This is a genomic window from Streptomyces sp. NRRL S-1813 (assembly GCF_000719605.1).
Taxonomy (GTDB): Bacteria; Actinomycetota; Actinomycetes; order Streptomycetales; family Streptomycetaceae; genus Streptomyces; species Streptomyces decoyicus.
Genome location: NZ_JOHB01000014.1, coordinates 1 through 111,657, shown reverse-complemented (window position 1 = coordinate 111,657; position 111,657 = coordinate 1). Strand labels below are relative to the sequence as shown.

Annotated in this window: 108 protein-coding genes and 1 riboswitch (1 of these 109 only partly in view); of the genes, 59 read left to right on the top strand and 49 right to left on the bottom strand. The window is 71.3% G+C overall.

What is annotated here, in order from left to right; all coding sequences use genetic code 11:
• From metG to IF67_RS40820, 3 genes are all read right to left on the bottom strand, one after another.
• Window positions 1–390 carry the start of a methionine--tRNA ligase gene (gene metG, locus IF67_RS0121360; protein WP_030987972.1) on the bottom strand. It extends 1,326 nt beyond the left edge of the window, so 390 of the gene's 1,716 nt are visible here — the first part of the coding sequence; its start codon is at window positions 388–390; the stop codon falls past the left edge of the window.
• A gap of 217 nt (window positions 391–607) precedes the next feature.
• Window positions 608–2,083: an MFS transporter gene (locus tag IF67_RS0121355; RefSeq protein WP_030987970.1), complete on the bottom strand. Its 1,476-nt coding sequence runs from the start codon at window positions 2,081–2,083 to the stop codon at window positions 608–610.
• A 380-nt stretch (window positions 2,084–2,463) separates the two neighbouring features.
• Window positions 2,464–4,158: a vWA domain-containing protein gene (locus tag IF67_RS40820; RefSeq protein WP_030987968.1), complete on the bottom strand. Its 1,695-nt coding sequence runs from the start codon at window positions 4,156–4,158 to the stop codon at window positions 2,464–2,466.
• 633 nt (window positions 4,159–4,791) lie between these two features.
• Here IF67_RS40820 and IF67_RS0121345 point away from each other — a divergent pair.
• From IF67_RS0121345 to IF67_RS0121335, 3 genes are all read left to right on the top strand, one after another.
• On the top strand, window positions 4,792–6,864 hold the full coding sequence (locus IF67_RS0121345; protein WP_030987966.1) for a PhoX family protein: 2,073 nt from the start codon (window positions 4,792–4,794) through the stop codon (window positions 6,862–6,864).
• Window positions 6,865–7,126: 262 nt separating this feature from the next.
• The gene (locus IF67_RS0121340; protein ID WP_030987965.1) at window positions 7,127–8,434 is read left to right on the top strand and encodes an alpha/beta hydrolase; all 1,308 of its coding nucleotides are present in this window, start codon (window positions 7,127–7,129) and stop codon (window positions 8,432–8,434) included.
• A 246-nt stretch (window positions 8,435–8,680) separates the two neighbouring features.
• The gene (locus IF67_RS0121335) at window positions 8,681–9,250 is read left to right on the top strand and encodes a VanZ family protein (protein ID WP_234341228.1); all 570 of its coding nucleotides are present in this window, start codon (window positions 8,681–8,683) and stop codon (window positions 9,248–9,250) included.
• Window positions 9,251–9,338: 88 nt separating this feature from the next.
• Here the strand turns inward: IF67_RS0121335 and IF67_RS0121330 are convergent, their stop codons facing one another.
• On the bottom strand, window positions 9,339–10,232 hold the full coding sequence (locus IF67_RS0121330; protein WP_030987961.1) for a polysaccharide deacetylase family protein: 894 nt from the start codon (window positions 10,230–10,232) through the stop codon (window positions 9,339–9,341).
• 311 nt (window positions 10,233–10,543) lie between these two features.
• Here IF67_RS0121330 and IF67_RS0121325 point away from each other — a divergent pair, with 311 nt between their 5' ends.
• The 3 genes from IF67_RS0121325 to IF67_RS0121315 are packed head-to-tail and all read left to right on the top strand — an operon-like array spanning window position 10,544 to window position 12,914.
• Entirely contained in the window at window positions 10,544–11,293 is a 750-nt protein-coding gene (locus tag IF67_RS0121325) for an ABC transporter permease (protein WP_030987959.1), read from the top strand.
• Window positions 11,290–11,964 carry an ABC transporter permease gene (locus IF67_RS0121320; protein ID WP_030987957.1) on the top strand — a complete coding sequence of 225 codons (675 nt, stop codon included), beginning with the start codon at window positions 11,290–11,292 and terminating at the stop codon, window positions 11,962–11,964. The genes IF67_RS0121325 and IF67_RS0121320 overlap by 4 nt, the downstream gene beginning before the upstream one ends.
• 8 nt (window positions 11,965–11,972) lie before the next feature.
• A complete protein-coding gene (locus IF67_RS0121315; protein WP_324608890.1) occupies window positions 11,973–12,914 on the top strand; it encodes an ABC transporter substrate-binding protein in 942 nt (313 codons plus the stop codon).
• A gap of 94 nt (window positions 12,915–13,008) precedes the next feature.
• Here IF67_RS0121315 and IF67_RS0121310 read toward each other — a convergent pair whose 3' ends face one another.
• Both IF67_RS0121310 and IF67_RS0121305 read right to left on the bottom strand, forming a co-directional pair.
• The gene (locus tag IF67_RS0121310) at window positions 13,009–14,166 is read right to left on the bottom strand and encodes an ABC transporter ATP-binding protein (RefSeq protein WP_030987952.1); all 1,158 of its coding nucleotides are present in this window, start codon (window positions 14,164–14,166) and stop codon (window positions 13,009–13,011) included.
• Window positions 14,163–14,903: a response regulator transcription factor gene (locus tag IF67_RS0121305; protein WP_030987949.1), complete on the bottom strand. Its 741-nt coding sequence runs from the start codon at window positions 14,901–14,903 to the stop codon at window positions 14,163–14,165. Before IF67_RS0121305 ends, IF67_RS0121310 begins: the two co-directional genes overlap by 4 nt.
• A gap of 325 nt (window positions 14,904–15,228) precedes the next feature.
• On the opposite strand from IF67_RS0121305, the gene IF67_RS0121300 reads away from it, so the two are divergent.
• A complete protein-coding gene (locus tag IF67_RS0121300) occupies window positions 15,229–16,170 on the top strand; it encodes an NADP-dependent oxidoreductase (protein ID WP_030987948.1) in 942 nt (313 codons plus the stop codon).
• A gap of 58 nt (window positions 16,171–16,228) precedes the next feature.
• Here the strand turns inward: IF67_RS0121300 and IF67_RS0121295 are convergent, their stop codons facing one another.
• From IF67_RS0121295 to IF67_RS0121285, 3 genes are all read right to left on the bottom strand, one after another.
• Window positions 16,229–17,215 carry a hypothetical protein gene (locus IF67_RS0121295; RefSeq protein WP_030987946.1) on the bottom strand — a complete coding sequence of 329 codons (987 nt, stop codon included), beginning with the start codon at window positions 17,213–17,215 and terminating at the stop codon, window positions 16,229–16,231.
• A gap of 305 nt (window positions 17,216–17,520) precedes the next feature.
• Complete coding sequence (locus tag IF67_RS0121290) at window positions 17,521–18,126, bottom strand: hypothetical protein (RefSeq protein WP_030987945.1); 606 nt, start codon at window positions 18,124–18,126, stop codon at window positions 17,521–17,523.
• Between the two features lie 93 nt (window positions 18,127–18,219).
• Window positions 18,220–19,239 (bottom strand): cation diffusion facilitator family transporter, encoded by a 1,020-nt coding sequence (locus tag IF67_RS0121285; protein ID WP_030987943.1) that lies wholly within the window; start codon window positions 19,237–19,239, stop codon window positions 18,220–18,222.
• Between the two features lie 226 nt (window positions 19,240–19,465).
• On the opposite strand from IF67_RS0121285, the gene IF67_RS0121280 reads away from it, so the two are divergent.
• From IF67_RS0121280 to cobM, 3 genes are all read left to right on the top strand, one after another.
• On the top strand, window positions 19,466–19,735 hold the full coding sequence (locus IF67_RS0121280) for a hypothetical protein (RefSeq protein ID WP_234341226.1): 270 nt from the start codon (window positions 19,466–19,468) through the stop codon (window positions 19,733–19,735).
• 169 nt (window positions 19,736–19,904) lie between these two features.
• Window positions 19,905–21,218, top strand: a complete 1,314-nt coding sequence (locus IF67_RS0121275; RefSeq protein WP_030987941.1) for a bifunctional cobalt-precorrin-7 (C(5))-methyltransferase/cobalt-precorrin-6B (C(15))-methyltransferase — start codon at window positions 19,905–19,907, stop codon at window positions 21,216–21,218.
• A complete protein-coding gene (gene cobM, locus IF67_RS0121270; protein ID WP_051818391.1) occupies window positions 21,215–22,003 on the top strand; it encodes a precorrin-4 C(11)-methyltransferase in 789 nt (262 codons plus the stop codon). The genes IF67_RS0121275 and cobM overlap by 4 nt, the downstream gene beginning before the upstream one ends.
• Before the next feature lie 107 nt (window positions 22,004–22,110).
• Here cobM and IF67_RS0121265 read toward each other — a convergent pair whose 3' ends face one another.
• Complete coding sequence (locus tag IF67_RS0121265; RefSeq protein WP_030987938.1) at window positions 22,111–22,353, bottom strand: hypothetical protein; 243 nt, start codon at window positions 22,351–22,353, stop codon at window positions 22,111–22,113.
• Between the two features lie 653 nt (window positions 22,354–23,006).
• On the opposite strand from IF67_RS0121265, the gene IF67_RS0121260 reads away from it, so the two are divergent.
• A complete protein-coding gene (locus tag IF67_RS0121260) occupies window positions 23,007–23,363 on the top strand; it encodes a hypothetical protein (RefSeq protein WP_030987936.1) in 357 nt (118 codons plus the stop codon).
• A gap of 25 nt (window positions 23,364–23,388) precedes the next feature.
• Here IF67_RS0121260 and IF67_RS0121255 read toward each other — a convergent pair whose 3' ends face one another.
• A complete protein-coding gene (locus IF67_RS0121255) occupies window positions 23,389–24,582 on the bottom strand; it encodes a cobalt-precorrin-5B (C(1))-methyltransferase (RefSeq protein WP_030987934.1) in 1,194 nt (397 codons plus the stop codon).
• 17 nt (window positions 24,583–24,599) lie between these two features.
• On the opposite strand from IF67_RS0121255, the gene IF67_RS0121250 reads away from it, so the two are divergent.
• Window positions 24,600–25,379 (top strand): cobalt-precorrin-6A reductase, encoded by a 780-nt coding sequence (locus IF67_RS0121250; RefSeq protein ID WP_030987932.1) that lies wholly within the window; start codon window positions 24,600–24,602, stop codon window positions 25,377–25,379.
• Window positions 25,380–25,517: 138 nt separating this feature from the next.
• Here the strand turns inward: IF67_RS0121250 and IF67_RS0121245 are convergent, their stop codons facing one another.
• Window positions 25,518–25,745 (bottom strand): hypothetical protein, encoded by a 228-nt coding sequence (locus tag IF67_RS0121245; RefSeq protein ID WP_051818389.1) that lies wholly within the window; start codon window positions 25,743–25,745, stop codon window positions 25,518–25,520.
• A 142-nt stretch (window positions 25,746–25,887) separates the two neighbouring features.
• Between IF67_RS0121245 and IF67_RS0121240 the strand changes: the two genes are divergently transcribed.
• The 7 genes from IF67_RS0121240 (at window position 25,888) to IF67_RS43810 (ending at window position 30,569) form a co-directional block, all read left to right on the top strand.
• Window positions 25,888–26,709: a helix-turn-helix domain-containing protein gene (locus tag IF67_RS0121240; RefSeq protein ID WP_030987929.1), complete on the top strand. Its 822-nt coding sequence runs from the start codon at window positions 25,888–25,890 to the stop codon at window positions 26,707–26,709.
• A complete protein-coding gene (locus IF67_RS0121235) occupies window positions 26,706–26,915 on the top strand; it encodes a DUF397 domain-containing protein (protein ID WP_030987927.1) in 210 nt (69 codons plus the stop codon). The genes IF67_RS0121240 and IF67_RS0121235 overlap by 4 nt, the downstream gene beginning before the upstream one ends.
• Before the next feature lie 22 nt (window positions 26,916–26,937).
• Window positions 26,938–27,168 carry a DUF397 domain-containing protein gene (locus IF67_RS0121230; RefSeq protein WP_030987926.1) on the top strand — a complete coding sequence of 77 codons (231 nt, stop codon included), beginning with the start codon at window positions 26,938–26,940 and terminating at the stop codon, window positions 27,166–27,168.
• Complete coding sequence (locus tag IF67_RS0121225) at window positions 27,138–27,689, top strand: hypothetical protein (protein WP_030987924.1); 552 nt, start codon at window positions 27,138–27,140, stop codon at window positions 27,687–27,689. The genes IF67_RS0121230 and IF67_RS0121225 overlap by 31 nt, the downstream gene beginning before the upstream one ends.
• A gap of 212 nt (window positions 27,690–27,901) precedes the next feature.
• Entirely contained in the window at window positions 27,902–28,114 is a 213-nt protein-coding gene (locus IF67_RS43815) for a hypothetical protein (protein ID WP_158713139.1), read from the top strand.
• 194 nt (window positions 28,115–28,308) lie between these two features.
• On the top strand, window positions 28,309–29,982 hold the full coding sequence (locus tag IF67_RS41810) for an alpha/beta hydrolase (RefSeq protein ID WP_158713138.1): 1,674 nt from the start codon (window positions 28,309–28,311) through the stop codon (window positions 29,980–29,982).
• 110 nt (window positions 29,983–30,092) lie between these two features.
• The gene (locus tag IF67_RS43810; protein WP_234341224.1) at window positions 30,093–30,569 is read left to right on the top strand and encodes a hypothetical protein; all 477 of its coding nucleotides are present in this window, start codon (window positions 30,093–30,095) and stop codon (window positions 30,567–30,569) included.
• A gap of 90 nt (window positions 30,570–30,659) precedes the next feature.
• On the opposite strand, the gene IF67_RS0121215 is transcribed toward IF67_RS43810, so the two are convergent.
• From IF67_RS0121215 to cobG, 3 genes are all read right to left on the bottom strand, one after another.
• Window positions 30,660–32,240, bottom strand: a complete 1,581-nt coding sequence (locus tag IF67_RS0121215; RefSeq protein WP_030987919.1) for a precorrin-2 C(20)-methyltransferase — start codon at window positions 32,238–32,240, stop codon at window positions 30,660–30,662.
• 2 nt (window positions 32,241–32,242) lie between these two features.
• Complete coding sequence (locus IF67_RS0121210; RefSeq protein WP_030987917.1) at window positions 32,243–32,875, bottom strand: precorrin-8X methylmutase; 633 nt, start codon at window positions 32,873–32,875, stop codon at window positions 32,243–32,245.
• A 159-nt stretch (window positions 32,876–33,034) separates the two neighbouring features.
• Entirely contained in the window at window positions 33,035–34,405 is a 1,371-nt protein-coding gene (gene cobG, locus IF67_RS0121205; RefSeq protein WP_234341222.1) for a precorrin-3B synthase, read from the bottom strand.
• 167 nt (window positions 34,406–34,572) lie between these two features.
• Window positions 34,573–34,700: riboswitch (cobalamin riboswitch) on the top strand.
• 37 nt (window positions 34,701–34,737) lie between these two features.
• Between cobG and cobN the strand changes: the two genes are divergently transcribed.
• Window positions 34,738–38,340 carry a cobaltochelatase subunit CobN gene (gene cobN, locus IF67_RS0121200; protein ID WP_030987912.1) on the top strand — a complete coding sequence of 1,201 codons (3,603 nt, stop codon included), beginning with the start codon at window positions 34,738–34,740 and terminating at the stop codon, window positions 38,338–38,340.
• A gap of 93 nt (window positions 38,341–38,433) precedes the next feature.
• Here cobN and IF67_RS0121195 read toward each other — a convergent pair whose 3' ends face one another.
• A complete protein-coding gene (locus IF67_RS0121195; RefSeq protein ID WP_030987911.1) occupies window positions 38,434–39,165 on the bottom strand; it encodes a DUF4097 family beta strand repeat-containing protein in 732 nt (243 codons plus the stop codon).
• Between the two features lie 217 nt (window positions 39,166–39,382).
• On the opposite strand from IF67_RS0121195, the gene IF67_RS0121190 reads away from it, so the two are divergent.
• Both IF67_RS0121190 and IF67_RS41805 read left to right on the top strand, forming a co-directional pair.
• Complete coding sequence (locus IF67_RS0121190) at window positions 39,383–39,655, top strand: DUF1876 domain-containing protein (RefSeq protein ID WP_030987909.1); 273 nt, start codon at window positions 39,383–39,385, stop codon at window positions 39,653–39,655.
• Window positions 39,656–40,028: 373 nt separating this feature from the next.
• Complete coding sequence (locus IF67_RS41805; protein ID WP_078889550.1) at window positions 40,029–40,556, top strand: CGNR zinc finger domain-containing protein; 528 nt, start codon at window positions 40,029–40,031, stop codon at window positions 40,554–40,556.
• A 9-nt stretch (window positions 40,557–40,565) separates the two neighbouring features.
• Here IF67_RS41805 and IF67_RS0121185 read toward each other — a convergent pair whose 3' ends face one another.
• The 4 genes from IF67_RS0121185 to IF67_RS0121170 all read right to left on the bottom strand — a co-directional run bounded on the left by IF67_RS0121185 (window position 40,566) and on the right by IF67_RS0121170 (window position 44,106).
• Window positions 40,566–41,894 (bottom strand): LCP family protein, encoded by a 1,329-nt coding sequence (locus IF67_RS0121185; protein ID WP_030987906.1) that lies wholly within the window; start codon window positions 41,892–41,894, stop codon window positions 40,566–40,568.
• 309 nt (window positions 41,895–42,203) lie between these two features.
• Complete coding sequence (locus IF67_RS0121180; protein WP_234341221.1) at window positions 42,204–42,452, bottom strand: hypothetical protein; 249 nt, start codon at window positions 42,450–42,452, stop codon at window positions 42,204–42,206.
• A gap of 142 nt (window positions 42,453–42,594) precedes the next feature.
• Entirely contained in the window at window positions 42,595–43,560 is a 966-nt protein-coding gene (locus IF67_RS0121175) for a M56 family metallopeptidase (protein ID WP_030987903.1), read from the bottom strand.
• 3 nt (window positions 43,561–43,563) lie between these two features.
• Window positions 43,564–44,106 carry a BlaI/MecI/CopY family transcriptional regulator gene (locus tag IF67_RS0121170; RefSeq protein WP_051818388.1) on the bottom strand — a complete coding sequence of 181 codons (543 nt, stop codon included), beginning with the start codon at window positions 44,104–44,106 and terminating at the stop codon, window positions 43,564–43,566.
• A 186-nt stretch (window positions 44,107–44,292) separates the two neighbouring features.
• Here IF67_RS0121170 and IF67_RS0121165 point away from each other — a divergent pair, with 186 nt between their 5' ends.
• From IF67_RS0121165 to IF67_RS0121150, 4 genes are all read left to right on the top strand, one after another.
• Entirely contained in the window at window positions 44,293–44,868 is a 576-nt protein-coding gene (locus IF67_RS0121165; RefSeq protein ID WP_030987899.1) for a TerD family protein, read from the top strand.
• A 202-nt stretch (window positions 44,869–45,070) separates the two neighbouring features.
• Window positions 45,071–45,304, top strand: coding sequence for a hypothetical protein (locus IF67_RS0121160; RefSeq protein ID WP_234341219.1), 234 nt, complete (start codon window positions 45,071–45,073; stop codon window positions 45,302–45,304).
• A complete protein-coding gene (locus tag IF67_RS0121155; RefSeq protein ID WP_030987896.1) occupies window positions 45,301–46,287 on the top strand; it encodes an acyl-CoA desaturase in 987 nt (328 codons plus the stop codon). The genes IF67_RS0121160 and IF67_RS0121155 overlap by 4 nt, the downstream gene beginning before the upstream one ends.
• Window positions 46,284–46,715 carry a DUF5994 family protein gene (locus tag IF67_RS0121150; protein WP_030987893.1) on the top strand — a complete coding sequence of 144 codons (432 nt, stop codon included), beginning with the start codon at window positions 46,284–46,286 and terminating at the stop codon, window positions 46,713–46,715. The genes IF67_RS0121155 and IF67_RS0121150 overlap by 4 nt, the downstream gene beginning before the upstream one ends.
• A gap of 103 nt (window positions 46,716–46,818) precedes the next feature.
• On the opposite strand, the gene IF67_RS0121145 is transcribed toward IF67_RS0121150, so the two are convergent.
• Genes IF67_RS0121145 through IF67_RS0121130 form a run of 4 tightly spaced genes read right to left on the bottom strand, consistent with a single transcriptional unit; the run spans window position 46,819 to window position 50,593 of the window.
• On the bottom strand, window positions 46,819–47,472 hold the full coding sequence (locus tag IF67_RS0121145; RefSeq protein ID WP_030987890.1) for a response regulator: 654 nt from the start codon (window positions 47,470–47,472) through the stop codon (window positions 46,819–46,821).
• Window positions 47,465–48,793, bottom strand: a complete 1,329-nt coding sequence (locus IF67_RS0121140) for a sensor histidine kinase (RefSeq protein ID WP_051818387.1) — start codon at window positions 48,791–48,793, stop codon at window positions 47,465–47,467. The genes IF67_RS0121145 and IF67_RS0121140 overlap by 8 nt, the downstream gene beginning before the upstream one ends.
• Before the next feature lie 53 nt (window positions 48,794–48,846).
• Window positions 48,847–49,644: an ABC transporter permease gene (locus IF67_RS0121135; protein WP_030987886.1), complete on the bottom strand. Its 798-nt coding sequence runs from the start codon at window positions 49,642–49,644 to the stop codon at window positions 48,847–48,849.
• A 10-nt stretch (window positions 49,645–49,654) separates the two neighbouring features.
• Entirely contained in the window at window positions 49,655–50,593 is a 939-nt protein-coding gene (locus tag IF67_RS0121130; RefSeq protein WP_030987884.1) for an ABC transporter ATP-binding protein, read from the bottom strand.
• A 339-nt stretch (window positions 50,594–50,932) separates the two neighbouring features.
• On the opposite strand from IF67_RS0121130, the gene IF67_RS0121125 reads away from it, so the two are divergent.
• The gene (locus IF67_RS0121125; protein WP_030987882.1) at window positions 50,933–51,442 is read left to right on the top strand and encodes a DUF6344 domain-containing protein; all 510 of its coding nucleotides are present in this window, start codon (window positions 50,933–50,935) and stop codon (window positions 51,440–51,442) included.
• Between the two features lie 350 nt (window positions 51,443–51,792).
• Here IF67_RS0121125 and IF67_RS0121120 read toward each other — a convergent pair whose 3' ends face one another.
• Genes IF67_RS0121120 through fabI form a run of 3 tightly spaced genes read right to left on the bottom strand, consistent with a single transcriptional unit; the run spans window position 51,793 to window position 54,557 of the window.
• Window positions 51,793–53,295 carry a class I adenylate-forming enzyme family protein gene (locus IF67_RS0121120; RefSeq protein WP_051818386.1) on the bottom strand — a complete coding sequence of 501 codons (1,503 nt, stop codon included), beginning with the start codon at window positions 53,293–53,295 and terminating at the stop codon, window positions 51,793–51,795.
• Complete coding sequence (locus IF67_RS0121115) at window positions 53,292–53,780, bottom strand: MaoC family dehydratase (RefSeq protein WP_063754372.1); 489 nt, start codon at window positions 53,778–53,780, stop codon at window positions 53,292–53,294. Before IF67_RS0121115 ends, IF67_RS0121120 begins: the two co-directional genes overlap by 4 nt.
• 6 nt (window positions 53,781–53,786) lie before the next feature.
• Window positions 53,787–54,557, bottom strand: coding sequence for an enoyl-ACP reductase FabI (gene fabI, locus IF67_RS0121110; RefSeq protein ID WP_030987877.1), 771 nt, complete (start codon window positions 54,555–54,557; stop codon window positions 53,787–53,789).
• A 361-nt stretch (window positions 54,558–54,918) separates the two neighbouring features.
• Here fabI and IF67_RS0121105 point away from each other — a divergent pair, with 361 nt between their 5' ends.
• Window positions 54,919–55,173: an acyl carrier protein gene (locus IF67_RS0121105; protein ID WP_030987876.1), complete on the top strand. Its 255-nt coding sequence runs from the start codon at window positions 54,919–54,921 to the stop codon at window positions 55,171–55,173.
• Between the two features lie 559 nt (window positions 55,174–55,732).
• Complete coding sequence (locus tag IF67_RS0121100) at window positions 55,733–56,311, top strand: 4'-phosphopantetheinyl transferase superfamily protein (protein WP_030987875.1); 579 nt, start codon at window positions 55,733–55,735, stop codon at window positions 56,309–56,311.
• Here the strand turns inward: IF67_RS0121100 and IF67_RS0121095 are convergent.
• On the bottom strand, window positions 56,301–57,542 hold the full coding sequence (locus IF67_RS0121095; protein WP_234341216.1) for a helix-turn-helix domain-containing protein: 1,242 nt from the start codon (window positions 57,540–57,542) through the stop codon (window positions 56,301–56,303). The genes IF67_RS0121100 and IF67_RS0121095 overlap by 11 nt on opposite strands.
• 415 nt (window positions 57,543–57,957) lie before the next feature.
• Here IF67_RS0121095 and IF67_RS0121090 point away from each other — a divergent pair, with 415 nt between their 5' ends.
• Together IF67_RS0121090 and IF67_RS0121085 are read left to right on the top strand one after the other, a co-directional pair.
• Window positions 57,958–59,199 (top strand): aldehyde dehydrogenase family protein, encoded by a 1,242-nt coding sequence (locus IF67_RS0121090; RefSeq protein ID WP_051818385.1) that lies wholly within the window; start codon window positions 57,958–57,960, stop codon window positions 59,197–59,199.
• Complete coding sequence (locus IF67_RS0121085; RefSeq protein WP_030987868.1) at window positions 59,196–60,929, top strand: thiamine pyrophosphate-binding protein; 1,734 nt, start codon at window positions 59,196–59,198, stop codon at window positions 60,927–60,929. Before IF67_RS0121090 ends, IF67_RS0121085 begins: the two co-directional genes overlap by 4 nt.
• A 290-nt stretch (window positions 60,930–61,219) precedes the next feature.
• Here the strand turns inward: IF67_RS0121085 and IF67_RS0121080 are convergent, their stop codons facing one another.
• Together IF67_RS0121080 and IF67_RS0121075 are read right to left on the bottom strand one after the other, a co-directional pair.
• Window positions 61,220–62,056, bottom strand: a complete 837-nt coding sequence (locus IF67_RS0121080; protein WP_030987866.1) for an ABC transporter permease — start codon at window positions 62,054–62,056, stop codon at window positions 61,220–61,222.
• Between the two features lie 14 nt (window positions 62,057–62,070).
• A complete protein-coding gene (locus IF67_RS0121075) occupies window positions 62,071–62,727 on the bottom strand; it encodes a DUF1707 SHOCT-like domain-containing protein (RefSeq protein WP_051818383.1) in 657 nt (218 codons plus the stop codon).
• Between the two features lie 372 nt (window positions 62,728–63,099).
• Here IF67_RS0121075 and IF67_RS0121070 point away from each other — a divergent pair, with 372 nt between their 5' ends.
• Window positions 63,100–64,347, top strand: coding sequence for a helix-turn-helix domain-containing protein (locus IF67_RS0121070; protein ID WP_078889547.1), 1,248 nt, complete (start codon window positions 63,100–63,102; stop codon window positions 64,345–64,347).
• 60 nt (window positions 64,348–64,407) lie between these two features.
• Here the strand turns inward: IF67_RS0121070 and IF67_RS0121065 are convergent, their stop codons facing one another.
• Complete coding sequence (locus IF67_RS0121065) at window positions 64,408–64,587, bottom strand: DUF5708 family protein (protein ID WP_030075520.1); 180 nt, start codon at window positions 64,585–64,587, stop codon at window positions 64,408–64,410.
• A 563-nt stretch (window positions 64,588–65,150) separates the two neighbouring features.
• Here IF67_RS0121065 and IF67_RS0121060 point away from each other — a divergent pair.
• The 6 genes from IF67_RS0121060 (at window position 65,151) to IF67_RS0121030 (ending at window position 72,284) form a co-directional block, all read left to right on the top strand.
• Window positions 65,151–66,410, top strand: coding sequence for a beta-ketoacyl-[acyl-carrier-protein] synthase family protein (locus tag IF67_RS0121060; protein WP_030987860.1), 1,260 nt, complete (start codon window positions 65,151–65,153; stop codon window positions 66,408–66,410).
• 15 nt (window positions 66,411–66,425) lie between these two features.
• On the top strand, window positions 66,426–67,199 hold the full coding sequence (locus IF67_RS40395; protein ID WP_051818380.1) for a GNAT family N-acetyltransferase: 774 nt from the start codon (window positions 66,426–66,428) through the stop codon (window positions 67,197–67,199).
• Window positions 67,196–69,877, top strand: coding sequence for a class III lanthionine synthetase LanKC (lanKC, locus tag IF67_RS0121050; protein ID WP_051818378.1), 2,682 nt, complete (start codon window positions 67,196–67,198; stop codon window positions 69,875–69,877). The genes IF67_RS40395 and lanKC overlap by 4 nt, the downstream gene beginning before the upstream one ends.
• Window positions 69,878–69,964 carry a class III lanthipeptide gene (locus IF67_RS46330; protein ID WP_199812551.1) on the top strand — a complete coding sequence of 29 codons (87 nt, stop codon included), beginning with the start codon at window positions 69,878–69,880 and terminating at the stop codon, window positions 69,962–69,964.
• Window positions 69,965–70,131: 167 nt separating this feature from the next.
• Entirely contained in the window at window positions 70,132–70,329 is a 198-nt protein-coding gene (locus tag IF67_RS43805; protein WP_158713136.1) for a hypothetical protein, read from the top strand.
• Window positions 70,330–70,427: 98 nt separating this feature from the next.
• On the top strand, window positions 70,428–72,284 hold the full coding sequence (locus IF67_RS0121030; RefSeq protein WP_037839645.1) for an FAD/NAD(P)-binding protein: 1,857 nt from the start codon (window positions 70,428–70,430) through the stop codon (window positions 72,282–72,284).
• Between the two features lie 35 nt (window positions 72,285–72,319).
• Here IF67_RS0121030 and IF67_RS0121025 read toward each other — a convergent pair whose 3' ends face one another.
• Window positions 72,320–73,000 (bottom strand): response regulator transcription factor, encoded by a 681-nt coding sequence (locus tag IF67_RS0121025; RefSeq protein ID WP_030987853.1) that lies wholly within the window; start codon window positions 72,998–73,000, stop codon window positions 72,320–72,322.
• 83 nt (window positions 73,001–73,083) lie between these two features.
• Window positions 73,084–74,232 (bottom strand): sensor histidine kinase, encoded by a 1,149-nt coding sequence (locus IF67_RS0121020; RefSeq protein WP_158713135.1) that lies wholly within the window; start codon window positions 74,230–74,232, stop codon window positions 73,084–73,086.
• Window positions 74,233–74,592: 360 nt separating this feature from the next.
• Here IF67_RS0121020 and IF67_RS43800 point away from each other — a divergent pair, with 360 nt between their 5' ends.
• From IF67_RS43800 to IF67_RS0121000, 3 genes are all read left to right on the top strand, one after another.
• Window positions 74,593–75,357 carry a hypothetical protein gene (locus IF67_RS43800; RefSeq protein WP_158713134.1) on the top strand — a complete coding sequence of 255 codons (765 nt, stop codon included), beginning with the start codon at window positions 74,593–74,595 and terminating at the stop codon, window positions 75,355–75,357.
• Window positions 75,358–75,658: 301 nt separating this feature from the next.
• Window positions 75,659–76,312, top strand: a complete 654-nt coding sequence (locus IF67_RS0121005) for a transglycosylase family protein (RefSeq protein ID WP_030987848.1) — start codon at window positions 75,659–75,661, stop codon at window positions 76,310–76,312.
• 217 nt (window positions 76,313–76,529) lie between these two features.
• Window positions 76,530–76,901 carry a hypothetical protein gene (locus IF67_RS0121000; RefSeq protein WP_234341214.1) on the top strand — a complete coding sequence of 124 codons (372 nt, stop codon included), beginning with the start codon at window positions 76,530–76,532 and terminating at the stop codon, window positions 76,899–76,901.
• A gap of 226 nt (window positions 76,902–77,127) precedes the next feature.
• Here the strand turns inward: IF67_RS0121000 and IF67_RS0120995 are convergent, their stop codons facing one another.
• The gene (locus tag IF67_RS0120995) at window positions 77,128–77,490 is read right to left on the bottom strand and encodes a hypothetical protein (protein WP_051818375.1); all 363 of its coding nucleotides are present in this window, start codon (window positions 77,488–77,490) and stop codon (window positions 77,128–77,130) included.
• Between the two features lie 314 nt (window positions 77,491–77,804).
• Entirely contained in the window at window positions 77,805–78,092 is a 288-nt protein-coding gene (locus IF67_RS0120990) for a hypothetical protein (protein ID WP_030987841.1), read from the bottom strand.
• Window positions 78,093–78,279: 187 nt separating this feature from the next.
• On the opposite strand from IF67_RS0120990, the gene IF67_RS0120985 reads away from it, so the two are divergent.
• The 4 genes from IF67_RS0120985 (at window position 78,280) to mptB (ending at window position 83,595) form a co-directional block, all read left to right on the top strand.
• Window positions 78,280–79,410 (top strand): site-2 protease family protein, encoded by a 1,131-nt coding sequence (locus IF67_RS0120985; RefSeq protein ID WP_030987839.1) that lies wholly within the window; start codon window positions 78,280–78,282, stop codon window positions 79,408–79,410.
• A 188-nt stretch (window positions 79,411–79,598) separates the two neighbouring features.
• A complete protein-coding gene (locus IF67_RS0120980) occupies window positions 79,599–80,339 on the top strand; it encodes a PP2C family protein-serine/threonine phosphatase (protein WP_030987836.1) in 741 nt (246 codons plus the stop codon).
• A gap of 163 nt (window positions 80,340–80,502) precedes the next feature.
• A complete protein-coding gene (locus IF67_RS0120975; RefSeq protein ID WP_030987835.1) occupies window positions 80,503–82,008 on the top strand; it encodes an alpha/beta hydrolase in 1,506 nt (501 codons plus the stop codon).
• Between the two features lie 129 nt (window positions 82,009–82,137).
• Window positions 82,138–83,595 carry a polyprenol phosphomannose-dependent alpha 1,6 mannosyltransferase MptB gene (gene mptB, locus IF67_RS0120970; RefSeq protein ID WP_158713133.1) on the top strand — a complete coding sequence of 486 codons (1,458 nt, stop codon included), beginning with the start codon at window positions 82,138–82,140 and terminating at the stop codon, window positions 83,593–83,595.
• Here the strand turns inward: mptB and IF67_RS0120965 are convergent.
• On the bottom strand, window positions 83,528–84,547 hold the full coding sequence (locus IF67_RS0120965) for a lysylphosphatidylglycerol synthase transmembrane domain-containing protein (protein WP_158713132.1): 1,020 nt from the start codon (window positions 84,545–84,547) through the stop codon (window positions 83,528–83,530). The two genes, mptB and IF67_RS0120965, sit on opposite strands and share 68 nt — an antisense overlap.
• 53 nt (window positions 84,548–84,600) lie before the next feature.
• Window positions 84,601–85,425, bottom strand: a complete 825-nt coding sequence (locus IF67_RS0120960) for a PIG-L deacetylase family protein (RefSeq protein WP_037839643.1) — start codon at window positions 85,423–85,425, stop codon at window positions 84,601–84,603.
• A 74-nt stretch (window positions 85,426–85,499) separates the two neighbouring features.
• On the opposite strand from IF67_RS0120960, the gene IF67_RS0120955 reads away from it, so the two are divergent.
• From IF67_RS0120955 to IF67_RS0120945, 3 genes are all read left to right on the top strand, one after another.
• Entirely contained in the window at window positions 85,500–86,618 is a 1,119-nt protein-coding gene (locus tag IF67_RS0120955; protein ID WP_030987826.1) for a glycosyltransferase family 4 protein, read from the top strand.
• Between the two features lie 69 nt (window positions 86,619–86,687).
• Window positions 86,688–87,407, top strand: coding sequence for a class I SAM-dependent methyltransferase (locus IF67_RS40390; RefSeq protein WP_051818368.1), 720 nt, complete (start codon window positions 86,688–86,690; stop codon window positions 87,405–87,407).
• Window positions 87,404–88,732, top strand: coding sequence for a glycosyltransferase 87 family protein (locus IF67_RS0120945; protein ID WP_078889543.1), 1,329 nt, complete (start codon window positions 87,404–87,406; stop codon window positions 88,730–88,732). Before IF67_RS40390 ends, IF67_RS0120945 begins: the two co-directional genes overlap by 4 nt.
• Here the strand turns inward: IF67_RS0120945 and IF67_RS0120940 are convergent.
• Window positions 88,690–88,959: a hypothetical protein gene (locus tag IF67_RS0120940; protein WP_030987822.1), complete on the bottom strand. Its 270-nt coding sequence runs from the start codon at window positions 88,957–88,959 to the stop codon at window positions 88,690–88,692. The two genes, IF67_RS0120945 and IF67_RS0120940, sit on opposite strands and share 43 nt — an antisense overlap.
• Window positions 88,960–89,010: 51 nt before the next feature.
• Window positions 89,011–89,292: a hypothetical protein gene (locus IF67_RS0120935; RefSeq protein ID WP_030987821.1), complete on the bottom strand. Its 282-nt coding sequence runs from the start codon at window positions 89,290–89,292 to the stop codon at window positions 89,011–89,013.
• Between the two features lie 258 nt (window positions 89,293–89,550).
• Here IF67_RS0120935 and IF67_RS0120930 point away from each other — a divergent pair, with 258 nt between their 5' ends.
• Window positions 89,551–90,075 (top strand): DUF5994 family protein, encoded by a 525-nt coding sequence (locus IF67_RS0120930; protein ID WP_030987820.1) that lies wholly within the window; start codon window positions 89,551–89,553, stop codon window positions 90,073–90,075.
• A 33-nt stretch (window positions 90,076–90,108) separates the two neighbouring features.
• Here the strand turns inward: IF67_RS0120930 and IF67_RS0120925 are convergent, their stop codons facing one another.
• On the bottom strand, window positions 90,109–91,662 hold the full coding sequence (locus IF67_RS0120925; RefSeq protein WP_030987819.1) for a serine/threonine-protein kinase: 1,554 nt from the start codon (window positions 91,660–91,662) through the stop codon (window positions 90,109–90,111).
• A 405-nt stretch (window positions 91,663–92,067) separates the two neighbouring features.
• Between IF67_RS0120925 and IF67_RS40385 the strand changes: the two genes are divergently transcribed.
• Window positions 92,068–93,669 carry a protein kinase domain-containing protein gene (locus tag IF67_RS40385; RefSeq protein WP_051818363.1) on the top strand — a complete coding sequence of 534 codons (1,602 nt, stop codon included), beginning with the start codon at window positions 92,068–92,070 and terminating at the stop codon, window positions 93,667–93,669.
• Window positions 93,670–93,680: 11 nt separating this feature from the next.
• The gene (locus tag IF67_RS0120915; protein ID WP_030987817.1) at window positions 93,681–94,142 is read left to right on the top strand and encodes an FtsX-like permease family protein; all 462 of its coding nucleotides are present in this window, start codon (window positions 93,681–93,683) and stop codon (window positions 94,140–94,142) included.
• Between the two features lie 287 nt (window positions 94,143–94,429).
• On the opposite strand, the gene IF67_RS43795 is transcribed toward IF67_RS0120915, so the two are convergent.
• The 5 genes from IF67_RS43795 to IF67_RS0120890 all read right to left on the bottom strand — a co-directional run bounded on the left by IF67_RS43795 (window position 94,430) and on the right by IF67_RS0120890 (window position 99,019).
• Complete coding sequence (locus tag IF67_RS43795) at window positions 94,430–95,383, bottom strand: SCO2400 family protein (protein ID WP_158713131.1); 954 nt, start codon at window positions 95,381–95,383, stop codon at window positions 94,430–94,432.
• A 234-nt stretch (window positions 95,384–95,617) separates the two neighbouring features.
• Entirely contained in the window at window positions 95,618–95,962 is a 345-nt protein-coding gene (locus tag IF67_RS0120905; protein ID WP_030987815.1) for a hypothetical protein, read from the bottom strand.
• Between the two features lie 362 nt (window positions 95,963–96,324).
• Window positions 96,325–97,518 carry a hypothetical protein gene (locus tag IF67_RS0120900; RefSeq protein WP_030987812.1) on the bottom strand — a complete coding sequence of 398 codons (1,194 nt, stop codon included), beginning with the start codon at window positions 97,516–97,518 and terminating at the stop codon, window positions 96,325–96,327.
• A 597-nt stretch (window positions 97,519–98,115) separates the two neighbouring features.
• On the bottom strand, window positions 98,116–98,301 hold the full coding sequence (locus IF67_RS45995) for a hypothetical protein (protein ID WP_030987809.1): 186 nt from the start codon (window positions 98,299–98,301) through the stop codon (window positions 98,116–98,118).
• Window positions 98,302–98,392: 91 nt separating this feature from the next.
• A complete protein-coding gene (locus tag IF67_RS0120890) occupies window positions 98,393–99,019 on the bottom strand; it encodes a hypothetical protein (protein ID WP_324608889.1) in 627 nt (208 codons plus the stop codon).
• A 561-nt stretch (window positions 99,020–99,580) separates the two neighbouring features.
• On the opposite strand from IF67_RS0120890, the gene IF67_RS0120885 reads away from it, so the two are divergent.
• Window positions 99,581–100,144 (top strand): DUF6232 family protein, encoded by a 564-nt coding sequence (locus IF67_RS0120885; protein WP_030987804.1) that lies wholly within the window; start codon window positions 99,581–99,583, stop codon window positions 100,142–100,144.
• Complete coding sequence (locus IF67_RS0120880) at window positions 100,144–100,506, top strand: hypothetical protein (RefSeq protein WP_030987802.1); 363 nt, start codon at window positions 100,144–100,146, stop codon at window positions 100,504–100,506. The genes IF67_RS0120885 and IF67_RS0120880 overlap by 1 nt, the downstream gene beginning before the upstream one ends.
• 49 nt (window positions 100,507–100,555) lie before the next feature.
• On the opposite strand, the gene IF67_RS0120875 is transcribed toward IF67_RS0120880, so the two are convergent.
• On the bottom strand, window positions 100,556–101,626 hold the full coding sequence (locus tag IF67_RS0120875; protein ID WP_030987801.1) for an alkene reductase: 1,071 nt from the start codon (window positions 101,624–101,626) through the stop codon (window positions 100,556–100,558).
• A gap of 249 nt (window positions 101,627–101,875) precedes the next feature.
• Here IF67_RS0120875 and IF67_RS0120870 point away from each other — a divergent pair, with 249 nt between their 5' ends.
• Window positions 101,876–102,409, top strand: a complete 534-nt coding sequence (locus tag IF67_RS0120870; protein ID WP_030987799.1) for a MarR family winged helix-turn-helix transcriptional regulator — start codon at window positions 101,876–101,878, stop codon at window positions 102,407–102,409.
• A gap of 342 nt (window positions 102,410–102,751) precedes the next feature.
• Here the strand turns inward: IF67_RS0120870 and IF67_RS0120865 are convergent, their stop codons facing one another.
• The 3 genes from IF67_RS0120865 to hemA form a co-directional block, all read right to left on the bottom strand.
• Window positions 102,752–103,549 (bottom strand): UbiA family prenyltransferase, encoded by a 798-nt coding sequence (locus tag IF67_RS0120865; protein ID WP_063754374.1) that lies wholly within the window; start codon window positions 103,547–103,549, stop codon window positions 102,752–102,754.
• A 240-nt stretch (window positions 103,550–103,789) separates the two neighbouring features.
• Window positions 103,790–104,842 carry a hydroxyacid dehydrogenase gene (locus IF67_RS0120860; RefSeq protein ID WP_051818354.1) on the bottom strand — a complete coding sequence of 351 codons (1,053 nt, stop codon included), beginning with the start codon at window positions 104,840–104,842 and terminating at the stop codon, window positions 103,790–103,792.
• Between the two features lie 35 nt (window positions 104,843–104,877).
• A complete protein-coding gene (hemA, locus tag IF67_RS0120855; RefSeq protein ID WP_267959226.1) occupies window positions 104,878–106,122 on the bottom strand; it encodes a 5-aminolevulinate synthase in 1,245 nt (414 codons plus the stop codon).
• A 458-nt stretch (window positions 106,123–106,580) separates the two neighbouring features.
• On the opposite strand from hemA, the gene IF67_RS0120850 reads away from it, so the two are divergent.
• The 5 genes from IF67_RS0120850 (at window position 106,581) to IF67_RS0120830 (ending at window position 111,569) form a co-directional block, all read left to right on the top strand.
• Window positions 106,581–107,828 (top strand): MFS transporter, encoded by a 1,248-nt coding sequence (locus IF67_RS0120850; protein ID WP_051818351.1) that lies wholly within the window; start codon window positions 106,581–106,583, stop codon window positions 107,826–107,828.
• 110 nt (window positions 107,829–107,938) lie between these two features.
• The gene (locus IF67_RS0120845; protein ID WP_030987789.1) at window positions 107,939–108,346 is read left to right on the top strand and encodes a RidA family protein; all 408 of its coding nucleotides are present in this window, start codon (window positions 107,939–107,941) and stop codon (window positions 108,344–108,346) included.
• 26 nt (window positions 108,347–108,372) lie between these two features.
• Window positions 108,373–109,533, top strand: coding sequence for an aminotransferase class V-fold PLP-dependent enzyme (locus tag IF67_RS0120840; RefSeq protein ID WP_234341213.1), 1,161 nt, complete (start codon window positions 108,373–108,375; stop codon window positions 109,531–109,533).
• Window positions 109,534–109,615: 82 nt separating this feature from the next.
• A complete protein-coding gene (locus IF67_RS0120835; protein ID WP_078889537.1) occupies window positions 109,616–110,761 on the top strand; it encodes a sensor histidine kinase in 1,146 nt (381 codons plus the stop codon).
• Between the two features lie 61 nt (window positions 110,762–110,822).
• Window positions 110,823–111,569: a response regulator gene (locus IF67_RS0120830; protein ID WP_063754371.1), complete on the top strand. Its 747-nt coding sequence runs from the start codon at window positions 110,823–110,825 to the stop codon at window positions 111,567–111,569.
• The last annotated feature ends 88 nt before the right edge of the window (window positions 111,570–111,657 follow it).

Here is a 111,657-nt window from a genome sequence, read left to right as displayed (position 1 = left end):
GTCGGCGACCGAGAAGACCTGGCGGATCGCCCGCTCCTCGATGAAGCCGTTCTCGTGCAGCTTGCGCGCGAAGTGCTGCGTCAGCTCCACGTTCTCCCGCGACGAGCTCCGCCCGAAGTGGTCGAAGTCGAGGCTGAAGCCCTCGTAGATCGCCTTCTGCTTGTCGTGCTGCTCGGCGCAGAACGCGTCGACCGACTGCCCCGCGTCCTTCGCCGCCAGCTCGGCCGGGGTGCCGTGCTCGTCCGTCGCGCAGATGTAGAGGACATCGTGCCCGCGCTGCCGCATATACCGCGCATACACATCGGCCGGGAGCATGGACCCCACCATGTTGCCCAGGTGCTTGATCCCGTTGATATACGGAAGGGCGCTGGTGATGAGGTGTCGAGCCATTGCCGGCTGCTCCCAAGTCGCTACGGTGAGTGAGGATTTGCTTTACGGAACGTCAATATCGTACTGGACGGGGTGGGGGTGGCTGCGCGTGCTTTTCGGGGGCCACCGCCCCGTACCGCACCCTACGGACCGGGCCGCCGGGGCCCGACCCCCCGGGCCTCGCCCGTACGCGCCCGGCCCGTGTGCCGCGCCCCGGAGGCGTGCTCCTGCCCCGCCCTCACACCGCCGCGTCCGCCGACGCCGCACTGTCCGCCGCCGGGGCCTGGCCGCGCTTCGGGGCCCGGCCGTTGACCAGCAGTCCGGCGACGAGAGCGGCCAGCAGCATGATCGCCGACCCCACCCCGATGGCGACGGTGAACCCGTCCACCACCCCGCTCTTCACGATCGCCTCCCGCGCCGCCGGGGTGAGCCCCGGCCCCCCGCTCTTCCGGGCCGCGTCCGCCAGGTGATCCGCGATATACGCGGCACTCGTCGAGGTCGCGATCGTGTTCAGCAGCGCCGTACCGATCGAACCGCCCACCTGCTGCGCCGTGTTGACGGTCGCCGAGGTGACGCCGGAGTCGTGCGGTGCCACCCCGGAGGTGGCCGTCGCCATCACCGGCATGAAGGTCAGGCCCATGCCGAGGCCGACGAGCAGCATGGCCGGCAGTACATGCGAGACGTAGGCGGGCTCGGCCGTCAGGAATGTCAGCGTGAAGAGCCCCGTGGAGGCGAGCAGGGCACCCGGGACCATCAGGAACCGCGGTGGGATGCGATGCAGCAGCCGCGCCGATATCTGTGTCGCACCGACGACGATCGCCACCACCATCGGCAGGAAGGCCACCCCGGTCCTGACCGGTGAATACCCCAGCACGGTCTGTAGGTAATAGGTCATGAACAGGAACATCCCGAACAGCGCGATGACCGCCAGCGCCATGGTCAGGAAGGCGCCGCCGCGATTCCGGTCCCGCACGATGTGCAACGGCAGCAGGGGATGCCGCGCGCGCGTCTGCCACCACGCAAAGACGCCCAGCAGCACCACACCCCCCACCAGCAACCCGAGGACCAGCCCGTCCCCCCAGCCCCGCGGCTGCGCCTCACTGCACCCGAAGACGATCGCGACCAGACCGCCGCATCCCAGGACCACGCCCGGAGCGTCCAGGTGGACGCGCCCCCGCTCGGGCCTGTCATGCAGAAAGACGGCAGCGCCGATGAGGGCGAGCACGGCGATCGGGATGTTCACATACAGGCACCAGCGCCAGTCCAGGTATTCGGTCAGCAGCCCGCCGGCGATCAGCCCGATGGCCGCGCCCCCGCCGGCAATGGCCCCGTAGACCCCGAAGGCCTTGCTCCGCTCCTTTCCGATGGTGAACGTCGTGGTCAGCAAGGACAGCGCGGACGGCGCCAGCAGCGCCGCAAAGGCGCCCTGTAGCGCCCGCGCCCCGAACAGCAGCCCGGACCCGGTGGCCGCACCGCCCAGCCCGGACGCGATGGCGAAGCCGACCAGCCCGATCATGAAGGTCTTCTTGCGTCCCACCAGGTCGGCGATCCGCCCGCCGAGCAGCAGCAGTCCGCCGAACGCGAGCGTGTACGCGGTGATCACCCACTGCCGGTTCGCGTCCGACATCCCCAGGTCCCGCTGGGCCGACGGCAACGCGATATTCACGATGGTCGCGTCCAGCACCACCATCAACTGCGCAATCGCAATCACCACGAGCCCCCACCAGCGCCGCGGATCCGGCTCCGTCCGCGCGGCCCAACGGGGAGTACGGGAACGGGGAGGGGTAGCGGGGCCTCCCTCCTGGCTCGCGTCACTCATCACGACCCGCCTCGCTCGGCTGGTACGGCCACCCCGGCCACCCAGCCGCCCACACCGGGAGCAACCGGATCAAACGGAGCGCTTCACCCATTCAGCCTAGGGAGCGGGGCGGGGGCTCGCCTCTTGTGGTGAGGAGGGCGGGGGCCTGCCGCACGGAGGGATCTGCGGCTCGCTCCGCGAGTGACCTGTCGTGTGGGCACACGACACCGGCCGCGGTCGGGCCGCGGGGGCCCGGCCGCGGCCGGTGAGGTGTCGTAACGGGGGTGGAGGAGCGGTCAGTTGTCCTTGATGACGCCCGCGGTGCGGGCCTCGGCGAGCCACTCGGGGAACTCGACCATCAGCTGCTGGTAGAGGTCGTCGTGGGAGAGGCCGCGCGGGTCGCGGCCGGCGTGGAAGAAGCCGGCGTTGTCGACGACGCGCTTCTCCGGGACGGCCAGGTCGTCGAGCTTGCGGAGGAAGTCGAAGCCCTTGGCGTCCGGGTCCCCGAAGCCGATGAACTGCCAGAAGAGGGGGAGCCCGGCCGCCTCGCAGAGCGCCTTCTCGGCGGCCGGCTTGGAGGTCGGGGCACCGTCGGTCTGGAAGATGACGAAGGCCGGGGCGGTGGAGCCGGACTTCTTGTAGTGCTCGATGACGGCGTTGATGGCCCAGTGGTAGTTCGTACGGCCCATGTGGCCGAGGCCGGCGTGCAGTTCCGCGATGCGGCCCTCGTAGTTGGTGAGGTCGATCTCGGCGGTGCCGTCGATGTCGGTGGAGAAGAAGACGACGGGGACGGTGGCGTCGTCGTCGAAGTGCGCGGCGAGGCCGAGGGCCTGCTCGGCGAGGTTCTGGACCGTGCCGTCCTTGTAGTAGTTGCGCATCGAGCCGGAGCGGTCGAGGACCAGGTAGACGGCGGCGCGCTGGGTGGCGAGGCCGTGCTTGTCCAGGGTGGCGGCGGCGGACTTGTAGAGGCTGAGGAGCGCGGGGGCCGTGGTGGGGAGGGAGGCCGCGGCCTTGGCTTCGTCCTCTGCCGTGGGCTGGTCCTCTGCCTTGGGCTTCGGCTCGGTCACGGGCTCGGTCACCGGCTCTGCGGTGGGTTCCGCCTTCGCCTCGGCCTTCGTCTCCGGCTTCTCCGCCGGCTCGGAGGTGGCCACCGGTTCCGCAACGGCCTTGGCGTCAGCCTCGGCCACTGCCTTGTCCTCGGGCTCTGCGACGGCCTCCGCCGCGGGCTCGGCCACCGGTTCCGTCACCGGTTCGGCCGCGACCTCAGCCGTCACGTCCGCCTCAGCCGTCACCTTCGCCTCGGCCTCCGGCTCGGCCACCGGCTCCGCCTCGGGCTCCGGCTTCGGCTCCGTGGACGCGGCGGCCGGTTCGACGGCAGCCGCCGACGCCTGGCCCGGGTGGTCGAAGGCCTGGCTCACGAGGTCGGAGACGGTGTCGGAGGTGGCCGGGGCGGCGGCCGTGGGGGCCTCTTCCGCGGGCTCGACTGCCGTGGGCTCGTCCTTGTCGTTGCCGCTGTCCTCAAGGGCCTTGTCCTTGGCGGCGTCCGCGGTGGGCTTCTCGGCCCCTTCGGCCCCTTCGGCCCCTTCGGCCCCTTCGGCCCCTTCGGCCGCTTCGGCCGCCTCGACGGCCGACGGCTCAGCGGCGACCGGCTCGGCGGCGACCGGCTCGGCCGTCGCGGGGGCCTCGGCCGCGGCTTCGTCCGCCCGCGCCGTGGAGGTCTCCGCCGCACGGTCGCCGCGGTCCGCCGGGCCGCCCTGTGCCGGCAGCGTCGCGGTCGTCGGTGCCGGGTCGGTGTCGGGGGTCTCCTTAGGGGCCGTTCGCGCGGCCGGGACCTCGGCTTCCGGGGTGGTGGCGGCCGGGACGGACTCTTCGCGAGCCTCCGGGATGGTCGCGGACTCCGGCTTGTCGGCGCCGCTCGGGGCCGCGCCGGTTTCTTCACGGGTCGCCTTGGAGCGACCGAAAGCGTTGCGCAGCAGACTCCGAATGCCCATCGGCGAACCTCTCTTGCGTGTGGTGGGTGCGGCGTATGTCCGTGAAGCACAGACATGTCCCTGACCAGGACGGATACGTAAGAGTAGCGGCCGACACCGGCCTCATCGTGGGACCCCGCGCCTTGTGTGGTGGGCCATCCGGGGGTGTTGCCGGGGCGGAGGGTTTTGGTCGGCCCCGCCCGGGTGCGTTCGCCCTGCGTACGGCGTTGTGCGGCCGTCCGTACCGCTCCTGCGGCGTCTCAGAACCTCCTCGGCCGTCCGCAAAACCTCCACGGCAGTCCGTGCGGCCTTCCCCGACGGGACGTACCCATTGACCGTCCGGTACGCATCGACCGGCCCTGACCGTACGCATCGTGTGCCCCGGACAATACGCACCGACTCCCTGGTTCTCCTCAGGCCCCCTCCTCAGGCCCCCTCCGCGGGCCCCCTCCCCGGGCCGTCCTGGCCCTCCTCAAGAGCCTGTTGACCGCCCGTACGGTGCCGCGCGGGCCTGTCGTATCCCGGGATTCGCCGGGAGTTCATGTTTGCGTCGTCATACGGCGGGGCGGCCCCCTTAGCGTCACCGCGAATCGCACCTCGCGAATCGCGAACCGGACGCCGTCGTGCGTTCCGCAGCCTTACTGAGGGGGAAGTGTGCGCAAGTTCCTGCCGCTGATCGGCTCGCATCCTGGCGGGCGGTCGGCCATGACGTGCCGGTACCGCTGTGGTGACGCCTGTTTTCATGAGACGCCGAATGTGAGCGGCAACGACTATGTCGGTGATGTCATCGCCGGCGCGCTGTCGCGGCGTTCGATGGTGCGGGCCGCCGCGGTCGTGACGGTCGCGGCGGCGGCCGGCGGCGTGGTGGACGGGGCGGTGGCGCCACCGGCGGTCGCGGCGCAGGAGCGCGGCCGGGAATCCCGCGGTGGGAAGGGACACCGGGCCGCGCGCGGGCTGCGTTTTGCGACCGTGCCGCCGAACACGGCCGACGCGGTGGTCGTCTCCGAGGGCCATGCCCAGAACGTCGTCATCCGGTGGGGTGACCCGATTCTGCGGGGGGCGCCGGCCTTCGATCCGGACCGGCAGTCGGCGAAGGCGCAGGCGGGGCAGTTCGGTTACAACAACGACTACATGGCCGTGCTGGACGTGCCGGACGAGCGGCACCGGCAGCTGATGGTGATCAACCACGAGTACACGGACGAACAGTTGATGTTCGCCGGATACGACGCGGAGGCGCCGACGCGGGAGCAGGCCGAGATCGGCTGGGCGGCGCACGGGCTGTCCGTACTGGTCGTACAGGAGGAGCAGCGCAGCGGCCGGCTGACGGCGGTGACCCGGCACCGGCTCAACCGGCGGATCACCGGCACCACGCCGTTCGAGGTCAGCGGTCCGGCCGCGGGCAGCGACCTGCTGAAGACGTCCGCCGACCCCGAGGGAACCCGGATCCTCGGGACGCTCAACAACTGCGGTGGCGGCATCACGCCGTGGGGAACGGTGCTCTCCGGCGAGGAGAACTTCAACCAGTACTTCGCCAACGGGGACAGCGTCACCGAGCCGACGGCGGCCGCCCGGCTCAAGCGGTACGGGATCACCGGCGGGGCGAGCCAGCGCAAGTGGGAGCGGTTCGACCAGCGCTTCGATGTGGCGCGTGAGCCGAACGAGGTGCACCGGTTCGGATGGGTCGTGGAGATCGATCCGTACGACCCGGACGCGACGCCGCGGAAGCTGACGGCGCTGGGACGGTTCAAGCACGAGGCCGCCGAACCGCGGCTGACGGCCGATGGCCGGCCCGTCCTGTACATGGGCGATGACGAGAAGTTCGATTACTTCTACAAGTTCGTCTCCCACAAGCGGATGAAGCGGGGGAATTCGCGGGCCGCGCGGGAGCACAACCGGACGTTGCTGGACGAGGGCACGCTGTATGCCGCCAAGTTCAGCGGTGACAGCGCGGGCGAGATCGACGGCTCCGGGAAGCTGCCGAAGGACGGCGCGTTCGACGGGGCGGGGGAGTGGATTCCGCTGGCGAGCGGTGACACCTCGTATGTACCGGGGATGACGGCGGAAGAGGTGTACGTCTTCACGCGGATCGCCGCCGACAAGGTGGGCGCCACCAAGATGGACCGGCCGGAGGATGTCGAGCCCAGCCCGCGCACGGGGCGGGTGTACATCGCGCTGACCAACAACAGCGACCGGGGGAAGACCGGCAAGGCTCCGGCCGACGAGGTCAATCCGCGGAACGGGAACAAGCACGGGCAGATCCTGGAGCTGAGCGAGCGGCGGGACGATCCGGCGGCGGACCGTTTCCACTGGCGGCTCTTCCTCGTCTGCGGTGATCCGGAGGACCCGGCCACCTATTTCGGCGGATTCCCCAAGGACCAGGTCAGCCCGATTTCCTGCCCGGACAACCTCACTTTTGATGTGCACGGAAATCTGTGGATATCGACGGACGGGAATGCGCTGGGCAGCCATGACGGGCTGTTCGGGGTGGCGACCGCGGGGGAACGGCGGGGTGAGGTCAAGCAGTTCCTGACGGTGCCCACCGGGGCCGAGACCTGTGGGCCGGTCGTGCAGGAGCGGCGGGTGATGGTCGCGGTGCAGCACCCGGGCGAGGTGGACGGGGCGAGTGTGGAGAAGCCGGCGTCGCAATGGCCGGACGGGGAAGGCGAGTTGGTCCGGCCTTCCGTGGTGAGTGTGTGGCGCGAGGACGGACGGGACATCGGGATCTGAGGGACGTCAGGGGCTCGTGGGGCGGGGACCGGCTCCCCGTCCCGCGGGCTCTCCGGCCCGTCCACGGTCGCGGGCCCCTTCCCCACATCACGCCGGGGAAACGATGTGGCAAGAGCTGGGTAAGAACTGAGTCGCTCAGGTATCCGATGCGCAGGTGTGCCCGTCTTCTCCGGTGACCATTGTCCAGAGCCGTCCGTTGTGCCTTAAGGCGGCCGTTAAGAAGGCAAGAACCCTTATCGAGGGTGACGGGAGATGTGGGCGCATGGGGCTGACCAGTCAGTCGCTCGAGTACACGGTGATCGTGCTGGCGGTGGCCTGCGTCGCCGCCACGGTGTGGCTCTGGCCGCGGCTGTCGCGGCGCGGGGTGCGCCCCGTGCTGGGCAGACTGGGCGCCATCATGGTCACCCAGGTTTCGATCGTGTGCGCGCTCGCCCTCGCCGTGAACACGAACTTCGAGTTCTACGGCAACTGGGACGAGCTGCTGGGCAACAACGACAAGGCCCCGGTGTCCGTGAGTCAGGGCGGCGGGCAGTACGCCTCGGTCGGCAACATCAAGGGCGGACTGGTCCAGCCGGCCGGTCCGCAGGGCCTCGATCGGGTGAGCGGGCTGCCCAAGGGACCCGTCGACAAGGTGGGCAAGGTCGAGTCCGTACGGATCGTCGGCCGCCGATCGCGGGCCATCAACCCGGGCTTCGTCTATCTGCCGCCGCAGTACTTCCAGCAGCAGTTCCGGCGGCAGCGGTTCCCCGTCATGGTCGTGATCAGCGGCTACCCCGGCGGGATCATGAACCTTGCGCAGCACCTCCAGGTGCCGCAGAACGCGGGCAAGCTGATCGCGCAGGGCAGGATGCAGCCGACCGTGATCGTGATGGTCCGGCCGACGATCGCGCCGCCGCGGGACACCGAGTGCGTGGATGTGCCGGGCGGGCCGCAGGCCGAGACGTTCTTCACCAAGGATCTGCCGGACGCCATGAAGTCCGCCTACCGGGTGGGCCATGACCCCAGCGCCTGGGGTGCGTTCGGGTACTCGTCCGGTGGTACGTGCTCGTTGCAGCTGGCGATGCGCAACCCCAAGGCCTACACCTCGGCGGTCTCGCTCTCCGGTGACTACGCGATCAAGGACGATCTGACCACCGGCAGCCTCTTCGGTCCGGGCCCGGAGGGCGCCCAGCGCGAGCGCGAGCACGATCTGCTGTGGCGGATGAAGAACCTTCCCGCGCCGCAGATCTCCGCGCTGGTCGCCAGCAGCCGTAAGGGCGAGGCGGATTACGGCGAGACCATGAAGTTCCTCCACGCCGCGAAGTCGCCGATGACGGTCGACTCGATCATCCTGCCGCAGGGCAGTCACCAGTTCGCGACCTGGCGGCGCGAGGTCGTGCCGGCCCTGGAGTGGCAGAGCCAGCAGCTGACGTTCCCGCAGGACACCCAGGCCGTCGCCCCGCCGCGCAAGCAGGGACCCGGTGCGGGCAAGGGCGGCGCCCCGGGGCAGCAGACCGGGCCGTCCAAGGCGCCGTCGGCGTCCGACGACAAGGGACGCCGACGGGTGGAGGCGGAGCGCCCCCAGGGGTGAGCCGCGAGTGAGTCGAGCAGGGGCGCCGGAGCAGTTGTCCGGCGCCCCTGTTGCGTGCGGTGAGGCTGGGACTGGGGCCGCCGGCCGAGGTGGGCACTGTGCGCCGTAGGGCTGTGGGCCCGTCCGGCTGCCCGATGCGGTGGGCGGGGCGGCCACCCCGCGCCTGCCACATGATTCGTCGAACCCCGGGTAACCGAACCTCCCATCAAGCGCACTTGCGCATCTCGCACACCGGGAAGTGACCTCATGGCGCGTACGCAACAGGGCGACGAGGCGGCGTGGTCCCCCGTGGCCGCGCGGGCCCCGCTGGCCGTCCGGATCCTTCTGCTGGTGCTGGCTTTCGCCGCGATGGTGGCGTTCGCGGTGGCGCTGGCGCGGGTCACGCTGACCCCGTCGGCGGCCTCGGTGCCGCTGACCCATCCCAACCTCCGCCCCGGCGACTCGATCCGGAGCTACCTGGGGCAGCCGCACCTGGCCGACACGGTCAAGCAGCTCGGCGGCAACGTCGTGCTGGGGATGCCGTTCGGGGTGCTGCTGCCGGTGCTGCTGCCCAAGGCGCGGGGGCTGCTCCGGGTCGGGGCGGCGACCGCACTGGTGATGCTGCTGGTGGAGCTGGTGCAGGGAGCGTTGATCACCGGCCGGGCGTTCGACATCGACGATGTGATCCTCAACTGCGCCGGCGCGCTGATCGGCTATCTGCTGCTGGGGTGCCGGCTGGGCCGCGCCGTGCATCCGCGGCGCCGGCACTGGTGGCACCGGCTCAGCGGGAAGGCGCCGGTCGGGCAGGCCGGGGCTTCCAAGGTCCGGGCGGGGTGACGGGGCGCAGATTCCGCCCGCTCCGTAGCACCCGCTCCCGCCCCTGCCCGCTGGCTCTCGCCCGTGGCGCCCGTCCCCCGTTCGGGCGCTACGGGCGGTAGACCATCCCCGGCTCGGCCGTCGCCGGGGACAGCAGCTGGGAGACCGTGACGACCGTGTAGCCGCGCTTCTTCAGCTCCTTGAGGATGCCGGGGACGGCCGGCACGGTCCCCTTGTAGATGTCGTGCAGCAGGATGATGCCGTCGCGCTCGGTCTGTTCGAGCACCCGCTTGGTGATCAGGGCCGAGTCGTTGGTCTGGTAGTCCTTGGCGGTCACGCTCCACAGGACCTGTGCCAGACCGAGGTCCTTGCTGATCTTGGAGACCTCTTCATCGGTCCTGCCCTGCGGCGGGCGCATCAGCCGGGGGGTCTTGCCGGTGATCTTGCGGACGGCGTCCTGGACGCGGGACAGCTCGCGCTTGGCCTCTGCGGGCTCGATGTCGGTCAGGATCTGGTGCGACCAGGTGTGGTTGGCCAGCTCATGGCCCTCGGCGTCGAGCCGCTTCACCTCGGCGGGGCGTTTGTCGACGTGGTTCTCGCCGAGCATGAAGAAGGTCGCGTGCACCTTCTCCTTCTTGAGGATGTCCAGCAGGCGGGGGGTGTTCTCGCTGGGGCCCGCGTCGAAGGTGAGCGCGACGCACTTGGCCTTGCGGCAGTCGACGTCACCGGCGCCGCCGGGGGCCGTGGCCTGCCCGCCGCCCTGAGAGCCCTTCGCGTCCCCGTTCTTGCCGTCCCCGTTCTTGCCGTCCTCGTTCTTCGCCCCCTTGGCCGCGGCGAGTTGGGCGTCCTTCGCCTGGACGGCGGCCGCCGGTGCGTCGGCGCGGGCGTCGGCCGGGGCGGTGACGTCGTAGTTGGCGCAGCCGCTGAGGGCCAGGGCCAGGGACGTGGCCGCCAGCAGCCCGGCTATGGACGTGCGGCGGGCCGCGGAAGTCTGCTTCGGCATGTGGGGTCTCCTTGGACGCGGGCCATGAACGGTGAGCCCATGACCTGCGGTTTTGCGCATGGCAAAGCCGGCGCGCACGAGGCATCGCCGCGTCGCGCCCACCCTCGGTCACAGCGGTCGAATGGACTCGAGGGGACTATACATAGGGAGTACACACCGCATGTATACGTGGGGTGTGTACGCGGCGTGTGTATGTGGGCAGGAGGGGGAAGGGGGCGGTCCGTGTGACTGTCGGCGCAGGCCGTCCGCGGTCACCCCCGATCGGACGCGCCCGCCGCGACACCCCGCCCCCGCCGGGGTGGACTCGTACCGTGACCGCACCGCCGCCGGACGACTGTCTGGCCCGTAACGACTGGATCTGCGGCGACTACCTGAGCACCCGTCGGCAGATCCTGCTCGACGCGACCGGCCAGCACATCCAGCTGACGGTGATCTCGGTGGCGCTCGGGCTGGTGATCGCGGTCCCGTTGGCGCTGCTGGCCCGCCGCAGGCGCTGGACGGTCGGACCGGTGCTCGGCATCACCACGGTCATCTACACCATCCCGTCGCTGGCGATGTTCTCGCTGCTGCTGCCGGTCTACGGGCTGTCGGCCACCCTCGTCGTGGTGGGCCTCGCCCTGTACTCCCTCACCCTGCTCGTACGGAACATCCTGGCGGGGCTGGACGGCGTCCCCGCCGAGGCCAAGGAGGCCGCCCGGGGCATGGGGTACGGGCCGATGCGCCAACTGCTGACCGTCGAGCTGCCGCTGGCCGTACCCGCCGCGATGGCCGGGCTGCGGATCGCCACCGTCTCGGCGGTCGCGCTCACCACCGTCGGTGCGATCGTCGGTTACGGCGGGCTGGGCAACCTCATCTACGCCGGCATGAATTCCTTCTTCAAGGCGCAGGTGCTCACCGCGTCCGTGCTGTGCGTGATCATCGCGATCGTCTTCGATCTGCTGCTGCTCGGCGCGGAACGGCTGCTCACTCCCTGGCGCCGGGCCGGCCGGAAGACGCGGGTGCAAAACCGGGCCACGGCGGGAGTGAAGCGGCTGGTCACAGCCCCAGGGCGGCGGACATGAACACCCTCTCGGCGGTGTGGACCTGGCTGACCACTGCCGCCAACTGGTCCGGTGAGAACGGTGTCTGGCACCGCCTCGAACAGCATCTCGTGCTGACCTTCTCCTGCCTGGTGATCAGCGCCCTGATCGCGTTGCCGGTCGCGCTGACCCTCGGCCACCTCGGCCGCGGTGGCGCGCTGGCCGTCAACCTCGCCAACATCGGGCGTGCGGTGCCGACCTTCGCCGTGCTGGTCCTGCTTCTGCTCACCCCCATCGGACGGTACGCCCAGTGGCCGACGATCATCGCGTTGGTGCTGTTCGCCATCCCGCCGCTGCTGACCAACGCGTATGTCGGGATGCGCGAGGTGGACCAGAACGTGGTGCGGGCCGCGCGGGGCATGGGGATGACCGGGACGCAGCTGGTGTGGCGGGTCGAGGTGCCGCTCGCCTTTCCGCTGGTCCTGACCGGCATCCGGATCGCCGCAGTCCAGCTGGTGGCCACCGCCACGCTCGCCGCGCTGGTGGGCGGCGGTGGCCTCGGCCGGATCATCACCGCGGGATTCAACCTGGCCAGCACCCCCCAGGTGGTCGCCGGTGCGGTGCTGGTCGCGGTGTTCGCGCTGCTGATGGAGGCCGCCTTCGAGCTGGCGCAGCGGTGCGCACCGGACTGGGCGCGGGGGCGGAGCAGGTGAGGGCGGCTGTGGCGGCGGCCCTCACGGTTCTCCTGGCCGTCGCGCTCCCGGCCTGTACCACCGGTCCCTCCCTGGAGACCCGCTCCGCGATCACGGCCTCCCCCGGCGACAGTCACGATCTGGCCATCGGCTCGGCGGGTTTCACGGAGAGCGAGCTGCTCGCCCAGATGTATGCGGCGCTGCTCGACCACGCCGGGTACCGGACCCGTGTCCTGACGGTCGGCAACCGGGAGCTCTACGAACCCGCCCTGGAGGCCGGGCAGATCGATGTCGTCCCCGAGTACGCCGCCACCTTCGCGGACTGGCTCAACGCCAAGAACAAGGGGTCCAAGGCGGCCCCGGTCGCCTCGCCGGAGCTCGACGCCACCATGGCCGCGCTGCGCCGGCTCGCCGGCCGCCGCGGCCTGACCGTCCTCCCGGCGGGCCGGGCCGTCGACCAGAACGCCTTTGCTGTGAGCGCCGCCTACGCCCGCACACACCACCTCAAGACCCTCAGCGACCTGGGCCGCGCCAAGCTGCCGGTGCGTCTCGCGGCGGGCGATGAGTGTGTGCAGCGGCCGTTCTGCGCGCCGGGACTCAAGAAGCGGTACGGGATCAACATCACCGCCATCGACCCGAAGGGCGTCGGCACCACACCCGCCAAGCAGGCGGTGCAGAACGGGCAGGACCAGATGGTGCTGACCACCAGCACCGATGCCACCCTCGACCAGTTCGGGCTGGTGCTGCTCGCCGACGACAAGAAGCTCCAGAACGCCGACTTTGTCGTCCCCGTCGTCAATCACGCCCGCGTGGGCAGCGAAAGGGCGGCCGCCGCGCTCAACCGCCTCAACGAGGTCCTGACCACGGCCGGCCTGGCGCACCTCAATGAGCAGGTGGACAGCTGGCGGCGGCTGCCGGCGGATGTGGCCCGCAACTACCTCCGGTCCGAAGGGCTGTTGCCGAAGAGCTGACCTCTGCCGGTGCGGGCGGGGTGTTTCACGTGAAACGCCGCGAGCCAGGCAGGGCGGGCGTTTCACGTGAAACACCCCGCCCCTCCCCGCGAGCTCACTGCGTAGGAACCGAATCCACCTCGGCCCGCTCCCGCGGTACCCCACGCTCGTCCGAGTCGATGGTGCGGCGCAGGGCCTCATGGAGCGTGGTCGGGGTGAGGACGCCCACGAACCGGTGACCGTCCAGGACCGCGATCCAGCCGGCGTCGTGTTTGAGCATCTCACTGAAGGCCGCCTTGAGAGTGCCGGACACCGGTACCCAGGCCTCCATCCGGCGGGCGTGACCGGCGACCGTGCCCTCCACTCCGGTCAGTACCTCCGTGCCCACCCAGCCGTGCAGTTGGCCCTCCTCGTCGAGCACCACTGCCCAGCGGGCGCCCTCGGCCCGCAGCCGGGCCGCGGCGCCCGCGGCGGGTTCGCCGAGCCGGACGAACGGCGGGCGTTCGAGGTCGCCGCGGTCGATACCGGTGACCGAGAGCTGCTTCAACGCGCGGTCGGTGCCGACGAATTCGGCGACGTACGGGGTGGCGGGGGCGCCGAGAACACTCGCGGGGGTGTCGTACTGCTCGATTCGGCCCTCCCCGTAAACCGCGATCCGGTCGCCGAGCCGGATGGCCTCCTCGATGTCATGAGTGACCAGCAGCACCGTCTTGTGCATGGTGGCCTGAAGCCGCAGGAACTCCTTCTGCAGCCGGTCGCGGACGACCGGGTCGACGGCGCCGAACGGCTCGTCCATCAACAGCACCGGCGGGTCGGCGGCCAGGGCACGGGCCACCCCGACCCGCTGACGCTGACCGCCGGAGAGCTGCTCGGGGTAGCGCGGGCCGTAGACGGCCGGATCCAGGCCGACCAGGTCCAGGAGTTCGGCGGCCCGCTCGCGCGCCCTGGCCTTCTTCCAGCCGGTCAGAAAGGGCACGGTCGCGGTGTTGTCGAGGACGGTGCGATGCGGGAAGAGACCGGTCTGCTGGATGACATAGCCGATGCTGCGGCGCAGTTCGACGGGGTCGACGCCCGCGACGTCCGAGCCGTCGACGTAGATCCGCCCGTGGGTGGGGTCGATCAGCCGGTTGACCATCATCATGGTCGTCGTCTTGCCGCAGCCGGACGGTCCGACCAGGGTCACCAGCTCACCCTCACCGACCTCGAAGGAGAGGTCGTCGACGGCAGTGGTCCCGTCGGGGTACCGCTTGGTGACGGAGTCGAACCGGATCATTGAGCCATTGAATCCCGCGGCCCGGGACCGGACCCGTCACGCGGGCAATCGGGTGGGCGGTCGCCGCCCGTCCCCGCCCCGTCGCCCAGTCGGTACCCGGCGTCCGGCACGGTCTCGATCACCGGGGGATCGCCGAGCTTGGCGCGCAGCTTGCCGAGCGCGACGCGTACGGCGTTGATGCGGTAGCTGGTGTGCTCCTCCCAGACCTCCTCGATCAGCTCGTCGCCGCTGACCACCGCGCCCTGGGCGCGCAGCAGCACCTCCAGCACACCGAATTCCGTGTGGGACAGCGCCAGCGGCCGGCCGTCGCGTACCGCCAGCCGGCGCGCGGTGTCGACGGTGACGCCGGCCCGCTCGATGATCTGCGGAAGGGCGGGACGGGTGCGCCGGCCCAGCGCCAGCACCCGGGCGAGCAGCTCTTCGTGGACGAACGGCTTGGTCAGATGGTCGTCGGCGCCCGGGCCCGGGGCCTCGACGCGTGCGCGGCCGGTGCGGGGGGCGGTGAGCATCAACACCCGGGTCGACAGCCCCTGTTCCGCCATCTGCCGGCAGATCTCGTCGCCGGGCAGGCCGGGCAGATCGCGGTCCAGGACGAGCACGTCGTACGCCCCGAGCCGCAGTGCGGTCGGCGCCGCGCGGCCGTCGTGGACGATGTCCACCGCGATCGCCGCACGGCGCAGTCCCGCGGCGATCATGTCCGCGAGCAACTCCTCGGCCTCCACCACCAGTACGCGCATGGCGTCATATCTACCCGAGGCGGACCTTTCGGTGCCGCAATCCCCCTTCGTCGCTCCCTGCGGACGAGGGAATTCACCACGCTGGAGTCGGCCGGCGCCCGGAGCAGGGCGAAACGGGCACGGGACGCCGACGGCGCGGACCGTCGGGCCGGGCCGGGTGCCTGCACGGCCGCGCCGCGCCGAACGGAGGGCCGGACAGCCCCGGCGTGAGGGGCCGTACGAGTTGCTTCCGCCGCACCGCCTCTCCTCCTGCCGCGTCCGGCCCCACCGGCGTGCTTACGATCCACTTCGGCCACCGGTCGGAAGGGTGGAAGGGAACGCCACGATGAGAGCCGTAGCAGTCAGCGCATTCGGTGAAAAGCCGCAGCTCATGGATCTGCCACAGCCCGAACCAGGGCCCGGTGAGGTCCTGGTGCGGCTGTCCGCCGCCGGACTCAACCCCGTCGACTGGAAGATCGCCGATGGCATGTTCGGGGATGCCATGCCGGTCGGCTTCCCCCTCGTCCTCGGGTCGGACGGGGCGGGCGAGGTACTCGCGATTGGGGAGGGTGTACGGCGGTTCACCGTCGGCGACGCGGTGTTCGGCCAGTTCCAGCGGCCGGAGCAGGGCGGCGGCTCGTACTGCGAACTCGCCGTCACCGACGAGAGCCGCCTCGCGCACGCCGCCCGCAGCGTCACCTACGCCACCTCCGCGGCGCTGCCGACGGCCGGCATGACCGCATACAACCTGGTCGAGGAGACCCGGGTCACCGAGGGCACGCGGGTACTGATCGTCGGCGCGACCGGCGGTGTCGGCACCTTCGTCACCCAGCTGGCGGCCGGCCGCGGCGCCGAGGTGATCGCCACCGCGCGCCCGGCCAAGGCGGAGCTGATGCGGACGCTGGGCGCAGCGGAGACCGTCGACCACACCGCGGGTCCGCTCGCCGACCAGGTGCTCGCGGCCCATCCGGACGGTGTCGATGTGCTGATCGACATGATCGGCGGCCCCGCCGAGTTCGCCGGGCTGACCCGGACCGTACGCGACGGGGGGACGGCCGTCTCGCTCATCGGCTCGGCCGACGCCGACGAGCTGACCGAGCACAACCTGCGCGGCTTCAACTTCGTCAACCGGCCCTCCCCGCAACTGCTGGAGATCCTCGCCGGCCATGTCGACGCGGGCCGCCTGACGGTTCTCGTAGGACGCGAGGTCTCCCTGGAAGAAGCGCCGGAGGCCCTGGAGTCCAGCCGCACCGGCCGGGCACAGGGCAAGACCGTCCTGGCGGTCTGAGCGGCGGTCCGAGCGGCCGTCAGGGCCTGGAACCGGGGCCTGGAACCAGGGCCCCGGGTCAAGGGCCGTCGGCGGCGCGGGCGAACCGTCGTATGAGCAGTGCCCGCGCCGCCGGCGGCCCCGCCGCGGCCAGCGCCGCGGTCAGGGCGCCCGCGCCGGCCACCAGCCAGACCCCGGTGCGCAACGGACCGGTCAGCGCATCGGCGTAGGCGCCCGCGGCGGGCCGGGAGATCACGGCGGGCAGCGCGTCCAGGGCACGGCTGCGGACCAGCGTGAGCGCAACGGCCAGCAGGGCGGCGGCGGCCGCGCACCCCAGCCCCGCACAGATCAACGCCCGCCGCCGGCGCCGTACCAACAGCAGCCCGCCGGCCAGGCACAGCGCCGCGGCGGGCGGCAACAGCAGCGCCCCCGTGTCAACGACCTTGTAGACGGCCCGGATCCGCGGCACGTCCGGGCCCTTCAGCAGCACGATCTCCACCCCGGCCCGCGGCACCCGGCGCAGGATGTCGAGCCCCATACCGTTGCGGGACAGCTGGTGGGTGACCCGCTCCACGACCGGTGTGAGATCGAGGGTGACCGCGGAGCGGCCGGACGCGGTCAGGCTCCCGTCCAGGGTCCGGTGGGCGGTCCGGTGCACCCCGTTCCACATCGAGGGGAAGTGGCGGCCGGTGACGACCTGCCGCACCTGCTTGTCCACGAACTCGCGGATACCGCGGGTGAAGTGTTTCCGCAGCGCGGGGCGCTCGGCGCGCGGTACGGCGCGCAGCAGCCCGTCGAGCCGGACATGGGCCATCACCCCGTTCGTCACATCGTCGACGACCGCGTCCTGGACGGCGGCATTCCCGGCCAGCGGCGCCACCGTCGCCACATAGCTGTCGGTCTCGGTCAGCTCGGCCCGTGCCCAGGTGGCGGCCAGACTCAACGGCAGCAGCAACGCCCCCATCAGCAGCAGCACCCCGCCGGCCACCGCGCGCCCACGCCGCCGCGGCGACCGCTCCCGCTCCGTCATCCGCCCGTCCTGGCGTACGGGGGCGCTCGCTGACATCGCGTCTGGTCCCTCCTGCCCGGCGGCGGACTGCGGCGCGTCCCATGGCTCGGCCGGGCCCGGGGAGACCCATAAGACGTGCGCCCTACGGCCATCTCCCAGGCAAGTGCGAACCCCGGCCGCCCGCGAGCGGGGCCGGTGCCAATGGGTGACCGGGCGCGCCCACCGGGGACGGGTCCGCGGCTCCGGGCATGCCCACGGGTGACCGGGCGCCGCGGTGCCGGACCGTGCCCAGGGGTGACCGGGCACGGTCCGGCTGCGGCTGCGGCTGTGGCTCCGGCTGACCGGGCCCGCGCCCGCCGCCCTCAGTGCGGCTGCGCGGCGCGCCGCCGCCGTACCGCCCGCACCACTCCCGGCCCGAACAGGGCGGCGGCCGCGGCGGCCCCCGCCCACCACATCCAGCCGTCGCCGCCCCCGGCCTCCGCCTGCGTCTCCGGCACGTCGTCCAGATCGCCCGAGCAGGCCGTGGGGGTGTAGGAATCGCCCACGTAGACACAGACCGTGGCGGCGGCGCGCAGGGTGCCGGGGGCCGCGGTGGCGGTGGGTCCGGTGCGGGCGCCGAGTACGGCCGAGGCAGTGAACACCTGGATGTCGTGCGCGGGCAGATCCGCCCGCCAGACCACCTTCTGCTCACCCACGTCATGCCCTTCGACGGTGCCGCCGGGCGCGGTGGCGGAGGTGGTGGTGGCCGGCATCTCCTGTTCGATGCGGGCCCCGCGGACCTCGGTGGGGCCCATGTTGTGCACGGTGATGCGGTAGTCGAGATGTTTGCCCGACTCGGCATCGTCACGGCCGTCGGTCACGGCCACCGTGACCGAGACGGCGGGCGGGGCCTGTGGGGCGGACGCGGCGGCGGAGGGTCCGGGGAGCGTGGCGGCGCACAGCAGCGCGCAGACAACGGCGGTTCTCATGCCGTCATCCGAGCACCGCGGCCCCCGTCACCGGCGGCAGGCGGGCTCCTCCCCGGCCGGGTTCACCCGAGTGAGGGCGGGCGGCCCCGTCCCTCAACGCCGATGCGGCCCCGACCGGTGCACCGGACCATGGGCGTCCTCGCAGTGGCCGGTCTGCTCCTCCGGATCGGTGTCGGGCCGCGGGCTCAGCGTCAGGACGTCGTCGGGCGAGCCCTGTTCGCCGACGTGGTCGACCTGGAGGGTGGCGTGGCTGATGCCGTACTCGCCGCTCAGCAGCTCCTGGAGACTGCGGCGGACCTTGTGGCAGTCGCCGCCCGGCGCCACGAGGATGTGCGCGGACAGCGCCGGCTGCCCCGAGGTGATCAGCCAGATGTGCAGATCGTGCACCTCGACGACCTCGTCCGTGGCGGCCAGCCGCTCGCCCAGGGCGTCCGGGTCGACGCCCGTCGGCGCGGCCTCCATGAAGATCCGTCCGGACTCGCGCACCAGGCCCGTACCGGCCCGCAGCATCAGCACGACGACCACGAGCGAGGCGATCGCGTCCGCCCGCTCGAAGCCCGTCGTCAGCACGATCAGACCGGCGAGAGCGGTGGCGACGAACCCGAACAGGTCGGTGAGGATGTGCTGGTAGGCGCCCTCGACGTTCAGGCTGGAGCGGTTGGCCTTGGACAGCAGCCAGGTGCAGATCAGATTCACCACGATCCCGGCCAGCGCGGTGACCAGCACCAGCCCGCCGGTCACCTTCGGCGGCGAGATCAGCCGCTCGACCGCCTCGTACGCCAGCCAGACCGACAGCAGCAGCAAGGTGATGCCGTTGGCCTGCGCGGAGAGGATCTCGGCGCGCTTGAGCCCGTAGGTGTAGCCGCCGCGCGCCGGACGCGCGGCCAGTCGCATCGCAACCAGGGCCAGCACGATCGAGACCGCGTCGGTGAGCATATGGGCGGCGTCCGAGATCAGTGCCAGGGACTGCGCCACCACACCGATGACGACCTCGACCGCCATGTACGCGGTGAGCAGGATGAGCGCGCTGCGCAGCCAGCGCCGGTCGGCGTCCGGTGCGACCCCGTGCGCATGGCTGTGGCTGTGCCCGTGGCTGTGGGCGTGCTCGGTCATGGGCGCGCTCCTTCCTGGCTCCTCGTGCGAAGCAAACCGCACTTCGGGCAAAGATCCAAAGGCTGCATCGGTGACCGTTGTCATTACCGTCAAACGGCCTATCGTGCCTGGTCAGAGCGGTGCTGGAAGCGGAGGGGAGCGGGCGCGGGAAACGGAGCTGGGATGTCCGCTTCCAGCGGGCGTGGGAAGCCGTCGAGGCCCCCGCGCCCGGGTAGCATCCGGCGCTATGAGCGCTACGGGCGAGACCGCGCGGCCCGCACCCGGCAAGGGCCAGATCCTGGCGGTGCTCGGCCTGCTGGCCGCCGTCGCCATTCTGTCCACCCACCACGAGGGCCTCCCCTTCTGGCTGGGTGCCCTGACCGGCGTGGTCGCCGTCCTCGGCTACCTGGTCTGCTTCGACTCCCCGCGCGGCATCTGGCAGTGGTTCCCGGCGGGCGTGGGCTTCTGCGCGGCGTTTCTGTTCGCGGGGCAGTTCCTGATCGCGCTGCTGGCGTGAGCGCGCGCGGCAGGTGACGGGTCCGGCCCGGCCCGGGCGGCCGCCTCTCTGCGGTTCGTGGGGGGCAGCGGGACCGCGCGACCCGACCGGTCAGTAAAGTTCGGCTCCCGTCCCCCGGACCGGTGCCCTTCCCGGGACCGGCCCCTCCCGACCTCTGAGGTACTCGGCAGTGAGCCCCGCACCACCCGCCCCGGCCGCTCCTGAACCCCTTTCCGTCGTCGGCATCGGGGCCGACGGCTGGGACGGACTGCCCGCCGCCTCCCAGCAGGCCCTGCGGACCGCCGAGGTGCTGATCGGCGGGCCCCGCCAGCTCGCGCTGCTGCCCGAGGAGTGCGCCGGTGAGCGCGTCCCGTGGCCCGCGCCGCTGCGCCCCGCCGTCCCCGGACTGCTCGCCGCGCACGCCGGGCGCCGGGTCTGCGTGCTGGCCAGCGGCGACCCGATGTTCTACGGGATCGGGCGGACCCTGACCGAGGTGCTGGCGGAAGGGGCAGCGGCCGCCCCGGGGGAGCCTCGGCTCCGCGTCCTCCCCCACCCCTCCTCCGTCTCCTACGCCTGCGCCCGCCTCGGCTGGCCGCTGGAGGACACCGAGGTCATCACGCTCGTCGGACGGCCCACCGAGAACCTGGTCCGTGCGCTGTACGACGGCCGCCGCGTGCTGGTGCTGTCCGCCGGGGCCGGTACCCCCGCCGAGGTCGCCGCCCTGCTGCGCGCCCACGGCTTCGGCCCGACCCGTATGCGCGTACTGGAGCAACTCGGCGGCGACCGTGAACGGACGGCCGAGGGCACCGCCGACGGCTGGGACGCCCCGCCCGCCGACCCCCTCAACGTCATCGCCCTCGACTGCCGCCGCGCGCCCGGCACTCCGCCCCTGTCCACCGTCCCCGGTCTGCCCGACGCCGCCTACGAACACGACGGCCAGCTCACCAAGCGCCCTGTCCGCGCCGCCACCCTCGCCGCGCTGGCGCCCGCCCCCGGCGAACTCCTGTGGGACATCGGCGGCGGCTCCGGCTCCATTGCCATCGAGTGGCTGCGGGCGCACCGCAGCTGCCGCGCCGTCAGCGTCGAGCGGGACGCCGTACGGGCCGAGCGGATCGGCCGTAACGCGGCCTCGCTCGGCGTACCGGCGCTGCGCATCGTGCACGGTCCCGCGCCCGCCGCGCTGGACGGTCTGCCGACGCCGGACGCGGTGTTCATCGGCGGCGGGCTGACCGCCCCCGGCCTGCTGGCCGCGTGCTGGGAGGCGCTGCCGGCGGGCGGCCGGATCGTCGCGAACACCGTGACGCTGGAGTCCGAGGCGCTGCTCGCCGACCACTACCGGAGGTACGGCGGCGAACTGGTCCGGCTCGCGGTCGCCCATGCGGTGCCGGTCGGCGGCTTCACGGGCTGGCGGCAGGCGATGCCGGTCACCCAGTGGTCGGCCGTGAAGCCGCAGGCCGCCTCCCCGTCCCCGTCCTCCCTCCCCCAGGAGACCGAGCAACCATGACCGTCCACTTCATCGGCGCAGGTCCCGGCGCCGCCGACCTGATCACCGTGCGCGGTGCCCGTACGCTCGCCTCCTGCGGGGTCTGCCTCTACGCGGGCAGCCTGGTGCCGCGCGAGCTGCTCGCCGAGTGCCCGCCCGGCGCCCGGCTCATCGACACCGCTCAGCTGGACCTCGACACGATCACCGCCGAGATGGTGCGCGCCCACGAGGAGGGCCACGACGTCGCCCGGCTGCACTCCGGTGACCCGTCCGTCTTCAGCGCGGTCGCCGAGCAGATGCGCCGGCTGGACGCGGCCGGGGTGCCGTACGAGGTGGTGCCGGGCGTCCCCGCGTTCGCCGCCGCGGCCGCCGCCCTCAAGCGCGAGCTGACCGTCCCCACCGTCGGCCAGACCGTCATCCTCACCCGCGTCGCCCAGCGCGCCACCCCCATGCCCGAGGGCGAGGACCTCGCCACGCTGGGCCGCAGCGGCGCGCTGCTGGTCCTCCACCTGGCCGCCATGTATGTCGACCGGGTCGTCGGCGAACTCCTGCCGCACTACGGCGCCGACTGCCCGGCCGCCGTCGTCGCCATGGCCTCCCGCCCCGACGAACTCGTGCTGCGCGGCACCCTCGCCGACATCGCCGGCCAGGTGAAGGCCGCGGGCGTGGTCCGTACGGCCGTCATCATGGTCGGCCGCACCCTGGGCGCCGAGCAGTTCCGCGACAGCCATCTCTATTCGGCGGACCGCGAGCGGCCGCCCGGCGGGTGCGGTGTGCAGGACTCCGCGCCCGCGGACACTCCCTGAGTCCGGACGCACCAAAGCCCCGGGACGGGAGGTCCCGGGGTTCCGGTGCGTCCTGCTCGTGGGCGGCTGCGCCGACGGGGGAGCAGGTTCCCCTTCGGTCTCAGATCTCAGAGACCGCTGGTCTGCACCGAGGCCAGGGCGGAGCCGGAGAGCTGCGCGCTGACGCCTTCGGGGGAGATCGACGCGCCGCCGCCGACGAAGCCGCCGACGAAGCCGCCGACGTTCACGGAGGCGCCGTGCCCGGCGATCTCGGCGCCCGCGTTGGCGCCGGCACCGGCGATGCCACCGGCGATGTTCTCCAGCTCGCTGTCGGAAATCTCCGTGGCGGCAGGGGTGAAGCCGTTGCGCATGATGTGCCCTTCCCGTAAAAGCTGTGGATTTTCAACCAACGCAGGCCGAATTATGGCTGGGCAATCCGGCCGCAACACGGTCGCCCGGCACCGGAAATGTGGCACCCGTAATGGCGTCCGTGTGTTCGTGAAATGCAATCACGGCACGTGGTTTCGCGGCAAATTATCGCCAGATTTTTCACCGGCCTGAAATGCGCCGCAACAGCCGCCTTGACGTGCGGCTTTGCCCGATTCCTGCGGACGGTCCCCTTGCGTGGCAGCTGCGGGACAACGGTCATGGAATGGACCGTCATGCCCCCTTGGGTCCCTCGGGTAAATCCGCGGACCGGGTTCGCCGAGTGCCCACCGCCGAGCGTGATGGCAGGAGATGTCTGCATTTTCCGCGTAACGCGGGTTATAGATTTATGCCGAACCCTGAAACGTCCTTTAGGCCGCCGGAAGCGAATGAATTGCCCCGCGGCCGTGCTTTCGGCGGAGTCCCGTACCGGGAGGCACTGCCTTCGCCGCGCGCCCCATCGCCCGTCCGTAGGCCTCCCGGGACCGTCCGTATGACTGTATGACCGCATCGGGGTGAATGTCCGTTACTCGGCTCCCGGGGGCCGGTAAGGAAGCTGCTACACCCAAGGGGGGCCGAAGCAAAGGAGTACGCCACGATGCGTACCAGACTGGCCGCCGGTGCGGTCGGCGCCGCAGTCCTGCTGACGCTCGTCGGCGGCAATGTCGCCGGTGCCGACGGCAGGGAGCATGTCGCGCAGGCGACGGACACCCCGGGACAGCGGCACGACAGCTCGCCGTGGATGCACAACAGCCCGGGCCGGATGACCGACCAGCCGAGCCGGATGAACGAGCGCCGGGAAGGGCGCTACGACCGCCGGGAAGGCCGCTACAGCCGCCCCGGGTTCCGCGACAACCCGCTCCAGCTGACCACCTGCGCCCTCGGCACGGTGCTGGGCAGGCTCACCGGCCGCGGCAACGACTGTGCGGCCAACCGGTACGGGTTGCGCACCTGACAGGTTCGGAGGTGGGGGGAGCCCTTCAACGGAGAGGGCTTCCCTGGCCGGTGTCCCCCGGCCCCCGCGGCTCCGCCCGTCCCACCACCATCCCCGCCCGGTCGATACAGATGACATCGACCGCGACGGGCGCGTCCCGCAGCACGGCCAGCGACTCGTCGCGCGCCGTTGCCGCCACCAGATCCCCCAGGGGGACGCCCGCCGCGGCGCACAACTGGAGCGCCGCCAGACCCGTATTGGCTTCCGCCACCGCCCCCGCCAGCGCCTCGTCCGCCCCGCCCCGCCGGGCGAGTTCCGCAAGGAATCCCTTGTCGACCTGGGACCGCGCGGAGTGCAGATCCAGATGCCCGGCCGCCAGCTTGGACAGCTTGGCGAATCCGCCGCAGATGGTGAGCCGCTCCACGGGATGGCGCCGGATGTACTTCAGCACCGCCCCTGCGAAGTCGCCCATGTCCAGCAGCGCGTCCTCGGGCAGGTGGTGCAGGGCGACGGCGACCTTCTCCGACGTCGATCCCGTACACCCGGCCACATGCCGCCGTCCCGCCGCCCGCGCCACATCCACGCCCCGCCGGATGGAATCGATCCAGGCCGAGCAGGAGTACGGCACGACGATCCCGGTGGTCCCCAGGATCGACAGCCCGCCCAGAATCCCCAGCCGCGGATTCCAGGTACTCCGGGCGATCTCCTCCCCGTGATCGACGGAAATCTCCACCTCGACATCGGCCGTCGCCCCCGGCCCGCCGCCGTAGCGCCGGGCGACCTCCGCGAGATGCTCCCGCATCATCTGCCGCGGTACGGGATTGACCGCCGGCTCACCGACGTCCAGCGGCAGGCCGGGCCGGGTCACGGTCCCGACCCCCGGACCGGCCTTGAAGACGACCCCCGACCCGGCGGGCAGCGCCCGCACGGTGGCCCGGACGAGCGCCCCGTGCGTCACATCCGGATCGTCGCCCGCGTCCTTCACCACCCCCGCCATGGCGGCCGTCCGCCCCGGCGCAAGTTCCTCCACCGCCAGCGCGAAGGACGGCGTCTGCCCCTTCGGCAGCGTGATCGTCACCGGATCCGGGAACTCGCCGCCGAGCAGCGCCGTGTACGCGGCCGTGCTCGCCGCCGTCGCACAGGCGCCGGTCGTCCAGCCGTGCCGCAGCCCGGTGTGCGCGAGCTGCGCGCTACGCCCTCCGGTGGCCTTGCCCGTACCCTGCGGTTGCGCTTCAGCCACGGAGGAACCCACATCCCATGCCCGACGCAGCTCGCCCGCCGCGCCACGTACTGATCCTCGGCGGCACGACGGAGGCCCGCCGCCTGGCCGCCGGCCTGGCACCGGAGCCGTCCCTGCGCGTGACGACCTCGCTGGCCGGCCGGGTCGCCGCGCCCCGGCTGCCCGCCGGGGAGGTACGCATCGGAGGGTTCGGCGGCCCCGAGGGCCTCACCCGCTGGCTGCGCGAGCACGCGGTGGACGCGCTCATCGACGCCACCCATCCTTTCGCCGACACGATCAGTTGCAGTGCGGCCCAGGCCGCTGCCACCGCCCATGTTCCCCTGCTCGCCGTCCGCAGGCCCGGCTGGGTGCCAGGACCCGGCGACACATGGCACCAGGTCGCCTCCCTGGACGAGGCCGCCGCCGCGCTCCCCGCCCTCGGCACCCGCATCTTCCTCACCACGGGCCGGATGGGCCTCTCCCACTTCGCCCACCTCACCGACCTCTGGTTCCTGGTCCGCTCGGTGGACGCGCCCGAGCCCCCGTACCCGCCGCGGATGACCACCCTCCTGGACCGCGGCCCCTTCACCCTGGACGGCGAACGGGAGCTCCTACGGGAACACCGCATCGACGTCCTGGTGACCAAGGACAGCGGTGCCGCCGCGACCGCCGCCAAGCTGACGGCGGCGCGGGAGGCGGGGGTGCCGGTGGTGGTCGTACAGCGGCCGCCTTTGCCGGAGGGCGTTCCGGTGGTGCCGGGTCCGGAGGAGGCCGTGAACTGGGTCCGCCGTATTTTCAGCGAGGCCAATTCACGCTGAGGCGATTGGCTTCGCGGACTCTTTCCGCTAACTCTTCGCGGCGCTTCACGGATTCCTCCGGAGTCTCCTCGGGTGTCTCCTCGGGTGTCTCCTCACCGCCCGGTTCACGGACGGTCGTGGATTTTCCCCCCTCCTCGCTCACGGGGCGCACTTCCGCACCGCGTCCGCGAGCCGGCGTGCGACCTCGGGGGTGCAGCGGCCCAGCTCCACGAGCGGCCGCGGAAAGTGCTCCGCCAGCGAGACCACGTCCACGGCCAGCGACGGCAGGGTGATGCCCGCGCCCTTCAGCGCCGTCCGCAGCTCGCTGCACGCCTGCTCCGCGTCCCTGATCTTCCCGGCCGCCGGACCGCGCTCCGCCATTCCCATTCCCATCCACCTTCTCCGTTCGAGTCCTGACTGGGCTGCAAAAGCCCTTTCCCAGTCCTAGAGTCGGCACAACGGGCCACCTCCGAAAGGGAGTTGGCGTTGCCGTCGGAACGGGACAACAGGGGGATGGGGGAATTGGCGAATGGTCGAAAAGAATTCCGAGGACGAGGGCTCGGCTCGTTGGGTCCTTGCGTGTGAACTCCGCCGGTTACGGGAGTCGTCCGGCAGGTCGCTGGCCCGGCTGGCCGACGAGATCAAGTACGACCGCACCTACTTGCATCGCCTGGAGACCGGCGAACGACTCTCGAAGCTGCCGGTCATGGAGGCACTGGACCGGACGTACGGCACGGGCGGGCTGCTGGTGCGGTTGTGGGGGCTGGCACGGCTGGACGCCTTCAAGGACAAGTACCGGGAGTTCATGAAGTTTGAGGCGAAGGCGACGATCATGCAGAAGTACACGATGGTCGTGCCTGGCCTGCTCCAGAGCGAGCCCTTTGCTCGCGAGGCGCTTGCATCGGCACCGGCGCCCATAAGTCAGCGCGAGCTTGAAGAGAACGTCGCTGCTCGACTGGGCAGGCAAGAGCTGCTGCATCGCAACCCTCCTCCGGATGTCCGGATCATCCTTGATGAATCAGCGCTGCGACGCCCGGCGAGCGACCCCAAGGTCTGGCATGACCAGCTGACACGAATCGTGGAGGCTGCCGATGCTCCGCACATGACCATCCAGGTGATCTCGTTCTCCGCCGGGCTGCATGGCTTGATGGGCGGTTCGCTATCGCTGTTGTGGATGGCGGACGGTAGCTCTGTTGCCTACGTGGAAGGCAACAACTCCGGTGACTTGATCGAAGAACCAGAGGAGGTGGCTCGATACCGCCTGACCTACGATCGCCTCCGAGATGCGGCGCTTTCGCCGCACGATTCGGCAGCATTCATGCGGCAGTTGGTGGAGGACAGCGGACCATGACGACATTTCAGGGCCTGGTGGGCGTTGCGTGGCGCAAGAGCAGCTACAGCGACGGTGGAGACAACAACTGTGTCGAGATCGCGGACGGTTTCCCCGGCGTGGTCCCCGTCCGTGACAGCAAGTACCCGTCCGGCGCTGTGCTGCTGTTTCCGGCCGCCGCTTGGTCGGCCTTCATAGGTTGCGTGACGGCTGATCGGCTCCACTGAGGTGACTGGAGGGCAGCAGGCCATGGACACGATCCCTGACTTGGTCGGTGCCGCGTGGCGCAAGAGCAGCTACAGCGACGGCGGAGCCGACAACTGCATCGAGATCGCGGACGGTTTCCCCGGCGTCGTCCCGGTCCGTGACAGCAAGTACCCGTCCGGCGGTGTGCTGCTGTTTCCGGTTGATGCCTGGGCGGGCTTCATGGGTGGCGTGAAGGAGGGCGCATGGACTGGGGGACGCTGCTCGCGACGTTGAGCGGCGGCGTCATTGCGATCTCCGGGACCGTTCTCGCCGATCGTCTGCGCCATCGGCACGAGAGCGAGCGCAACAGCGAGGCGCGGCGGCGGGCGGTGTACATCGAGTTCATCACCGCCGCCGGGGTGGGCCATGCGCGGCTGCGGCAGATCGCCCAGTGCCCGGAGGCCGAGGCCGACCTCGCTGCGGCCGCCCGCGCGGCACTGAGCGACGCCGGGATCCGTGAAGTGCGCGAGCGGCTGTTCATCGACGCGACGACCGACATCGCCGGTGCCGGGCAGGCGATGTTCGAGCGGCTGCGCGCATTGCAGCGCGTTGTTGCTGAGGGCGCCGGGCAGTCATCGCCCGCGTTCCACGACGTCTACCACCCGTATCTCGAAGCCGTATGGGCCTATCGCGTGGCGGTGCGCGAAGAACTCGAAGGCAAGTCCTTCGCCCCTGCGGCCTTCGGGTGGGAGGAGTGGGACGGCAAGGACCGGTGTGCGGTCTGCCGCCGGGAGGCAGCGGCCACCGGGGCCTGAACGCCGGTCCTTGGGCCGCCGGCTTTGGCCGGTGGCCCCGAGCCGTGCTGCTCTCGCCATGGCAGCGTCCACCGACGCGTTTCGGCAGAGAAATTGGCTGGATTGCGCGCTGCCGACGTGAATGCAGGAACCATCACTTATGGTGACAGGTTGTCAAACCCTAGGGAGGCCCTGGACCGCGGCTCCTTCGAATTTTGGAAGGGTTTGACTGCTTGGGTGAGACAGAATTAAAGCGGGGATCGGGGGAAGTTTTGTCGGGTACTAAAGTCGATCCGAAGTCGCTGCGTGCGGCCGCGGTGCATGGCGAAGAGATGCAGGCCGGCATCGGGAATGCCCTGGGAAGCCTGAGCGCACAGCATCAGGGTTTGCCGGGGCAGGCGCCGGGGTTTGAATTCGCTGACGAGTTGCTGAGAACGCATCAATGATGGCAAGGCCGGCTCCATGATGTGGGGAAAGAGTGCGGTGAGGTCACGCGATCCCTCAGGGCATCTGCGGGTGAATACCAGAAGAACGAAGAGGAAACTGCCAACGCTTTCACTCGGCCCGCTGGAAACCTTGTTTCCGTTCGCCCTGCGGCACAGAGTTCTGCCCGCTACGACAGTCCTTTTGGGTGATGTCGATGACTCTGACCGTGCGAGACCTGGAAAACCTCCGTTTTTCCGCACTGGAAAGCGTGAAGGATGAATGGGCACAGATGGCCCAGCGGCTCGGGGGGTATGGCGACCGAGTGGATACTCATATGCTTCGGCCCCTGAGTCATGACTGGTCTGGAGAGGCGGCAGATAAGGCGCAGAAGCGTATGCGCAGGCTGAGCGAAAATTTCCAGTTCAGCGGCCAGGAATGCGCACTCGTTCAGACGACCCTGGACGGCGCCATCACCGAACTCCGGGCACAGCAGAAGATGCTCCATCAGGCAATGGACAGGGTCAATCAAAAAGGGTACAGGGTGACTCCGACCGGTGAGGTCGTGTATGCCGACGACGGAGATATACCTACGGGAGACCCTGACGCAGGTGTGCCGGCTAAAGAGTATGAGCGGCGCACTCTTGAGGAGGACATATTTGCCGTCCTGCGCAGTGCCCAAGAAGTAGACGCACGCTATCGCCTGGCTCTGGCGAGACTACGGGTCGGCCGAGGGCTTGCAGTGAACGGTCTGGAGTCGCAACGGGATGCCTCGGACATCTCCAAGATTGCGGGAGTGGCCGTCGGGCTCGAATCAACTCCGGCGAAGGGTACCGACCCGAAGAAGGTCCGAGACTGGTGGAACGGGCTGAGCGAGGAGGAGCGGGAGGAGCAGCTGGCGCTGAATCCGAGCGTGATCGGAAACCTCGACGGCATCCCCGCGAAGACTCGTGACAAGGCGAATCGCGTTAACCTTGACCGGCTGATCGACAGGTATCCGCCTGGAACGGAAGTTCCGCCAGGCGTGGCGCGGCAGCAAGAGGGCTTCGAAGTGATCAGGGCCCGCTTGGCGAAGGATTCCGGCAAGGAACCGGAACCGTTGCTGCTCGGCATCGGGCCGGAGGGGCAGGGGCGGGCCATCCTGTCGTATGGAGACCCCGATACTGCGGACAACGTCGCTGCCTACGTCCCCGGACTCAATACGCAACTCAGGGACGTCGGAAAAGAAGACGGGGATCGCGCCCGGAATATTTGGGATTCCACGACTCTTGCTGACGGACATCACAAGACGGCCTCAATTGTCTGGCTTGGATATGACGCTCCGCAGCTGGGCCCGGACCGGTTCAATGAGAGTGACATGTCAGTCGCCGGGGAAGAGCGGGGTAAGCGGGGCGGCGCCGACTTCGGTAATTTCCTGGACGGAATTCAGGCAACTCATCAGGGCGACCGGCCGCATGTAACAGCGATTGGGCACAGCTATGGATCGTTCACGCTGGGCCAGGCGGCGCAACGCGAGGGCGGGATCCCTGCTGATGACATCGTCCTCGTGGGCAGTCCTGGGACGGGAGCACAGAGAGCCGAGCAGCTCGGGGTCGGCGCAGACCATGTGTGGGTAGGTGCGGCCGAGAACGATCCGGTCACTCATACCCCTTCTCAATTGGAAGAGAGCTTTGGCATTGCCGGACACCTCATGGATCCGCATGAGGTGCAATTCGGGCAAGATCCGGCCAGTGAAGACTTTGGTGGGCGTCGATTCAGCGTCGCGGACGGTGATTACCAGAATTCACATTCGAATTACTTTGATGAGGAGAGCAGCGGAGACTCGCTCAAAAATATGGGAAGGATCGTGGCCGGACGTCCGGACCAGGTTTCCTTCCAAGGAAGGCGGTAGAGGTGAGGAGTCGGCAGGCTTTCTTCGCAGTAGTCGCCAGTGTGGTGCTCGCGTCGGGCTGTATGAGCGGTTGCTCGTTGTTGCGGAGCGATCCCGAGCCAACTATGCACGTGGGTCAAGCTGTCAAGCGGATCGACTTGGCCCTGGAAGAGACTTTCGCGACGGTGCGCCCACATCTTAAATGGCGTGACGGCCCGGCCAAAATGAATGAACGAAGGAATTCGTTCACGAATACGGCGGACGGGGAAGTGTCCGTTGGTAGGACTCGCTATGTGCGGACCAGCCTGTCCAAGGCGAAGCTTGCCGAGCTGGCCGAGAGAGTAGAAAAACACTGGCGTGCGGTGGGGTACAAGATCGGCGATGTCCATTCCAGCGAGCCCGCGTTTTCCGGGACGGCGTCAGACGGGTGCATCATAAAATTCGCGGTGGGTGGCTCCGGTAACGTCTATTTCTACGCCGGCGTCGGCGCCATATCCCCCGGGTACGGCGGTGAAGTCGAGGGAGAAGAGGGTGACAGATTTCCCAAGGCGCCGAATGGTGGCCCCGACTACACGCCGGACGTGCGGGACCCGTACTGGTCCAAGTGACCTCGCGCCGACGCACGCTTACAGCGGTAGTGCGTGACTCTGCCCGTGGCCCCGCCCCGGGGCCACGGGCAGGGGCAACCCCTCTTCGCCCTACTTCTCCGACTGCTCCGGATACCTCCGCGGCGTCCACACGACCTCGGTCCCGTCGTCGCGCCGTACCGCCCGGGTCTGGGACGAGCCGACGATCAGGAGAGTGCGCATGTCGACCTGGAGCGGGTCCAGGTCGGCCAGGTGGACGGTGCGGACGGATTCCTCGGGGCCGCCGATGTCGCGGGCGAGGATGACCGGGGTGTCGGGGGCGCGGTGTTCCAGGAGGAGTTCGCGGGTCTTGCCGACCTGCCAGGTGCGGCTGCGGGAGCCGGGGTTGTAGAGGGCGAGGGCCAGGTCGGCGGAGGCCGCCGCATGGAGGCGTTCGGCGATGACTTCCCAGGGCTTGAGGCGGTCGGAGAGGGAGATGACCGCGTAGTCGTGGCCGAGCGGGGCGCCGGCGCGGGCGGCGGCGGCGTTGGCGGCGGTGACGCCCGGCAGGACGCGTACGGGGATGGCACGGTACGGGTCCTGGGAGGCGACCTCCAGGACGGCGGTGGCCATGGCGAAGATGCCGGGGTCGCCGCCGGAGACCACGGCCACCCGACGGCCGCGCCGGGCGAGGTCGAGGGCGAGTTCGGCGCGTTCGGACTCGACCTTGTTGTCGGAGGCGTGGCGGCGCTGGCCGGGGCGCAGCGGGACGCGGTCCAGGTAGGTGGTGTAGCCGACGAGGTCTTCGGCGGCGGCCAGCGCGCCACGGGACTCGGGGGTCAGCCAGAGAGGGCCTGCGGGGCCGGTGCCGACGACCACCACTTCGCCCGGACCGGAAGGTGCGGCGGCCTCGTCGGCCTCCGCTCCGGGCGCGCTGTAGGACTGCTCGGCGACGCGGCTCGGGACGACGGTGACGGAGAAGTACGGGACCGTCTCGGCGTCGATGTCCGTCAGCTTCTGCGTGCGTTCGCCGGGCATGGTGGCGCGTTCGACGTAGTGGGCCTCCGGCAGGCGGCCGGAGCGTTCCATGGCGCGGCGGACGGCGGGGAAGGTGCGGCCGAGCTTCATGACGACGGCGGTGTCGGTCGAGGCCAGACGGGCGGTGAGTTCTTCCTCCGGGAGCGTGCCGGGGAGGATGGTCAGGACCTCGTCGGCCTCGGCGAGCGGCTTGCCCAGGCGGGCCGCGGCGGCGCTGATGGAGGTGACGCCGGGGATGACCTCGGTCGGGTAGCGGTGGGCCAGCCGCTTGTGCATGTGCTGGTAGGAGCCGTAGAAGAGCGGGTCGCCCTCGGAGATGACGGCGACGGTGCGGCCGGCGTCGAGGTGGGCGGCGAGGCGGGCCGCCGCGGACTCGTAGAACTCGTCCAGGGCGCCCCGGTAGCCGCCGGGGTGGTCGGTCGACTCGGTGGTGACCGGGTAGACCAGCGCTTCCTCGAGGTGGTCGGCGCGCAGGTGCTCGGCGGCGATGGAGCGCGCGATCGAGCGTCCGTGGCGGGCGCTGTGGTAGGCGATGACATCGGCCCGGTCGATCACCTGGACGGCCCGGACCGTCATGAGGGACGGGTCGCCGGGGCCGAGGCCGACCCCGTAGAGGCGGCCAGGGCCAGTCGTCTTCGCGACGCTGCCGTCACCGGTTGCCTGCTGCTCGCTCACGCTTACTCTTCCTCGCTTGCCATGGCGTTGATCGCGGCCGCGGCCATGGCGCTGCCGCCACGACGGCCGCGCACCACGATGTGGTTCAGCTTCGACGGGTGGGCGATCAGCGCGTCCTTGGACTCCGCGGCGCCGATGAAGCCGACGGGTATGCCGATCACGGCGGCCGGGCGGGGCGCGCCCTCCTCGATCATTTCGAGGAACCGGAAGAGGGCGGTGGGGGCGTTGCCGAACGCGACCACGGCGCCTTCCATACGGTCCCGCCACAGCTCCAGGGCCGCGGCGCTGCGGGTGGTCCCCATACGGGCGGCCAGGTCCGCGACCGACGGGTCGGCGAGCGTGCACAGCACGTCGTTGTTCGCCGGCAGCCGTTTGCGGGTGACGCCGCTGGCGACCATGTTGGCGTCGCAGAGGATCGGCGCTCCGGCGTGCAGCGCCTTGCGGGCGGCTGCCACCACGTCGGGGGTGAAGGCCAGATCGCGTACCAGGTCGACCATGCCGCAGGCGTGGATCATCCGGACCGCTACCTGGCTGACGTCGGCGGGCAGCCCGGCGAGATCCGCCTCGGCGCGGATGGTGGCGAAGGACTGGCGGTAGATCGCCGCACCGTCCTTCTCGTAGTCGAACGCGGTCACTCTGGCCTCGGGGGTGTCGGGTGCGGGAGGGCTCGGTGGTTCAGGTGGATCGGGCGGTTCACATGAATCGGGTGGCTCGGGTAATTCAGGCGGTTCACATGGCTCGGGTGGCTCGGGTGGTTCATGGGGCGGGGCATGGGGCTTTGGCGTTGCTGTGGTTCATGGGGCCGGGGCCGGGGCCGTGGGCGGGGGCGCCGCGGGGCGTGCGGCGGTCGGTGCGGTGTCCGGCCCCACCAGTGCTGCCCGGTAGCCCTCCGCCGTGGCCAGCACGTCGATCCAGGTGCCGTGCGGGTGACCGCAGCGGCGTGCGCAGCCGGACCAGTAGACGGGGAGGCCCTCGGGGGCGGGACCGGTGGGCAGTCCGTCCGGGACGGCCGCACCGGCGGCGAGCGCGGCCGTCGCGTCGGCGCGTACGTCGGTGAGGGACTTGGCGCAGCCGGGGCGGCCCGTACAGGCGCCGAGCCGGTGCCAGGGAGAGGCCGGGTCGGTGATCAGTCCGGCGGTGGTGAGCTCCGCCAGCCGGCGGGGTGCCGCGGCGGCCGGCAGTCCGGGCAGGACGATGCCGCGCCACGGGGTGAGGCGCAGCGCCCCGGAGCCGTCGCCGGCGGCGATCGCGGCCAGCAGCCGCCATTGGGCCGCTGACAGCCGGCCCAGCGGTGCCAGGACCGAGAGCGCACGGTCGTCGTCGGGGCCCTCGACGATGCCGGGGGCGGCGGAGTCCGCGTACGGCAGGGAGGTGCGGGCGCCGGGTGCGGGAGCCTCGGCCACGTACGTGGCCGCGATGCCCGCCGACCGCAGCGCCGCCGCCACGTCCCGGGCCGTCAGGCCGTGCCCGTCGGGGAGTTCACGGACCCGCCAGGCACCGCTGCCGCTCGCCGCGGCGGCGGTCAGGAAGGCCTCGGCGGCGGCGAGCGCGGCGCGGGGTGCGTCCGGTCCTGCGATCCGCAGCGCCGCCGCATCGTCGCCGACCCGCAGCAGGGCGCCGCCGGCCGGGCCGGACCGGTCCCCGGCCGGTTCTGCGAGCAAGCTCACATCTCCGCCGAGCGCCGCCACATCGCCCCGCCCGTCGTCCAGGACGAACAGGAAACGGCCCGAGAGGGCGGTCGCGGACTCGCTCGCACAGAGCAGTGCGTCCAGCTCACGAGCCCACCGTCGCACGTCAGAAGGGGTGTGGCGGTCCAGCCCGGCCAGCGGGGAAGCGAGGATGTTGCGGATGCGTTCATGGCGCTCGGAGGGCAGCAGGCCGGCGTCGCGCAGCAGAGCGGCGAGCCGGCCGCCGCAGCCCTCCGCAAGGCCGCGGAGCTCGACGTTGCCACGGGAGGTGAGGGAGAGATGGCCGTCACCGAGCAGGTCCGCGGCGTCGGCCAGGGCACCGGCCTGACGAGCCGTCAGATCTCCGGCGGGCAGCCGGACTCGGGCGAGGTGGCCGTCGGTGGCCCGGTGCAGCCGCAGCGCTCCCGGGCAGGCGTCACCGCGGTCGCGCAGCGGCGGTGCGGCGGCCTGGGGCCGTGTCGAGGGGGAGGGCGGCATGGCCGCGAGCATACCCACGGGGGCGGGCGCCGATCCGGGCCGGATCCGGCCATGAGCCCGGCCCGCGGCGTGCGCGCCCCCGGCACCGGTCCGGCCTGCCCCAAGGCCCGCTTACCTCGGCGCTCCACAGCCCTTACTATGCAGGTCGGTGGGTCGGCTGACCCACCGACGCCAGCGACGGCGCAGGGTCCTACGGCCCTAGGGAGGAAGCCCGGTGAGAATCCGGCGCGGTCCCGCCACTGTGAACCCGGAAACCACCGGGCGAGCCAGGAACTCCCGCCGTCCTTACGACCACCCGGGGCGCGGACACCCCGAGGAAGGCCTGCGCTCGCATGCTTCTGCTGCTGTCGACCTCCGACACCGACCTGCTCAGCGCCCGCGCGGCCACGGGTCCCGTGCCGTACCGGCTCGCCAACCCCGCCCGGCTCGACGTCGCCGAGCTGCCCACGCTGCTGGAGGGCTGTGACCTCGTCGTCGTACGCCTCCTCGGCGGCATCCGTGCCTGGGAGGAGGGCCTGGAGGTGCTGCTCGCCGAGGACCAGCACCGGCCGGTCGTCGTGCTCACCGGTGAACAGGCCCCCGACGCCCAGCTCATGGAGCAGTCCACGGTCCCGGTCGGCATCGCGGCCGAGGCGCACGCCTACCTCGCGCACGGCGGGCCCGCCAACCTCGACCAGCTCGCCCGCTTCCTCTCCGACACGGTGCTGCTGACCGGCCACGGCTTCGACCCGCCGGCCCCGGCCCCGTCCTGGGGCCCGCTGGAGTGGGAAGCCCGCAACGAGACCGGCCCGCTGATCGCCGTGCTCTACTACCGCGCCCACCACATGAGCGGCAACACCGGCTTCGTACGGACCCTGTGCGAGCAGATCGAGGCGGCGGGCGGCCGCGCCCGGCCCCTGTTCGTCGCCTCCCTCCGCGCCCCCGAGCCGGAGCTGATCGAGGAGCTGCGGGCCGCCGACGCCCTGGTCACCACGGTCCTCGCCGCGGGCGGCACCAAGCCCGCCGAGGCCTCCGCCGGCGGCGACGACGAGTCCTGGGACGCGGGCGCGCTGGCCGCCCTCGACGTACCGATCCTCCAGGCCCTGTGCCTGACCGGGCCGCGCAGCGCCTGGGAGGAGAACGACGAGGGGCTGTCGCCGCTGGACGCCGCCTCGCAGATCGCCGTCCCCGAGTTCGACGGCCGGCTGATCACCGTCCCGTTCTCCTTCAAAGAGGTCGACGAGGACGGTCTGCCGATGTACGTCGCCGACCCCGAGCGCGCCGCCCGGGTCGCCGGCATCGCTGTCCGGCACGCCCGGCTGCGCCACATCCCGGCCGCCGAGAAGCGCCTCGCGCTGGTGCTGTCCGCGTACCCGACCAAGCACTCCCGGATCGGCAACGCGGTCGGCCTGGACACCCCGGCCAGTGCCGTCGCCCTGCTGCGCCGCCTCCAGGCCGACGGCTACGACTTCGGCACCGAAGAGGTTCCCGGCCTCGTGTCCGGCGACGGTGACGAGCTGATCTACGCCCTTATCGAGGCCGGCGGTCACGACCAGGAGTGGCTCACCGAGGAGCAGCTCGCCCGTAACCCCGTCCGTATCCCGGCCGCCGACTACAAGCGCTGGTACGCCACGCTCCCGCAGGAGCTCCGGGACTCCGTCGAGGAGCACTGGGGGCCGCCGCCCGGCGAGATGTTCGTCGACCGCAGCCGCAACCCCGACGGCGACATCGTGCTGGCCGCCCTGCGCCGGGGCAATCTCCTGATCCTCATCCAGCCGCCGCGCGGCTTCGGCGAGAACCCGATCGCGATCTACCACGACCCCGATCTGCCGCCCTCGCACCACTACTTGGCGGCGTACCGCTGGATCGCGGCCTCCGCGGACGACGGCGGCTTCGGCGCGGACGCCATGGTCCACCTGGGCAAGCACGGCAACCTGGAGTGGCTGCCCGGCAAGAACGCCGGCCTGTCCGCGGCCTGCGGCCCGGACGCCGCCCTCGGCGACCTCCCGCTCGTCTACCCCTTCCTGGTCAACGACCCCGGCGAGGGCACCCAGGCCAAGCGCCGGGTGCACGCCACCCTCGTCGACCACCTCGTGCCGCCGATGGCCCGCGCCGAGTCCTACGGCGACATCGCGCGCCTGGAGCAGCTGCTCGACGAGTACGCGGCGATCTCCGCCATGGACCCGGCCAAGCTGCCCGCGATCCGCGCCCAGATCTGGACGCTGATCCAGGCCGCCAAGCTCGACCACGACCTGGGCCTGGAGGCCCGCCCCGACGACGACGGCTTTGACGACTTCCTGCTGCACGTCGACGGCTGGCTGTGCGAGGTCAAGGACGCCCAGATCCGCGACGGACTGCATGTCCTGGGCGGCGCCCCGGCCGGTGAGGCCCGCGTCAACCTCGTCCTGTCCATCCTCCGCGCCCGCCAGATCTGGGGCGGTACGTCCGCCCTGCCCGGTCTGCGCGAGGCGCTCGGTCTCGACGAGTCCGCCGCGACCCGGACGACGGCCGACGAGGCCGAGGCCACGGCCCGTGCGCTGGTCCAGGCGATGGAGGACGCGGACTGGGACCCGGCGGCGGTGTCCGGTGTCGCCGAGGGACATCCGTCCGCGGTCGCCGACATCCTCGACTTCGCCGCCCGCCAGGTCGTCCCGCGCCTCGCCGCCACCACCGACGAGATCGATCACGCCGTGCACGCGCTGAACGGCGGCTTCGTCCCGGCGGGCCCCTCGGGATCCCCGCTCCGCGGCCTGGTCAACGTCCTGCCGACGGGCCGTAACTTCTACTCCGTCGACCCCAAGGCCGTTCCCTCCCGTCTGGCCTGGGAGACCGGCCAGGCCCTCGCCGACTCGCTCCTGGAGCGCTACCGCTCCGACAACGGCGACTGGCCGCAGTCGGTCGGGCTGTCCCTGTGGGGGACGAGCGCGATGCGGACCAGCGGCGACGACGTGGCAGAGGCCCTCGCCCTGCTGGGCGTCCGCCCCGTATGGGACGACGCCTCGCGCCGGGTCAACGGACTGGAGCCGATCCCGCTCGCCGAGCTCGGCCGGCCCCGTGTCGACGTCACGCTGCGCATCTCGGGCTTCTTCCGGGACGCGTTCCCGCACGTCATCGGCCTGCTCGACGATGCCGTACGGCTGGTCGCCGGCCTGGACGAGCCCGCGGAGTCCAACTTCGTGCGCGCCCACTCGCAGGCCGACCTGGCCGAGCACGGCGACGAGCGGCGCGCCACCACCCGCATCTTCGGCTCCCGCCCGGGGACGTACGGCGCGGGTCTGCTCCAGCTGATCGACTCCCGCGACTGGCGCACCGACGCCGACCTCGCCGAGGTCTACACCGTCTGGGGCGGCTACGCCTACGGCCGCGGTCTGGAGGGCCGCCCGGCCCGGGACGAGATGGAGACCGCCTACAAGCGCATCGCGGTCGCCGCCAAGAACACCGACACCCGCGAGCACGACATCGCGGACTCCGACGACTACTTCCAGTACCACGGCGGCATGGTCGCCACGGTCAAGGCGCTCAAGGGCAAGGCCCCCGAGGCGTACATCGGCGACTCCACCCGTCCCGAGACGGTCCGCACCCGCACCCTCGTCGAGGAGACCTCCCGGGTCTTCCGCGCCCGGGTGGTCAACCCCCGCTGGATCGAGGCGATGCGCCGCCACGGCTACAAGGGCGCCTTCGAACTCGCCGCGACCGTGGACTACTTGTTCGGCTACGACGCCACCACGGGCGTGGTCGCCGACTGGATGTACGACAAGCTCGCCCAGACCTACGTCCTCGACCCCGAGAACCGCGACTTCCTCCAGCAGGCCAACCCCTGGGCGCTGCACGGTATCGCCGAACGCCTCCTGGAGGCCGAATCCCGCGGCATGTGGGAGAAGCCGGACGCCGAGACGCTGGCGGCACTGCGGCAGGCGTTCCTGGAGACCGAAGGGGAGCTGGAGGGGGAGGACTGACGCAGGGGGGCCGCGCCGCCCCGGCCGGGAGCCGGCCGGGGCCGGATGACGGTCCCGGCCGGCGCTCCCCCGGGCCCGCCTGATGCCGCGGCATCAGGCGGGCTTTGCGGTGATGTCCCCGTTGCTGGTGGTCAGGTCCAGCTGGAAGCGTCCCGCCGGGTCCTGGGCGATGCCCAGGTGTTTGTCGCCGTTGCTGGTCTGTGCGGCGACGCGGTACGGGCCCTTCGGCAGTTGCAGGGTGATGGTGCCGTTGGACGTCCTCGCCCGGATGTTCTGGGCGACGGCCGGGGTCAGATCTATCTCCCCGTTGGAGGTCTGCGCCGCGATGCGCTTGCCCGACAGGCCGCGTCCGGTGATCCCGCCGTCGGAGGTCCGTGCGTCGACCGTGCCGGTCACCCCGTCCAGGTCGATGTCCCCGGAGCTGGTGGTCACCTTCACCGGGCCCACCCCGCTCAGATCCACCGACCCGGACGAGGTCTCACCGCTGACCGGGATGCCCTTCGGCAGCTCGACCGTGTAGTTCACCGAGCAGTCCTCGCCACAGCCGCCGAGCACCAGCACCCCGTCCTCGATCCGGTGCGTGTCCCCCTCGGGCCGTTCGCCGTGGTACCTCACCGAGCGGTGGACCGAGACCCTGCCGCCGCCCTTGCCGCCGTGCACCGTGAGGCCGCCGGAGGTGCTGTCCAGCCGGATGGCCGTGATCTTCTTCGACACCTCGGCGTCGTCCTTCAGGCTCTTGCCGGGCAGCACTCCGCAGGCGCTGATGCCGCATGCCCCGACGGCGGCCATCGCGAGGACCCCGATGTAGCGGACGTGCTTGCGCATGAATTCCCCCGGAAAGCTCGGCAGTTGGTGGGGCGAGGGGGCGCCCCTGCCCGGTTCCCCGCCACGACGAGGCTAGGGCGGCGGGTACGGCCCCACCATGGGGAAATCCCCCGGACCGGGGTGTGGTGTGCCCCAGGTGCGGGCCGCGGAGGCCGGTGCGAGGATTTTTGTGGGGGCGGTACATGGGCTGCTTATGGGGCGGACGAGGAGGCTTCCGGTGACTGCCACGAAGACATGGAACGCCGAGATCAGCATCACCGAGACCGAAAGCGAGGTGCGGGCCGAGGCCAGGCTGCGCGGCAAGGACGGCGGGCAGATGGTCGGCCAGGGAGCGGCGCGCTGCAACCCCGCCGACGAGAACGTCCCGGCCATCGGGGACGAGCTGGCGGTGGCGCGGGCGATGTCCGACCTCAGCCACCAGCTGCTGCAACGGGCCGCGCACGACATCGAGGTGCACACGGCCCGGCCGGTGGAACGGCTGCGCGCCTGAGGGACGTCCGCCGTCCGGCAGGCGGGTTCCTGAAGGGCGTCCTGTCCGGTCTCGCGCCGGCCGTCCGCGGTGCCCGGTCCGTGCCGCAGATGTAATGGTTGAATGTATTTGACCCATGACCGCACCCTGGCGGACATGGCGCGAATCCCAGATCTGCCGGGTGAATCGTGGTGGTGTCCCGCGTGTGGCCTCTCCTCCGATTCCTGCCGGCCGGTATCAGAACACTCCACATCCGAGGGCATGGTGCGGTACCTGTGGTGCCACACCAGGGGCTGGTTCGTTGCCCGCTCCGACATTCAGCTGATCCAGGTGAGCCCGGGTGGAAATCGCCTGCCGGCGCACCGCGGGGTCGCGTAACGCCGGAGAAGGCCACGTGAAGCAGAACGATTACGGGCGTCTCGGGGCCGTGCTGTCGGCCGATTTGATCAATCTTCCCGAGATGAGCACCACGAGCATTCAGCACCTGTTCGAGGCGCACGGGATTCGTCACCCGGAAGTCGTCGCTGCCGATGTGGACGGCTTTCGACGCTGGCGAGACCAATTGGCGCGCGTTTTTCGTTCCGGAGAGCCTGCCGAGCAGTGCTCAGCTGTGAACGATCTGCTGGCGGCGGCGACGATCCGCCCATGGGTGACCACCCATGACGGGCTTCAGCCCCATCTTCACTTCGTGCCCGACTCGGCTGATCTGCTCTCCCGGGTCCAGGCGGTCACCGCCGGTGGCCTTGCCTTTGTCCTGTGCTGGGAAGGGGGAGCGAGGCTCGGCCGATGCCTGCGCTCCGGGTGCTCCCGGGCCTATGTGGACACGTCCAGGAACGGGCAACGGCGGTATTGCACAGCACGCTGCGGGAACACCGAAGCAGTGATGCGACATCGTTCCCGGCATTCAGCCCGCAAGCCTTAGAGGCCCTTTCTAGGGCCTGTCCGCCGGGAAATCCGGCCCGATCGTCAGCGTCACCGCGCCCGGTGCCGCCTCGGCCGACTCCGTGGCCTTGGTGCCGGGGAGACGGGAGGCGAGGACCGCGCTCTGTGTCTTGAGCGCGGCCGGGTAGGTGACGGTGGTCCTGTCCGTCGCCGGGGCGTTGCCGGTGGCGACGACCGTGAAGCCGAGCCTGCGCAGCTGGTCGGCGGCGGAGGCGGCCCGGCCGGGTGCGCCGGTTCCGTTGAGGACGCGGACCTGCACGGAGCGGGCGGTCACCGGGTTCTTGGCCGCCTCGGCGAGCTTCTTCTTTCCGGCGGCGCCGATCTCGCGGTCGTGCGCGAGGTCGCTGAAGAGCTGACCGGCCTGCGGATACTGCCAGACCACATTGGCCTTGTCGGTGGGGACGTCGGCCTCGCGGTAGTAGTTGGGGACGGTCAGGAAGGTGAGGCGGTCGGTGGGGATGTCCTTGACGGTCGCGGCCAGGTCGTAGAGCGGCTTGATACCGGCCAGGGCGTTGTCGGTGGTGATGGACTCGGTGGCCGCGTTCAGGAAGTCGTAGAGCTCGCCCGGACTGGTGAGCTTGGACTGGGCCTTGGCGCCCAGCGCCTTCATGAACTCCTGCTGGCGGCCGATGCGGCCGAGGTCGGAGCCGTCGCCGACGCTGTAGCGGGTGCGGACGTAGCCGAGTGCCTTCTCGTCCCGGACGTTCTGGCAGCCCGCGTCCATGTCCAGGTGGGCCTTCTTGTCGTGGATGGCGTGCCGGGGGCAGACCTCGATGCCGCCCAGCGCGTTGACCATGCCCTTGAAGCCCTGGAAGTCGACCGAGGTGAAGTGGTCGATGCGCAGCCCGGTGTTCTTCTCGACGGTCTTGATGGTGCAGGCCGCGGCCTTGCGGATGCTGCCGGAGTCACCGCCGATCGAGAACGCCTCGTTGATCTTGAAGTGGTGCGGGGACGACTTCGAGCCGTTGCCGCGGGTGCAGGCCGGGATCTGCACCCAGGAGTCGCGGGGGAAGGACAGCGCGGTCGCCCATTTACGGTCGGCGGCGATGTGCAGCACCATCAGCGTGTCCGACTGCATGGTGGTGAGGTCCCTGCCGTACTTGGCGTTGGCACCCGCGCGGCTGTCGGAGCCGACGACCAGGATGTTCTTGGAGCCGGGGCTGAGGTTGGCCGGCCGGGCGCCGTCGACCCCGATGTCCACACCGCGGATATTGCCGTCCAGGTGCTGGTAGACCCACGCCCCGACGCCGGCTGTGCCGAGCAGCAGCACGCCGAGTGCGCCGCCGGTCCAGGCGAGGATGCGGCCGCGGCGGGTCATCCGCAACTTGCCCGTACCGCCTGTACCGCCCGTACCGCCCGTCCGGCCGGAGCCGTTGCCGTGGCCGGATCCGCGGGAGCCGCCGGACGGTTTACGGCGCGAGCGGGTGCCGGACTCGCGGGAGGCGTCGCCGGTGGTGCGGGACGATCCGGGTGTCTCGCCGGTGCCCCGCCGGGCCGTCTGCTGGTGCGTCTGCCTGTCATGCACGCCGATGGCCCTTCTGGTCCTTCTGATGCTGGTGATGCGCGTGCTGCTCTACGGGGGAGGGAGCGGCAGCGGCGGCCGGCGGTGCCGGCCGGGGGCGGCGGGTCAGGTGCCGGTGCTGGGCAGCAGCAGGATGGACTCGGGGTCGTAACGCAGCCACTGCGCACACGCGCCGCCGGGCAACGTGCGCAGCCGGCACCACAGTTCGCCCGCGCCGTCGGTCCACCAGGCGTTGATCCGGCCCAACCGCCATCTGCCGTCCGGGTATTGGACCTCCACCGGCTGATAGACCCATCGCACCTCCGCCTCTGGAGGCGGGCAGTCCCAGGTCAGGAGTCCGCACCTCGTCGCCATCTCCCCCTCCGGCCGCGCCTGTTGCGCATGTGCGCGCCACTCTACCGGGAAGTTCTACAGTGTTGTAGAAGTTGCCTGGTGTGGACGGCTCACAGCGCGGTGCGCCGCGCAGGCCCGGTGAGGGTCAAGGGTCAGTGTGCCCCTAGAGCGGCGTTGCTGCCTTCAGAACAACGAACAGCGCTACCGCCGCGTTGAGCGCGGAGAGTGCGGAGGCGGCCGTGCCCGCCGCGGCGACCAGGGCCGCCAGTCCGGCCGGGGTCAGGGCCGGCGGCCAGTGGCGGGCCGGCGGCACGGGCCCGAGCAGCGCCGCCACCCGGCGCGGCACAGGCCCCGGTTCGGGCCCCGCGAAGTGCGCCAGCCCCGGTTGCGGCGCGGGCCGCGCGACCAGCGCCGCCTTGCCCACCGCACGGGCGGTCAGCCGCCGGTCGCCGACCACCTGCGCCGCTTCCTCGTCCGCCCAGCGTTCGGTGGCGAAGGCCACCGCGGAACGCAGCGGCAGCAGCAGCGGGTTGACGCAGCCGGCCAGGCGTACGGCGAGCAGGTAGCGGTGGTGGCGGCAGCGCAGATGCGCGCGCTCATGGGCGAACAGCGCCTGCCGCTCGTCACCGTCCAGACAGCGCAGCATGCCGCGGGAGACCGCGATCCGGCCGGGCCTGGCGGGGCGTCCGGGGCGGGCCGGGGTGCCGGGCACGGCGTAGGCGTAGGGATCCTCGTCCGGCAGCACCGCGGGGTCGGCGCCGGCCGGCAGCACGTCCAGCGCGCGGTGGGTACGGGCCCGGATACGGCGGTGGCGGCGCAGTGCGGCGCCGCAGACGTGGAGCGCGGCGGCCAGCAAGGGGATCGCGGCGACACCGGCGACCTCGGCGAACGGGACCGCGGCCCGCACTTCCGGGTCCGACCAGCCGTCGGGCAGCGGGTTGCCCGGCAGTTGGGCGGTGCCGACGACCACCAGCAGGCCCAGGCAGAGCGTGCTGCACAGGCCGAGGACGGCGGCGAGCAGGGTCAGCAGTCGGGTGGTGGCCCGCGGGTGGAGATGCTGCTCCGCGAGCCGGGCGATCGGCAGCGCGGTGAGCGGCAGGACGAGCGGCAGGAACACGAAGACGCCCACCGGTCAGCCTCCGCGTGCTTCGTCCGAGGGGTGGTGCCGGCCGGGGGCCGGGGCTGTGTGGGGCTCCTCGGCGGTGGCCGGGTCGTCGGTCGTGAGGTCGTCGGCGGTCGGGAGGCTTTCGGCCGGGCCGGGGCCGGGACCGTCGGCCGCGTCGCGGTCGAGGAGGGTGCGCAGCAATTGCTCGTCGTGCGCGGAGAGCGCGGAGACGAAGCTGGTCAGGACGGCGTCCCGGTCCGGTTCGCCGTCCAGGACGCGGCGCATCCGCAGCGCGGCGAGCCCGGCCTCGTCGGCGGCCGGGGTCCAGACGTAGGCGCGGCCGGAGCGCTCGCGGGTGACGGCCTGCTTGGCGTGCAGCCGGGACAGGATCGTCATCACGGTCGTGTACGCGAGGTCGCCGCCGAGCCGTTCCTGCACCCAGGCGGCGGTGACCGGTACCGGCGAGTGGTGCAGCGCGGCCAGGACCTGGGCCTCCAGCTGGCCCTGCCCCCGCCGGCGGGCGCGTTCCCGTCCGGAGCCGCCGAAGTTCCCGAAGGCCTTCGCGCCCATACCGTCGCCTCCCGTCGCGCCGGGTGTCCCGCGGGCCGGGACGTCGGGGCATCTTACTGAGTGGCCGGATCCGGGCGGTGGTCCGCTCGGGCGTAGCCGGACGCCGCAGATTCCCGGCACCTTACTTCTACACTCCTGTAGATTTTGAAGCTCACCCGGAATGCAGGCAACACCTGGAGGGAAGCCATGGGAGTCTCGCTGGCCAAGGGCGGCAACGTCTCGCTGTCGAAGGAAGCGCCCGGACTGACCGCGGTCACGGTCGGCCTCGGCTGGGACGTACGGACGACGACGGGCGCGGACTACGACCTGGATGCCAGTGCGCTGCTGTGCACCGAGGCGGGCAAGGTCGTCTCGGACGCCCACTTCGTCTTCTACAACAACCTCACCAGCCCCGACGGCTCGGTGCAGCACACCGGCGACAACCTGACCGGCGAGGGCGAGGGGGACGACGAGGCCATCGACGTCACGCTGTCCGGAGTGCCCGCCGAGATCGCAAAAATCGTCTTCCCGGTCTCCATCCACGACGCGGAGAGCCGGGGACAGAGTTTCGGCCAGGTCCGCAATGCCTTCATCCGCGTCGTCAACAAGGCGGACGGGGCGGAGCTGGCCCGCTACGACCTGAGCGAGGACGCCTCGACCGAGACCGCGATGGTCTTCGGTGAGCTCTACCGGCACGGCGAGGAGTGGAAATTCCGGGCCGTGGGCCAGGGCTATGCGTCCGGCCTGGCGGGCATCGCGGCGGACTTCGGGGTCAACGTCTGAGGGGAAGCCTCAGCGGCAGGAGGGAGGGGGCGAAATCTACACGTTTGTAGAGTTCGCCGCCCTCAACCTCTCGCCTCCCCTCCCGCCTCCCCTCCCATAACCGCACATAAAGGGATGTACAGGGCTCCCGCGGGGTACCTTGGAAGCACCGGAACACCGAAGGATGCCGAGGGATGCCCAGGTATGCGGTGAGGTGAATTCCATGCAGACTCTGTGGACCGTGGTCGTGCTGCTGGCGCTGGTCGCGCTGGGCGCGCTCTTCATCGCCCGGGTCAATGCCCAGGGAGCCGGCCGCATGGCCGGCCACCGGTACGCGGACTGGAAGCAGTCGATGCAGCAGCGGAAGCACAAGCGGCCGCGCGATGAGGCGGGCCACGAATCGCCGGTATCCAGCCCACCGTCACCGCCCCCGGGTAAGGCGGGCGACGAACCGTGACGTCCACTGCCCGAGGCCGCCCGTCGCCACAGGACTACGACGGCACCTCGCCGTTCCCCGACAGCGGTGTCGCACCTCCGACCGACAGCGGCCGCCGTATGTACGTCACGGTGACCGGCATCATCGTCGTCGCCCCGTTCGTCGGCCTGGGCATCGCGATCCCCCTCCTGTGGGGCAGCGTCGTACACCTCACCGACCTCGTGCTGCTGGCGGTCTTCTATGTCATCAGCGGCCTGGGCGTCACCATCGGCTTCCACCGGGGCCTCACCCACGGCAGCTACACCGCCACCCCCGCACTGCGCGTCGCGCTCGCCCTCGCGGGATCGCTCAGCTTCCAGGGCGATGTCATCGACTGGGTCGCCACCCACCGTCGCCACCACGCCTACACCGACCGCCCCGGCGATCCGCACTCCCCCTATCGCTACGGCACCAGCCTGCGCGGTCAGCTGCGCGGACTGGTCCACTCGCACATCGGCTGGCTGTTCGGCAACGACCCCACCTCGCACCGCCGCTTTGCACCCGATCTGCTCGACGACCCCGGAATCCGCGCGGTGGACCGGGCATTCCCCGTGCTGTGTCTGCTCACGCTCGGCCTGCCGTTCGCGCTGGGCTGGGCACTCGGCGGCTCCTGGGTCACCGCGCTGACCGCCCTGCTGTGGGCGGGATTCATCCGGATCGCGCTGCTGCACCACGTCACCTGGAGCGTCAATTCGCTCTGCCATGTCATCGGTGAGCGGCCGTTCCGCACCCGGCGCCACGACCGGGCGACCAACCTGTGGCCGCTGGCTCTGCTGTCGTTCGGCGAGAGCTGGCACAACCTGCACCACGCCGACCCGACCTGCGCCCGGCATGGCGTCGACCGCGGTCAGATCGACGTGTCCGCCGCCGTCATCCGGCTCTTCGAACGTCTCGGCTGGGTCCGGGACGTGCGCTGGCCCGACCCCGCACGGGTGGCGGCCCGCCGTCTCAGGAGCACCGTATGACCACCGCCAGGGGCTCTCCCGGCCCAGCCCCTCCCCGGCATCACACGCCACCCCCCGTCGCCCGCCTGGCCATCGCCCCGCACACCGATACGGTGCGCTGCATCGACGGTGTCTGGTGGCCTCATTCGGTAGACCTGCTGGCCGAACTCCCCGAGCTGCTGGCCGCATTGCCCTTCGACTGGCCCCGGATCACCCACGCCACGGTGAACGGCGCGGCCTGGTGCGCTCTTCCCGCCCACATCCTCGTCGAGGGCCATGTCGTCCGCCTCCGCAGAACCACCGGCCGCCCGGGCCCGGACACCGTCTGCCTGGTCTCCCCCGGCCACGGCCGCTGGGACCTGCTGATCATCCCGCCCGACACCCCCGAGCCCGAGGCCGTCCACATGATGGCGGAGATGGCGCGCACGGGGGAGCTGGCACCGGCCTGAGCGGGGCAGCGAGCGGGACCGGGGCACATCAACTGGCAGCCATGCGGGGCTGTTTCACGTGAAACAGCCGCGCCGGGCCGAGGCGGTGGCCGCCGGGCCCCACCTAACCGAGAATCCCCCGGTCGTAGGCCACCGCCACCGCCGCGGCCCGGTCCTTCGCGCCCAACTTGCCGTAAATGTGCGTCAGATGGGTCTTGACCGTCGCCTCGCTGATGAACAGCACGGCGGCGATCTCACGGTTCGAGGTGCCCTTGGCGACGAGGGCCAGAACCTCGCGCTCGCGGGCGCTGAGCGGTTCGTTGCCCGGTGAGCGGACCCGTGAGACCAGACGGGAGGCGACCGCGGGCGAGAGCACCGTACGGCCCTCGGCCGCCGCACGGACGGCCGTGAACAGTTCCTCGCGAGGGGTGTCCTTGAGCAGGTAGCCGGTGGCGCCTGCCTCGATCGCCGGGAGGGTGTCGGAGTCGGTGTCGTACGTCGTGAGCACCAGCACCTTGCAGCGCGACGCCCGGCGCGCCAGCTCGGTGATGGCCGCCACCCCGCCGCCGCCCGGCATCCGCAGATCCATCAGGACCACATCGGGGTCGAGGCGGGCGGCGAGCTCCACCCCCTCGATGCCGTTGCCGGCCTCACCCAGCACCTCGAAGCCGGGGGCGGAGGAGAACATGCCGCGCAGACCGTCCCGGACGACGGGGTGGTCGTCGACGATGAGGACGGTGACGGTGGTCCGCTCGGTCCGCTCCGTGTGCTCAGCCATGGCGGACCAACGGTACGCGAGCGGAGACGGCCGTTCCCCGGCCCGGTTCGGACTCGATGCCGACGGCGCCCGCGATCCGTTCGGCACGCGCCCTCATCCCGCCGAGGCCGAAGCCGCCGGTGCGCTCTCGGGGCGGCAGCGTCGACGGGTCGAAGCCACGGCCGTCGTCGCGGACGTCCAGGGTGACCTCGTCCCCCATGTACGAGAGGGTGACGCCGACCCGCGAAGCGGCCGCGTGGCGACGGGTGTTGGCCAGGCCCTCCTGGGCGATCCGCAGCAGGGTGGCCTCGACCTCGTCGTGCAGCGGCTCGGCGGTCCCGGTGACGGTGAACTCGGCACGGACGCCCGCCACCGCCGACCATTCCTCGACGGTCCGGCGCAGGGCGTCCGGCAGCGCGGCATGCTCCAGCACTCCGGGACCCAGGTTGTGCACGGAGCGACGGGCCTCGCCGAGGCTTTCGCGGGCCAGCGCCACGGCCCGCCGGGCGTGCCCGCGGGCGGCCACCGGATCGCTGCTCTCGGTGGCGGCCTCCAGCTGCGTGATGATGCCGGCCAGGCCCTGCGCGAGCGTGTCATGGATCTCCGCGGCCAGTCGGCGGCGCTCATCGGCGATACCCGCTTCCCGCGCCTGGACGAGCAGCTGGGCGTGGAGACCGACGTTCTCCTCCAGCGCCGCCTCCAGCCGGGCGTTGGTGCGCTCCAGCTCGGCGATGGTGGCGGCATTCGCCGCGGCGTGTTCGGCCTCCTGGACGGCGATCCGGCTGAAGACCAGTACCAGCGGGGCGTTGAGGACGTACAGCAGCCCGAAGGCCACCCAGTTCACGGCGCTCGCCGGGGGCAGCCCCCCGGACTGCGAGCCGGCCATGATCACCGCGGTGGCCAGCAGCCCCGCGCGTACGAAGCGTGGCGGCAGCAGATGCGGGGCGTCGAAGTAGCCGAGCACCGCGTAGATCGCGAAGAAGGGGTTCAGCCAGGTCAGCACGAAGGCCAGCAGAAAGCGGACGAGGTAGTGGAACTGCCCGGCCGGTGACTGCGGGGGTGCCCGGTGGCCGGCCCGGCTCCACCACACCTGTAGCGCCAGCGCGGCCGCCACCAGCACCCCCGCCACATACACCTCGTCCCCCGGCATCAGCGGATCCGCCGATGCGGCCGAGGTCAGGACCCCGAGGCCGAGCAAGGGATAGCCGCCCCACCGCCGGAAGGTGCGGTCCCACGCCTGCTGCGCGTGGCTGCGCGACTGTGTGAGCGTGGGAGAGGTGCGCGGCACCTGTGGGCCGGCGACGGGCTCCGCCGTCCCGCCCTTGCTGTCGACGCTTGCCATGCGCGCAGTGTCCCCCGGGCGGCGTACGGACACCCATACTCCGGTTGTCACCCTCACTCCCAACGGAAGCGGCGCCTGCCGACCCGGCCCAGTACGAGGGTCCACACCGTCAGCACGGCGAGATGCGACCAGCCGGGCCAGTGGCCGGACGCGGCCTGGTTGAGTGCCTGCGACGCGGCGCCGAACGGCAGCAGCTGGACGATCTGCTGGAGCAGTTGCGGCATGGCCTGGACCGGCCCCCACACGCCCGCCGTGAACATCATCGGGAAGAACACCGCCGAGCCGGCCACACTCGCCGCCTTGGTGGTCGGGGAGAGCGCGCAGAGCAGACAGCCCAGGGCGAGCGCGCTGCACAGGGTCAGGAAGGCCGCCAGCACATAGCCGACGAGCTGTTCGGGCAGCGCCACACCGAAGGCGAGCCGGCCGACGGCGAGCGCCAGCGTCATGGAGGCCACGGTGGCCGCGCCGTGCAGGGTGATCTGCGCACCGAGCAGCGCCGCGGGCCGTACCGGGGTCGTCGACATCCGGCGCAGGATGCCGCGCTCCCGATAGCCCGTCAGCACCGCGGGCATCACCTGGATTCCGGTGGTGATCGCGGCGAGCAGCAGCGCCACCGGCACATACAGATCGATGATCCGCCGGCCGCCCATCGACGGATTGGCCTCCCGGAAGGAGGGGATCAGGCCGAGGATGACCAGCAGCAGGGTCGGAAAGACCAGGATCCAGAACAGGGATCCGGGCTCGCGCAGGAACAGCCGGGCCTCGGTCTTCAGGACGGCGCGCGCGGTGGCCCGGGACTTCGGCGGGGCAGCCGTATGTGCCGGGGCAGCCGTTGGTGTGGGGGCGGGCATGGCGGGCACCTCAGGCTTCCTGTGCGGTCAGATCGAGAAAGGCGTCGTCGAGCGTGGCGTCGCCGACCCGTAGTTGCCGGGCGGTGATGCGGTGCCGGGCCAGCAGGGAGATCACCGCGTCGACGGTGGCGTCCGTCCCGTGGATCACCAGCCGCTCACCGGCTGAGCCCGCCGGCTCCCGTCCGTCGGTCCGGCCGCTCCGTTCCACGGACCCGAGCTGCGGCAGTGCCGCCAGTTCGGCCGGGTCGAGCGGCGCCGACGGCGTGAAGGAGATGACGACGGACCGCGAGGCCTTGCTGATCAGACCCGCCGGGCTGTCCAGCGCGGCGACCCGGCCGCGGTCGATCACCGCGATCCGGTCGCACAGCCGCTGGGCCTCCTCCATGAAATGGGTGACCAGCAGCACCGTCACCCCGGAGTCACGGATCTCCTCGATCAGCTGCCAGGTGTCCCGGCGGGCCCGCGGATCGAGCCCGGTGGTCAGCTCGTCGAGCACCACCACCCGCGGATTGCCGATCAGCGCCAGCGCGATGAACAGCCGCTGCTTCTGGCCGCCGGAGAGCTTGCCGAAGCGGGCGGTGAGCCGGTCGGTAAGGCCGAGCCGCTCGACGAGCTGCCGCCAGTCGGCCGGGCGCGGATAGCAGGCGGAGTAGAGCTCCAGCGCTTCCTGCACGGTGAGTTTGGCCTGTAGCTCGCTCTCCTGGAGCTGGGAGCCCAGGATCTGGGTGACCCGGTCATGGTCCGCGACCGGGTCCAGCCCGCCCACGCGCACCGTCCCGCCGTCCGGGACGCGGAGACCCTCGACGCACTCGACGGTCGTCGTCTTGCCGGCGCCGTTCGGGCCGAGGACGCCGAAGATCTCCCCTTCCTCCACCGCGAAGGAGACCTCGTCGACCACGGCCCGGCCCCCGTAGACCTTGCGCAGCCCGGTGACTTCGATGATTGCCATAACCCGAGAATCCGCCCGACGCACACGGTGGCGCATCGCCCATCGCGCTCGGAACGGCATCAACCGATCGGTTGACCGGGGCCTACGACCCGCCGCCCGCCTGCCGCCCGACGGCTGTGGCTACTGCGTACGGGTGGTGTTCATCAGAAGAACGCCGATCCCGGGGCGTCGGTCCGTGAATCCTCCCATTGCGTACTCATCATAAGAAAACGCAACAGAAGTGACGCCATCAAAGCGGTGCACCGGAAGCGGCGCAACTGAAGCGAAGCAACAGAGGAAGCACAACAGAAGCAGACGCAACGGATCTCTCGGGGAGATCCCGACCGAAAGTGAGGGGCCATGGCTGCGACCAAGGTCATGAAGTTCTGGGCGGTGTGCCTTGCCATGCTGGGCAAGCTGCTGGCATCACTGGGTGTCTCCGCTGCGGCGTCGGCCGCACGCCGGGACGCCGCACTGTACGAGCGGACCCTGGGCAACGGGAACGCGGGCACCGACGCCCCGGGTGCCGAGGCCCCGGAGGCGGTGCGCTGCGCCGCGCCGGATCCCGGGCCAGGAACTCCCGCCGTGCCCGCGCCGCGCGCCGTACCGCTGTTCGGCCAACCCGACTCCGCCCGGCGGATGTTCGCCCGGCCAGAGCTGGCGCCGACGATCAAGCAGCGCATCAGCGCCGAGGCCCATGGCACCTCGCCCGGCCTGCGCAGCCGCACTCGCACCCGCACCGAGCCGCTGACGGCCGATGAGCTCACCGACTCGGCCGGGGCCGCGCCGGACCGTGGTGCCGAGGCGGACGCACGCGCAGCGGCCGTCCCGGCGGCCCGCCGTCATGCGCACACCGCTCGCGTCGTCTGAACCGGCCGGCAGCCGCTGTGCAGCCGGCCCCACCAGCCCTGCAAAGGGGCGGAACGGCGCGTGGCAGCTCTACGGAACGGATCCACCCGAAAGCGGATCCAGGCGTAACCGCTCAGGTTCGAACCGGACTTCGACGCTGAGGCCCGAGCGAGGTGCCCACGCAGAGGACGACGCAGTAGCCGGCGATGAACCTCAAGCCGGCGACGAAGCGCAGGCCGACATGTTCCACGTGAAACAGCCGCAGACGTGAACCGCACGGAGATGCCGTAACACCCACAGACGTGAACCACACACAGACTTGAACCACACACAGGCGTGAACCACCCGCGATACGCCCGGAGTTGTACCGCTCAGCCCCCGACCGGGGCGCCGGTCCCCGGACCCCCTCCCAGCTCCAGCCCGAGCTCTGCACGCAGCGCACGCGTGTCGGGCTTTCCGTTGGCAGTGAGCGGGAAGTGGTCGACGACATGGACCGCATTGGGCTGTTCGTACTCCGCCAGGTGCTCGGCGAGCCGCCGACGCCAGGTGAGCGGGGCCGCGCCATCGGGATCGGCCACCACGAAGTGCAGTGCACTGCCACGGCGCTGGTCCTCGACCGCCAGTACTTTCACCGGCCGGCCACAGGCTTCGGCACGGCGCTCCAGGCTCTCGGGGTAGAGCGTGAAGCCCAGCCGGTGCACGGCCTGGTTGCGGCCCACCACGCGCACGATGCCCTCGGCGTCGATGCTGCCCAGGTCGGCCGTCGGGTACCAGGCGTCCGGGTCGACCGGCGTGAGCGCGCCGTCCTCCTGGAGGTAGCCGGCCATCAGCCCGGGGGAGCGCACCTCGATGCCGCCGAGCTCGCCGGGGTCGGCAGCGGTGCCGTCGGGGCGCATGACGCGCAGCCGTACGCCGGGCAGCGGACGCCCGCAGCCGTGCGGTGCGTCGGGGGTGGCCAGCGCGACATTGCCGAGTTCCGTCAGACCGTAGCCGTCCAGGAGTGGGCGGCCCATTGTCGTGTGGAATGACTCGGCCAGCGGGGCGGGCAGCGGTGCGCCGCCCACGCCCCAGAGCCGTACGCCCGCGAGCCCGGCGCGTACCTCGGGGCGGCGGCGCACCACGCCGAGGAGCGAGTGATACGTGGACGGGGCGGCGTCCACGGCGGTGGCGCCGTGGGCGGCGGCCTGGCCGACGGCCGCGTCGAGCCGCTGGTAGGGGGTGACCAGCAGCGTGCAACGGGCCAGCCACCACAGCAGGATGACGGAGAGCCCGTATTGGTGTGAGAAGGGCAGCAGGGGTGCGAGGACGTCGTCCTCGCGGTAGCCCATGGCCTGGATGGTGCGCAGCGAGTTGTCGAGGACGGCCCGGCCGGGCTTGATGATGCCCTTGGGGCGCCCGGTGGTGCCCGAGGACCACAGGACGAGGGCGTCGGGGCGGCGGAACCAGGGGGCCAGGTCGACGGCGGCGGGCGGTGGCGCCGGGGCGTCGGCGGCGAGCCGCGGGTAGTGGATGACGTGCCGGTCGGGGATGCCGGGGAAGCCGGTGGCGCGGTCGGCGCCGGTAACCAGCCAGCGGGCGTGGGCCTGACGGCCGGCCGCGGCGGCGTCGGCGGCGGAGAGCCGGTGGTCGAGCGGGATGAGTGAGGTGTCCAGCTGCATCAGGGCCAGCAGCGTGACGACATAGTCGACGCTGTTGTCGCCCTGCACCAGGACCCGGTCGCCGGTCCGGAGGCCGAGCTGTCGTAAGGCGTGTGCGGCGGTTCCTGTCCGGCAGCCGAGTGCCGGGCCGTCGAGGCGGCCGGGGCCGCCGAGCGGGGCCGCGGTCCCGTCGACGAGCCGGGCGGCGGCGACCGGAGGGGCGATGGTGTCGGTCATGGGTGCTCCGATCCCGTGGTGTCGCGAGGGCGCCGGGCGGGCCGCGGTGTGGTGGCCGGGCACAGCAGCGACGAGGTGGTGGTGGCCACCCAGGCGCCGTCCGCGTCCCGGAACTCGCAGTCGAGCGTGAGGAGGGGACGGCCGGCGAGGGTGGTGGCCGCGGTGAGGCGGACGGTGGCGTGCAGGGTGTCGCCGGCGTGTGCGGGGCGGGCGTGGCGCAGCGCCTGCGCACGGTGCACGGTGCCCTCGGTGGCCGTGAAGTCCGGCCGGAGGTTCAGCAGTTGGTCCTCGGCGTCGGCGGCGAGGGTGGCCAGGTAGGTGGGTGGGGCGATGATGTCCGGGTGGCCGAGGGCGCGGGCGGCTGCCGGGTCGGTGTACGCGGGGTGGGGGTCGCCGAGCGCGGCGGCGAACGCGGCGATCCGCTTCCGCTCGATGGCGTACGGGCCGCAGCACAGGGTGGTGGGCGCCGCCGCTCGCTCCGTCATCGCCGCTCAGTCGCCGATCATGTGGTGGCCGCCGTCCGCGTGCACGATCTCGCCGGTGGTGGCGGGCAGCCAGTCCGACAGCAGGGCCACACACGTACGGGCGACCGGCTCGGCGTCCTGCGGGTCCCAGCCGAGAGGGGCGCGGGACGCCCAGCTCTTCTCGAAGGACGGGCCGTCGCCGCCGATGCCGCGCGCGGCCAGGGTGCGCAGGGGGCCTGCCGCGACGAGGTTGGCCCGTATGCCCTGGCCGCCGAGGTCGCGCGCCAGATAGCGCGAGCAGGCCTCAAGTCCCGCTTTGGCGACGCCCATCCAGTCGTAGCCGGGCCAGGCGCGGGAGGCGTCGAAGTCGACGCCGACGACGGAGGATCCGGGGCGGAGCAGCGGGCGGCAGGCCATGGTCAGGGCCACCAGGGAGTACGTCGAGGTGTGCAGGGCGGCGGACACATCGCGCCACGGGGCGGTCAGGAAGCCGCCGTCCAGGCAGTTGGCGGGGGCGTTGGCGACGGAGTGCAGGACGCCGTCGACGCCGTCGAGGTGCTCGCCGACGCGGTCGGCAAGGGTGCTGAGCTGCTCTTCGTCCGTGACGTCCAGCTCCACGACGGGGGGCTCTTCCGGCAGCCGCCGGGCGAGCCGGGCGACCAGAGTCGGCCGTCCGTAGGCGGTGAGGACGATCTTGGCGCCCTCCTCCTGGGCGAGCCGCGCCACCGCGTAGGCGATCGAGCTTTCGGTGATCACGCCGGTGATGACCAGCTGCTTTCCGTCGAGCAGACCGCTCATGCGGTTCCTCCGTGTGACTCATCATCGACTTCGGAGTCACTGAAAATAACTCAGAAGCATTGGCCTGGCATGGTCTTGAAAGGTCGCCGTTGACAACCTATCGGACCTCCAGTTGACTGGAGCAGTCAAGTGTAGTCAAGGGAATGACTCCGTGTCACGGAGGATTCCCGTGCCGCGCCGGAGCGCGTTGCTTCTCGATGACGCCGCACGCGCCGGGATGCCACGTCTGCCGGCCGGCGAGCCATGTGCGGTCGTCGGCCTCGCCGCGCCGCGGGCCCCGGCGTGCGCCGCACCCGCCCCGCACGGTCCCGGGCCGTGCCCGCGACCCGTACCGCCCGTATTCCACAGAGAGGTGACCGTCATGACAGTCCCCACCCGCGAAGAGATCGTTGCTCAACTCGCCGAGATCCTGCATGAGGTGGCCGGCGTGGTGCCGGCGACGGTGACCGAGGAGAAGTTCCTGGTCGAGGAGCTGGACGTGGACTCGCTCGCGATGGCCGAGGTCGTCGTCGTGGCGGAGGAGCGCTTCGGGATCGCGCTGCCCGAAGAGGAGATGAAGGACATGCGCACGGTTTTGGACATAGTGATCCGGGTGGAGAAGCAGCTGGCGTCCTGAGGGATGCCCCCGGCCGGTGCGCTTCTGCCGACCGCGTCCCCCGGCAGAAGCGCACCCGTACAAGGGATGTGAATAGGAGTCAGATTCCTGGCAACGGAAGGCCGGCCGCTGCTCGACTTGCGGTGTCCAGGGGGACACCGTGCCGCGACCGGGCTCACTTTGGCGAAATCTGGTAATGGCTCCGGGTAAACCGAAGTTGATTTTCGGTCGTCGCTTGTTGACGCAGGCATAGACCAGGGTTACCTTGAGGATCTCCGGAGGCTAAATCAAATCGACTCAGTGCACTGCTTTCCCGGATGTGACTGGTCCGGAAAGGAGACATGGTGCGAGGGGATCTATGCGGGGGGACCAGCCTTCCTGTGGCGCGCATTCGCTCAACCATGACGGTGACCCGGCCAACTTGCCGTCAGGGGGCCTCAGTTGGGGCCCGTCCCGCTCATCCGAATTAGCCGACGGTTGTTTGCATATATTCTCGAACGTTCCCGGTGACATTCGACGGCCCGACTGCTTAACGGCATTTCTGGGCCGGTTACTGCATTGTTCACCGGGCGATATTCCGGTGACCCGGGACGGCTTCGGACGACCGGTGTTCGCCGCACCGCCCGCCGCCACCGGCTGGCCTCCGGGCGCCCGCCTTTGCCTGGACGCCGCCACCGACGCGGGCCGGCAGTTCCTGGCCCTGACCCGGGACCTCCCCGTGGCGCTGTCCGTGCACACCGTTCCGCGCGGACCGGTCAGCGAACTGCTGCTTCCCTTCACGCCGTTGGAACGCGGCTACGTCCAGGAGGCCCCGCTGGGCCGGCGGGCGCAGCGGCTGGCCCAGCTGTGGACCCGTAAGGAAGCGGCCCTGCGGCTGACCGGACGGGGCGAGCTGGCCGCTGCCGACGCGATCGATGCGCTGAGCGGCGCGCGGGAGGGCAAGATCGTGATTCCCGGCTCCCCGGCCCACCCCGGCCGCACCGCCTACGTCCGGGATCTGCCCGCCGGCCCGCAGACCGTGGCCTGTGCGGCCACCTCCGCCCTGGCACCCGAGGTCAGGTTCTGGCGGGCGAACTCCCTTGACGGGCAGGCCGGTACGTACGGCGGCCCGGCGGTCGAGGCGGACAGCGCCGAGGCCACGGACACCGCTACGGCATGAGGACCGCGTGCGGATCCGGTCCCGCGCCCGCACGGCCGCCGGCGCTCAGCTCGCGCCAGCTCTCCAGCGCCAGCCGGAAGGCCCCGGCCTTCTCGTAGCCCTCGGCGGCCTCCTTGAAGTCGGCCTCTGCGGCCTCCTCGCCACCTTCCGCGCGGTGGGCGCGGGCCAGATGGAGCAGACAGCGGGCACGGTCGAGGGGCGTCAGCCCGGCGGCGTCGGGATCGATCGCGGCGGCATGGCCGGTGGCCTTCACCGGCTCGTTGCGGCGCAGTGCGGCGGCCGTCTCCAGGACGGCCAGCCAGGTCCTGGCGGACGGGGTGTCGATGAGCGCGGCGGCCTGCCGGGCCCGCTCCAGCAGGGCGTCGGCCTCGTCCTGACCGCCCGCCGCGAGTGCCAGCAGCGTCCGCGCGCGGGCCAGCCGCAGCCGCAGCCGCACCCCGTCCGTCGCGGCGAGCAGCTGCTCCGCCTCGGCCAGCAGCTCCAGCGCCCGGTCCGGATGCCCGCCGAGATACTGCGCACCGGCCACGGCCCACAGCGCGCTCGCCCGCAGTTCGCCGGCCGGAAGGGGTGCGACCTGGGTGTGCAGCTCCGCCCCGAGCTGCTCGGCGCGGCTCCACTCCCCGCTGTCGACGGACACGGACAGCAGCGCCACCTGGGCCTGCGCCCGCTCCGGGCGGCCGGGCTCCAGCTCGCCGGTGACCCGGACCGCCTCCTCGGCGAAGCGGACACCGTCCGCGAGGCGGCCCCCGGCGCGCAGCAGCTGGGCGAGTTCGATGGCGACGCGGGCGTGCAGCACGGGCGCGGAGCGGGTGAGGGGGTCGTCGAGCAGCCGGCGCAGTGCCGCCTCGTGACGGGCCGGGTCGTCGAGCCGCCCGAGGACGGTGGCCAGTTCCCAGCGGGCCTCCCAGCGCACCTCGTCCTGATCGGCGCCGGCCGCTTCCACCACGGACTCCAGCTGCTGCCGGGCCGCGGGCCAGTCACCGGCCAGCTGGCTGGCGCGGGCGGCCACCAACTGGCCGACCAGGCCGAGGCGCTGGGTCAGCCGGTCGCCCGGCTCGTCGGTGGCGCACAGCGCCTCGACCGTTGTGCCGAGGCGTTCGGCGATGGACCGGGCGATCTTGGCGCTGGGGATTCTGCGGCCGTTCTCGACCAGCGAGACATAGCTGGGGGAGAGATCGTCCCCGGCGAGGTCCCCCTGGGACAGACCCTGAGCGCGCCGGACGTCCCGCACTCGCTTACCGAAAGCAGGCTGCTCAATCGTCAAGAAAATCGCTCGCAGTTGAGTGGGGCGGACGGACGGTGGCAAGGCGCGGACGGCTGCGGACAGAGGGAACGTGATGACCGCGAGTCTACTCATCGGAGGTCCGCTCAGGGGCGCCTGTGGATGGTCTGGCGCCCGACAGGAGTCATTTTTTGTCACTTTCGGAGTACGCCATTCCCGTTTCCGCTGTGCGGGCATCGCGACAGCTGAGAGGCCAGCTCGGGCGGTCGGTGCCGGGGAGGGCGGGGAGGTGAGGGGGCTCGTGGACCGGCCGGAAGCGGGGCCGCTTGTCATATGGGGCAGTCGAGCGCAATGACTATGCTTGACAATAAATGACTATTGGCTGACGCTGACCCTCCATGGACTACGCCCCGAGGAGGGACATATGAGCTCCGCTCCCGCATGGCCGACCGTGGCCGCCGAGCCGGAGGACAGCACCGACAGCCGACGCGCGGCAGCCGTGCACCGGGTCCGGGACTTCCTGGTGAACGACGCCGGTACCGTGCACGATCTGCTGTGCGAGATCTCCACCCACCGCGCCGCGCGCTACGAGATCGAGTCGACCGTCGCCACCCTCGACGGGGCCCTGGACGAGGTGGCCGCCCACCGGCCCGGCCGGGTCCCCCGGCTGGCCGCCTTCATGCCGTCGAACGTCATCCTCTACTCCTACGCCCTCTACCTCCTGGTCCCCGCGCTCTACACCGACCGGCTGGTCTTCCGTCCCTCCAGCCGCGTCAAGGACCAGATGCACCGGCTGCACACCCTGCTCGCCGAGCAGCACGGTCTGCCCATCACCCTCAGCGGCGCCAGCCAGCGGGAATTCCTGCACGATCACGTACGCCCCGCCGATGTCGTCGTCTTCACCGGCGCCTACGCCAACGCCGAACAGATCCGCGCCCAGCTCTCCCCCGGGCAGCTCTTCCTCTTCCTCGGCTCCGGCGTCAACCCGTTCGTCGTCGCCCCCGGCGCCGATGTCGAGCAGGCGGCCCGCGACGCCATCGCCATCCGGGTCCTCAACACCGGCCAGGACTGCCTGGGCCCCGACCTGTTCACCGTCCATGAGTCGCTGCTCGACCCCTTCGTCGACGCCCTGGTCAGCGAGTTGAAGGGGCTGCGCTACGGCCCGTACTCCGACCCGGACGCCGATTTCGGGCCGATCTTCTACGAGAGCGCACTGGAGGACGGCGCGCAGTTCCTCGCCCGTAACCGCGGCGGCATCGTGCACGGCGGGCACGTCGACTTCCGTGCCCGGCGGCTCGACCCCACCGTCGTCGTCGGCGAGGAGGTCACTCCGCGCACCCACGTACCGGAGTTCTTCGCCCCGATCTTCAACATCGCCGGTTACCGCGACCAGGACGCCCTCGCCGCGACCCTCACCACCGGCATGTTCACCGAACGCGCCCTGGGCTCCAGCGTCTACGGCCACGCCCCCGGCCTCGTCGAGGCGCTGCGTCGGCGCACCACCGTCACCCTCGACACCACGTTGCTGTCCATCGACGACGGCAACGCCCCGTTCGGCGGTTACGGCCGGATGGCCAACTACATCTTCGACGGCGAGGAAGTGCGGGCCGAGCCCGTGCTGATCTCCAAGGCCGTCGCCGCCCACGGTCCGGGAGCCGGCCGATGACCTCGTACACCCACCCCACCGCCTGGGCCGCGATCGCCGACCACCTCCACCACCTGGGCACCGACGTGGTGTTCGGGCTGCCCGGCGACGACATGGCGCTGCTCGGCGAGCTGGAGCGTTCCGACACCACCGTGGTGCTCTGCCGGGACCAGCGCAACGCCCTGTTCATGGCGACCGGTTACGCGCTCGCGTCGGGCCGCCCCGGCGTCTGCGTGATCGGCAAGGGCCCGGCGCTGACCAATGCGCTCACCGGCGTCCTGGAGGCGCGCTCCGCCGCCGCACCGCTGATCCTCATCGCCGACGGCACCCGGCTCGACCGGCTCGGCACCGGCGCCTTCCAGGAGCTCGACCAGCTGACCGCGGTCCGCCCGTACGTGAAGTGGGCGGCCCGCGTCGACCACACCGAGCGGCTGCCCGGCGCCCTGGAGAAGGCCGCCGCGCTCGCCGTCAACGGCGCTCCGGGGCCGGTCTACCTGGAGCTCGCCGAGCAGATCGCCGCCGAACCGGTCACCCGCAGCGGGCCGTGGCGTCCGGCCACGCCCCAGCGGCCGGCCCCCGACCCGGACGCGCTGGCCGCCACCGCGGCGCGAATCGCCGCCGCCGAGCGGCCGTTGCTGCTGGTCGGCGGCGGCGCCCGGCACCGCAACACCGGCCGCCGCATCGAGCGCTTCGCCGAACGGATCGGCGCCGGTCTCTTCAGCACCGCCTCAGGACGCGGCACGGTCGCCGAGGACCATCCGCTCCACTGCGGCGTCAGCGGCCTCTACACGGTCGCCCCGATGGACGCGCTGTGGCGCGAGGCGGACCTCGTCATCGCGCTGGGCAGCCGGCTGGAGGAGACCGCCACCTTCGGCTGGCCGGATGATGCCGCCCAACTCCCGGTGATTCAAGCCGTGTTGGGGGAGGAGAGCCTGACCATGGAGCGGCCCGGCGCCCATGTGCTGGGTGACGCCGGACGGATCGTGGACGGCTGGGCGGGGCTGCTGGCCGGTCACCGGCCCGCCGACGCCTGGCCGGCGCGGGTCCGTGCGGCGCGTGCCGCGCTGGTGCAGCGCGCCGCGGACCGCGCCGAGGAGGCCGCCAAGACGGTGACCGACGGGGCCGTGCCGGTCGCCCGGGTGCTGGCCGCCCTCGACCGCGCCGTCCCCGCCGACCGGGTCCTGGTCCAGGAGAACGGCCTCCAGGACATGTGGTCGTACTTCTTCCCGCACTGGTCGCTGGGGTCCGGCGGCGGCTCCGTGGTGCCCAGCGAGCAGACCCCGCTCGGCTTCGGCGCGGCCGCCGCGGTGGGCGTACGGCTGGCCGAGCCGGCCGGGCGGCCGGTGGTCGCGGTGGTCGGCGACGGCGCCTTCAACCTCTTCCGCAGCGAGCTGCCCACCGTCGCCGACGCGGGCGCCGCCGTCCTCTATGTCGTCCTCGACAACGGCGGCTACGGCTGGCTCCAGTCCAACCTCGACCGGGTGTCCGGTACCGGCTCGCGCTTCGCCTTCACTCGCCCCCGCCCAACCGGAACCGAGGGCCTGACCAGCGCTTATGGCCTGGGCTACCGACGGGTGACGGACGCCGACGAGCTGGCCGGGGCGCTGGCGGACGGCTGGCGGCAGGTCGCGGCCGGGACCACCACCGTGGTGGAGGTGGCGGCCGCGCTCGCCGACACCCCGCCGGGGATGACCGCCTCCGCGGGGGACTTCCCGGAGCGGGAGGGCCCTCAGCCGGACGGGGCGCCCTAGGGGGAGACACCCCCAGGGGTCGTTCCTGTCGCCGGACCCTCACCACGGTGGCCGGTCGCCTGCCGAGGCGGAACCCGCCCGGCGGCGCGGCGCCACGACGGTGAGGGTCCGGCCGTATGCGAGAGGGCGGGCAACGCCCCTTACCCCCCGCCCCGGGGGGAGAGGGTTGCGTGCCCGGCCTCCTGCGGCCCGGGGGTGGCCGGAGGAGGCCGGGCACGTCTTCTTCGTACGGAGGGAGCCACGCCGAGGGCGTGCCGGGGGAGGTACTCCGCTCCGTACGGGATCGGGTGTCAGGTCTTGGTGCGGAACTTGGCGATGGCCGGCGGGGCGGTGAGCGCGGTGAGGGCCGCCGACCACACCAGCGTCCAGAACACCGGGCCGGCCACCGGGCCCTCGCCCAGGGCGAGTCCGCGGGCCGCGTCGGCCATGTGGGTCAGGGGGTTGAAGCGGGTGAAGGTCTGGAGCCAGTCCGGCATGGTCGCGGGCGGCACGAAGATCGAGGAGGCGAATTGCAGTGGGGTCAGCACCACGACCGAGAGCCCCTGGATGGCCTGAGCGGTGCGCAGGGTCAGGCCCAGCAGCATGAAGCCCCACACCAGTGAGGTGCCGAAGACGGCGGTCAGGGCGACCGCGGCCAGCAGGCCCGGCCAGTGTCCGGTGAGGTCGAAGCCGAGCAGCGCGCCGAAGACGAGGAGCACCGTGATGGCGACCAGCATCCGGCCGGTCTCCACCACGACCTTGGCCAGCAGCACCGAGGAGCGGGCGATGGGCATCGTGCGGAAGCGGTCCATCACGCCCGTACGGAAGTCGTCGTTGACGCCGACGCCCACGGCCATGGCGATGGTCATCCCGAGAATCACCATCAGCCCGGGGATCAGGAAGGTGGTGTACTGCGCGCGGTCGCCGCCGGCCCCGATCGCGCCGCCGAAGACGAAGACGAACAGCCCGGTCAGCACGATCGGCATCAGCAGTGCGTCGGTCATCGACGTCGGGTTCTGCCGGATCTGGAGGAGATTGCGGCGGGCCAGCGCGCCGGTGTGCCGCACCGTGGCCCGCAGGCCTATCCGCGGCTCGTCGAGGAGCGGGGCGGACGGTGCGGGGCGGGGCAGTACCTGAGGGGACGTCACGGATTCTCCTCGGCTCAGGCCCGGCTGCGGCGCTCGTCGAGCCACTTCTGCCAGTACGTGCGGCGGTCGCTGTCGGGGTGGGCGACGATGATGTCGCCGAGGACGGCGGAGCCGTTGATCCGTACGAGCGGGGTGATGGCCTCCGGGCCGGCGTGCTCCCGGGTCAGATTGCGCAGATCCCCGAGGACCTTGGAGCAGTTCATCTCGACCCGGACGCCTTCCGGCAGCAGCAGGTGCACATCGCCGACGAGCGCGCGGGCCTCGATGGTCAGCTCGCCGGTGGACGGTGCCGGGGAGGCGCACAGGTCGAGGGTCACATCTCCGAAGACCGCGGTCGCCGCGATGCCGTGCTCCAGCACGGGACTGTGGTGGACGAGGTCGCCGAAGGTGGCGCGGAAGGTGCGCTGTCCGGTGCCGGTCCCCGCCGAGGCGGGGGGTGTCACGTGCGGCAGATCCTCGCCGACGGACATCAACTCGGCGCGGGTACGGGCCAGATAGGCGGCCTCGGAGCGCTCGGCCAGCTCCTCCAGGGTTAACCGGCCCTCGGCGGTGGCCTCGCGGAGCCGTTCGACCATGGTCTCGCGCTCGGCGTCCGAGGCCAGCACCGAGGGCGACGAGGTGTGCGGGGACGCCACATCCTTGTGCAGATCGGGGCGTTGGGGCTGCGTCATCTGTGGTGCCTCCGCGGAGTCCGGCGGTGGTGGGGCGCTTGCGGCCTCATCCGACCACGACGCCGCGGGGGTATGCATCGCCGTGCGGTAGTACATCGAAAGGTTGACCCATGGCGCCGCCGCACACAGTTCGGTGTACCCGGCGGCCGGTTTTCCGTTGTGCGCACCGGCCTCTCACGAGGGGGCTCCGCACAATGCGCCGAGCCCCCTCGAAATGATCTCGGCGGGCCCGGTGAAGACGAGTGAAGGAATCCGAATATCGGTCGACTTCTTCTTGACTGCTTGGTAAAGTACCGACCACTCATTGTGACTCGCCGTTTTGATGCAGTCGGCCGGAGTCATCCACTGTTCGAAATCCGGAGGGCTTGTCGAATGCCTGAGCTGGCGGACACCGGGAGGAGAATCAAAGAGCTCCGGGTCGGCGCTGGAATGACCCAGCACGACCTTGCCGGGTCTGAAATGTCGTCCAGCTACATCTCGCTCGTCGAACGCGGGAAGCGTATTCCCAGCGGCCGGGCACTCAAGATCCTGGCGGAACGCCTCGGGGTCGGCGTGGACGAAATATCCGGCACCGCAGAGCAGGCCGAAACCACCAGCCGGGTCCGTAGGCTCGACCTCGTCGGACGATTGGTGGCGGCGCGCAGGCAATGGGACGGCGGGGACGCCGTGGGTGCGCTGTCCGAATTCCGCGCACTGGCCGAGATGGAGCCGGGCGGCCGGCAGGACGACGTATTCACCGAGGCGCAGCTCGCCATTGCCGAAATACTGGGCACGCTCGGCCGCGCCGACGAGGGCGCCGAGGTCCTGCTGCGGATGCTGGACGCCCCGGCTCCCGCGCCCTTCGCCGAGCCCCGGCTGCGCGCCCTGATCGCGCTGGCCGATCTGCTGGAGTCGGCCGGCCGGGTCCAGGACGGGCTGCGCTACGCCCTCACCGGCTCCCTCGAATGCGCCGGTCAGCGCCCCGGCACCGGGTTCCACTCGCTGCTGGTCCTCGAAGTGCTCACCCGCTGCGCGTATTGGAGCGGCTGCCCGGACTGGGCTCCCGACACCGACCATGGCCGGCCCTCGGCGGACGGGGTGCTCCCCGGGCCGCGCGCCGCCATCGATCTGCACCGGGCGCTCGACCTGCGCGACCGGGGCGAGGTGGAGCGTGCCGCCGCCCTGCTGGGGGAGTGTGGGCGCCGGGTGACCCCGGGCGCCGGCTTCCCGCTCTGGGAGAAGGTCAACGGGCATTACGCCCTGCTGTTGCTGCACCGCGGTGAGACGGCGGAAGCCCGCAGCATCGTCGAGCGCGGCCTGGTCGTGGCCTCGGTGGCGCAGGAACCGGAGTTCCCGCTCTGGCTGACGACCGCGGACGCGGTCCTTGCGGAGGCGGCCGGTGACAGCGGCCGGGTCCTTGCGCTGGGCGAGCTGCTGGCCGCGCTGCCCGATACGGGCCGCAGCCATGAGAAAGCCGCCGCGCTCCTGGAGATCGCGGCGGCATGCGAGCGGGTGGGGGACCGGGAAAGGGCGGCCGGGCACTTCCGGTATTCCGCGGAGCTGTTCCGGCGGGCCCAGGCGTACCGGCACGCCGAGCGGGCCCGGGAACGGCTGGCGGACCTCCTCGAAAAGCGGGACTGACGACCGCCGGGGCCAAAGTGCCGCGGCGGCGAAAATGCCGTTATTGCGCGCAATGCGCGTTTATTTATTAGCTTTCTTTCCCAATCCCAGTAGCGCGAACAAGGCCTCTGCGCCACCGATGATGGCCAGGATCAGCCCGGCCTTGTGAAGCGAAACGATCGGGGTCTCCACTTCCTTTGTGGTCAGCCATAGGACCAGACCTACGATCGCCAGAACAATACCTACGGCAATACCCTTCATGAGTTCCCCTCGTTCCTTGTGATGGTGTCGGTGCTCGTTGTACGGACCAGCGTCCCGTCCGCCCGGCACATTCGGATCATCCGCAGGTAGGCACTTTCCACCCCGCGGTCTGTCACTTTCTATGTACTCCCGGCCCGACCAGAGGGCGGCGCGGGGCGGCACGGAGGCGGCGTGCCGGGCGGCAACGGGGCGGTCAGGGGCAGCCAGGGGGCGCGGTAGGGGCGCCCCGCGCCCGCCCCGCGCCCGCCCGGCACCTGCCCCGTCAGTGCCCCGCCGGCGCCCGCCGGCGCCCCGGCCTTGTCCGTTGCCGTCCCCTCCGGACGCACCCCGCAACCGGTCAACCCCAGTCATCTGCCTGCCATAGTCAATTTTCGTGACTCGGCCAGTCATGCTCCTGAGAGCGTTTCCGCTGGTGCGAGGCCTGGTGGTCGGCAGAAGCGCGCCGCGTTGACTGACCTTCTTCCGTGAAAGCTGTTGACAGCACAATGACTCACCTGTCATGTTTCTGGTCATGAGGACGCCCCAAGCGTGACAACGGGGCAGAAAAGTAGGAGGCGAGTTCCATGGAGTTGCGCGAGGATCGGCGGCGCGTTGTCGTCACCGGCTGCGGCGTGGTGTCCCCCGTGGGAAACACCACCGCGGACTTCTGGGCCGCTCTCCTGGCCGGCCGTAGCGGCCTCGGTCCCGTCACCCGCTTCGATGCCTCGGACCTTCCGGTCCGTATCGGCGGGGAGGTCACCGATTTCGACACGACCGGCTACCTCACCCCGCAGGAGGCCCGGCGCAGCGACAGCTTCACCCAGTACGCGGTGGTCGCCGCCGCCCAGGCCCTGCGGGCGGCCGGCCTCGAACCGCCGGCCGGCATCGACCCGTACCGCTTCGCCGCGGTGATCGGCTCCGGCTACGGCGCCGCCCACGCGATCCAGCAGCAGTACGACGTCCTCAAGGAGAAGGGCCCGCGGCGGGTCTCCCCGTACCACTCGGTCCTCACCGCCATCGACCACCCGGCCAGCCTGCTGTCCATCAAGTACGGGATCAACGGCCCCAGTTGTGCGGTCTCCGCGGCCTGTGCCACCGGCGCGGTGGCCATCGGCGAGGCGACCGAGCTGATCCGCGCCGGCCGCGCCGATATCGCCCTGGCCGGCGGCGCGGACGATTCACTCACCGCCACCGACCTGGCCGGCACCGCCAACGCGCAGGCCCTCTCCCGCCGCAACGAGGACCCCGAAGGAGCCAGCCGGCCCTTCGACCGGGACCGCGCCGGCTTTGTGATGGCCGTCGGTGCCGGCGTCCTGACCCTGGAGGAGGCCGGGCACGCCGAGCGCCGCGGCGCACCGATCCTCGCCGAGGTGGCCGGGTACGCCGCCACCACCGACGCCCATCATGTGACCGCCCTCGACCCGACCGGCGCCGGAGCCATCCGCGCCGTGCGCGGTGCGCTCGCCGACGCGGGCCGGGCCCCCGAGGAGGTCGGGCAGGTCAGTGCCCATGGCACCGGCACCGTGCAGAACGACCGCATCGAGGCGGCGATCCTGCGCGAGGTGCTCGGCCCCGATCAGCTGCCCCGTACGCCGATCACCGCCGTCAAGAGCATGACCGGGCACATGCTCGGTGCGTCCGGGGCCGTCGAGGCCATCGCCGCGGTGCTCTCGCTGCGGGACCGCAAGATCCCACCGATCCGTAACTGCGACCACCCCGAGGAACCGGATCTCGACCTGGTGGTCAAGGGTGCCCGCGACTGGGACGGTGACGTGGTGCTGAGCAATTCGTTCGGATTCGGCGGCCACAACGCCGTACTCGTACTGACCCGCTACACAGGCTGAGGAGGGAGACGCATCATGCAGGGACGACTGGTGACCTTGGAATGGCCCGGCGACGACGACTGGGCCGCGATCGCCTCCTGGCTGCGGCCCGGCTCGCCGGCCGCCGTGCTCAGCGGGGACTGGGAACTGCTGGGCGCCGCCGAGGTCGAAGCGGCCAACCGCTCGGGGCGGGTCCACCATCTGGTGATCCGTACGAAGGACGGCGACGGCATCGGCACCGTCAGCTACCAGCGCAGCGGCCGGATCGGCGGCTTCACGGTCGGCGGCGCGATCGGCTCCCCCGAGCTGTGGCGCCGCGGCTACGGCGCGGAGGCGGTCGTCCTGCTCGTCGACTACCTCTTCCACCAACTCGACGCGCACCGGGTGCAGGTCACGACCGCCGGCTACAACAAGGGCATCATCCGGCTGATGACCAAGACCCCGTTCGTGGTCGAGGGCATCCTGCGCGACCACTGCTATCTCGACGGCGCGTATCACGACTCGATCGTGTGGGGGCTGCTCCGCGACGAGCACTACGCCTCGCTGAAGCCCAGCGACGGCAACCGCGTACTGGCCGTCGGACTCGAAGACTTCGTGGACGGGGACGACAAGGCCCAGGCCCGCGCCGTCCTCGCCGAGCATCTGACGACGACCGGGCGCACCGCGCTCGCGGAGTTCCTGGACGACGCCCCCGCACAGCACGACGGGGCCACGCCCGGCACCGCCGCCCGTGCCGACGGACTCCATGACACCGCCCGGACCGACGAGCCCGTCCCGGCCCCCGCCGCCCCCGCGCGAGGTGCCGCATGAGAGACGGCGCCGAGAGCTTCGCCCTGGCCGACCGCACCTTCTTCGACTGGCCCGGCAACTGGGACCTGGAAGCCACCCGCTTCCCCGCCCCGCCGCTGCCCGACGGCTGGACCCGCGACGACAACGACGCCTGGACCTTCTGCCGCCCGCCCGAGGACCACCTCCCCGACCAGGGCTGGAAGATCCACGTCAGCGCGGCCCAGGAGGACGCCCACCGCACCCTCGCCGATGTCGCCGCCTACTGCACCCGGCACGGCATCGCCTTCAAGTACCTCAAGAGCGCCAACGTCTTGCGAGCCCTGAGCCGCAAGTACGCCCAGCGCTCCTCCGCCGGCAAGCTCCTGACCGTCTACCCCGTGGACGAGGCCGAGCTGGCCCGCACCCTCGAAGGTCTGGACGCGCTCGTCGGCGGCCGGCCGGGCCCGTACGTCCTCACCGATCTGCGCTTCCGCGAGGGCCCGCTGTACGTACGCTACGGCGGCTTCCGCACCCGCTACATGGAAGACGCCGACGGCGAGCTGGTGACGGCCTTCCGGCGCCCCGACGGCACACCGGAACCGGACCGCCGCGCCCCGGTCTTCCACACCCCCGACTGGGTGGCGACACCGGACATCCTCAAGGACTCGCTGGCCGCCCGGCAGGCCGTGGACGACTTCCCGTACCGGATCACCGGTGCGCTGCACTTCTCGCACGGCGGCGGCGTCTACCGCGCCGAGCCGGCCGGCGACCACGCCCTCGGCGCCGGGGAGCGCAGCGTCGTCCTCAAGGAGGGCCGGCCGTACTCGGGTACGGACGGCGTCGGCCGCGACGCGGTCGCCCGGCTCGCCCATGAGCACCGGATTCTGGCGAAGCTGGCCGGACTGCCCGGTATCCCCCGCACCTTCGGCACCTTCCAGGTCCGCGACCACCTGTTCCTGGTCCTGGAGGAGGTCGAGGGGCAGGACTTCCAGTCCTGGCTGGCCGGGATCTATCCGCTGACCGTGCCCGAACCCGACGAGGCGGCCGTGGCCGCCCACCGGGACCGCGCCCTGGCCCTGTTCGGCCGGATCGAGGCGCTGATCGCCTCGGTGCACGGGCGCGGGGTCCGCATCGGCGATCTGCACCCGGGCAACTTCATCATCCAGCCCGGCGACATCCCCGTCCTGCTGGACTTCGAGGTGGCCGACGCGATCGACCTGGCCACCCCCAGCAGCCTCGGCGCCCCGGGCTTCCACCGGGCCGACGCCACCGGCGCGGACGGTGACCACTACGCACTGGCCGCCATCGCGCTGTGGCTGTTCCTGCCGCTCGCCGCGCTCGGCGGGCTGGCCCCCGACAAGGCGTCGGCGCTGCTCGACACCGCGGCACGCCGGTTCGGCCTCCCGGGCGACCTGGTGGCACGGCTGGCCCCGCAGCTCGCCCCCAACGACAACACGACCTCCCCGCTCCGCAGCGCCCCAGGGGCGTTCCCACCGCCCGATGTGCTGGCCTCGATCGGCCGCGGGCTGCGCGACAGCGCCACCCCGCACCGCACGGACCGGCTGTACCCCGGTGACTTCGCCCAGTTCGCCGAGGGCGGCGCGGGCTTCGGACACGGCGCGGCCGGCGTCCTGTGGGCCCGCCACACCGTCCTCGGGGAACGCGACGAGGAAGGCGCGGCCTGGCTGCGCGCCGCCGTCGACCGGGTCCCCGCCGAGCGGACCGGCTTCTATGACGGCCTGCACGGAATGGCCTATGTCTTACGGGAGCTGGGCGACGACGAGGGGGCCCTGCGCGCCCTCGACCGGGCCGCGGACCGGCTCTCCGTACGCCACTGCCCCAGCCTCTACCGCGGCCTGTCCGGCGTCGGCCTGAACCTTCTGCACTTCGCCGACGCGCTGGACAGCGACGCCCTGCGGCAGCAGGCCCTCGGCCTCGCCGACCGGGTCACCGAGCGGCTCGCGGCGGCCCGCACCGAGCCCGTCGAGCACAAGCGCCGACGCGGCTCCACCCACGCCGCCGGGCTGATGTACGGCTGGTCGGGACCGGCGCTGTTCCTGCTCCGCGCCCACCGGGCCACCGGCGACCGGGGCCTGCTGGACGAGGCGGTCCGGGCCGTCCACCGCGACCTCGACCGCTGCGCGTCAGGACCGCAGGACACCCTTCAGGCCGACGAGGGATTCCGGCTGCTGCCCTATCTCGACAACGGCAGCGCGGGCATCGCCCTCGTGGCGGCCGAACTCCTGCGCCACCGCGACGACGCGCGGATCCGCGAGGCCCTGCCGGCCCTGCTGCGGGCCTGCTCCTCCGACTTCGTCATCGAATCGGGGCTGTGGGGCGGACGCGCCGGACTGATCGGCACCCTCGCCACGTTGCGCGAGTGGGTCCCGCTGCCCGCGGAGACCGCCGAGCGGCAGCTGCGCCGCCATCTGACCAACCTTCACCAGCACGCCATGACGCTGAACGGCGCGACGGTCTTCCCCTGTGACGGCCGGGCCCGGATCTCCATGGACGTGGCCACCGGCGGGGCCGGCGTACTGCTGGCCCTCGGCGCCGCCGAACGGGGCACCGAACTGCTCCCGTTCCTCACCGACTCGCGGTCCGCCGCGGCCGTTCACTCGGCCGCCCCGGAGCGCGCCCGCGGCGCCCATGGCGCCGCGACCCCCGCCGCCCCGTCCGGGACGGCGGGCACTGCGGACAACGGAAGGGAGGTGTCGTAAATGACCATCATGGATCTTCAGGGTCTGGAGGTGCCGGGCGAGCGTGAGGCCCAGGCGCTCGGCTCCACCGTCAGCACCGGCTGCTGATGTGACGCCGGCGGGCCGTGCACCGCAATGTCCGTCCCGCCGGCTCCAGGTGTCCCGCAACGGCACCTGGGACATCAGCTCCGCTGTCCACCGTTCCTGCTCATCCCCGAAGGGAGGTGTCGCAATGACCATCATGGATCTTCAGGGTCTGGAGGTGCCGGGCGAGCGTGACGCTCAGGCGCTCGGCTCCACCGTCAGCGGCGGCTGCTGACACCGAGTTCGGTGTCCTCTACGCACTGTACGCACCCGGATCGGACAACGGAAGGGAGGGGTTCGAGATGAGCATCATGGATCTTCAGGGTCTGGAGGTGCCGGGCGAGCGTGACGCCCAGGCGCTCGGTTCCACCGTCAGCGGCGGCTGCTGACACGGCGCCCGGTGGTCCCGTGCTTCGCGCACGGGCCACCGGGCCCCCTTTTGTGCGTGTACCCCACGTCCGGACAGCGGCCAACGGACGGAGTCCAGTTGAACGACCACACGGGCCCGGCCCGCTCCCTCTGCATCATCGGCTGCGGCCCGCGCGGCGCCTCGATCGTCGAGCGGATCCTCGCCAACGTCCCGGCCCTGTACGGCGACCGGCCCCTGGATCTGCACATCGTCGATCCGTACCCGCCGGGTGCCGGCCGCACCTGGCGCACCGGCCAGTCCGGCCTGCTGTGGATGAACTCCGCCGCCGAGCAGGTCACGATGTACCCGGACGAGAGCGTGGAGTGCGACGGGCCGCCGCGGCCCGGCCCCACGACCGCCGGCTGGCTCGACGCCCCGCTCCACGACGGCGCCTACGCCGCCCGCCGCGACCAGGGCCGCTACCTGCGCCACTTCTTCGCGACCGTGACCCGTGAACGGCCCGCCTCGGTACGGCTGTACGTCCACCGGGCCCGGGTGACCGATCTGCGGCGCACCACCGCCGACGGGGCGGCACCGGACGGGCGGGGCCGCCAGCAGGTGATCCTCGACTCCGGCGAACCCCCCTTCCTCGCCGACCGGGTGGTGTTCGCCCAGGGCCATACGGAGACCCTCGCCGCCCCCGTGCCGGCCGGCCTGACCCGGATCGGCCCCGGGCCCGCCGACGCGGAGGCGCTGGAGCGCATCCCGGCCGGTGCGCCCGTCGTCGTCCGCGGCCTCGGTCTGGTCTTCATCGACTGTCTGGCGCTGCTGACGGAGGGCCGCGGCGGCCGCTTCACGCGCACCCGGGACGGTGCGCTGCGCTATCTGCCGTCCGGACGCGAGCCGCGGCTGTACGCCGGCTCCCGCCGGGGCGTTCCGCTGCCGCCCAAACCGGCCAAACCGGCGCCCGCGGCACCGGCCACGGCCCCGGCCGCCGCCCCCCGCTTCGCCACCGTCGACGCCTGCCGCGCCCGGCTGTACCGGCCCGGCGCCTCCTTCGCCCGCGATGCCTGGCCGCTGGTGGTGGCCGAACTGGGCTGGTGCCACTACCGCGCGCTCTTCGCGGAACAGCCCGCTCGTACCCGTATGAGCTGGCAGGACTTCGACGCCCAGTACGCCGTGCTGATCACCGACGCCGACCGGCTGGCCAAACTCGCCCGTGCCGCGGTGCCCGACCCCGCCGACCGCCTCGACCTGGACCGGCTGGCCGCGCCGCTGGCCGGGCTGCGGTTCGCGGGCACCGAAGACCTCCAGCGGCAGCTGCGCGGCCACCTCGCCGAGGTGCTGCAACGCCGTACCGGACCGGCGCGCGGTGTCGACACCGCCCTGGTCGACGCCCTCCAGCGGGTCGGCTCGGTCATCGAGGAGCTGTGGCGGTCCGGGGGCCTGGACGCCCACCATGTCGCGGCGGCGCTGCGGCACTTCGCGCTCGGTACGTACCTCAGCTCGGGCCCGCCGCCGCTGCGCGCCGCACAGCTGCTGGCGCTTGCCGAGGCGGGGATCGTGACGTTCGTGGGGCCCGAGATGCGGGTCGTGGCCCTGGACGGGGACGGGGACGAGGCGGGGGACGGGGCCGGGGAGCGCGCCCCGGGCGGCGCGGTCTTCCGCGCGAGCAGCCCCGCCGTGCCCGGTGCCGTGCACGAGGCGGCCGTCCTGCTCGACGCCCGCCTTGCGGCTCCCGACCCGGACCGGGTCACCGACCCCCTGCTGCGCGCCCTGCTGTCCCGCGGCGAGCTGGCCCAGGAGCACACCGAGGACGGAGCGGGCGGCATGCTGCACCTGTCCGGCGCGGGTCTGCATCCCGTCGATGCGTACGGCGCCGTGCACCGGGACCGGATCATCGCCGGACCGGCCCAGTTCCCCCGTCCGCACACCAACGCCGTCTACTTCCGCCAGAACGACGCCCTGGCGCGCGGACTGCTCACCGACGGGTGACGCCGGGGGCCGCACCCCCCCGCGTCCGGCCCCCTTCAGCCCTGCAGGGAGATCCCGTGCTGCTGCGCCAGAATCGCGGCCTGCACCCGGCTGCGCAGATGCAGCTTCGACAGAATGCGGCTGGTGTGCGTCTTCACGGTGCCCTCCGCGAGGTTGAGGGTCTCGGCGATGGCGCTGTTGGGCAGCCCGCGGGCGATACAGGCCAGCACCTCCAACTCCCTTTTGGTGAGGGTGTCGAGGGCCTGTGTGGCGCCGTCCGGCAGCGTGGGGCCGGTCGCCGGCGGCCGGCCGGCGAACTCGGTGATCAGGCGCCGGGCGATGGCCGGGGTGAGGAACCCGTCCCCGTACGCCACCTCCCGTACCGCGCTGACCAGTACGGCCGGTTCCGCGTTCTTGAGGATGAAGCCGCCGGCGCCGGCCCGCAGCGCCCCGAAGATGTACTCGTTGAGGTCGAAGGTGGTCAGCACCAGCACCTCCGCGAGCCCGCGCTCCACGATCCTGCGGGTCGCGGCGACCCCGTTGAGCTGCGGCATCTGCACGTCCATCAGTACGACATCGGGCCGCAGTTCGGCGGCCATCCGGACCGCCGTGGCACCGTCACCGGCCTCACCGACCACCGTGATGCCCGGGTCGGTCTGCAACACCAGGACCAGCCCGGACCGTACGGCGGCCTGGTCATCGGCCACCAGCACCCGTATGCCCTCGGGCCTGTCCACCGGAGCCTGGGCCGGCGCACCCGCCGGCCCGCCCCTCCGCTCGTCCGTCACTAAGTCCTCCACTGGCTGCGCCACCTTTCTCGTCAGGAGTTCTGGGTCAGCGGGAGCACGGCCCGCACCCGCCAGCGCCCGGGGGCGGTGCGGTCGGGTCCCGCGTCGAAGATGCCGCCGACCAGGGCGGCCCGTTCGGACATCCCGGCGAGCCCGGCGCCCGCTCCGGTGGTCAGCTGCGCCACGGGGCGCTGCCGGGCCCGGCCGTCGGGGCGGGTCAGCGGGCTGTCGACCGAGATGGTCAGCTGCTCGGCGCCGGCCTCGCAGCGGATCCGCACCCGCCCCGCCGAGGCATGCTTGAGGACGTTGGTCAGCGCCTCCTGCACGATGCGGTACGCCGTCACCTCGATCACCGAGGACACCTCGGGAAAGCTCTCGGGGAATTCGGTGTGCAGGGTCAGCGCCGCCGCGTCGGCGGCCGGACGGGCCTGATCGACCAGTGCCCCCAGCGCGTTCAACTGTGGCCGGTCCCAGTCGTCGTCCACCCCCCGGTCGGACCGCAACAGCACCACCATCCGCCGCATTTCGGCCAGTCCTTGCACACTGTTCTCGCGTATCACCGCGAGCGCCCGCAGCACCGGATCCTCCTCGGCCGCCCCGTCCTTCCCTCCTTTCGCCTCGGTCAGGGAGAGCACGGCGCTGGAGTGGATGGCGATGGCGCTGAGGTGGTTGGCCACCAGATCGTGCAGCTCACGGGCCATACGGGTGCGCTCGGTCTGGAGCACGGTCTTGCGGTCCAGCTCTGCCAGCCGGTTGATCTGCGCGGCTCGCTGCCGCTCGGCATCGGCCCGCTCCTTGTGGTTGCGGATCAACACCCCGGTCCATACGGGGGAGATGAGCAGCAGCGCGACGATGACACCGGTCGTCACCCCCTCCGAGCGGTCGCCGGTGAGGACGAGGAAGACGGTGGTGGCGAGGGTGGCCGCGATGGTCCCGACCTGAAGCACCCGGCACAGCCACGGGGCTCCGTACAGCGCTGCCGCATAGAGCAGGTCCGTATAGACCAGGAGGGGGCCCAGGCCGCCGCTGGAGGTCGTCTCCACGGTGACGGTGAGGGTGCCGACGGCGACCGCGGCCGGCGGCAGGGTGCTGCGCAGGGCGGTCGCGGCACACAGCACGAGCACCGGCAGGACGGCCTGCCAGGCGGGGATATCGCCCCCCATGACCCGTGGGCCGCCCACGACATACAGGATCAGGCAGCCGGCAAAGAAACCGACTGCCAATCTGATGTCACGGAGCGGTATGGGGCGGCGGCGCGCGTGCGTACTTGTGAAAAGACGTAACCACACATGAGGACAGTACTTCGGTGCGTTGCCCGTTTTCCTGGCCCTGGCGCCCGAATTTGGGTCTCTCCCTCGTACATCGAAGTATGTAGCCGTACATCAGCAAGAGGGATGACTCGAAGGCTCCGGAGGATCTGCAAACCTTGGGCTGTCTGTATCGATCGATGTAGGCGAAAAAGGGGGAGACCCATCGCATGACGGGCCGTGACTCACCCAGTACGGCCTCGGCACCGCTCAACTGTGGAGGACGGAAAGTACGTGGAAACGAACGCCGCTCTTCTCGAACTCTGTCCGGAGCCCCTTGTCCAGGGGGTTCCTGACCACCGGCAGCATCCCGGCCAGGCTCGCCGGGGGCCGCTGGCCGCTGCGCCCGCAACTGCTCACGATCACCCGGACGTCCTGTCCACGCCCGTCCCCATATTCGTCGTCCCCTTAGGATCCACCCCCGCCGGCGGATCCGGAACGGGGCTGTCCCCCGACGACTGCCGGCGGCTCAACGGCCACTCCAGAGCCACGCTCGACGGCACGTCCCGCAGCCGGCTGCTGGGCCGGCTTCCCGACCGGGTGAGCGCCGCGATGGCCGCCGCCACCCACTGGCAGCTGTACGGCACCCGCGGCCTGCTGGTCGTGGCCTGCGGCGACGACGCCCGCCAGATGGGCTTCTCGGTGGAATCCGTCCGCCCCGAAACGTCCCCGCCGCACACCCCGTACGAGGTGCTGACCGCCCATGAATCACGCACCGCGGCGCGCTGCCCGGCCGCCGAGCGGGAGCGCCTCGTCACCCGTTTCTGGGTCCGCAAGGACGCCGCCCTCCAGGCCGTCGGCCGTGGCCTGTCCCTCGCGCCCGAACGCATCGAGGCCGGTTTCCCCGCCGACCGCGGCACGGTCACCGTCCCCGGGCCCTATGGCTTCGAAGTGCCCGTCTTCGTAAGGAACTTCACGTTCTCCCCCTCCTACGAGTTCGCCGTCGCCACCCCGGAACCCCTTGCACTCACCCCGTCTTTCGCCTATTCGGTCACGTAGATGCCCGTTTCCACAGGGGCGGTGACAAGCGCACCGGTCCGCAATTGCTTCGGCTGGCTGGAATTCGGATCTTGACATAGGGCGGCGGCACCGGAAATAGCGGCGCAATCGCACGGCCACGGGGCCTTTTGGGCCATGAGAGGCGAGGCGTCTCGCCCTGCACCCACCCGGGTGAAACACGCGCATGTCGCGCTCCCCAGGCATGCCGAAAACCATATTGCCGGGTTAGTTGGTGCGTGCCCACCGGTCGTGGCGAGTACTCCGTCACGGCGCTGCCGGAGCACAGCGGAGGATTCCCGTGATGCCGTCGCCCCTCGCCAAACGGTCCGTCGAAACGCTGCTGTCCGTGCTGCTGGTCCTCCTGAGCGTCGTCGGCCCGCCCGGCCCGAGCGCCGCGGCCGCCGGGCCGGGCGCAGCATCGCCGGGGCCCGACTGGGAGCGCATCGCCGCCTGCGAGAGCAACGGCCGCTGGCACATCAACACCGGCAACGGCTACCACGGCGGTCTCCAGATCGACCTCGCCACCTGGCGCGCCTACGGAGGCCACCGCTACGCCCCCCGTGCCGACCTCGCCACCCGCGCCGAGCAGATCGCCGTCGGCAAGCGCATCGTCCGGGACCGCGGCCTGTCCGCCTGGCCCAACTGCGCCCGCACGGCCACGAGCGGCTCCGCCGGCTCCGCGAGCGGCTCCGGCGACAGCTCCGCCACGGCCGCCCGGCAGTCCCCGTCGGCCGCCCCCGACCCGCAACAGGCCTCCACCACGCGCGGCCGCACCTCCACCGCCGGCGCCGCCGCCCGCACCTATGTCGTCCGGCCCGGCGACTGCCTCTCCGTCATCGCCGAGCGCACCCACGCCCCGGGCGGCACCAAGGCCCTGTACGAGGCGAACAAGGACGCACTCGACCAAGGACCGGACCACATCTACCCGGGACAGCGGCTGCGGCTTCGGACGTGAGGACGGCACCTCGGCCGCGGCGCGGGGCGGTGCGTCCACGCCGCCGGCGGAGCCCGTTGCCGTGGTCGCGAAAAGAGCCGTCACGGTGAATCCACTGATCGGTCAGAGTGAATGAGCGGGACGGGCCGTTGCTCAGGCTTGGTGGATGGGGCACGGCCCGGTAGCAAGACCGCGGGGTACCCCAAACCGCGAGGTGCAGGAGCACACAGTGAAGAACATGGCACGCGTCAATTTTGTGATCGCAGGAGCTTGCGGCCTGCTCCTGGCCGCTGGTGGGATGTCGCCCGCCCAGGCGTGGGGCGGGCCGTGGGGCGGGGGCGGTGACAGCGTGTGGGACAGCGACACCATCGCCCAGATCCGCACCGGGCTCCACTGCCCGCGCCGGGCCAGGGTCTGCGTCAACGGACCGCTGAACAGCGGAAACCTCCAGAACTCGCAGAACGTCTACCTGCGGGGCAACAACAACGACAGCGGCAGCCCGACCAACATCAACGGAAACACCAACTCGCACGACGAGACGCATGGCGTCGAGTCGAGGACCCGGAACCACCTCCAGAACGTCGGCCGCCACGACAAGCAGCGGCTGTGACCCGACGCTGATCCGGCCTTTTCCGGTCTGTCCGGCCCTTCCGGCCCCGGCCCCGGCTCGTTCGGGGGCCGGGGCCCGGTCGTTTCCGGTGGCCCGGGGGGTTCATCGGGGTCTTCGGGGTCTTCGGGCCGGAAACGGCGATCGCCCGGCGGAGTGCGCCGGGCGATCGCGGGACGGCTCGCGAAGAGGCCGTGGGCCGTAGCCGTATCAGGAGGCCATATCCGGGTCAGTGGAGGAGGCCTCCGAGGATGCGCTGAATGTTGTTGCTGCTGTTCGACGAAGCGCCGCTGACCGAGTTGGCGCTGTTGGTGGACCCGTTGGTGTTGGCGATGTTGCCGCTGTTGTTCGGGTTTCCGTGGTTGAGGAAGTTTCCGCTGTTCAGGCTGTTGCCGCTGTGTACCGGCCCGTTGATGCAGGGGTGCGGCGACTTGAAGACCGGTGACTTGTAGTTGAAGTCGGCGAGACGGTTGTTGCAGATGACCCCGGAGACCATGCCGGCCACCGTGCCGACGTCCGCGCCCACCGCCGCCGAGAGCAGGGACTCGCCCGGCAGGGTCACCGCATGGGCCGCTCCGCTGCCGAGCAGCATCAGCCCACACGTCCCGACGATGGTTCCTGCCTGCGCAATTCTTCTCACGTCGCTCCTCGCCTCTTCGACCTACTGATGCCAGACGTATCGTGCTGCCGTTGCCGGCCCGCAACGTCGTTCAACCCGCGGGAAGCAAAACGCTCGGCGGCCACAATCAGCCGGGTGGCCCAACAGCTCGCAAGGGTTTCCGTGGCGGTGGAGTAGCGCGCGCGGGCCCGCCGGCCGGCCCCGGCGGCCTGCCGTGGCGAGAGGAGAGACCCCCAGGGCCTCCAGAGCCCCTGGAGCCCCCAGTGCCGCCAGTGCCCCCAGTGCCTCTAGAGCACCAGCCGTTCCGGCATGGGCTGCTCCACACCGTCCAGCTCCAGCGTGCACCGGGGCATGGAGGGGACGAGGTGCGGCTGGCGCAGCAGGATCCGGAAGGGGTGGGCGGGCTCTTCGGGGAGTTCGCCGGTCAGCACGTTCATGCCGGCGCTGTGCTCCTTCTGGTACGCGACGACCTTGCCGTCGACCAGCAGCTCGACCTCCCCGGAGCGGCCGGGCCCGACATTGACCGTGATCGAGTGCTCACCCTGGTCCAGGTGGAAGTGGTGGCTCTGTCCCATGACGCACCTCCGGCGGTTCCGTCCGTACGACCAGCGTGCCACCCGTACGACCAGCAGTCTTTTCCTGCCGCCGGCGCAGGTTTTGCGAGCGACAATTGTGGTGGGCGCCGGACCGGCCGGTTCACGGAGTGCAGGCCGCCCAGGCCTGCCCGCAGGAACCGGGTGCCGGGCCTGCCAGGAGACGCCGATGAACGGCTCGGTCCGTGTCGGACATGTGGTCGGGGTGCCGCTGCGCCTGCACTGGAGCGTGCCGCTGCTGGTGGGCCTGTTCGCGTACGGACTCGGCCACCAGGGCCTTCCGGTCTGGACGCCGGGCCGGTCGGACGCCGTGTACGCCGTCGCCGGTGTCGCCGGGGCCGCGCTGCTCATGGGCAGCCTGCTGCTGCACGAGACGGCGCACGCCGCGACCGCCCGGCGGAAGCAGATCTCGGTCCAGGACGTGACGCTGTGGGCGCTGGGCGGTACGACCCGGATGGGGCGGCCGCAGACCGCGGCGGCGGCCTTCGCGGTGGCCGTCAGCGGGCCGCTCATCAGCCTGGTCATCGGTGGGGTGGCGCTGGGGGCCGGGATCGGGCTGCACGAGCTGTCCGGCTGGGCGGTGCCCTCCGTCGTCCTGGCCTGGCTGGGCTGGGCGAATCTCTTCCTGGGCGTGTTCAATCTGCTGCCCGCCGTGCCGTTGGACGGTGGGCGGGTGGTGCAGGCGGTGCTGTGGTGGCGCACCGGGGACCGGGACCGCGCGGATCTGGCGGCCTCGCGGGGCGGTCAGATCATGGGGATGCTGCTGGTGGCCGCCGGCTGGATCTCCGTGCTCCGCGGGGCGCCGGGCGGGCTGTGGATCGTCTTCATCGGTCTCTTCGTCATGATCGTCGCCGGGGCGGAGCGGCGCCGTGCCGCCCTCCACACCGCGCTGCGCGGGGTACCGGTCTCCGATGCGATGTCCAGCCCGGTGGTGAGCGGCGCCGACTGGCTGACCGTCCAGCGCTTCATCGACGAGGTGGCCGTGCACTCCCGCCACTCCGCGCTGCCGCTGCTCGACTTCGACGGTCGTCCCAGCGGCCTGGTGCAGATCCGCCGGCTCGCGGCGGTCCCCGGCGCGGGCCGGGAGACGGTGCGGGTGCGCGAGGTGGCCACGCCGCTGTCCCAGTGCGCGGTCGCCGCTCCGGACGAGCTGCTGAGCGAGGCGCTCGACCGGGTCAGCCTGCGCACCGGCGCGCGCATCCTCGTCGTCGACGCGGGGCATCTGGTCGGGATCGTCACGGGGAAGGACATCGGCCGGCTGATGCGGCGGAACACGCTGAGTGGCAAGCAGTCCGGCTGAGCGGCAGTGAGTCCGGCCGACGGGCAAGGAGTCCGGCTGACCGGCCAGAGTCCGGCCGACCGGCCGGCCCGTCCGCCGTCGATGCCTTCAACGGGCGCGCGGGGCCGGCCGGTGGTCACAATGGTGGTACGGCACGCCACGGGGGACGAGGGCCTGCCGGAGCGCAGCACCGGAGCCGGACACGAGCCATGCCGTACCTCACCGTGACCGCCCTGAGCCACACCGGACTGATCCGCGAGCACAACGAGGACAGCCTGGTGGCCGGCCCCTGGACCCTCTGCGGCACGGTGACCGAGAACCCGCAGACCCTGGTGTTCCCGCTCGGCAGTCCGCTGGTCGTCGCGGCCGCCGACGGTATCGGGGGGCAGCCGGGCGGGGAGGTGGCCAGTGCGCTGACCGTCCGGCAACTGGCCGCGCTCGGTCCCTCACTGGGCAGCGAGGACGCCGTCCGGGATGCCGTGAACCTCTGCAACCACGCGGTGTACGCGGCCGCCGAACGGGACCCGGAGCTGACCACCATGGGCACCACGGTCGCCGGCGTGGTCGTGCAGGAGAAGTCCCTGCTGGTGTTCAACGTCGGTGACAGCCGGGTGTTCGACGCGGCCGCGGACGGTCTGCGCCAGGTGAGCGTGGACGACAGCCCGCCGCTGTCGCCGGGGCGGCGCACCACCTCGCTCGTCACCCAGGCGCTCGGCGGCGCGGTGACGTTCAGCGCCGTCACCCCGCACCTCACGACCGTGCCGCTCTCCGTGGGCGACCGCTACCTGGTGTGCACCGACGGTCTGACCGATCCCGTTCCGCAGGACGTGCTCGACGAACTGCTACGGCTGCACACCGGCGGCCGGGCCGCCTTCGAGCTGTGGAAGTCGGCGATCGAGGCGGGCGGCCCCGACAACATCACGCTGGCGCTGCTCACCGTCGGGGAGTAGGGAGGGCGGGACCGGGCCGACGGCGCGGGGCCGGGCGGGTCCGGAACGGTCCCCGGGCGGGACCGGGCCCGTGGCGCGTGACGGCACCCCCTCGGGATAACCCCACCACGGATGTCCCGGCAGCCGGATGGGCCGCGGTGCCTCGCTCAACAACCCTTGCATCATGACGACTTACGCCCGCCGCACCCTTCTGCTGGCCCTCTCCGCCGCAGCCGTCGCCGGCACCCTGGCCGCTGTCTCCCCGGCGGCCCGTGCCCAGGACTCCGGCACCACAGGACCCGCCCTCACCTGGGGGGCGTGCGACGAGCCCGCCCTTGCCGGACAGGAGTGCGCCGCGTTGCCCGTACCGCTCGACTACCGCGATCCGGACGGGCCGCAGCTCGGACTCGCCGTGTCCCGGGTGCGCAGCGAGCGGCCCGGGGCGCGGCGGGGGACGCTGCTGCTGATCCCCGGAGGGCCGGGGGGACCCGGGGTGTCCTGGCTGGGGGCGAAGGGCGCGGCGCTGGGCAAGGAGATGGCCGGCGCGTACGACCTCGTCAGCTTCGATCCGCGGGGGACGGGCGGCAGCACGAAGGCGAGCTGTGGACTCGCCCCGGCCGACCGGCATCTGGTGACCCTGCGGTCGTGGCCGGGGCCGGACGGCGACATCACGGAGAACGTCGCCCGGTCCCGGCGGATCGCCGCGGCGTGCGGCCGTCATGGCGGTGCCGTGCTGGGCAGCCTGTCCACCGCGAACGAGGTGCGCGACATCGAGCGCCTGCGCCGGGCCCTGGGCGAGGCGAAGCTGTCGGCCTGGGCCAGCTCGTACGGGACGTATGTCGGGGCGGTGTATGCGCAGAAGTACCCGCAGCACACCGACCGCTGGGTGCTGGACAGCAACGGTGACCCCGACCCGTCGCGGGTGGGGCGGGGCTGGCTGGCCAATATGTCGGCGGGCGCGGACGAGCGGTTCCCCGACTTCGCGGCCTGGGCGGCGGACCCGGCCAGGGAGGACGAGGGGCTGCGGCTGGCCGAACGCCCCCAGGACGTCCGGCCGTTGGTCCTCCGGCTGGCGGCGAAGCTGGACCGCGTACCGAAGGAGTCCGGCACGAAGGGCGTCCCGCTGACCGGCAACCGGCTGCGCCAGGCGCTCCAGAACGCGCTGTACAGCGACGGTTTCTTCCCCCAGCTCGCCCGGCTCGTCCGGCAGGCCCAGGATCCGGCCGCCCGGCCGGTGCTGCCCCAAGCCCTCGCCGGGCCGCTGCCGGACGAGGACGCGGCGACCGTGATGGCGACCGTCTGCAACGACGTGCGCTGGCCGGCGTCGGTCCCCGCGTACCGGCGCGCGGTGGCCGCCGACCGCGCCCGGCATCCGCTCACGGCAGGGATGCCGGCGAACGTGGCGGCCTGCGCCTTCTGGAAGGACGCGCCGGCACAGAAGCCCACGCGGATCACCGCCGACGGACCGTCCAACATCCTGATGATCCAGAACCGCCGGGACCCCGGCACCCCGTACTCCGGCGCCCTGAAGATGCGTCAGGCCCTGGGCGGCCGGGCCCGTCTGGTCACCTTGGAGCACGGCGGTCACGGCGCCTACCTGGGCAACGGCAACGCCTGCGGCAACCGCACCGTCACCGCCTTCCTGACGACGGGCCGGCGCCCGCAGCAGGACGCGTACTGCGCCGACTGAGCCGGCCGCGTGGCGGCGGCGGGGCCGGCCTTCCCCGTGCGCCCGGCGCCGGGGACGGCCTTAGCGCGGACGGGCGACATATCCGCTCGTGTGCGTCGTGCGGCCCCGGCCCGCGTCTAGGTTGGCCGGATGAGCGCGGCAGGGATCACCGTCCGGGGAGAGGTGCTCCTGGGCACGCTCGGCTCCGTGCTGCTGGGCGCGGGCGGGTGGGGATCCGGTGCGCTGCCGGGGGGAGTTCCGGACGGGCTGTGGGGGCGGCACGGCACGCCGCTCATGTGCCTGGGCGTCGCCCTGTCGTACGCCGGGCTGGTGCTGCTGATCACCGCGTGGTGGCGGCTGGGCACGCGCGTCGCGGACGGGACGGCCGCCGGGTGGCGTGAGTGGTGTACGGCGCTGTGGTGCTGGGCGCTGCCGCTGGTGCCGGGCCCGTTGCTGGGCAGCAGCGACGCCTACAGCTACCTCGCCCAGGGGGCGCTGGCGGGCCGCGGACGCGATGTGTACGTGCTGGGTCCGGCGGCACTGGGCGGGCCGCTCGCGGCCAATGTCCCCGGGATGTGGCACGACACCCCGGCCCCGTACGGACCGCTGTCCGTCGCCGCCGCGCGGGCCGTGGTGGCGGTCACCGGCGAGCACCATGTGGTGGCCGCGACCGTGGGGCTGCGGCTGGTGGCGCTGGCCGGTCTGGGCCTCATGGTGTGGGCCCTGCGCCGGCTGGCCGCCGCGTCGGGCTCCGGTGCGGCCGGTGCGCTGTGGGCCGGGGCGCTCAACCCCTTGGTGCTGCTGCATCTGGTGGGCGGGGCGCACAACGAGGCGCTGATGCTCGGGCTGATGACGGCCGGGTTGCTGGCGTTCCGCCGGGGGCGCTGGGCCGTGGGGACCGTCGTACTGACCGCCGCGGTGCTCGTGAAGGCGCCGGCCGGGGTGGCCTTGCTGTGCGCGGCGGCGGTGGCCGTGGCGGGGCGGGCCGGGGCCTGGCCGCGGGTGCGGCAGGCGGCGGGGATCGCCGGGGTGGCCGTCGCCGCGCTGGTGGCGGGGGTGGCCGTGTGCGGCCAGGGGTGGGGGTGGCTGTGGACCCTCCGTACGCCCGCCGAAGTGCGCACCCTGCTGTCCCTGAGCACCGACGCGGGCCGGCTGCTGGGGTGGCTCGCCGAGGGGCTGGGGTGGGGCACGGCGGCCGGGGCGATGACGGCCGCGCGGCTGGCCGGGCTGCTGGTGGGGCTGGCCGCGGTGGGCTACTGGGTGCGGTGCGCCCCGGAGGTGGGCGCCGAGCGGGCGACGGGGCTGGCGCTGCTGGTGCTGGTGGCCTCCGCGCCGGTGGTGCAGCCGTGGTACGTGCTGTGGGCGGTGGTGCCGTTGGCGGCGGTGTCCTGGCGACGGCTGGGGAAGGGCGGCGCCAAGGCGGCGATGGTGGGCCTGATGCTGGTGGTGATGCCGTCGGGGCACGGTCCCACCTGGGCGAGCGGGATCGCCGCCGCGGTCGGGGGGACGGTGGCGTTGGCGGCGGTGGCGCGGTGGGCGCCTAAGGAGCGGCCGGTGCGGGAGCGGGGCGCCGTCGTCCCGCGCGCAGCAGCCAAAGCGCCCCGGTGAGCGCGCCCAGCGGAATCTCCAGCAGATGCGTGAAGGTGGCGAACAGCAGCATCGCCGAGGCCACGGCCGTGGGGGCGCCGCCGAGGGCGACCAGCGCGACGGCGGCGGCGCACTCGGTGACGCCGATCCCGCCGGGGGTGACGGCGATCTGGGTCAGCAGCCGGCTGGCCGCGAACACCGCCAGCGCCTCCGCCGTTCCCGTACGGGAGCCCGTCGCATGCAGACAGGCCAGGAACAGCGCGCCCTGTGCCCCGAGGGTGGCGGACATGCCGCACACCAACCGCGCCCAGGAGCGGCGGACGATGTCCCGGCTCTCGTCGCGCAGCCGTGCCGCCGACTGCCGGGCGCGCCGGACGATCCGCCGCGGCGCTCCGGCCGGCGCGGTCCGCCGGTGGGTCCCGGGCGTCCGGCGGCGGTGGCGTACGGCAGGCCACACGGCCGCCACCGCCACGGGCAGCACGAGGACCACGCCGCCCGCGGCCGCCGCCCAGCCGATGCCCGGAACGGGCGTCCCCGCCAGCAGCAGCGCGCCCACCGCCGACAGGACCAGCCGTGCGGCCACATTGCACACTCCGGTGAGCGCGACGCACACGGCCACGGCTCGCGGCGGATGCCCCCAGCCACGCGCCATGGCGTAGGTGACCGCGACCCCCGCGCCGCCGCCGAGCGGCAGCAGATTGCTGACGGCGCTGCCGGTGCAGTTCATCCACAGCGCCTGACGCAGCGTCAGTCCGGGCAGCGCGGCGCTGAGTACGTAGGTGTAGCTCCACAGTGCGGCACCTGCCAGGCCGCACATCAGCGCCACCTGCGGGCCGCTGATGTGCCCGAGGTGGGACCGGACGGCGGCCCAGTCCGTTCCCGCCGCCCTCGGCACGGCCAGGGCGAGCAGGACGAGGCCGGCGGCGGAGGAGAGCAGGCCCAGCAGGCGCAGGGCGGATTTCGGCAGACGCACGGGGGGCTTCGGCAGCCGCAGAGGGGGCTTCGGCAGACGCACGGCGGGCCGGGTCATCGGCTCGGTGCCGTGGCCCGGGCGTTCGGGAGGGTGGCCAGTGGATCGCGGTGGAGGGTTCCGGCCGGGAGCCCTCGCTGGATGTACCACTCGGTCCCCATCACCTGGCGGAAGGCGGGTCCGGGCAGCCGGCCCAGCGCGGCCAGGGTGCGTTCGGAGTCGCCGCCCCGGGCCTGGCTGAGGTGCGCGGCCAGGCTGGCGCGCTTGGCCCGCCAGTACCGTTTGACCGGCACCCGGTGGGTGATCTCGGAGCGTGCGCCGTACGCCGTCCGGAAGGAGTCCCGGTCGAACTGCGGCGGGAAGCGGTGGACCCAGGAGGCCGCGCGCAGTCCGCGCAGCAGGAGCGTCCGGTCGACGGTGGCCTCCAGCACCACCGGGGTGCCCGCCATACGGGCGGCGCGGTAGCCGACACGGTGGACCTGTACGTGGTCGGGGTGCCCGTAGCCGCCGGCCGGGTCATAGACGGTGAGCAGGTCGGCGCGCTCCTCGGTGAGCAGGCCGGCCAGCCGGGCGGCCGCCTCCTCGACGTCCGCCGCGGCGAACGGCCGGGTGCCGCTGCTCGCCGGGGCCGGGCCGGGCGAGTGCCCGGAATCGGTGTAGCCGAGGAAGGCGACCCGGGAGCAGCCCAGGATCCGGGCGGAGGCGTGCGCCTCCTCGCGGCGCACCGTGCCGAGGCCGCGGCCTTGCAGGTCCTGCGGCGCCAGGCCGCGTTCGCCCGCCGTGGCCAGCACCAGCACCACACGGTGTCCCGCACCGGCCAGGCGCGCCATGGTGCCGGCGGTCAGCAGCGCCTCGTCGTCCGGATGTGCGTGGAAGAACAAGCATGTATGTCTCACGAACCATGCTTTACCACCCCATACTGGGGGACTTCACGCCCCATTTCGGAAGTGCAGCCATGATCCTTCACATTTCAGACTGCTTTGCGCCGCGGACGGGAGGTATCGAAATCCAGGTCGCCGCCCTGGCCGCCGCGCAGCACCGGGCGGGCCAGGCCGCCGAGGTCGTCACCGCGACGCCCGCCGGGCCGGGGCCCGAGGTGGCCTCGTGGCCGTACCCCGTGCACAGGATCAGCGCGCGACTGCCCGGACATCTCCCCGTTCACCCCAGAGCGGGACACGCCATCGACCGGCTGTTGACGACCCGTCACCCGAGGGTGGTGCATGTGCATCTGGGCGCGGCCTCCCCGTTCGCCTGGGCCGCGCTGGCCTGCGCCCGGCGCCGGGGCATCCCCGCCGTGGCCACCGTCCACAGCATGTGGGATCCGGTGGTGCGGGCCCTGTACCGGCTGCTGAGCCGGACCGGACACGGCCCCACCGCTCCGGTGGCCGTCACGACCGTGAGCAGGCCGGCCGCCCGCCTCATCCGGCAGGCCCTTCCGGACGTCATCCCCCGGGTCATTCCCAATGGCATCGACGCGGCGTGGTGGCGCAGCCCCGGCGCGGTGGCCGAGCGCCAGGACGGGCGGGTGCATGTCGTCGCCGTCGGCCGGCTCGTCCCGCGCAAGGAGCCGATGGAGCTGCTGGCCGCGCTGCACTCCGCCCATGCGCGGATGTCCCGCCGGGGCACCGCGCTGCGCGCCACGTTCGCCGGCGCCGGACCCAGCGCGGGGCCGATACAGCGCTATCTGCGCCGCAACGGGATGGACAGCTGGATCCGCCTCGCCGGCCGTCTCCAGCCCGGCGAGGTGCGGGAGCTGCTGGCCGGAGCGGATCTGTTCGTCAATCCCTGCCGCCGGGAGTCCTTCGGGATCGCGGCCCTGGAGGCGCGCACCAGCGGACTGCCGGTCCTCGCCCGTGCGCACACCGGCGTCGCCGACTTCGTACGGCACAACCGCGAGGGGGCGTTGTGCGGCCACTCGGCCTTCGCCCTGGCCGACGAGGTGCTCTGGCTGGCCCGTACGCCGGGGGCCCGGAGCACCCTGGCCGCACACAACTGGGAGACCGAGCCGGTGCACTGCACCTGGCCCGTGGTCACCGAAGCGTTCGCCCACGCCTACGACGACGTCGCCCGCTGACGCATCGTCATCCCGCATCCGCCGGCGGCCTCCCGGGACAGTGGCCACCGCAACGGCCGGAAGGTTTTCATGCACCGGGTCCTCGACCGCGCTCACCGCATCCTCTTCGCCTCGCTCTCCCTCCTCGGCCTGCGCGGACAGGGGCGGGTCCTGCACTGGTACTTCGACTGGTGGCACCGGCGGCCGGACCCGTGGGGGCTGGCCGTGGACGACTACGAGCAGTCCAAGTACGCGACGACCCTGCGGCAGCTCCCGCGGCGCCGCTACCGGCGGATTCTGGACGTCGGGTGCAGCGAGGGCACCTTCACCCACCGCCTCGCGGAGGCATTTCCGCACGCCGAGGTCACCGGCGTGGACATCTCGGAACGCGCGCTCGCCCGAGCCCGCACTCCGGTGCCCGGCCACACGCCGCTGCCCGGCGGCACCCCGGCCCCCCGGTTCGCGCGGCTGAACATCCTCACCGCGCCACCGGAGGACCCGTTCGACCTCGTCTTCTGCGCCGAGCTGCTGTACTACCTGGGCCGGCACCGCCACCTGCGGCGGGCCTGCGCACATCTGACCCGGGCGGTGGAGCCCGGCGGTCTGCTGGTCCTGGTGCACCCCTGGCCGGAGTCCCGCAGGTTCTGTGCGTACTTCGAGGCCGTCGCGGGGTTCCGCCGCGTGGCCGAGCACGTGGAACCGGACTCCGGCCGCCCCTTCGCCGTCAGCGTCTACGAGGCCCCGGCCGCGGGCGGCGGCGAGGAGCTGCGGAACGCGGGTCCCGGTCCGGCCCCGGGCCGGGAAGCATGAGCCCCACGGTGCGCTTCCCGGCCGGCGGTCCGGCGGCCGGCGGTGCACCGGAGAACACCCGGCCCGGCCGACGGCGTATCGAGGCGGTCCGTCGCACGACGGCCCGCCGTCCGGGCACGGTGCTGCTGCTCGCCGCCGCGGTGCTGCTGCTGCTGGTGTGGCTCCCGGCCTGTCTGCGCGTGGGCATGGTGGATCTGCGGGTCTACCGGACCGCGGCCCCGCACCTGCTCAGCGGCGATCTGTACGCCTTCCGTCTGCGGCTGCCCGGCCCCGACCTGTTTCCGCTGCCGTTCACCTATCCGCCCTTCGCCGCGCTGCTCTTCCTCCCGCTGTCGTGGGTGGTGTGGCCGCTGGTGAGCGCGGTGTGGACCGCGGCCTCGGTCCTGGCGCTGTGCGTCCTGGTCCACTGCTGTCTGCGGATGGCCGACCCCGCCGGGCCGGCGGCGCGGCACCGGCGGCGCGTACTGCTGTGGAGTGCCGCCCTTTTGTGGACCGAACCGGTCGCCGTCACGCTCGCGCTCGGGCAGATCAATCTGCTGCTGGCGGCGTGCGTGGCGTTCGCGGTCGAGCGGCGATCGGCGGCCGCGGCGGGGCTCGGCACCGGCCTCGCCGCGGGGGTGAAGCTGGTCCCGGCCGTCACCGGCCTCTACTTCCTGGTGCACCGGCGCTGGTCGGCGCTGTGGTGGTCGGGCGCGGTGTTCGCCGCCACCGTCGCGGCCGGATGGTGGGCGGCGCCCCGGCCCGCCGCCGACTTCTGGCTCCACGCGGTCGGCGAGGCCGCACGGGTCGGTCCGGTCGGCTCGGTGCTCAACCAGTCGGTGCGCGGGGCGCTGTCCCGCACGCTCGGCCACGACGTCGGCTGGTCCGCCCCGTGGTGGGTCTGCGCCGTCCCGGCAGCGCTGCTGGCGGTGACCGCCGTGGTGCGCACGGCCCGCCGCACCGATCGCCTCGGCGCGCTGCTCGCCGTCCAGCTCCTGGGCCTTCTGATCAGCCCCATCTCGTGGTGCCATCACTGGATCTGGTCCGTCGCGGCCGTCCTGTGGCTGACCCACACCCCGCACCGGACCCGGGCCCACACCGCGGCCCTGACCGCCTGGGGCCTGGCCCTCGCCGGCTATCTCATCCACTGGCTGGCGCTGGCCCAGGCGGACATCTGGGAATTCGGGCGCCCCTGGTACCTCGCCGCGCTCGGCTGGAGCTATCCCGTCTGCGCGGTGCTCACCCTCATCGCGCTGCTGCTGCCCGCCGCGGGGCAGGGAACGCACCGGCCGTGGACCTCCTGTCAGCCACGCTCCTCCTCGGCCTCCATCAGCCGGATGCCCTGATGGGTCAGCGTGACCATGGCGGGGGTGTTGCCCGCCACCCAGTCGACCGTGATCAGGCCCTCGCCCACCAGATAGGTGCAGGCGGCCGCCAGATCCTGGGCATCGATCCCGAGGTCGTCATGCAGCCTCGCACCGGTGACGCCCAGCAGGCGGTTGCCCTCGGTGGCCTCGTACAGGGCCTTCATGACGTGGTCGCGGTAGGTCTTGCGCTCGCGCAGTGTTGCCATGACTGCCGCCCTCTCGTGCTCGGAGCCGTGCCGCCGCCGCTCCGTGCCGCCTCAGACCTCGTCGGCCTGCGGCCCGTTGCCTCCGGACGACCGGCCCGACGCCAGCCAGGACCGCGCCGGCCGGGCCGGGTGCGCGGTGTCGACGGTGAGGTGGAGGCGGGTGCCGCCGTCGCCGCCGGCGGGGTAGCTGCGCTGTTCGGTGGTGGCGAAGCTGCGGCGGAGCGTCTCCGCGACCTGCCGGGCGGTCTCGGGGGAGGCGGCGACGATACGCACCTCGGCCTGCCCGCCCGCGGGCATGGGCTCCACAGGTTCCTTGGCAGCTTCGGATTTCATGCCGACCTCCATGCCCTCACTGGACCGCAAGTGGCGAAGGTCTCACGGCCTCTTCACCCTACTCCGCCCGAGGTCCCCGAGCTCGGCCGTGACCAGCGATTGTTCCGGTCCACGCGACCGTGGCCGGTGCCGCGGGCGGACCCCGGCGCCTGCCCGCGGAGTACCGTGAAGCCAGCGAGGCTTTGCACGTCGGCGGTCGCGCCGGCGTCGTCGCGGGCAATCAGCGGACGTACCGAACCGCGGACGGGCGAGCACACCATGGCCGACTCCGACACCCCCGACCTCCCCAAGCTGCTGCCGGAAGCGATCCATGAGGTGAGACCCGGTACCGCGCTCGTGAGGCTGGAGACGACGCGGTCCCGCGAGGGTGTTCTCGACGGTGCGTGGTGGCCGCGTTCCCGCGACATCGGTGCCGAGCTGCCCGGTCTGATCACGGCATTGACCGAGCATCTCGGCCCCGTCGCACGCGTCGGCCTGGACGCGAGTGCCTGGGAAGACCTCCCGACACGTCTGGTCATCGACGACCGGATCGTGCACATCGACTCCTTCCCGGTCGGCGACGACACGATCCTCATCACCCGCGGCGACCAGGACCACTTCTCGCTGCTGGTGGTACCGCCCACCGCAACGGCCGAGGCGGCACACGCCGCCATGACCAGGGCCGTGCAGGCCGACAACGTCGTCCGGGCCGGACAGATCCTCATCGACACCGGCAGCGGTCCGCCGGGCCCGAGCCCCGCGGCAGGCCCGCGAACCGGCCGGGAACCCAGCGGTTCGGCCTGACGGCCCGGGTCGTCGGGTGCGGGTGCGGGAGCCTCAGGCGCCGAGGCGGATTCCCTTGACGGCGGTGTCGAAGACCGGCCGGTAGGTGTTCCACTGCGCGTCCGGCGCGGAAAGGTAGATCACGTACTGGGTGCCGTCGTCGCCGCTGAACGCCAGCTCCACCGCCCGGTACTTCCGCTTCTTGCCGTCGAAGGTGAACTCCCAGTACCCCGCGGGCCGTCCGCGGAAGGCCGTGGCGTCCATCCGCACCCGCTCGTAGCCCGGGTTGTCCCGGCGCGTCTGGGCCTCTTCGGTCTCCCGCCAGTGCCGGAGCGGATCGGAGCCCGCGAATCCGACGATGTTGATCCGCAGGCCCACCAGCTCGGACGGGTCCACGTAGGCGACCTCACCGCCGGGCGGATCCTCGCGCGTCCAGCCGTCCCGGACGGGGAGGGAGAAGCCGTCGCCCTCCTTCTGGAGGTGGTAGCCAGCGGGGAGCGGGGGAAGCGGGGATGGGCTGTGGTGCGCAGGACGGCCGGCCGAGGCGGTGTCCGAGGGGCCCTTGTCCGTCGCCTCGGCGCCGCCCCAGGGCCACAGCAGCGCGCCGCCGGTCACCGAGGCGGCGGCCGCCACCGCCGAGGCGCACCACAGCACCGTGCGGCGCCTGCGGCTGCCCCCGCGCGTGGGCGCTTCGCTGACGGCGGTGCGCTGCGGCTGCGTGGCCGGGTCGTCGAGCGCGGTCCGTGTGCCGGAGGTGTCGCCCGGGCGGTGCTGCCTGGCAGTCGTTGCTCCGGCGGCCCGGCCCAGGAGGCGTTCGGCCTCGTGGGCGTCCATGCGCTGCCCGGGTTCCTTCCGGAGCAGACTCTCGATCACCGGGGCCAGCTCGCCGGCGTTGCGCGGGGCCTCGTACGCCTCGGCGGCGATGGCGTACGCCGTCTCGATCGCGGTGTCCCGGCCGAACGGTGGCCGGCCCTCGACCGCTTGGTACAGCGTCGCCCCGAGGGACCACAGGTCGCTGGCGGGGCCGGGCTCGGCGATGTTGCTGCGGAGGCGTTCGGGCGCCAGGTACTGGATGGACCCGACCAGTTCGCCGGTCCTGGTCAGTGAGGGCGTACCGGACTGGACGGCGATGCCGAAGTCGGTGAGGACGATGCGTCCGTCGTTGCCGAGCAGCACATTGCCGGGCTTGACGTCCCGGTGCAGCACTCCGGCGTCGTGCGCGGCGCGCAGCGCGGCGGCCATGCCGCAGCCGATCCGGGCCGCTTCCTCCGGCGCCAGCGCGCCCTGCCGCTTGAGGACGTCGCCCAGTGTGTCCGAGGGGATGTACTCCATGACGATGCACGGCAGACCCTCGTCGTCGACGACGTCGTGCACCACGATCACGTGCGGATGGGTGATCCGGGCGGCGCTGCGGGCCTCGCGGCGGGTGCGCTCGTAGAGCGTGTGGACCTCGTCGTCGTTCAGGTGCGGCGGAACGAACAGCTTCTTCACGGCGACATGGCGGCCGAGCAGTTCGTCCTCGGCCCGCCAGACCGTGCCCATGCCGCCGCGGCCCACCCGCTCCACGAGCCGGTACCGGCCGGCTATCAGCCGCCCCAGATCGGACACCGTGTGATCGCCTCCCTCGCCCCGGCCGTACAGCTTGCGGGAGCACGATAGCCCGTGCCGACGAGCGCCCGGAGGGGGGAGTTCCGCTTCGATCCGGCACGGTGGCGGCCGGGTGCCGGCGGACTCCGGGGCAGGCGGGGCAACTGCCCCCGCGGCGCGCCCCCTTCGCCCGGCCGCACCGGAGCCGTGACCGGACACCGGCCGGTGGGGCAGCGTGGAGAGGGCGGCAGCTACGGCGGCAGCCACCCGCAGAGGGCCCCGCCTCACATACGGCCTCATTTAGGCCTCACCTACGCCGATGAACCCGCCCCGCACCCGCGGAGGAACCCGCTCGCACTCCAGTACGTCTTCCCGCGTACGTGTTGGCGTGTGGACGGTCCCTGGAGGAACCCGGTGGAGCACAGGATGTTGGGGCAGCGGTACGAGCTGGTGGAGCAGCTCGGGCACGGCGGGATGGGAAAGGTGTACCGGGCCGTGGACCACCGGTTGCGCCGTACCGTCGCAGTGAAGACCCTCTCCGCCGAGCTGGCGCTGGAGCCCGAGTTCCTCACCCGGTTCCAGCGCGAGGCGCACGCCGCCGCCGCCCTCAACCACCCGGGTGTGGCCACCGTGCATGACGTGGGGGAGGACGCCGGTGGCGGTGCCGCCGAGCCCTATCTGGTCATGGAGTACGTGGAAGGCAGAACCCTCAGCCACGTCCTCAAGGACGGCGTGCTGCCGGTGGCGCAGGCGGTCGGCCTCACGGGCCAGGTGCTGGAGGCCCTGGAGCACAGCCACCGGCACGCCATCGTGCACCGGGACATCAAACCCGCGAACGTGATGCTCACCGGTACGGGCAGGGTCAAGGTCGTCGACTTCGGCATCGCCAAGGCGCTGAGCGAGGTGGCCACCCGGCTGACCGGCACGGGCGTGGCCGTCGGCACCCCCGCCTATCTGGCCCCGGAGCAGATCAACGGCGGCGGGACCGATCACCGTACGGACCTCTACGCCGTGGGCTGTCTGCTCTACGAGCTGCTGACGGGCCGTCCCCCGTACACCGGCGATTCCCCGTTCTCCGTCATGCACCAGCATCTGGCCGCGGAACCGGTGCCTCCCTCCCGGCTCCGCCCGGAGCTGCCGCCCGCCATGGACGCGCTGATCGCCAGGGCGCTGCACAAGGACCGGGAGGACCGCTTCGCGAGTGCGTCCACGATGCACCAGGCGCTCGGCGAAGCCTCCCGGCCCCTCACCCCGGCTCCGCCCGTCCGCACCCCCACCACACTCGACCCGGCCGCACTCGACGGGGCCGCACTCGACCCGGCCGTACTCGACCCGGCCGTCAGGGAACCCGCCCCGGCCGCCGTCGCCTCCCCCGCGCCCTCCGGGAGCGGGCCGGAGGCGCCACAGCCCGCCCGCCGGAGAGGGGCCCGGGTGGTCTTCCGGCCGACGGCCGAAGGCGCGGTCGCCCTCCTCGGCTGCTTCCTCTCCCTGGTGATATCCCGGACCGACATGATCGAGGCCGGCCAGTTCAACCGGGTCGCGCTGCTCGCCGCCGTCGCCGGTGCGGTGTTCCTGCTGTGGTCGGCACGGCTCGCCTGCGCGGTGGTCTGGGGCCCGGTGGCGGAGGCCGTGGCCACCTGGTCCGAGCTCGCCCGCGGCAGCGTCGGCTGGGAAACCCACTACGTCATCATCGCCCTGGTCCTGGGCATCGTCGCCGCAGTGTGCCTGGCCGCCGGATACAAGGACGAAGGCACGGGCGGATTCGCCCTCGTGGCGTTCTGGTTCACCGCCCTGACATCCGTCTGGTTCTTCCTCGACGACCTCCGCAAGATCGCCGTGTTCTACGTCCTTCTCCTGGGCGTCCCCCTCGCCCTCGGCGCCCAGATCCTCAAGTCCCGCATCCGGCCGGCCGCTTCGGAACACCGCGCTGCCCCGCACAGCGCCCCCGCCCTCCCGAAGCCGTCGGAGAACCTCCCCACCGGCCGGCGACGCGCACGGGGGGCGGCAGACCAACACGCCCGCCGATAATGGGAGATGAGGTGGCGGAGTGGCTCCGGCGCCCGTCGCGTCCCGCCCGCCGGCCCGACCTTCAGCAGCAGAACAACGCGGTGGGCATGCGCATCCTCATGACCCCGCTGCTCGTCTACACGGCCCTGGGCATTCTCAACACCCTCCTCCTGGCCACCCGGCAGCGCCGCAAGGAGTTCGCGGCCCTGCGGCTGGCCGGCAGCACCAAGGCTCAACTGCTGCGCATGCTGGGGTGGGAGTCGGTCGTCGTGGTGCTGAGCGGACTGCTGGTGGCAGGGCTGGTGATCACGGTCTTCCTCGCCGGGCTGTCGGCCCGGATTGCGCCGTATCTGACAGCGCCCGCCCCACTGCCCTGGGGGGCACTGGCCCAGGTGGCGGCAGGATGCGCCGGTTTGGGAGTGCTGGGGCTGCTGGTCCCCGGTGTGCTGGTGCTGCGCGTGCGCCCGGTACGCGCCGTCCGGTCGGCGGAATAGCGGAACAGCGGCCGGTGCTGGCCGCGCCCGTGGGCGCCGCCGGCCGCTCAGCGGCCACCCGTACGCCCAGGTCCGGCTGCCGGCCGCCGGCTGCTCGGCCGGCGGCGGCGTCAGCGGGTGCTCAGCGGACCCTCAGCGCCTCCGTCAGCGCGTCCCCGGCGAATCCTCAGCGCTTTCCCCAGCGGTTCGCAGCGGTTCGCAGCGGTTCGCAGCGGTTCGCAGCGGTTCTCAGCGGTTCCTCAGTGATTGCTTCAGTCGGCGCTCGGTGCTCGGCGCCCGTCGGAGCCTCAGTTGACGCAGACGAGTCCCAGCAGGCACACATGCGCCGGAGAGGTGGGATCTTCGGTGGGATCGGCCGACGGGGTGGTCGGCGCGGTCGAGGTACCTGCGTCGGAGCTTCCGGCGGAACCGGGGGCGGTCGACGCCGAGGGTGCCGCGACACCGGTGTGGTCGACGGGCGCCTTCTTGGTCGAGGCGGGCGTGGCGGTGTGCGGTGCCGCGCTCGGGGAGGCTGCGGGATGTGCCGGGGCGGCGGAGTGCGCCTGCCGGGGTGTGGCGGCAGAGGGCGGCGCGGCGGGGGTGGTGTGCTGCTGCCGGGCGGCCGTGTTGTGCGGGTGCGTATCCGGATGCTGCGAGGCCGCGGTGTCCGGCTGCTCCGACGCCGAGGCGGCGGACTCCGTCCGGGGCGAGCCCACGCTCCCCGGCTCCGGCGACGAGGCCGCCTGCGCATGGCCGGGGGACGGCTTGTTCTGGAGCAGCGAGGCAGTCAGGCCACCGCCGACCAGGGCAAAGGCCGTCGCGGCCACGGCCCGGCGCCGGTGCTTCTTCCACCGTGCCAGCTGCCGACGCCGAGCCGCCCGGCCCTGCCCGGTAGCCGCAGCACCTCCGGAGCCATCGGCCACACCGGCGTCCGCAGCGTCCGCCGACACGTCCTGCGCGGCGGGAGCCTTGTTGCCGAAGAGGTCCTTGTTGCCGAAGGGGTCCTTCTCGGACGCACCGCTGCTGAACGGCGCGGCATCGAACGGCTGGGTGCCCGGATGCGGAGTGCTCTGATGAGGAGCGCTCTCATGGGGTCCGAGGCCGGCGGCTTCCTCCGCACGCCATGCCTTCCACGTCGCGGCAGCGGTCGTCGCGCGGTGGTGGCGATGGGTGGGCGGGGCTATATCCGGGGCGTAATCCCCGCATCCCGGGCACACGAGTGCCCCGTTGAGACTCCGGCGGCACGACGAGCAGTAGTCCATCTTCGATCTTTCTGTGCTGACTGCGCCGCCAAGGACGCCGGCGACCTGAAATGAGTTCGCACGCGGGATCGAGCGGGCAGTAACGCTAACGGTACCCGCCGCTCCCAAAACGAAGATGGTGTGACGCTTCGGTGCAGATTCCTTGCCGTTGCCTTTCACCACTCCGGACATGTGACGACGAATCCCGGGATGAGGGGCTGGGTGTGCTGACTACAGCGCTCACTCGGAATTCGGTCAGAGGCGACGTATCCACGCAGCGATCCCATGACCGATCAGAAGGTAAATCACTGCGGCCAAGCCATAATTGAGGAAAACCCGCATGCCTTCGAGGTCCATGGTGAAGATGTCCTGGGACCAGCCGGCGAGCCAGTCGGCCGTGCCGTGCACAAAGCCGACGAAGACATTCCCCTGGTTCGCGTCGAGCAGGTACAGCAGGATCCACAGGCCCAGAAAGCCTGCGGCGATGTCCGCGATCGTGTGGATGACCAAGGCCGTCCGGTCCGCTCCGGCGCCGTCCCGGCTGCGCCTGCGAGTGTCCTGAGGGGGGTCATAGGGGCGGTAGGGGTCGTTCAGGGGCATGGGTTCCTGGGGGCTGTTCATGCCCCCTTACTTGCCTCGCGCGAGTGCGCAAAACCACTTTCAAACCTTCGATTCCATATCGGTTTCGGGGTTCGCCCGCACGCTTTGATCATCATCGAGAACGCCGGTGTCCGAATTCCACACGGGCTCCACACGGATTCCATACGGGGTCGCGCGGATTCCCTCCCGGGCCGCACCGGACGTCAAAATGCCGCAAGTCGGAGCCAGTCAGAATTCTGATACCACTCCGCCCGCTCGCCCGCCCGCGGGCCTTCCGCCGGCCATCGTCAGTGAGCCACGAGTGGGCGGCTGGGGCGGGGTGGGCCCCCGGAGGGTTGGGCCCCTCCCGGCTCCCGGTGCCGTCAGCCCCGTCCCGTGAACTGTTGCCCCACCCCGAGTCCGCGCAGATCGGCGAGGACCTGCGGGTCCTGGGCGTCGAGCCAGTCGCACAACTGCCGGAAGGAGACCATCCGGACGTCCTTGTGCTTCTCGTCGCCGATGTGCTTGATCGCCTCCTCGACGGCGTCCATGTAGATACCGCCGTTCCACTGCTCGAAGTGGTTGCCGACGAAGAAGGGGGCCCGGTTCGTCTCGTACGCCCGCTGGAACCCGGCGATGTAGGCGTCGGTGGCCTGCTTGCGCCAGCCCGGGTAGTTGGCCGGCGGGCCCTTGGTGGAGTTCTTCGACTGATTGAACATCAGGTTGAAGTCCATCGAGAGGGTCTCGGAGTGGCCGGGGAACGGTATCGACTGGAGCGGGAAGTCCCAGAGGCCCTGCTTCTTGGTGGGCCAGACCTGGAGGCCGCCGGGGGAGCTGGCGTCGTACCGCCAGCCGCGCTTCCTGGCCGTCGGCAGCAGGTTCTCCTGGCCCTTCAGGCACGGCGTACGGCCGCCGACGAGTTCCTTGCTGTAGTCGAAGGGAAGCGGTTCGAGGTCGGTGAAACCGGTGTTCGTACGCCACTTGGTGACGAAGTCCATGGCCTGCTCGATCTCGGAGTCCCACTGGGCGGGGGTCCAGTGCTCGACCGTGCCGGTGCCGTCGCAGAAGTGGCCGTTGAAGTGGGTGCCTATCTCGTGGCCCTCCAGCCAGGCCGCGCGCAGGTTCTTCAGCGTCTCCTTGATGTGGTCATCGGTGAGGTAGTCGATGGCGGAGGCGCCGACGGGGTTGTTCGGGGGCCGGTACAGGCGCTTCTTCGACTCGGGCAGCAGATACAGCCCGGAAAGGAAGAAGGTCATCGAGGCGTTGTGGTCGCGGGCGATTTTGCGGAACCGCGGGAAGAGGCCGTTGCCCACCTCGCCCGCCCCGTCCCAGGAGAAGACGACGAACTGCGGCGGCTTCTGACCCGGCTTCAGCTTCTCCGGTGCGGGCGGCTGGTTCGGCTGCTTTCCGGTGTACGCGGTCGAACCGTCCCCGATCGGCTTGCTTTTCGCCGTCTTTCCCTTGGTCCCGACCTTGCCGGAGGCCGACGACCCGGAGCCCGAGCAGCCGGCGACGGAGAGCGCGGCAGCCGCTCCTACCCCGAGTCCAAATATGCCCCGACGGCTGAATTTACGCATAACGGTACCCATCGCATTCGTTCGAAGTTCTGGCATGTGGGCGTCCGGAGAAGCGGGAAGCCCAGAGAGGCGGGGAGGCGGATACCGAGGTTCCGCTGCGACCCCGAGAAGGAGAGCGCTCAATGGAGGGTGGCGGGCGATTCATTCTCCGAAGCCATGGGAAAGGCCCCGGGAGCCCGGACTCCGCAGTGCACTACGCGATGGTTAAGTCCGAAAAGGAGAACACAGCCGTTCGTGCTGCCCCGCAACCCCACCGCCGCGCCGGGGGACTGTCAGCCTTGGTGATGCGCACGTGATCCATCGTCGTGTTCTGCATGTATTGCTCCCCCGTTCAACAGGCGGGGCAGAAAGCTGACGGCCTCGGCGGCCCTCACCCAACGCCCTTGGATGCAGATGACTCTCACGGAGATCGCTAGCGCACCGGTAACGCCTCACTAACAACGGCTGCCACGCCGGCCCTGCGCGGTGGACGCGGGCGAACGGCACGGCGGGACGGTGGGAACTTGCGGGCGGGTTTCCCTGGCTCCGGCGGACGCCTCCCCCCGGGAGCAGGGGTGCCGTCGGACAGTGAGGACAGTTGGTTGACCGGAGGCCGGCCTACCGGGCGCGAGCACCGGTGAGGCGCTCGCGCAGCGTGCCGGCGAATTCCTCCGCCCGTGCGAGCTGGGTGTGCAGGTCCGCCACCCGCTGTTGCGCCGCAAGGCAGCGCGGCAAGTCCGCCGAGATCGTCGGCCTGAACGAGCCCAGCGCCGACCTCCACAGGACGCTCAGGGGTGAACTCACCGGCAGCAACTGATCAGTTGGGGCACGCTCGCTCGCGATGACAGGCCGGGGAGAGGCTCCCGGGCGCGCGTGGCGCGGGGTGCGGAGGGGCTTACGGGTGGTACTTCTCCTCGACCGTCTCGCCGGCGCCGGACTTGGGGTTCATGGTGACGCGGACGGTCACGCTGCCGGTCTTCGCGGCCTTCTCCAACTGCTCCACGGTGCACTTCGAGGTGCCGTAGCCGTCATCGCCGAGGGACACGCTGCCTTCGTCGTCGGAGCAGATCGCGGCCGCGCCGAGGACCGTTGTGGCGTTGGCGACGAAGAACGCCTGGTCCGTGCCGCCGCCCTGGGGCTTGACGATCAGCTTGCCGGGCGCGAGGTACTCCAGTGTGCCGACGATCGTGCGGTGGTTGCCCGCGTGGGCGACGCCGCCCCTGCCGGGGGCGGACGTGCTGCCGGTCCTGGCGGCGGACGACGCCTTGGCGGACTTGCCGCCGTCCTGGCCCTGCGAGCCGGAGTGGTCCGAGGAGGAGCCGCTCGTGGACTGGGCCGAGGCCGAGGCGTGCTGCGAGTCGGACGCGGCCGAGGAGCCCGAGGCGCCCGCTGTCCCGGAGCCCTCCCCGCAGGCCGTGGCCCCCAGGCCCAACGCCGCCGCGGCGACGACGGCGGTGGCGATGCGGCGGCCGGCGCGGCCGCGGAATCGGCTGGTGGTGGCGGTGTTCATCGGGTCGCCCATTGCTCTGTTCTCTCGTCTCTCTCGTCCTTCTCCTGAATGATCATCAGCTTCCATGATCGAGTTGGCGTTCCGCTAATGGACGGCTAATGCGGTGCGGCTGCGCACCGCAGCGCGCTTGCCGCCGCCGGCATCACCGCCGTGAGCAGGCCTGAAGCGCTGCTTGTCGCGAATCGTCCGACGGTGCCCCGTCACGCCCCTCGTGACCGGAGTTGACCATGCTGGCGGGCATGGAGGGGACGCGGCTGAGGGCGAGGCCAAGGACGATCGCGTGACGCCATGTCACGGACTGCCAACACCCTGCTGTGGTAACACTTTTCCGAGTGAAGCGCGTGCGTCAGTGAGACGCGACGAGGTGGCTGGACTTCACTCGGCAAGGTTGACCAAGGGGGACTTCGCATGACGTCAGCAGGCCCGTCGGGACAGGCGTGGAAAACGCCTGCCGACGACTTACCCACACCCGGGGACTCGTCACCGCAGGCCGTCCCACCGCCGGCCGTCCCGCCACCGGCTGCCCCGCCGCCACCGGCCGCCCCACCGCCCACGGCCGACCCTTATCCCGATGTGCCACCGGCGGTCTCGGCACAGCCGGTCATCGAGGTCAGCCTGCGGGTCAGCAGACGGCTGCTCTGGGTCGGTGACGCCTATTACCCGCTCCAGAACATCGCCCGGGTGCACACGCTCACCATCCACCCCCGGCGCAAGGACGCCGTCCTGCTCTTTGCGAAGCGGCTGCTGATCATGGGGGCGGTGACGACGCTCCTCGGCCTGCTCGCCGGCCTGATCGACTCCTCCAGCAGCGGCGGTGCCACCGGCCTCACTGCTCTCGTCGTGATCGTCGCGCTCGCGGCGCTGGGCTACTGCCTCGTGGAGATGCTGAAGGTACTCGGCGCGCCGTCACACTACGTCCTGGTCGTCGAGACGTCCGGCCCCTCCACTGCCGTGGTGACCAGCCCCGACCGGGACCACCTGCGGCGGCTCGCCCAGCAGATCGCCGACGCGATCGAGAACCCGAAGGCGGAGTTCGAGGTGCGGGTGGACACCCTCACGATCAGTCCCAAGCACTATTACTTCGGAGACAACGTCAACATGTACGGCGGCACCGGCAACGTAGGGATGGCGAGCTGATGAGCGGGGGAGACCAGCACTACTACTTCGGCGGCGGCGACCACGTCGCCATGCACGGCGGCTCGGGCAACGTCGGCATCGACAAGCGGGTCACTCCGGCCCAGGAGCTGCCCCCGGCCGTCCAAGAGGCCCTTGGCGCGCTCCTCGTCCTGGCCCAGGAACTGCGCGCCCAGGTCCCGCCGGCCAGCGCCGACGCCCTCGACGTCGCGCTGCCGGCACTCCGGGCCGAGTCGGACGTCCCACCGCAGGAGCGGCACCGCGCCCTGCTCGCCGTCGCGGGCATCGCCGCGACCGTCGGCACGCTCGGCACCCCCATCGTCCAGGCCGTCAACAACGTCCTCGAACTCCTGGGCGCGAAGTGAGCCCCTGGGGAGAGGACCCGCCCGACGCGAACGCACCGACTCCGCACGCTCAGGCGGTGAGGGTGGGGTAGTCGGTGTAGCCGCGGTGGTCGCCGCCGTAGAAGGTGGCCTTGTCGGGGTCGTTGAACGGGCCGCCGGAGGCGAGGCGCCGGGGCAGGTCGGGGTTGGCCAGGAACAGCGCCCCGTAGGCGACCATGTCCGCGCTCCCGTCCTCGATCAGACCCAGCGCGTCGGGGCCGGTGGCGTCGGGGTAGGTGAAGGGGTTGAGGACGAACGTGCCGGGCCAGTTCTTGCGCAGCCGCGGGGTCAGGTCGCGGTTCGGGCCTTCCATCAGGTGCAGGTAGGCCAGGTCCAGGCCGGCGAGCCGGTCCAGCAGGGCGAGGTAGACCTCGTCGGGGGTGTCCTCGGCGATGTCGTTGAACTGGTTGCCGGGCGAGATCCGCAGGCCCACCCGGTCGCCGCCGATCGCCTCGGCGACGGCGGTGACGACCTCGACGGCGAAGCGGATCCGGCCCTCGGTGGTGCCGCCCCAGGCGTCGGTGCGGTGGTTGGTGTTGGGCGCGAGGAACTGGTGGATCAGGTAGCCGTTGGCGCCGTGCAGCTCCACGCCGTCGAACCCGGCCTCGACCGCGTTGCGGGCGGCGTCGGCGAAGTCGGCGACGGTCTGCCGGATCTCCGCCTCGCTCAGCTCCTTCGGCGTCACGAACTCCTTCGGCCCCTCGTGGGTGAAGACCCGCCCCTCGGCGGCCACCGCCGACGGCCCCACCGGCATCAGCCCGTCGGACAGCAGGCTCGGGTGCCCGATCCGGCCGGTGTGCATCAGCTGCGCGAAGATCGCACCGCCCTCACGGTGCACGGCGTCGGTCACCGTCCGCCACGCCCGCACCTGCCCGGCCGAGTGCAGGCCGGGGGTGTCGGGGTAGCCCTGGCCCACCGGCGAGGGCTGGATGCCCTCCGTGACGATCAGCCCGGCGGCCGCCCGCTGTGCGTAGTACGCCGCCATCAGCGCGGTCGGCTCGGCGCCGGGACCATAGGCGCGGCTGCGGGTCATCGGCGCCATCACGAGACGGTTCGCCAGGCGCGTGCCGCCCAGGACGATCGGGTCGAAAGCAGTGGTCATGGGTCTCTTCCTCCGGGTGAGTAGTGCTCCGCGGCCGGGCCCTCACGAGCCCGCACCAGCAGATGCCTGCCTGAACAAGTAAATCACCTGCTCGAACAGGTAAACATCCCGAACCCATTCCCGCCTTCCCATGTGAAGTACGTAACACGTTGCTGCCTGCCCGCATGCGCCCTGGCGATGGCCTAGGCGCCACCAGGTATCGCGCTAGAAGGTAGGCTTAGGCTGCCTAGGCAGGAAAGTGAGGTTCCGATGACGCAGTCCACACCGGAAGCCGGGAAGGGTCCCGCGGGGGCGGAGCAGGAGGTCACCGTTCCGGTGCCGGCCGCGGCCGGTGGCGGGCCGGTCAGTCACGCGATCTTCCGCCTGGCCCGCCTGCACCGCATGTTCGCCGGACAACTACTGCGCCGGATCGGCCTGCACCCGGGCCAGGAGCTGGTGATGATGCACCTGTGGGAACTCGGCGCACAGCGGCAGGCCGACCTGGTGCGGCTGATGGACTCCGACGCCGCCACCATGACCCGCACCGTCCGGCGCCTGGAGCAGGCCGGCTTCGTCCGCCGCCGCCCCTCACCCACCGACAAGCGCGCCTCACTCATCGAACCCACTGCCGCCAGCCACGCCCTGCGCCGCGAGGTCGAGCAGGTCTGGAGCCACCTGGAGGACCTCTCCACAGCGGGCCTCTCCCCCGACGAGCGAACCGCCGCCCTGCACACCCTCGAACGCCTGGAACAGAACCTCGTCAAGGCTGCCGCCGACCCCGACGGAGCATGCGGGGAGAAGTAGCCTCCTCGACGGCTGTGGTAATAACAAATGAGATGCGGGCAAAGGGAACTGACGGCCCATCAGTGACTAACTGCAATGTTGTCGACACCCTGGAATCTCTACGTCCAACAGCTCCCGGATGGCTGTGCGCCGCCTGGCCTGGCCTCGTGGCCCTCTCCCGGCCAAAGCGGTGCGCTCACCGGCACTACTCCAAACCCGCGAGCACATCGCCGATCGCTCTACGGCAGGCAACGCCCCTCCGGCTACGGAAACGCAGTCGGAGGGGCGTTGAGTGGGGGTGCATCTTCAACGGGGCCCGCCCGGCGCCGGTGGGCGCTGCGACGGGACGCCGGCCTCGTGGCGTCAGCGGGCGAACAACTCCATTGCGAGTTGGCTGAGGCCGGCTCCGTACTGGGTGCACATGAATGCCCTGTACGGGAGGCGGCTGCGGCTGCGGGGTTCGTCGGAGGAGGTGGCCCGGACGAGTCGAGACGTGACGATCGCCCCCGCCAGCAGAAAAACGGCGGAGGGGAGGAGGATGGGGGCGGTGAGCCAGGCGGTGGCGAGGTAGAGCAGGGCGACCGCGATGGGGGTGATCGCGCAGACCGTCCTGGCCCGTCGTTCGCCCCACAAGACAAGCGCCGTGCGCCGTCCGGCAGCGGTGTCGCCCCGTACATCGGAGAGGTCCTTGACCAGGGCGCCTACGGCTCCCATCCAGAGCGTCAGCGCGCCGCCGAAGACGATCACCGGCCAGGCGTCTCCCGTGCCGCCGCCGCTCAGCCGGCCGGCCGCGAAGGTCAGTCCCCCCAGGAGCAGGACGGCGAGCACGGTGGTCGAGGTGCGGCTCTTGAGGGCTACGCCCGGTGCGGAGTACGCGAATCCGCACAGCAATTGTGCGGCGATCAGGACGAGGAAGAGCGAGCTTTCGACGAGCGTGGCGATCAGCAGAGCCACGGCCGCCAGGCCCCAGGAGACGAATTTGGCGCTACGGGGGCTCAGCTCTCCCCTGCTGATGGGGCGGCCATTTTGGTTCAGCTGGTCTTCCGGGGCGTCGTGCACTCCGTTGACGAGATAGACGTAGGTGGTGGCCAGCCCCCAGGCGAGCGCGGCGGCAAGGAAGGGGGGGATGCCTGCGGCTGAATCCGGGGAGTTCGTACTCATCAGGAATGCCACGGTGAAACGCAGCAGAAAGACGATCTGGACCGAGAGCCTGGATTCCCGCAGGCACAGTGTCAAGGTCTTCAGGACGGACTGACGCCGCGTAATCGCGATGGGCGTGGGTCTTGGCCTTGTTAAAACTGACATGATCAAAGAGTCGCATTCGTCCATCGGCCCGGACGGCTGGATACCCCATGCCTGTCCGGGCCGATGTATCTCCTGTTACGGGGGCTGGAATTCCGGTTAGGAGACGGGCAGGGGCAGGGGCTCGGCTGCGGGCAGGGGCGTACGGGCAATGACGTCGATCACCTCGGCGGCATTGACCGCGTAACGGACCGGCTCCCCTTCGAGAGCGGCCCGTACGGCCTGGACGGCCTCGTGGCCCGCCCGGTCCTGCGCCTCGGCGGTGCTCGCGCCCAGATGCGGTGTGCCGGTGACGGAGTCGATATCCAGCAGGGGGGAGCCCACGGCCGGTTCGACCTCGAACACGTCCAGGGCGGCGCCGGCGATACGACCCTGCAGGAGAGCCACCAGCAGGGCGTCCTCGTCGACGATCCCGCCACGGGAAGTGTTGACCAGGTGCATGGTGTGCTTGGCGAGGCCGAGTTCGCGCCGCCCGATCAGATCGACGGTCGCCGGGGTCTTGGGCAGGTGGACGGTCACGATGTCGCTGGTGGACATCAGCTCGTCCAGCTCGACCAGGCGCGCACCGAGTAACGCCGCGTCCTCCGCCGGCACATACGGGTCATAGGCCAGCAAGGTGACGTCGAATCCGGCGAGCCTGCGGGCGACAAGCCTGCCGACGTTGCCGAATCCGACGATACCCACGGTCCGGCCGGCCAGCTCGCTCCCCTTGAACGCGGCCCGGTCCCAGCGCCCCGCACGCAGCGAGGCACCGGCGGCGTACACCTTGCGCAGCGAGGAAATGATGAGGCCGACGGTCAGCTCGGCGACGCTGAGGACATTGGAGTGCGGGGCATTGGCCACCAGCACACCGGCTCGGGTGGCGGCCGCGATGTCCACGTTGTCCAGGCCCACTCCGGCGCGCCCGATGACCCTCAGCTTCGGGGCGGCGGCGATGGCCTCGGCGTCCACCTGGGTGCCGCTGCGGATGAGCAGGCCGTGCGCGTCCCCAAGCGCTTCGTGCAGCGCGCGCGGATCGCTGCCGGCGCAGTGCCGGATCTCGTAGCCCTTCAGCCCCGCCAAGGTCTCGGAGGGCAGCGGGTCGGCGACGAGGACAACGGGTTTGCCGGTTGCGGAGGAATGGTATTTGCCGTTCCCGTCGAACGGATTCATATCGGTTCGTTCTCCAGAGTTGCGGGTGGATACGGTCACAGGGCTGTGCCGGCCAGGGATGTGGTTCGCTCGCGCGGCAGCCCGGCCCGGGTCCAGACGGCGTCCAGGGCGTTGGCGAACCAGTGGATCTGGTCCTCGCAGTGATGCGGCGTCGGTGTCACCCGCAGGCGCTCCGTACCGGTCGGCACACTGGGCGAGTTGATCGGCTGCACGTAGATGCCGTTGCGGTCCATGAGCTCGGCCGCCACCTCGCGGCACTTCTGGGAGTCGCCGACGAGAACGGGCACGATGTGCGCCTCTTCGGAGACCACCGGGATGCCCCGGTCGCGCAGCAGGCTGTGCAGCAGCTTGGCCTTGGCCTTCATCTGCGTACGCTCGTGGTCCGAGCGCTTGAGGTGGCGGACCGCGGCAAGCGCGCCGGCCGCTACGGCGGGTGGAAGGGAAGTCGTGAAGATGAAGGCCGAGGCGAAGCTGCGGATGGCGTCGATGACGGAGGCAGGGCCGGCGACATAGCCGCCGGCGATGCCGAACGCCTTGGCCAGGGTGCCCTGCACGACGTCGAAGCGGTCGGCGATACCCATCTCAGCGGCCTTTCCGGCGCCGCGAGGGCCGTACATGCCGACGGCGTGCACTTCATCGAGGTAGGTGAAGGCGCCGTACTCACGGCAGAGTTCGGAGATCCGCTCCAACGGGGCGACGTCGCTCTCCATGGAGTAAATGCTCTCCATCGCGACGATCTTGGGGAGCGATGGGTCCGTCCCCGCCAGCAGCTCCTCAAGGTGGTCGACGTCGTTGTGGCGGAAGATCAGCTTCTCGGCGCCGCTGTGCTTGATGCCCGCGATCATCGACGCGTGGTTGAGCTCGTCGGAGAGAACCACACAACCGGGCAGCCGGCCGGCCAGTACGGTCAGCGCCGCGTCATTCGCCGCGTAGCCGGAGGGGAAGATCAGAGCGGCCTCGGTCCCGTGTAAATCGGCCAGTTCCTCCTCCAGCAGGACGTGGTAGTGGTTGTTTCCCGAGATGTTGCGGGAGCCGCCGCTGCCGGCGCCCGAGTCGTCGATCGCCTTCCGCATGGCCTCAAGGACCAAGGGGTGCTGCCCCATGCCCAGGTAGTCATTGCTGCACCAGACGCTGATCCGGCGGCCGTTATCCGGTCCGTAGCACAGAGCGTGCGGAAAGCTGCCTGCCTGGCGCTCGATGTCCAGGAAAGTCCGGTAGCCGCCACGCTCCTTGAGTGCCTCGATCTCGGCCGCAAAGAATCCACGGTAGTCGTACAACAATTCCTCCACAGGTTGAGGGCGCGCTCCGGTGTACCCGTCACGGACGGTCTTCAGAGCGGACCCTGGGGAAGAGGGTGCGGACAATCCATCCGCATGACCAGTTGTTCAGAATTGCAATGTTTAACAATCCCTGGCGGGTCAATAAGCCTCTCGGGTGCAGCGAACTTAACGACCGGTGGGCATAGCGGCAAATGCGTTTCCAGTGTCATCTATGCGGCTCATGAAAAAGACCTGGGCGCGCGCCCGTGATTTATGCAGTTTCCGTATAGGTGGGGCAGTGGATTCATTTCCCTCATCCGCAGGGGTGCCCCTAGAGTCCTGTCGCTGCGCTCGACGCATCATCCCGAGCCGAGCCGGGCAGCACCGCACTACTTCGTGGGGCGCACGGAACACGATCCGCTCCCTGTGATTCCCACTGCATTTGGGAGGACCTCATGCCAGACGGAAATACGCAAGCGATGGACAGGGATGTGAGCCGGCACCGGAAGTCCGGTCCTGCCGATTCTCCGGGCGCGCCGTCCGCCGGCCTGAAAACAGCACCGTCGGACTACGCCCCGCTCGGCCGTAGCCTCGTCGTCTTCGTCATCACCGCGATTCTGGCGACCGGCCAGATGTACGCCGTGATCCCGGTGATGGATGCCATGGCGAGCGCCTGGAGCGCGAGCACCTCGTCGCTGACCTGGATGGCCAGCGCTTTCGGCTTCGGGTACGCGGGCGGCTTCGTCATCTTCGGTCCGCTGGCCGACCGCTTCGGGCACCGCCGCATCGTCGTGGCCGGCATTGCAGCCACGGCCGTCACCACCCTGCTGGTCGGCTGCGCACCCGACCTCGGTCCGGGCATCGCCCTGCGCGTACTACAGGGCCTCACTGTCGCGGCGTTCCCCCCCACCGTGCTGTCGTACATAGCCGAGCGCATCGCCCCCGAGCGCCGGATGGTCACCACGACCGCGATCACCACGTCGTTCCTCGCCTCCGCGGTGGTCGGCCAGGTCGCCGCACAGAGCATCGCCGACGCGTTCGGCTGGCGTGCGGTCTTCATCGCCGGCGCCATCGCCTTCGGCATCATGGCGTTCGCACTGCGCGCGGTGATGGTGGCGGACCGCCCGCCGCACGGCACCTCGCCGCTGGCCGCGTACCGCTCCATCCCGAAGGTCGTGTCCACCCCGGGGCTGCGACTGCTCTACCTGGCCACGCCTGCCGTTTTCGGCTCATTCGTCGCTGTCTATACGGGAATTCAGCTCGGCGGCATCGTCGAGGACAATCAGGCACTGCTCGCCCTGCGGGCCAGCTCACTTCCAGCCATGATCATCATCCCGCTGCTCACGCCCTGGCTGAGCCGCATTCCCAACGCACCCCGAGTGGCCTTCGCACTGCTGCTCGCCGCCTTGGTCGCCCTGGTGACCGGCATCCTCAACCCGGGCACCGGCGGGCTTGCCGTCCTGCTGCTGATCTTCGTCGCCGCGATCACCGTCGCGACCCCGGCCATGGTCGGTACCGTCGGCGAGCGCTCGGGAGCCTCGCGCAGCACGGCCCTGTCGCTGTGCACGTTCTGCTTCTTCGTGGGCGCGAGCCTGGGCCCGCAGCTCGTAGGGGCCCTGATCGGCAGCGGCTTCAGCCTCCTGATGTATGTGCTGGCCGCCGTCCTGCTCACGGCGACGGTGCTCGTCTTCATCACGCGCAAGGCGCCCTCTGCGCCTCGCTCCTGAACCGGGCGCACGGACTCGTATCAGCAAGGAGCCGTACCTCGGCGCGAGCCTTGGAGCCCGCCCACCGCTTCACTTCACCGCCCATTCCCCCGCATTCTGGAGAGACAGCCATGGCACGCGCCTGGAATCCGTCCGTCATCGGCGCCCCGGTCGGTAAGTACAGCCATTTCACCGAAGTCCCGGCCGGCTACCGCCAGATCCACATCGCGGGCCAGGTCGGTACCCTCCCCCACGGTGGGCTCGCGGGGCCGGACGTCGCCGCGCAAACCAGCCAGATCTTCTCGAACATCCGGGTGCTGCTGGCCTCGATCGGGGCAGAACCCAGCGACCTGGTGAAGCTGACCAGCTTCGTCGCAGGCATCAGCTGCCTGCGCGGCTATTACGCGGCGCGCGACGCGGTGTACGCCGACTGGTTCCCGGAGGGGAACTTTCCCGCGCACTCGTTGGCCGTGGTGCTGGCGCTCGCCAAGCCGGAACTGTCCGTGGAGATCGAGGGAATCGTGGCGATTCCGAAATGACCGCGGCAAGGCAGCGGGAGTCGGTGGTGTCTTCCGAGCCGATGGTGTCTTCCGAGCCGATGGTGTCCGCGGAGGCGATGAGTCAGCCGGAATTCCGGGCGCAGTTCCCCGCCCTGCGCAACATCACCTGGCTGGACACACCCGGCTCGCCCCCCGGTGCCGAGCCGGTGAACCGGGCGCTGGGCAACTTCCTGTCGGACTGGCGCAGCGGGGAGTTCGACTGGCTCGACTGGGACGGCGCGGCGGCCCGCTGCCGTTCGCTGTTTGCCGGCTACCTCGGCGTTCCGGTGTCCTCCGTGGCGACCATGGCCTCGGTGGCCGAGGCCGCCGCCACTGTCGCGGCCGCCCTGGAGCCCGGCCGCATCGTGGTCCCCGCCTGCGAGTTCCGCAGCAATCTGCTGCCGTGGCTGCAACTGGACCCGACGCGGTACGAGGTGGTGACCGTTCCGGCGCGCGACGGCGCCGTACGGACGGAGGACCTGGTGGCCGCCCTCGACGACCGGACCGTGCTACTGGCGGTCAGCGAAGTGCTCAGCCGGGACGGCGTACGGGCCGACCTGCCTGCCCTGAGGGAGGCAACCGATGCGGTGGGCGCGCGCCTGTTCGTGGACGCCACCCAGTCATTGGGGGCACTGCGCCTGGACATGTCCGCGCTGCGGCCGGACTACCTCGCGGTGCACGGCTACAAGTGGATGGTGGCTCCGAGGGGCGCCGCCTGGTTGGTCGTACGCCCGGATCGGCTGTGCGGCCTGGCCCCGCTCATGCCCAGCTGGAAGTCCTCCCAGGCTCCGCACGCCTACTTCGGCGGCCGGCTCGACCCGGCGCCGGGTGCCGCGCGTTGTGACACCTCGCCCGCCTGGTTCTCCTGGCTCGGCGCGTGCGCGGCCGTCGGGTTGATGAGCGAGCTCGACGCCACCGCGGTGGAGCAGCACTGCCTCGCTCTCGCGGACGAGTTTCTGACCGAGGCGTGCGCCATGGGGATAGCCCGGGCGGCGAGCGGCCCGCAGTCGCATATCGCGGTGGTACGGACCGACGACGCCGCGCGGATGGCCAAAGAGCTGGCCGCGAGCCGAATACGTGCTACCGCGCTGGCCGATCGGCTCCGGGTGGGCTTCCACTATTTCAACGATCGTGCGGACGTAGCAGCCGTACTGGCGGCGATACGCAGGGCGCTGCACCAGGCGTGATCAGGCTCATACAGTCCGTCAGTGCGTTGTTGTCCCGGACGGCTAGGACCGGGACAACGACGCGCGGTAGACTCCCGCAGCCATGGCAGATGACCAGGAGTCCCGCGACGTAACGGCCTCGGACGGATCTCCGAACCGCGAGACTTCTTATGCCGCACAGATGGCGGAGTCGCTGGAGGCGAGCCGCAAGGCTGTGCTGCACGCCTATCGAGAGGCGCTCCAGGCCGAGGGAAGCGCCCTGTGCAAGTCGCCGCACTGGGAAGAGTGCGAGTCGCAGGCCAATGCCATCATCAGCGACTGCATTTCCTCCGTCGAGCGTGACTGGAAGCGGCCCGACGAGCGGGCGCGCATCAAGTCGATGGAGCTTGGCCGGCGCCGCGCATTCGACGGTGTGCACCCCGCTTACTCCTTCCACGCATGCACGGTGCTTTTCGAGGTTTTCCTGGAACACGCGCACCGCGCGGCGCTCCACATCCCCGGCGACATCGCCGATCAGCTGCTCGTACGCGTCATGCGGGCCTACAACAGCAGCGCCGACTTCCGCGTCCAGTCGGCGATGCAGGGGTATGACACCTTCCTCCTCATGAAGGTCAGGAACGCGAACTCCGACGACCGGCTGCAACTGGCCCGGGATATCCACGACCATCTCGGCAGTTCGCTCGCCATGACACTGCGCTGCCTGGAGCTGCACGAGGCGCAGGAACTCGACGGAGTACCTGGGAAACGGCTGCGGGACGCCTACTCGTCGATCCAGGAAGTCCTGCTCTATACGCGTAAACTCGTCGGCGATCTCCGCGTGTCCACTCCGCGGGCCGGCCTTGAGGCATCTCTCAAGGAGTTCCTGGTCAACGCGCACTACGTCTCGCCGAAGGCTCGCATCACGGTGAGCGGCGACGAGAAGTGGATGGACCGGAAATTCCGTGGCGAACTCTTCGTGGTGCTTCGGGAATGTCTGCGGAATACCTTCAACTACGCCAAAGCGTCTCTGGTGAACGTGGCCATTGATATCGCCCCACATGAGATCAACGCATCCGTCGAGGATGACGGCGAGGGATTCGATGTGGCCGCGGTACTGGGCTCGGGTACCGCCTCCGGTCTTTCGTCTGTCCGTGAACGAGTCGCTGAGTTGGGCGGGCGGGCACGCTGGACCAGCGCCCCGGGGAGAGGAACCCGGGTCGTCTTCCACATCCCGTACACCCGTCCCCTGGGAGGGGCTGGGCACCGATAACGCTGAGGAGCGGGAGAGTGGAGTCAGAAGCGGTTGAAGTAGGGCAGGGGGAAGGGCCGTCATGGCCGAGCTTACTCGTATCGTTATTGCTGATGATCACGCGTTACTGCGTGGGGCACTCGCGGAAGTTCTGCACCTAGAGGATAGGTTCGAGGTGGTAGCCGAGGCCGGCGACGGAAATGAAGTGGTCGAGGCGGTACGGGAGTTCCGGCCCGATCTCGTTTTGCTGGATATCGAGATGCCGTACAACGACCCGCCGGTGACGGTCGAACGAATCCTGGAGGCATCTCCGGACACTCAGGTCATCGTGCTTACCATGCACGATGGTGATGCGGCACTGGTGCATGCGCTGGTGGAAAAGGGAATCAAAGGGTTTCTGCACAAGGACGTGACCCGGAGTGAGTTGGTCTCCGCCATCAACGGCGCCGGTGCTCCCACCGACCGCATCACCATTTCTGCCTCCCGTGAAACCTTCATAGGGGCCAGGCACGACAACATCGCCCAGGAAAGCGTCGGCGAGCGGGTCCCGTTGACAGAGGAAGGCCCGTTGTCGCGACGGGAGTTGCAGATCCTCACCTACGTGGGAGTGGCACTCAGCAATCGGCAGATCGCCACCCGTCTGGGCATCACCGAAAGCACGGTAAAACGCCATCTGCGGAACATCTTCCAGAAGATGGGCGCGGTTTCGCGTATTGATGCCTACAACAAGGGAGTGGCCGCCGCCCTGCTCCCCTATCCTGTGACTCCCGAACGCCCCGTACCCGAACGCTCCCCCCTTCAGGCTCAGCGGAGACGCTCGATGACGTAGTCGACGCAGGCGGTGAGGGCCTCGATGTCCGTCGGGTCGATGGCCGGGAACATCGCGATGCGCAGCTGGTTGCGGCCGAGCTTGCGGT

Coding starts and splice junctions, on each gene's coding strand:
- IF67_RS40820 (WP_030987968.1), bottom strand. CDS start 4,158: ATGGGCATTCGGAGTCTGCTGCGCAACGCTTTCGGTCGCTCCAAGGCG.
- IF67_RS0121340 (WP_030987965.1), top strand. CDS start 7,127: ATGGGGCTGACCAGTCAGTCGCTCGAGTACACGGTGATCGTGCTGGCG.
- IF67_RS0121335 (WP_234341228.1), top strand. CDS start 8,681: ATGGCGCGTACGCAACAGGGCGACGAGGCGGCGTGGTCCCCCGTGGCC.
- IF67_RS0121330 (WP_030987961.1), bottom strand. CDS start 10,232: ATGCCGAAGCAGACTTCCGCGGCCCGCCGCACGTCCATAGCCGGGCTG.
- IF67_RS0121320 (WP_030987957.1), top strand. CDS start 11,290: ATGAACACCCTCTCGGCGGTGTGGACCTGGCTGACCACTGCCGCCAAC.
- IF67_RS0121310 (WP_030987952.1), bottom strand. CDS start 14,166: ATGATCCGGTTCGACTCCGTCACCAAGCGGTACCCCGACGGGACCACT.
- IF67_RS0121305 (WP_030987949.1), bottom strand. CDS start 14,903: ATGCGCGTACTGGTGGTGGAGGCCGAGGAGTTGCTCGCGGACATGATC.
- IF67_RS0121300 (WP_030987948.1), top strand. CDS start 15,229: ATGAGAGCCGTAGCAGTCAGCGCATTCGGTGAAAAGCCGCAGCTCATG.
- IF67_RS0121295 (WP_030987946.1), bottom strand. CDS start 17,215: ATGTCAGCGAGCGCCCCCGTACGCCAGGACGGGCGGATGACGGAGCGG.
- IF67_RS0121290 (WP_030987945.1), bottom strand. CDS start 18,126: ATGAGAACCGCCGTTGTCTGCGCGCTGCTGTGCGCCGCCACGCTCCCC.
- IF67_RS0121285 (WP_030987943.1), bottom strand. CDS start 19,239: ATGACCGAGCACGCCCACAGCCACGGGCACAGCCACAGCCATGCGCAC.
- IF67_RS0121280 (WP_234341226.1), top strand. CDS start 19,466: ATGAGCGCTACGGGCGAGACCGCGCGGCCCGCACCCGGCAAGGGCCAG.
- cobM (WP_051818391.1), top strand. CDS start 21,215: ATGACCGTCCACTTCATCGGCGCAGGTCCCGGCGCCGCCGACCTGATC.
- IF67_RS0121265 (WP_030987938.1), bottom strand. CDS start 22,353: ATGCGCAACGGCTTCACCCCTGCCGCCACGGAGATTTCCGACAGCGAG.
- IF67_RS0121260 (WP_030987936.1), top strand. CDS start 23,007: ATGCGTACCAGACTGGCCGCCGGTGCGGTCGGCGCCGCAGTCCTGCTG.
- IF67_RS0121250 (WP_030987932.1), top strand. CDS start 24,600: ATGCCCGACGCAGCTCGCCCGCCGCGCCACGTACTGATCCTCGGCGGC.
- IF67_RS0121245 (WP_051818389.1), bottom strand. CDS start 25,745: ATGGGAATGGCGGAGCGCGGTCCGGCGGCCGGGAAGATCAGGGACGCG.
- IF67_RS0121240 (WP_030987929.1), top strand. CDS start 25,888: ATGGTCGAAAAGAATTCCGAGGACGAGGGCTCGGCTCGTTGGGTCCTT.
- IF67_RS0121235 (WP_030987927.1), top strand. CDS start 26,706: ATGACGACATTTCAGGGCCTGGTGGGCGTTGCGTGGCGCAAGAGCAGC.
- IF67_RS0121230 (WP_030987926.1), top strand. CDS start 26,938: ATGGACACGATCCCTGACTTGGTCGGTGCCGCGTGGCGCAAGAGCAGC.
- IF67_RS0121225 (WP_030987924.1), top strand. CDS start 27,138: ATGGACTGGGGGACGCTGCTCGCGACGTTGAGCGGCGGCGTCATTGCG.
- IF67_RS41810 (WP_158713138.1), top strand. CDS start 28,309: ATGACTCTGACCGTGCGAGACCTGGAAAACCTCCGTTTTTCCGCACTG.
- cobG (WP_234341222.1), bottom strand. CDS start 34,405: ATGCCGCCCTCCCCCTCGACACGGCCCCAGGCCGCCGCACCGCCGCTG.
- cobN (WP_030987912.1), top strand. CDS start 34,738: ATGCTTCTGCTGCTGTCGACCTCCGACACCGACCTGCTCAGCGCCCGC.
- IF67_RS0121195 (WP_030987911.1), bottom strand. CDS start 39,165: ATGCGCAAGCACGTCCGCTACATCGGGGTCCTCGCGATGGCCGCCGTC.
- IF67_RS0121185 (WP_030987906.1), bottom strand. CDS start 41,894: ATGACCCGCCGCGGCCGCATCCTCGCCTGGACCGGCGGCGCACTCGGC.
- IF67_RS0121180 (WP_234341221.1), bottom strand. CDS start 42,452: ATGGCGACGAGGTGCGGACTCCTGACCTGGGACTGCCCGCCTCCAGAG.
- IF67_RS0121170 (WP_051818388.1), bottom strand. CDS start 44,106: ATGGGCGCGAAGGCCTTCGGGAACTTCGGCGGCTCCGGACGGGAACGC.
- IF67_RS0121165 (WP_030987899.1), top strand. CDS start 44,293: ATGGGAGTCTCGCTGGCCAAGGGCGGCAACGTCTCGCTGTCGAAGGAA.
- IF67_RS0121160 (WP_234341219.1), top strand. CDS start 45,071: ATGCAGACTCTGTGGACCGTGGTCGTGCTGCTGGCGCTGGTCGCGCTG.
- IF67_RS0121150 (WP_030987893.1), top strand. CDS start 46,284: ATGACCACCGCCAGGGGCTCTCCCGGCCCAGCCCCTCCCCGGCATCAC.
- IF67_RS0121145 (WP_030987890.1), bottom strand. CDS start 47,472: ATGGCTGAGCACACGGAGCGGACCGAGCGGACCACCGTCACCGTCCTC.
- IF67_RS0121140 (WP_051818387.1), bottom strand. CDS start 48,793: ATGGCAAGCGTCGACAGCAAGGGCGGGACGGCGGAGCCCGTCGCCGGC.
- IF67_RS0121135 (WP_030987886.1), bottom strand. CDS start 49,644: ATGCCCGCCCCCACACCAACGGCTGCCCCGGCACATACGGCTGCCCCG.
- IF67_RS0121130 (WP_030987884.1), bottom strand. CDS start 50,593: ATGGCAATCATCGAAGTCACCGGGCTGCGCAAGGTCTACGGGGGCCGG.
- IF67_RS0121125 (WP_030987882.1), top strand. CDS start 50,933: ATGGCTGCGACCAAGGTCATGAAGTTCTGGGCGGTGTGCCTTGCCATG.
- IF67_RS0121120 (WP_051818386.1), bottom strand. CDS start 53,295: ATGACCGACACCATCGCCCCTCCGGTCGCCGCCGCCCGGCTCGTCGAC.
- IF67_RS0121115 (WP_063754372.1), bottom strand. CDS start 53,780: ATGACGGAGCGAGCGGCGGCGCCCACCACCCTGTGCTGCGGCCCGTAC.
- fabI (WP_030987877.1), bottom strand. CDS start 54,557: ATGAGCGGTCTGCTCGACGGAAAGCAGCTGGTCATCACCGGCGTGATC.
- IF67_RS0121105 (WP_030987876.1), top strand. CDS start 54,919: ATGACAGTCCCCACCCGCGAAGAGATCGTTGCTCAACTCGCCGAGATC.
- IF67_RS0121090 (WP_051818385.1), top strand. CDS start 57,958: ATGAGCTCCGCTCCCGCATGGCCGACCGTGGCCGCCGAGCCGGAGGAC.
- IF67_RS0121085 (WP_030987868.1), top strand. CDS start 59,196: ATGACCTCGTACACCCACCCCACCGCCTGGGCCGCGATCGCCGACCAC.
- IF67_RS0121075 (WP_051818383.1), bottom strand. CDS start 62,727: ATGACGCAGCCCCAACGCCCCGATCTGCACAAGGATGTGGCGTCCCCG.
- IF67_RS0121070 (WP_078889547.1), top strand. CDS start 63,100: ATGCCTGAGCTGGCGGACACCGGGAGGAGAATCAAAGAGCTCCGGGTC.
- IF67_RS0121065 (WP_030075520.1), bottom strand. CDS start 64,587: ATGAAGGGTATTGCCGTAGGTATTGTTCTGGCGATCGTAGGTCTGGTC.
- IF67_RS0121060 (WP_030987860.1), top strand. CDS start 65,151: ATGGAGTTGCGCGAGGATCGGCGGCGCGTTGTCGTCACCGGCTGCGGC.
- IF67_RS40395 (WP_051818380.1), top strand. CDS start 66,426: ATGCAGGGACGACTGGTGACCTTGGAATGGCCCGGCGACGACGACTGG.
- lanKC (WP_051818378.1), top strand. CDS start 67,196: ATGAGAGACGGCGCCGAGAGCTTCGCCCTGGCCGACCGCACCTTCTTC.
- IF67_RS46330 (WP_199812551.1), top strand. CDS start 69,878: ATGACCATCATGGATCTTCAGGGTCTGGAGGTGCCGGGCGAGCGTGAG.
- IF67_RS0121005 (WP_030987848.1), top strand. CDS start 75,659: ATGCCGTCGCCCCTCGCCAAACGGTCCGTCGAAACGCTGCTGTCCGTG.
- IF67_RS0121000 (WP_234341214.1), top strand. CDS start 76,530: ATGGCACGCGTCAATTTTGTGATCGCAGGAGCTTGCGGCCTGCTCCTG.
- IF67_RS0120995 (WP_051818375.1), bottom strand. CDS start 77,490: ATGCTGCTCGGCAGCGGAGCGGCCCATGCGGTGACCCTGCCGGGCGAG.
- IF67_RS0120990 (WP_030987841.1), bottom strand. CDS start 78,092: ATGGGACAGAGCCACCACTTCCACCTGGACCAGGGTGAGCACTCGATC.
- IF67_RS0120985 (WP_030987839.1), top strand. CDS start 78,280: ATGAACGGCTCGGTCCGTGTCGGACATGTGGTCGGGGTGCCGCTGCGC.
- IF67_RS0120980 (WP_030987836.1), top strand. CDS start 79,599: ATGCCGTACCTCACCGTGACCGCCCTGAGCCACACCGGACTGATCCGC.
- IF67_RS0120975 (WP_030987835.1), top strand. CDS start 80,503: ATGACGACTTACGCCCGCCGCACCCTTCTGCTGGCCCTCTCCGCCGCA.
- mptB (WP_158713133.1), top strand. CDS start 82,138: ATGAGCGCGGCAGGGATCACCGTCCGGGGAGAGGTGCTCCTGGGCACG.
- IF67_RS0120955 (WP_030987826.1), top strand. CDS start 85,500: ATGATCCTTCACATTTCAGACTGCTTTGCGCCGCGGACGGGAGGTATC.
- IF67_RS40390 (WP_051818368.1), top strand. CDS start 86,688: ATGCACCGGGTCCTCGACCGCGCTCACCGCATCCTCTTCGCCTCGCTC.
- IF67_RS0120945 (WP_078889543.1), top strand. CDS start 87,404: ATGAGCCCCACGGTGCGCTTCCCGGCCGGCGGTCCGGCGGCCGGCGGT.
- IF67_RS0120940 (WP_030987822.1), bottom strand. CDS start 88,959: ATGGCAACACTGCGCGAGCGCAAGACCTACCGCGACCACGTCATGAAG.
- IF67_RS0120935 (WP_030987821.1), bottom strand. CDS start 89,292: ATGAAATCCGAAGCTGCCAAGGAACCTGTGGAGCCCATGCCCGCGGGC.
- IF67_RS0120930 (WP_030987820.1), top strand. CDS start 89,551: ATGGCCGACTCCGACACCCCCGACCTCCCCAAGCTGCTGCCGGAAGCG.
- IF67_RS40385 (WP_051818363.1), top strand. CDS start 92,068: ATGTTGGGGCAGCGGTACGAGCTGGTGGAGCAGCTCGGGCACGGCGGG.
- IF67_RS43795 (WP_158713131.1), bottom strand. CDS start 95,383: ATGGACTACTGCTCGTCGTGCCGCCGGAGTCTCAACGGGGCACTCGTG.
- IF67_RS0120905 (WP_030987815.1), bottom strand. CDS start 95,962: ATGCCCCTGAACGACCCCTACCGCCCCTATGACCCCCCTCAGGACACT.
- IF67_RS0120900 (WP_030987812.1), bottom strand. CDS start 97,518: ATGCGTAAATTCAGCCGTCGGGGCATATTTGGACTCGGGGTAGGAGCG.
- IF67_RS0120890 (WP_324608889.1), bottom strand. CDS start 99,019: ATGGGCGACCCGATGAACACCGCCACCACCAGCCGATTCCGCGGCCGC.
- IF67_RS0120880 (WP_030987802.1), top strand. CDS start 100,144: ATGAGCGGGGGAGACCAGCACTACTACTTCGGCGGCGGCGACCACGTC.
- IF67_RS0120875 (WP_030987801.1), bottom strand. CDS start 101,626: ATGACCACTGCTTTCGACCCGATCGTCCTGGGCGGCACGCGCCTGGCG.
- IF67_RS0120870 (WP_030987799.1), top strand. CDS start 101,876: ATGACGCAGTCCACACCGGAAGCCGGGAAGGGTCCCGCGGGGGCGGAG.
- IF67_RS0120865 (WP_063754374.1), bottom strand. CDS start 103,549: ATGAGTACGAACTCCCCGGATTCAGCCGCAGGCATCCCCCCCTTCCTT.
- IF67_RS0120860 (WP_051818354.1), bottom strand. CDS start 104,842: ATGAATCCGTTCGACGGGAACGGCAAATACCATTCCTCCGCAACCGGC.
- IF67_RS0120850 (WP_051818351.1), top strand. CDS start 106,581: ATGGACAGGGATGTGAGCCGGCACCGGAAGTCCGGTCCTGCCGATTCT.
- IF67_RS0120845 (WP_030987789.1), top strand. CDS start 107,939: ATGGCACGCGCCTGGAATCCGTCCGTCATCGGCGCCCCGGTCGGTAAG.
- IF67_RS0120835 (WP_078889537.1), top strand. CDS start 109,616: ATGGCAGATGACCAGGAGTCCCGCGACGTAACGGCCTCGGACGGATCT.
- IF67_RS0120830 (WP_063754371.1), top strand. CDS start 110,823: ATGGCCGAGCTTACTCGTATCGTTATTGCTGATGATCACGCGTTACTG.